The following is a 109956-nucleotide window of genomic DNA, read 5'->3' as shown; positions in this document are numbered from 1 at the left end:
ACTCCAAGACGACGACGCCGAGGTCGTCGATTTCGAGCGCCTCGATGGGTTCGGGAGCGTTGATGCCGATATCACGCATCTGTCGGGTGGCCTCCAGTTCGTGTTCGGCCATCTGGAGCGGCGTCCCGAAGTGTTCGAAGAACCCCTCCGTGCCGCTGGAGAACGCGCCGAGGTTCCGACCGGTGGTGAACAGCGCGTGGACCATCGAGTTCTGCCGCGAGATGACCTTCACGAACCACTCGTCGTCGATGACCATCGGGGTGGAGAGCCAGTTGTCGGCGGTGAGAAAGTTGACGTGGACTTCGTCGCGGCCGTATCGCGCGGCCAACTCGCGGACAACGGTTTCGAGTCGGGGCCAGCCGACACGGCCTCTGACGAGACTGCGAAAGTCCATTGTCACTCCCTATGAGGGGGTGGCGTATAATTATCGTGGGCAGAGAACCCCGAACTGAGAGTCTTTCACGGTCGTTCGCTGACTTTATCACATCCCCCTCGCAAGCTTTGCCTATGGATTTCGAGCTACCCGCAGAACACCGGATGATTCGCGACACCGTCCGTGAGTTCTGTGAGGAGGAAATCGCCCCCGTCGCCCAGGAGTTCGAGGACGAACACCAGTTCCCCGCCGACGTCTTCGGACAACTGGCCGACCTCGACATGATGGGCGTCCCCATCTCCGAGGAGTACGGCGGACTCGGCGGCGACCAGTTGATGTACGCGCTCGTCACCGAAGAGTTAGGACGTGTCTCCGGCGGTATCGGTCTCTCCTACGCCGCCCACGTCTCGCTCGGGTCGAAGCCAATCGAACTGTTCGGCACCGACGAGCAGAAAGAACGCTGGCTCACCCCACTCGCGACGGGTGAGGAGATGGGTGCGTGGGCGCTCACCGAACCGGGCAGCGGGAGCGACGCCAGCGACATGGACACGATGGCCGTCAAAGACGGCGACGAGTACGTCCTCAACGGCACGAAGCAGTTCATCACGAACGCCTCTGTCGCGGGCAGCGTCCTCGTGAAGGCTGTCACCGACCCCGGCGAAGGCTACGACGGCATCTCCACGTTCATCGTCGACCCGAAGAACGACGACGGGTTCGAAGTCACCACCGTCTGGGACAAGATGGGGCTCAACTGCTCGCCGACCTGCGAAATCGCCCTCGACGACGTTCGTCTCTCCGAAGACCGCCTACTCGGCGAAGAAGGCGAAGGCTGGAAACAGACGATGAAGACGCTTGACGGCGGCCGCATCTCCATCGCCGCCCTCTCGACGGGACTCGCACAGGGCGCGTACGACGCCGCTCACGACTACGCGAAAGAGCGCGAGCAGTTCGGCAAACCCATCGCCAAGTACGACGCGATTCGTGACAAAATCGTCGACATGTACCGCAAGACCGAACGCGCCCGTCTCCTGACGCACAAAGCCGCCTGTCGCTACGACGCCGGGGAACGCGTCTCGACCGAATCGGCACTCGCAAAACTCGACGCCAGCGAGGCAGCGAGAGAAGTCGCCGAGGACTCGGTGCAGGTACTCGGCGGCTACGGCTACACCGAGGACTTCTCGCCGCAGCGGTTCTACCGCGACGCCAAACTGATGGAGATTGGCGAGGGGACGAGCGAGATTCAGCATCTCGTGCTCGGCCGCCAACTCGGACTGTAACTTACAGTTCGTCTTCGAGCAGTCCGTAGTGGAGCAGGTCTCGATACTCGCCGCCAACGAACGCCTCTTCGCGGTGGACGCCCTCCTGTGTGAATCCGACCTTCTCCAGCACGCGTTGTGACCCGGGGTTGTGGTCGTACGCTTCGGCGACGACCTTGTGGAGTCGCCGTTCCTCGAAGGCGTACCGTGAGACGAGACGCACTGCCGCCGTGCAGTAGCCGTTCCCCTGCGACTCAGGTGCGACCCAGTAGCCGAGTTCGCCGACGCCCCACGTCGAGTTGACGTGGAGACCCATGAGACCGACCGGGTCGCCGTCGTCGCAGACGAGCAGGTGGACTCTATCGTCGTCTTCGCTCGTCCGTTCGAGCCACTGTTCCTCGTTGTGCTGGTTTCTCGGCGCCGACATACCGAGTGTCCCCCACACGTCGGGGTCGTTTATCTGGTCTTTGACGAACGCTAGGTCGTCGGATTCGACCGTTCTGAGTTCGACACCCTCCCCTCGGAGGAACACTGAACCGGGCATGAGAGAGCAGAGACTCGCGGGTGTAATCAATCGTTCCGTGCTGTGAGAACGACTGTCGAACCAGCCGTCGTCTCTCGGTTCTCGCTCGTGAGACGACGACGCCGAGTTAGGGCCTCGTGAGAACGAGTGCGTCGGTGTCGCCGCCGACGTCGCCGAGGACGGCCCGGAACTGTCGGTCGTGGACGGCCCGGACGGCGTTCAGTTCCTCGCTCGACGCCGACAGCGACGACGCGAACTCCGGCCAGACGTGGCCGGGGACGGAGAGATAGTAGGCGTCCGGTCGGCACTCGACGAGTGGGTCGGTGGCGAACGCCTTGCGCCACTCGTAGACGATGTCGTCGACGCCGGGGAGCGAGCGGACGACCTCCTGTTGTTTCCGAACCAGGTCACGGAGTGTCTGCACCTCGAAGTCACGCTCGCGGGCGACCGCCTCGATGACGGCGTCGTCGAAGGCGTGGAGTGGGTCGCGTATCTCTGCCATCTGCAGAGTGTTCGGTCCGGGTGCCTAAAAGCGTCCTCGCCGGAGGGGTCGGATTGTGACGCTACCGCTGTGCGAGGACCTCCTCACCGGCGTAGAGCCACCGCTCGGGAGACGCGGATGTGGCGCGAGGGCGTGGTAGACACAGACGACGAGGCTCTCGAATGGTCACCCGGTCCAGTCGAGTGTTGGGCCACGTTCTACGAACTCCGGACGAGGCGCTCGGCGATGCGCTGGGCGCCAGTCGCGACAGCGAGTTCCGGACGGTCCGGGGCCGTCGCCTCGATGGACCGGTCGAGTTCTTCGCTCAGGCGTGTCTCGAACTCTTCGACCAGACCGGGAACACAGGCCATCCCACCCGTGAGGACGATGGGCCGGTCGAGCGCCTGGCGATAGAGTCGGACGTAGTCGTTTGCGAGCTCGGCGAGGAACCGGTTGACCACCTCGTCGACGACTTCGTCGAGGTACTCGTCGACGGCGTCCATGACGACCCACTCGATGGTGGACTCGTGAGAGCCACCGCCCGGTTGCTGGATGACGTCGGTGAAGGGGTCAAAGTCGACGAAGTCGGCGTGGGTCTCTTTGTACTCGCGGGGGTCTGTCGGTCGATGTTGACCCGGCGCTGCGTCTCTTCTTCGACGTAGGTGGCGATACGACGGTCGACTTCGTTGCCGGTGACGGCACCCGTCGCGAAGGGCGAGAGTTGCTCGCCACGACGGTAGGCACAGGCTTCGAGGTTCGTCGGTCCGAGGTTGATGGCGAGGAATATCTCGTTGATGGCTTCGAGGCCGTCGCCGACGGCGGGAATCGCGCCACAGAGTGACTCGGGATAGCTGCGAACGAACTCGCTGCCGACTGCGCTGTCTGAACGGGTCGTTCCCGCCGTCGACGTCAGTTCGGTCGACGCTGTCCCGACCAGCGTCGGACCGCTCGCGTATCCCGTCTCGGTTCGGTCTGTCACTGCCCGCTCGTTCGTCTCTCCGCGTCCGCCTGTTCGACGAACTCCGGTTGGCGGCGTCGCGGAGTTCGCCGAGGTCGTAGTCGCGCGGGTCGATAGTTATAGGTGGACATCCTGTCATTTTTATATAAACGTTAGTGCAGTGTCTACCGCGACCACCGGGGCTTTTGCCACACCTCAGAGAAAGAGAGACAGAGAGCCATGACACGAATCCTCGTCGCAGGCGAGAGCCTCATCGACTTCATCCCCGACGCATCCGGTCCCCTCGCGTCGGTCGACTCGTTCGACAAGCGTGCCGGTGGCGCACCGGCCAACGTTGCAGTCGGCCTCGCCCGTCTCGACACCGACCTCGACTTCTGGACACGCGTCGGCGACGACGCGTTCGGCGACTTCCTCGTCGAGACGCTCGCCGACGAAGGACTCACGGGTGACCTCGTCGAACAGGACCCCGACGCTCAGACGACGCTCGCCTTCGTCAGTCTCGGCGAGGATGCCGACCGAGAGTTCAGTTTCTACCACGACGGCACCGCAGACACGCGCATGAAGCCGGGAACCATCGACGACGACGCACTCGCCGCGTACGGGTGGGTTCACGTCGACGTGCTCTCGCTGGACACCGAACCCTCGCGTGCCGCCATCATCGACCTCGCCGAACGAGCACAGGGCGCCGACACCGTCGTCTCGTTCGACCCCAACTCCCGACCCGAGCGCTGGGGCGAGTTCTCCTACCTCGAAGCCGCGAAACAAGGATTCCGCCTCGCCGACGTGGTGAAAGCCACGCCCGAAGACCTCCGCGAGGCCGGGTTCGAGGGCGACGCCCCCGAACTCGCCCGCGAACTCTGTGCGTTCGGCCCGCACACCGCCCTCATCACCCTCGGCGACGAAGGCTCCTATGCGTACGCGACGGCCGACGCGCCGTGGGTCGACGAGGAGACGGAAGTCACCCACGACGGCTACACGGTCGACCCCGTCGACACGACGGGTGCAGGAGACGCCTTCACTGCCGGGATGATTGCTGCGCTATCGTCCGGTGAGTCCTTAGCCGAGTCGCTGGCGTTCGGGAACGCCGTGGCTGCGACGACGACGACGGCCGCTGGAGCGATGACGGCACTGCCGACGCGAGAGGAAGTAGAGGCGTTCAGAACAGAGTAGGTTGTGATAATTGCTTCTGTACCGGAGAGGTTGAGGTTTGAACAGTAGACACACCTTCTGTGCGTAGCGGTGGTTCACAGCTGGAAGGAAGCGTCGAGAGGTGTGTATAAACGGGGTTGGTCGGCGTCGACGTGTCTTGACTCTGTGCCACTTCCAGTTCTCGTCCGGAAAGAGACCGTGATCTCGGGGAGAAATGAGGTACGGAACGACGTCAAGTAGACTGACGAATTACGGTGTATCCAACAGCCTACGGAAACGCAACTCGGCCAGTAAAGCACCCAACGAAGCCAGAAAGAGGCTTTCCACTAAACGAACTATCTCTCGTCAAGATATCTCTAAGAGAGGCTCAATAAGCGAAAAACGACAGACGGAGTGAGATTGTGAAAATCGACGTCTATCTCGTTGGAGAGCCGGCACTCGCCGTTAATCCGGCGACGACCCCTGTGAGTCTCTCAGGCAAGATTCTCTTGATTTCAGCAGCGACAGCGCGTCTCGTGAGGGGGTTGTAGCTGCTCAACCCCCTTCGATGAACTGGCCTGAAACCACCAGCAGCACCGATTCACAACCGCACAAAATCGCAAGACTGAGAGGGGTTGTGAAATTTGAACACCCTCTACTTGGCCAGCGGCCAGTCCAATTGCTTAGCGTAGGGATGGAAGCAGGTCTCACGCAACTGGGTCAAACATTCGAAAGGAAGGAGATAACCACCGAAAGACCCCGTAGTTGATTGAGAGCGCAACCCGTTCGAGTAAGTACCCGACGGCGGCTCAACCAGACACAGCCAGAACCACAGTCTGCATCGATTCCTCTTTCGGTGACCTGACGAGGTTGTGAATTCCGCACAGACAGCATTACTTACTAACTAGCCCCTATAGCTGCCACTCAGTGCGTCTCAGATGTTGTGAATAGGCACACGGCTCAGAACAATATTCGTGAGGTCAGCGCCCGAACTCAGTTCCACGGAGGAGAACGTCGATTACCTCGGCAGGATCCATCGTCGGTTCAACCCGCGTCGCGTACCACCGCAGCATGTCGACGAAGACCCGCTGGAGGTCAACGTCGGCGACGCGGTGGCGATCGACACCGTAGTCGGTCTTGGCCGTGATGTCGATGGCGTATGGAGCCACGTCGTCGGCGAGTTCGTCAATGACGGTGCGAACTGGGGTGGGTTCTGGGTTGAACGATAGGTCCGCAGGGACCTCGCCGTCACCCGTGTGGACGATGAACCGCCCGTTGTCAAGTAGGGTGACGCGCTCGCTGTTGCGGTAGTCGAGTTCATCGGGGGTGACGTAGTCCTTGGTGGTCATTGTAGTACGGAAAGGAAGGGATGAATCGCGTTTGAATATCGTGTTTCGTTCAGTAGGGCGTTAGTGTGGGTTTAGAGTTCGACGTAGGTCTTGGTGCCGAGTTCGTCGGGCGCGTTCCTCTCATCGTCCTGTTCCTCCTCTCGGTATCTTAGTGCTCGGACTCGTCGTCGCGCTCGTCTATCCGAAGATCGAACTAGACCGTCACCGCAAACAGATCGAAGAACGGCTCCACCTCTTCATCACTCGCATGACGATTCTGTCGACGACGAACATCGATCGTGTCGAAATTATCCGGACGCCCGCCGCAGAGAAAGAGTACCGTGCACTCGCAGAAGAACTCGCCCGCATCGTCGCACTCGTCGACACGTGGAACCAGAGCCTCGAAGAGGCCGCTCGGTTACGAGCCAAACGCGTGCCGAGTCCGCTTATGCCCGACTTCCTGGAACGGATGGCCTACGCACTCGGTGCGGGCCAAGAGCTTCAGGAGTTCCTCCTGACAGAACAGGACGAAATCATCGGAAAGTTCGTCATCAGCTACGAGAACGACCTCGACAAACTCACCGTCCTCAAAGAGTTGCACCTCTCGATGACGCTGTCGACGACGTTCGCGCTCGTCTTCGGTATCATCACTCCGTTGCTGACGGGGATGGAGTCTGGAATCGTCATCGGTGGCATCGTCGCGTTGTTCGTCATCGTCCAGGTCGGGTTCGTCCTCATCATCCACATGGTGTCGCCGATGGACCCCATCTGGTACCACACAGACCTCGTCGAGACCGACCGTGACCAGAAGATACTGCTCAGCCACCTCGTCGGTATCGTCCTCACGCTCGGTCTCACGGGACTGTGTGCCACCCTCCTGTTCGGTTACCTGCCGTACGACGGTCGGCTCGTTCCACTTCCGCTGTATCTAGCGATACCACTGACGCCGATGCTGTACCCCGCGTGGGTCATGCGGAACGAAGAGAACGCGATCAAGGAACGAGACGAGTCCTTCGGGAGTTTCATCCGCGTTCTCGGTGCGGTCGAGAGTGTCAAGCAATCTTCGACCGGGCGTGTCCTCAAGACCCTTCGGAAGAAAGATTTCGGGGCGCTGACCGAGAACATCAACGGACTCCACGCTCGGTTGTCGATGTAAATCGACTCGGGTGGGGCGTGGCGGATGTTCGCCGCCGAGACGGGGTCGTTCCTCATCCAGAAGTTCAGTGAGATGTGCATCAAAGGTCGCCTGCCCGACTCGGCCAACTCATCAACCAGAACTTCAGCGAAGTTATCAACCTTCGTGAACGTCGTTCACAGGAGACGACGACCATCATCGGCATCATGTACGGTATTACGGCGACGAGCGTGTTCGCGTTCTTCGTCGGTCTAGAGATCATCAACCTCCTCATGTCGATGACGGCTGCGATGCCCGGTAGCAACGAGATTGCCGCGAGCATCTTCCACTCAGAGGTGTACGACGTCGACTTCGTGACGTATCTGTTGATGCTGGTCATCATCTCCAACGCGCTCCTGTCGGCGCTGATGATTCGTCTCGTCGACCGTGGGCACCTGAGTAATGCGTGGTTGCACTTCGTTGTGCTCACCTGGGTTGGTGCCGTGACAGGCGCAGTCACGAGAACGCTCGTCGAGGGCGTCCTCACGGTGTAAAACGAGAGACACATTCATATGATTTCAAGACAATTAGAATTGAGGACATCCCACCAACAACATCGCCCGTACCTCGAAACCGTACACAGTTCGCCGAGATGCACGCTCGCAGCGCTCGAATGGGCTCGGTATCTCGGGGCGGCGTTCGGCGCACGCGGCGCGTTAGAAGCGCTGCGGTACTATCACGATCTCGGGTGGATCAGTGAATCAGTCTGGGCATCGATGGTCCAACATCTCGAAGGACTGTCTCTCTCGGAGCTCCAACCACAGGGTACGGCTTCCGACAGCAACAGTTCGTTCGCATCGCTGGCTGAGTCACCGTTTTCTCCTCATCTTGGGTCACTGTGGCACATCGCACGGGTTGCTGGAGATGACATCGACACGATTCTCGAGGAGACGCACTTTCTGGTCGGCGAGTTCGCTCCCCAATCGACGTCACAGCGGAGATTCCGATGGTTCGAAAGCGGTGGTGTACCCACGTAGCCGAGTTGCCTCTGTCGGATTCTACGAACGGTTGGAGACCGGAATGGAGTTTTGATCTTCTTCGGTCTGAAGCAGTTTGTCCTCCCAGGTCCGACGGGTTCCGAGAGCTTCTACTCCGCGTTCGGTGATGCTGTAGAAGTTCGTCCGCCGGTCGAGGTTGCCTTTCTCCAGCAGTCCCTCGTCGACGAGTGTGTCGAGGTTGGGGTACAGACGGGCGTCGCTGATTTCGGCGTTCGACGAAATTTCGTAGGCGTCTTTGACTGATTGCCCGGATGGCTGCTGCAGGTCTGCAATGACGTACAGGAGGTCGCGCTGGAATCCGGTCAGGTTGAAGAATACTTCTGACATATCTACACTCCCCTTTCGAACACTGTGGTGTTAGTTATTATCAGCATATACAGAACGTCTGCGTTTCCGAACTTGCTAACTCATTACGATTTTCTGCATCAGTTCGGTCTTAGCGTTCGCTGTGCTGATGACTCACTACACTCCGTTTGTGTAAATTCACCACAATACTCTTTGGCAGGCGTGAGCTGATGAAACGGAATGCAAGTGAGTACACGACTGTTTCACGAACCGGGGAACGTCTGTGTGGCGGGCGGGAAGCAGTCATTCGACGAGATTCGGCGACGAGTAGTGACGTTTCGCGGTCGGTGTCCTCTGTGGAAAGCTCCCCCGAACGTCGCTATCTCTTCGCAAGTATTGTGGGTAAGCAGAACGACCGAAAACGAAACGAGACCTTAGCGAGTGTTTTTGTGGAGGTTAACCATCCGTCCACCGGGGATTCCATCGAGACGGCTCTCGTCGTCAAGTCGAGCATCCACTGGGCGCCGTCGTGTCTCACAGTCACGTACTTACTGCCCGCCGTTCCCGAGACCAGCACGACCGAGAAGGACGAGAATCAGATAGCCGACGAAGCCACAGGCGAAGAGGAGGACCGGGATGACGAACGGCCCGAACACGCTGATGAGGTCCGAGAGGGGGCCGAGTTGGAGCACAGTGGGTAGAACGGACGGGGGAGATTAAAGCTCCCGTCTGTTGCTCGCCTCGTCTCCGACGTCGTTGCCGTTGGCCACCTCACCGTCGGCGTTCGCAGCGGTGGCGAGTCGTCGCCCGTCTTCGGCGAACTGCACCGACAGGTCGCGCTTCGGGTAGGGAATCTCGATACCGGACTCGTTCAACCCCTTGTAGATTTCGCGGTTCAAGAAGTGTCTCGCACGCGCTTCTTTCGTCGGGTTGTTCACCCAACAGAGGAGTTCGTACTCCAGTGCGGAGTCGCCGAAGCGACGGAGACGCATGCGCGGTTTCGGGGAGTCGAGTGCGAGGTTCTCCTCCAGAGCGATGTCGACGACGAGGTCCTCGAACTCGTCGATATCGGTGCCATAGGCGACGCCGATGGGGACGCGAATCCGTTTTCGGTGTTGCGGTGCCGACCGGTTGATAATCTTCGCCGAGTTGAGCACCGAGTTCGGGACGGTGATGAGCACTTCGTCTCGTGTGAGCAACATCGTCGACCGAATACCGACTTTGACGACGCTGCCGGACTCCCCGGAGTCGAGTTCGATGAAGTCGCCGATTTTGTACGTGTCGTCGAAGTAGAGCGCGATGCCGCCGAAGAAGTTGGCGACGGTGTCTTTCGCGGCGAAGCCGACGGTGATGCCGACGATACCCGCCGCCCCGAGCAGCGGTGTGATCTCTATCTCCCATACGTGGAGAATCAGCCCGGCCGCCCCGACAAGGACCACGAGCGTCCAGATGTTCGAGAACACCGGCGCGAAGTCAAAGCGCGGCCCTCGGTCCTGTACGGCCTCGACGAACCGGTTGACCATCTGGTTCAGCGCGTAGGCCCACACGAGGACGATAATCGTGAGCGCAGGGTTGTCGAAGAACGCTTTCAGTTCGGCAGGTGTGAAGAGAACACCCGATTTGAAGGCGGGGAGTCGTGTCAACACGAAGACGCCCGCGAGGGCGACGGTGACGACGACGGGGATGCGGAGTTCTTGGAGGAGGATGTTATCGAACTCGGTGTTCGTCTCGCTCACCAACTGCCGGGCGAACCGAAGTACGACGAACTCGACGACGAACGCCGCGCCGAGAGAGAGCACGAGGACGAGCAACGTCGCCTGCAGCGGCGGGAGACCGGAGAGAAACTCGAGCGTCTGAAGCACGACCTGCAGGTGGAAAGGTGGCCGTATAAATGTACACCGTCGAGCGAGTGTCGGTAGAACCCGTGTGTTTTTGTCCGCCTTCACGCAATCTGTGACCATGTACCGCTTCGGCCACTTCGGGATTTCGCTGCTCGTCTTCGCGCCTCTCGGCTTTCTGCTCGTCACCGCCGGCGCAGTGGAACTCGCGTTCGTCACCGGCGCGACGATGCTGTGGCTGTCGATGTTGCCGGACGTCGACCACCGAGTACCGGGCATCTCTCACCGCGGGCCGACGCACTCGCTTCTCTTCGCGGCACTCGTTGGCGGCGTGTTCGCCGCAGTCGGCGGCTTTCTCGGGCAGCGTCTCGGCCTGACGGCCACCATCGACGGCTTCGGGACGGTCGGTCTGGCCGCGTTCGGGTTCTTTCTCGGTTCTCTCACCGTCGTCACACACCTCCTCGGCGACGTCATCACCCCGATGGGCGTGAACTTCCTGTGGCCGGTGTCGAAGAAGCGTTACTCGCTGTCGCTGACGCCCGCGAAGAACACGCTCTGGAACTACGGGTTGTTCGTGCTAGGCGTCTTCGCCGTCGCCGCGGCGACGGTGCTGGCGATTCGCGGAATCTGACGCTCGAAGCCTCAGTCGAATCGGACGAGGAGGCTCGTCCCCCAGCGCTCGAACCCGACGTTCGTCGCCGCCTGTATCGACCACGGCCACGCGTCGAGCGTCCGGTACTGCGGGACGAGTCCGTCGTCGAGTGCGACCCGTGCGACTCGTCCGACGACCGCTTGGGCGTGGCCCTCGTTCCGGTGGTCTGGGTGGGTGACGACGGCGATGTGGGCGAGCGTGTCGTCCCACACCGTGTAACCAGCGAGGGCGACGAGGTTTCCGTCAACGAACCGACCGACGGTGCGCTCTGGAACGAGGTCTGACCCACCAGCGTCCCACTCGTCGTCGGAGCACGCCGCACGAAACCGGTCGTAGGCACCGCTGTCGCTTTCGGTCAATGTTCGCACCGTATCTTCGACAGTTGGGCGTGTCGACGCGTCGACTGGCCAGAGCGTCGAGTCGTCCGCGTAGCCGAGATACGCGGGACCGAGAACTTCGTTCACGGGGATACCGATAGAGGCGAACCGAGCAGTGAGTACGTCGGCGTCGACGGCAGCCGTGGCTGAGAGTCCGGCGAGTGCGTCACGAACGACATTCGTCCGACTCGAACCGACGGCGACGACCACCGAGTCGCCACGTGCGACGAGTTCGACCTCGTCGGCCGGACCTTCGACGACTGAGAGGCCCTCCTGTCGCAAGACAGCACGTGAACACCCGAGCGCATCGGCCCAGTATCCGTCAACGGCGTCGCGTGTCTCGGTGAGCATATTCGAGATGATGAATGGGCGGGTAGTGAACGGTTCGGCAACCTACCGTTAAGTGGTGTGACATCTAACCACGTCCCATGTCCGAGCAGACACTCGACGACGACGCGATGCGACGTTTCCCCGTCCCCGACTTCGACGACATTCCAGAGGACCTCCAGGCGCGCATCGCCGAGGAGACGGAGCGCGCCGGATTCACGCCGAACGTCTTCTCGGCGTTCGCCTACAAGCCCTCGCACTTCCGGGCGTTCTTCGACTACCACGACGCGCTCGTGGAGGATACCGCACTCGACCGAGACGAGGTAGAGATGATAGTCGTCGCCGTCTCGGGCGTCAACCACTGCTACTACTGCAACGTCGCCCACGGCGCGCTGCTTCGTATCTACAGTAAGAACCCCAAACTGGCCGACCAACTCGTCGCCAACTACCGACAGGCCGACGTGAGCGAGAGACAGCTAGTGATGCTCGACGTCGCCGTGAAACTCACCGAAGAACCCGCAAAAGTGACCGAACGCGACATCGAGGACCTCCGCGAAGTCGGCTACAGCGAGGAGGCGATTTGGGACATCGCCAGCGTCACGGCATTCTTCAACCTCTCGAACCGAATGGCGATGTTCGCCGACATGCGACCGAACGACGAGTTCCACGGGATGGCGCGCGAGAAGCGCGAGTAACCGTTACGCCTGCGCGTCGTAGCCAGCGCCGTCGACGGCGACGACGAGGTCCAGCGGGTCGGCGTCGCCCTCGACGGTGGCCGAGTTCTGCTCGTGGTCCGCCGCCGCGTCCGTGACGCCGTCGACGCCTTCCAGCGCCGCTTCGACGGCCGCTTCGCAGCTACCGCAACTCATCCCTTCGACGGTGAGTGTCGTCGTCATATCCTTGTCTATAGGTGACGTCGTTTACTCCCTTTTCGTTTCACGACGAATGTCTCGTCCGGCATTGACTTTCGAATCTAAAGTCCGCACGAAATCGCTTTCCCGGACGAGCGAGTACGGTGGACCATGCGTGACCTCGACGACACCGACCGTCACATCCTCCGATTGCTCGTCGACGACGCTCGGCGACCGTACAGCGACATCGCCGACCACGTCGACCTCTCCGCCCCGGCCGTCTCCGACCGTATCGACCGTCTGCGCGAACTGGGCGTCGTCCGAGGGTTCACCGTCGACGTCGACCGCTCGCTGTTAAACACCGGCGTCCCCGTCCTCGTCGAACTCGACGTTCCGGTGGACCGCGCTGGCGAGGTGGCGACGGCACTCGGCGAACTCGACGCCGTCGAGCACACCTTCGAGACGGCCGACGGCGCAGTCGTCGTGCAGGCCACGGTCCGCGACGGCGACGTGACCGGCCTCCTCGCCGAGGCAATCGACCTCGAACAGGTCCGAGACGTGGACGTACGCCTGCTCCGAGGGTCCGAGTGGTCGCCCTCGCTCGGTGATGCGACGTTGGCACTCACCTGCGCAGAGTGCGGTAATCACGTCACGAGTGAGGGCGAGTCCGCCCGCCTCGACGACAAACTGTATCACTTCTGTTGTGGCACCTGTCTCGCGAACTTCGAAGACCGGTTCGAGCGTCTCCAGAGCGGCGCGTAGACGGGACATTAAAAACGAAAGTTTCGGCCACTTCGACCCACAGTTTCTGAGTCACAATCCGCATGAGTAGGGGACCCTTATGTAGTACCAAGTGACTGCAATGGAACGAGTCAGGGTCGAGATTGGTGGGATGAGTTGTGCGAACTGCTCGTCTACCATCACGGAAGCACTGACACGGCGGGAGGGAATCGGGGAGGTAAACGTCAACTACGCAACCGACGAGGGGACCGTCGAGTACGACCCCGACCAGATATCGCTGGCGGAGGTGTACGAAATCATCGAGGAGTCGGGATACGACCCGGTCGCCGAGACGCTCTCGGTCGGCATCACCGACATGACCTGCGCGAACTGCTCGCAGACGGTCGAATCGGCCGTCTCGAAGGTTCCGGGTGTCGTCTCGGTCGACGCGAACTACGCCACCGACGAGGCGCAGGTTCGGTACAACCCTGCAGCCACCGACCGCGACGCCATCTACGACGCCATCGAGGACGCGGGCTACTCGCCCGTCCGTGACACCGGCGGCGACGAGAACGAATCCGAGCGTCGGAAGCGCGCCCGCGACGCCGAAGTGAAGCGACAGCTTCGACTCGTCTTGTTCGGGGCGGCGTTCGCGATTCCGCTCTCGGTGCTGATGATGGGCGAACTGGTTGGGCTTCCGGTGCCCGAGACGCTCTTCGGCGTCGAGAGAGGGTGGTGGGCACTGGCACTGTCGACACCCGTTCAAGTCGCTCTCGGCAAGGAGTTCTACGTCAACTCCTACAAAGCGCTCGTCAAGAACCGCACTGCCAACATGGACGTCCTCATCGCGCTGGGGTCGTCGACGGCCTACGGATACAGTCTTGCCGTCCTCTTCGGCTTCGTCGCGGGCGGCCTCTACTTCGAGAGCGCCGCGCTCATCTTGACGTTCATCACGCTCGGCAACTATCTCGAAGCCCGCTCGAAGAGTCAGGCGGGGGCGGCCATCGAGCAGTTGCTCGAACTCGAAGCCGACGAAGCGACGGTCGTGAGTGAACGAGACGGCGAGTTCGTCGACGAGCGACAGGTTCCCCTGAAAGAGGTCCAAGTCGGCGACGTACTGAAAGTGCGACCCGGCGAGAAAGTTCCGACCGACGGCGAAGTCATCGACGGAAGTACGGCCGTCGACGAGTCGATGGTCACCGGCGAGTCGGTTCCCGTCGAGAAGGAACCCGGCGACGAAGTGGTCGGGTCGACCATCAACGAGACCGGTCTGGTCTACGTCCGAGCGACGAAAGTCGGGTCGGAGACGGCGATTCAGCAAATCGTCCAGATGGTTCGGGACGCCCAGAGTCGCCAACCCGAGATTCAGACGCTGGCCGACCGCATCAGCGCCTACTTCGTCCCGGCGGTCATCCTGAACGCGCTCCTGTGGGGTGCCGTCTGGTATCTGTTCCCCAACGTACTCGCGGGGTTCGTCGACTCGCTGCCGCTGTGGGGACTCGTCGCGGGCGGTCCCGGTGCCGTCTCGTCGGCCGAGTTCGCCATCATCGTCTTCGCGAGCGCCGTGCTCATCGCCTGCCCCTGTGCGCTGGGGCTGGCGACGCCGGCGGCGACGATGGTCGGAACCGCCATCGGCGCGAGTCACGGAATCCTGTTCAAAGGCGGCGACGTGCTCGAACGCGTTCGCGACGTCGACACGGTCATCTTCGACAAGACCGGCACGCTCACGAAAGGCGAGATGACGCTCACGGACGTGCGGGTGCTCCGACCCGAGACCGACGGGTCGGGTGTCGTCAGTACAGACGACACCAGTGAGTACGAGGGTGACGAACTGACCGAGGAGTTCCTGCTCGACGTGGCGGCTAGCGCCGAGGCAGGGAGCGAACACCCCATCGCCGAAGCCGTCGTCGAGGGCGCGAGAGACCGCGGTATCGACGTCTCCGACCCGGCCGCGCTGCAGAACGTCGCCGGGAAGGGAATCCGTGCACGAACCGACCACGGCGACGTCCTCGTCGGCAAACCCGAACTGCTCCGCGAGTACGACGTCGACCCGTCGCCCGCCGAGGAGACGATGGCGACGCTCGAACGTGAGGGGAAGACGGCGATGCTCGTCGCTCGCGTACCCGACGACGCAGAGACGGGTCGATTACTCGGCGTGTTAGCCGTCGCCGACGAAGTGAAATCCGAGTCGCAGACGGCCGTCTCCGCGCTCCGCGAGCGTGGCCTCACCGTGATGCTCGTGACTGGCGACAACGAGCGGACGGCGCGCGCCGTCGCCGAGCAGGTCGGTATCGACCCCGAGAACGTCCGAGCGGGCGTGCTCCCGGAGGACAAAGCGAGCGTCGTCGAGGACATCCAGTCCGACGGTCGACGTGCGATGATGGTCGGCGACGGCGTCAACGACGCACCCGCACTCGCCGCCGCCTTCGTCGGGACGGCACTCGGTAGCGGAACGGACGTCGCCATCGAGGCGGCGGACGTGACGCTCATGCGCGACGACCCGGCGGACGTGCTCCGCGCCATCAACGTCTCCGAGGGGACGCTGGCGAAGATCAAGCAGAACCTCTTCTGGGCGCTCGGCTACAACACGGCGATGATTCCGCTGGCGTCGCTCGGCCTCCTCCAACCGGTGTTGGCGGCCGGTGCGATGGCGCTCTCCAGCGTCTCGGTGTTGGCGAACAGTCTCGTCTTCCGCCGGTACGACCCAGAGAAACGCTATCGCTTGCTCGGCGCGTTCCGCAGACGGTAGCGTTCGGTCGAACGGCAAACAACGTTTAGTCACTGCGGCGAGTGTGAACCCACAATGGGTGGAGAGGAGTGGGGAACGTCGGTAGACGGAGGACAGAGACGTCAGTCACGACAGCAGGGCTGGGTAGCGCGAGTTTCGCAACGTAGTCGAGCAATCCCCCGGTCTGGGGCGCGAGGAGGCCGATGATGGCTGGCGACGCGCTCATCCTCGCCGTCGCCTCCCGCAGCCGAAATCTCGAACTGATGAGAGGACTCCTCGACGAGGCAGGGTATCGTGTCCTGACCGCAGACGACGTCGAAGAGTTCGACGCGTTGCTCCAGGAGGCCGACGGTGTCTCGCTGGCCGTCCTCGACATCGACGGGTTCACCGCAGAGATTTGGGCACGCTGCGAGCGTCTGCAGTCGCTCGGCGTCCCGATTCTCGTCCTCGCGAAACGGCTCCCCAGCGGGGTCAGACAGAAAGCCCTCTCTATCGGTGCCCGGCAACTGCTGGAGAAACCGGTCCGAAAGGGAGAGCTTCGACAGTCGGTGCAGACGCTCGTCACAGTACACTAAGGAGAGTGCCGACGTCCTTAGAGTGCAGAGCGAGCGTCACGAGATCAGAGTGCTCGAAATCGACCTTCCAACGGCGAGAGACGTCTATTTGTTCCGGATGGTACTGCCAGTTGCCACAAGTCTTATACTCACAAGTGACGTCTCGTTCACCGTATGGCGAAAGGTAAAGTGGCGTTTTTTAACGACACAGGCGGCTACGGATTTATCGAGACGGACGACGCAGACGACGACGTGTTCTTCCACATGGAGGACGTCGGCGGCCCGGACCTCGAAGAAGGACAGGAAGTCGAGTTCGACATCGAACAAGCGGACAAGGGACCACGAGCGAAGAACGTCGAACGGCTCTAAGACGGTCTCGCAACCGGTCTGTTCGGAGTGTCCCGATAGCACCTCGCGGAGTCGGTATCCACCGACGGACGGTGATGGACACTACTGAACAGTGTCGGCTGTCTGAGCGATACAGTCAAGACCGTGTGTGAGCAATGGTAGTCTTGCGCACACCGTGCGCGGTCTGTCAACCCACACCGGTCGTGGCGTAGTATCCACACGTGGTTTTTTCGCAGTCGCTCCTGCCCGACAGCGACGACTCTCGTGCTGTTACCCACAGGTCACTTGCCAGCGACTCGTCGAAGCACTCGGACCCTAGGAGTTGCTGTTCGTCGACCAGCCGGTACTCCCGAAACACCCAGAGTTCTGGTATTAACTGAAGAATTGAATATGCCGGATTCGGCAGCTTCGAGCGTTGGACTGGCCGTCACGCCTTTGAGCGTTCCGAGAGTCGACCCGGTAGATGACGTACGAGACGACCGTCGCCGACGTCCACGAGGTCACGCCCGACGTGAAGCAGTTTCGCCTCGTCGCAGACGACCACACCTTCGAGTTTCGCCCCGGCCAACACACGACCGTCCACTTCGAGGAGGACGGCGAGGAGGTCGTTCGTCCCTACACGGCGACCAACCGCCCCGGAACCGACGAACTGACGCTCGCCATCCGTCGGTACGACGATGGGACCGCATCTGTTTGGATGCACGAACGAGAGCGTGGTGACACCGTCGACGTCGGTGACGTCGAGGGGGAACTCTACGTCCGCGACTTCGACTCGGACGTCGCCTTCGTCGCCACCGGGACGGGAATCACGCCGATGGCGGCGATGCTCGATGCCTACGCCGAGGAGGGCACGGGGACCGCCCACCTGTTCGTCGGCGAGAAGACACAGGAGGACCTCATCTACCGCGAGACGTTCACCCGACTGGCGGCGAGTAACGAGAACGTCGAAGTCACGTACACGCTGTCCGACGAGGAGTGGGACGGTCCGACCGGTCACGTCCAAGACCACGTCGTCGACGAACTCGACACGCTCGACGACACGGACTTCTACGTCTGTGGCGTCCCGGAGATGGTCGTCGACACGACGGAGCTGTTGAAAGACGAAGGCGTCGACGACGAGCGTATCTACACCGAAGGCTGGGAAGACGACGAGGTTGTAGACGAAGCGGAGGAAGCAGAGAACTGATGGCCGGGAGACACACCTACGCGCCGACTGCACCCTACGGTACGGCACATCAGTTCAGCGAGGACGACGACGGCAAGCCGGTTGTCACAGACGACGGAGAACGAATCGGCACGGTCACAGCCGTCGCCGACGGCGCGGCCACACTCGAAGCCGACGAAACGCTCTCCGACTCGATCCGAGAGGGGTTCGGCGTCGAGCGGGGAGCCACCTCGACGATACGGAAAGAACAGATTTCGACGGTGACGGACGAAGAAGTCCGCCTGAAGCGTCTCTGACCGTCGACAGCGTTTACCGTCGGGGCTGTGTCGACGGGTCCATGGACAACGTCTTGACGAACTGGTTGCTCGCACTCGTCGCTGCACTTCTCGCGATTCTCGTCCTCGACACTACCGGTGCAGAGTTTCTCTCTCCACTCGAACCAATCGCGACGGTGCTGTCGCTCGTGACGTTTCTCACGTTCGTCATCGCGACCGGTGCGTTCTTCGTCTACACGGCGAGTTTCCGTGACGGCGCGGACAGCTAAACGAGGAGAATCAGCGCTACTCGAAGACGTTACTGCCCGAACTGGTCGACTTCGCGCTGGCGAAGTTCGATACGGCGAATCTTCCCGCTCGACGTCTTGGGGAGTTCGTCGACGAACTCGATTCGACGCGGATATTTGTACGGTGCCGTCTCCGCTTTCATGAAGCTCTGTAGCTCGTCGACGAGTTCGTCGTTCGCGTCGTAGCCCTCCGCGAGGATGACGTACGCCTTCACGACGTCGCCGCGTTCCTCGTGGGGGCTGGCGACGGCGGCAGCCTCGGCGACGGCGGGGTGCGAGATGAGCGCGTCTTCGACTTCGAACGGGCCGATACGGTAGCCCGCGGAGATGATGATGTCGTCGGCGCGGCCCTCGAAGAAGAAGTAGCCGTCCTCGTCGCGAGAGGCCAAGTCGCCGGTTCGGTAGTACTCGCCGGAGAACGTCTTCTCGTCGAGGTTTGGCTTCTCGTAGTAGCCGTCGAAGATGCCCGGACAGCCGACGGGAACGGCGATTTCGCCAATTTCGCCCGCGTCGAGTTCGTTCTCGTCGTCGTCGATGATGGTCGTGCCGAGGCCGGGCGTCGGTTTGCCCATGCTTCCGGGCCGGACGTCGATACCGGGGTAGTTGGTAACGAGTGCGACTGTCTCGGTCTGACCGTAGCCGTCACGCGGGGTGACGCCGAACGCCTCCTCGACGCGCTCGATGGGTTCACGGTTGAGCGGTTCGCCCGCCGAGAGCGCCGACTGCAGGTCGATGTCGTAGCCCGAGAGGTCCACTTGTGTGAACATGCGGTACTGCGTCGGCACGGCACAGAGACGGGTGACTCCCTCCTCGTCCATCACCTGCAAGAACGTCTCGGGGTCGAACTCTCCCTCGTAGATGAGTTGGGAGGCACCGGTCGTCAGGCCGACGCCGACGGGGCTCCAGAACCACTTGGCCCATCCGGTCCCCGTCGTCGCCCAGAGCAGTTCGTCGTCGAAGTCCGTCTCGGCCGTGACACCCCACCAGTACGGGCCGTTGACGAGTTCGAAGCAGCGCATCCAGCGATGCTTGTGCCGGACGGGTTTCGGGTTGCCCGTCGTTCCCGAGGTGTAGTTGATGGACATCGGGTCCTCTGCCGCGATGGCGGGGCCGTCGTGTTCGCCGGATTGGCCGTCGAGGAGGTCCGAGAACGCCTGCCAGTCACCCGACGCACCGTCGAGCGAGATGAAGGTGTCGAGCGGCGAGTCGTCGGCGATAGGGTCGACCATCTCCGTCAGGTCGGCGTGGGCGACGACGGTGGTCGCCTCACAGTCGTTGGCGCGGAACTGGAGGTCCTTCGGCTTCAGCATCTCCGAGCAGGGGACGAGAAGCGCGCCGCGCTTCAGCGCGCCCAGTTGGACGGCGAAGCCATCGGGGTGGCGCGGAAAGAGATGCATCACGCGGTCACCCTTGCCGACGCCGAGTTCCGCCAGGGCGTTGGCGAAACGGTTCATGTCGCGGCGGATGTCGTCGTAAGTCCGCTCTTCGCGTGTGCCGTCAGAGTCGCGGAAGTAGACGGCGACTCGGTCGCCGAAGGAGTCCGCGTGGGACTCGATGACCGACGGGAGGTTGTAGTCGTCGGGGATGTCCCACTCGAACGTTGCGACGGCGTCGTCGTACTCGATTGCCATAGCCGAGAGTCGAAAAGCCCACGGATAATCATTTGGGTAGAGTCGGTGTGATTTTATCGCATCCGTGAGAGGTCCGGATGATGACAAAACTGGCCCTCTTCGGAGCGGTTCACATCGACCGTCGTGGAAAGGTCATCAGTGAACTGTCACGGTTCTCCGAAGGAGCCGACGCGCTGTTCGTCGAGTACCCGGTCGACGGTATCTCGTTTCCGACGGTCGGACGAGCACTGGCACGAGCACCGGTGTCGGCACTCGGTATGCTCCTCGTCACGCTCCTCCACATGCCGGGCTACGCACTGTTCAACCGCGATATCGTTCCGGCAGAGGTCGTCGCCGCGCGTAAACTCCACCGAGAGCGAGATATCCCGTTGTACCCGGTCGACGACCACGTCATTTCGATACTCGGCGAGAGCAGTGTGCTCCGAACCGCCGCAGAGTGGGTCGTATTTCTCGTGATACTCGCACTCGACCCGGTCACGACCGGAGCGACGGCCGGTGTCGTCGTCGGTGGCTGGACCGCACTCAGTCTGGCTCGTCGCGTCCATCGACTGTTCTGGGTCGTCGCCGTCTTCCCCGTACTCGTCGGGTCGTGGTGGTTTCTCTCGTCGCAGGAGCTACTCGGTTGGACACTCGGCTACGTCGCACTCGGTGCAATCTTCTACACCATCTTCCGCACGATTTCGCACCGAAACGACGTCATGGTCGAGCGTATCGCGGAACGCTGCGAAGCGGAGGGCTACGACCGCGCGTGTCTCACCACCGGTCGGGCACATCTCGCTGGACTCGCGACGGCCGCCGAGGACCGCGGTGTCGACGTCGTCGCTTCCTACGTGCCGAGTTGGCTCCGTGAGGGTGACGTCGTCGAGGGGAGCGTTCCCGCGAAGTTCGGCGTCCGGACGGTCCGAGGTGACCTCGACACCGCAGGTGACGTGTTCGGCCGACGGGTCGTCGCCCTCTTCGTTGACTGGGGCGTCCTCAGCGTCGTCACTCTCGTCGCTGGGTCTTCTTGTGCGCTCCTCGGTCGTCTCGTAGTCGGGTCTGACGCCGCATTGTGGGCGGGATTCTTGGTGGGTGCCGTCCTCGGATGGGCCGCCTACTGGGTCGGGTTCGAAGCCCGGAGCGGACAGACAGTCGGTAAACGTGTCACGGGACTCGTCGTCGTCGCCGGCGACGGTGCGTCGCTCTCGCGTCGTGACGCAGTCGTTCGAACGCTCTTGCGTCCCGTCGACGGCATCGTCGGGTACGTACTCGGCGCTGTCGTCGCGCTGCTCTCAGACGGCGGACGGCGAATCGGTGACCACGCGGCCGGGACGCTCGTCGTTCGAGTCGAAAAGGAGTGAAGCGGGACATCCCGAACTCACGCCGTCGGTCGGCGTCCCGGGTCGTCGTCGACGGCCGGGGCCGACCGGCGACGGTCACCACGCGACCGCTCGTACAGCACGAGTGCCAGCGCACCGAGTCCGAGCAGCAAGATGACGAAGCTCACGATACCACCGAGACCGAATGGGAGAACTCCGAGTACGGCGAGTACCAGCAACCCGAGGACGAGCGCACCCCACCGCGAGCTACTGTCGGCCATGTCGAGTGCCTTCGTCCCGACGAGATACGCGCCGAGTACCTGACCGACCCAGAGCGTGAACCCGAAGACGACGAACCCGAGCAGCGAGAGCGGAATCCCGACGATGGTGAGGAGCAGAATCACCAGCACGATTGGGACGCCGACCAACGTCAGTAGACCGACGCCGCCGCTCTGGACGGCCCGAGACGTTCCAACCTCGACGACCTGTTCGGCGAAGCGCGGTGCGACGAGCAACACGACTGCGCCGAGCAGGAGGTTCGCGAGGAAGCCGTAAGCGACGGCGACGATTGGTGGAATCGCCGGCACCGCGAAGTCGACACCACCGGCGAACGGCGACCCGACGTCGAACGAGAGGTCGTCGTTCTGCGTCGTCGTCCCGGCGACGGATGCGCCGGGCGCGACGTCGAACGTTTCGGCGTCGTACTCGACGTTCCCGCCGACCACGGCGGTTGGACCGAGCGCCACCTCGTCGCCGCCGAGACGCGCGTTCCCGACGACTTCACCGTCGAGTCGGATGGCTCCTGCCGCTGCTTCGAGCGACCCGTCGATACGCGCGCCGTCGCGGACGACGACGCTCCCACCGAGAGCGTCGACGCTGCCGCCGACGTCACCCTCGATGGTGACCGACCCGGCGACTGCCGTGACGTCGCCGGTGACGGTACCCGAGACGACGACGGTGCCGCCGACCGCTTCGAGGTCACCGTCGACCGTTCCGGAGACGAGAACGGTGCCACCGGTCGCATCGAGGTCACCCGTAACCGTCTCGCCCGGGCCGATTCTGACGATACCGCCGGCACGCGTCTCGTCTGCGTTCGTTTCCTGTGCGAAGGCGAGTGTGGGGACCGACCCCGCCACCACGAGGAGCACGACGAGCAGGACACCGAGGCGGTACCCCATCTGTCGAACGTTGTGAGTCATGGAAATCACGACGAGAGCGGAACGCTCTCGTCGAGTGTAGAGACGCGTGTCTGCGGCATAAAATCGACAGTGGCACGCGACAGCACTCCGCTTCGTCTTCCGCGAAACCGACGCTTTTGTGCGTTGACAGTGAGTCTCGCACATGGAGTATACGACCCTCGGCGACACCGGCATGGAGGTTTCGCGCATCTGTCTCGGCTGTATGAGTTTCGGGACGAGCGACTGGCGCGACTGGGTACTCGACGAAGAGGAGGGACTCGAACTCGTCGAACGGGCGATAGACCTCGGAATCAACTTCTTCGATACGGCCAACATGTACTCGATGGGCGAGTCCGAACGCGTCCTCGGCAAAGCCCTCGAAGGCCGCCGCGAGGAGTCCGTCGTCGCCACGAAGGGCTACTTCCAGATGGACGATGACAACCCGAACTCGGGTGGCCTCTCACGGAAGGCTATCGAACAGGAGTTGGAGCACTCTCTCGACAGACTCGGGATGGACACGGTCGACCTCTACCAGATTCACCGCTGGGACTACGACACACCCATAGCGCAGACGCTCGCCGCCCTCGACGACGCGATTCGCCGCGAGAAGGTGCGCTACATCGGCGCATCGTCGATGTGGACCCACCAGTTCGCAGAGGCGCTGCACACGTCCGAACGACTCGGACTCGAACGGTTCCAGACGATGCAGAACCACTACAACCTGCTCTATCGCGAGGAGGAGCGCGAGATGCTCCCGCTCTGTGCGAAGGAGAACGTCGGCGTCATCCCGTGGTCGCCACTGGCCCGTGGCTACCTCACTCGGCCCCACGAGGAGTCGGAGGCGACGACGCGCGGCCAGTCCGACGACTTGGCTCGCCAGCACCCGTACCTCGAAGGCGGCGGGAAAGAGGTCAACGAGCGCGTGCAGGAACTCGCCGACGAGAAGGGCGTCAAGATGGCCCAAATCAGCCTCGCGTGGCTGTTCCACAAAGACTCGGTGGACGCGCCAATCGTCGGCACGACGAGCATCGAGCATCTGGAAGACGCCGTCGAGGCGTTGGACGTCAAACTGAGTTCGAGCGACATGGAGTATCTCGAAGAGCCGTACCAACCGGTCCGCGCGTCGGGTCACGACTAGTCGGGGACTCTCGTCTCAGTCGTCTCTGTCGTCTCTGTCGAGCGGTTTCCACGTCTGGGTCGGGAATCGCGACGGTCACCTCGCTTTTCGAGCTAGTTTAAATGACTTTAGTAGATGGAACCAGAGGGACAGGTATGGACAATCGACAAACGAACAGCCGTGGCCTCCAGCCCTACCGATGGTGAACGTCGCGCTCTCGCTGGCGCAGGTCGTCGTTGCGCTGGCTCTCGTGGTACTCAACGGTTTCTTCGTCGCTGCAGAGTTCGCCTTCGTACGGATACGAGGGACCTCGGTCGAACAACTTGCCGAGGAGGGGCGCCCCGGCTCGGGGACGCTCCAAGAAGTGATGACGGATCTCGACGACTATCTCGCGACGACGCAACTCGGGATCACCATCGCCTCGCTCGGGTTGGGGTGGGTCGGCGAACCGGCCGTGGCGTCACTCATCGAGCCCGTGCTGGCACCGGTTCTTCCCGCGAACCTCATCCACCTGGTCGCCTTCGCGGTCGGCTTCAGTTTCATCACGTTCCTCCACGTCGTCTTCGGTGAACTCGCGCCGAAGACGCTCGCAATCGCCCAGACCGAGCGACTCTCGCTGTTCCTCGCCCCGCCGATGAAGCTGTTCTACTACATCCTCTATCCGGGAATCGTCGTCTTCAACGGGGCCGCCAACGCCTTCACGCGAGCACTCGGCGTGCCACCTGCTTCCGAGACGGAGGAGACGCTCGGGGAGCGAGAGCTCCTTCGGGTACTGAGTCGGTCCGGTGAGGAAGGAGACATCGACGTTTCGGAAGTGGCGATGATCGAGCGTGTCTTCGATCTCGACGACGTCGTGGTGAGAGAGGTCATGGCCCCACGACCGGACGTGGTGAGTGTTCGGGCGGATGCCTCGCTCGCCGACCTTCAGTCGATCATCCTCGAGGCCGGGCACACGCGCTATCCGGTTCTCGATGCCGACGACGGCGACCAGGTGGTTGGGTTCGTCGACGTGAAAGACGTTCTCCGGGCAGAGGTGGAGGGCGGGGACGCCGAGCTAGTCGGCGACATCGCCCGCGAAATCCTCGTCGTCCCCGAGACGATGGCACTGAGCGACCTCCTGCGACAGTTCAGAGAAGACCAACAGCAGATGGCCGCAGTTATCGACGAGTGGGGGACGTTCGAAGGGATGGCGACGGTCGAAGACGTCGTCGAGGCACTCGTCGGAGATCTCCGAGACGGGTTCGACGTAGACGAGCGCGAACCCTCGATTCGCCAGCGTGACGACGACGGGTACGACGTCGACGGCGGCGTCCCGTTGTCGAAGGTCAACGACTTGATCGAGGGAGACTTCACGAGCGAAGAAGTCGAAACGATCGGTGGGCTGGTACTCGAACGCCTCAATCGCGCACCAGAACGCGGCGACCGCATCGAGGTCGGCGGGTACGTCGTCGAGGTGACGGGCGTCCAAGGGGCCCGAATTTCGACGGTCTGGGTCTACGAACGTGATGGAGACGATTCGGTGGTGGACTGAGTAGAATCTGGCTCGAACCCGCTGAGAACCGAACTGATGATCGAGGAGTCCAGTTTTCGGTTACGGAACTCTACCTGCCGGGATACGTCGTGGAACTCGGTGCCAGAGACGCGGGGCGAGTTCAGCACGACCGGAGAAACCTCACCGAACGCTGTCAGAAGTCGCGTGCTGTATAGAGTGGGTGTATAGAGCCTGATGGTGCCGTTGTACTCATCTTCGCCAGTAGACGAAGTCAAAATCAAACGCGTTCGTCTCGTATCCGTGAGCGAGTTCTCGGCTTCAGAGAACCAGCTGTCAGCTATATCATCTCTTGAGGTGATATTTCACCTATGAACGCTCGTACGATCGCCCTTGGAATGGGTACCGCCATCACGACTTTCCTGTTGGCTGGTGCCGCGACAATTGTACTGCTGGGGGCTGGCGAAGCCCCTGCAATCGGTATCATCGGCGTCTTCGTCGGCGTCGTCGTCGGATTGCTGGCAGGTGGGATTACCAGTGTGTACGGTGACCGACTCTCCGGGACCGCTGCTTTGGCCCTCTTCGCCTACGCGACGTTCGGTGTCGCGTTTGTCGGAATCGCAGGAATGAGCTACGTCAACATGCCATATGCCGACGAGGTATTTACGTTCCCCGTCCATATCGGTGTGAGCGTCGTAGCCGCAGTCGTTGTCGCTCTGCTAGCCATCCGTGGAAGGCTCGACGAAGGGGGTGCAACTGCCTGAGTACGACCGCAAACCGGTGGCGATAGCTGTGCGATACGCACCGAACTTTATCGCGCATTACTTTACTTGAATTCTATGCCCAGTAATACGTATCACCTTGGTCTTCTTCTCGTAATATTTGGTGGGTTTCTTTTGCTTGGGAGAACAGTGTTCGCGGGCGCTTCAGAACAACTCGGTCAGTTCGGTCTTATCATTATGCTTGTCGGAGCGTTGGTCGGGACACTTGGACTCGCAGGCTCTCCTACCTCGGTGAACGAGCAGGGTTGATACTCAAAACCTTCTGCAAAACTCACACACTCTATGCAGCACGACCCCGAACATCCGTCACCACGCGGCCCATCCGCTCAGTCGTCACCCACCGACACCGACCCGCTCTCGCCCAGTATCGTCTGGTCCGCCAAGCGCTTGACCGCCCGAGCGGCGACGACGGCGATGACCATCTCCGCGCCGCCGACGAGCAGGAACGCCGGTGTGTAGCCCGCGAGGTCCGTCGTGAGGCCGCCGAGCAGGAATCCAGTGAGAAAGCCGAGACTCCCGAAGACGTTGAATCCGCCGAGCGCCGCACCGCGCTCCTCGGGGGCGGCCACGTCCGTCACGAGTGCCATCGTCGCGGGAGCGACGAGCGCCCCGGCGACGCCGACGAGGACCATCGTGCCCGCCGCGAGAACGAGCGTCGGGGCGACGACGACGGCGACGATAGTGACGCCGTACAGCAGTGACCCGACGACGACGGGGAGAAATCGACCGACACGGTCCGAGAGGATTCCGGCGGGGTACTGAAACAGGGCGAAGGGGACGAAGAAGGCCGCCAGCATCGCGCCCGCTCCGGCGGCGTCGAGACCGAACGTCTCGCGGAAGTAGTAGACGCCGACGAGTGCGAAGAATCCGGCCGTCATGCGGTCGATGAAACCAAACGCGAAGGGGACGAGCAGTGCCGGACGGTCGGTGAGGCGGCCGAGCGCCGCGCCGACGTCCGCGTCGTCGGACTGTTCTGCGCGGTCGGTGACGGTGGCGAGGAGACCGGCGACGACGACGAGGACGCCCGCGGCGGCGGCGAGGGGTGCGAGTGGGTCGACGACGGTGAGTCGACCGCCGACGACAGAACCGAGCGCAGCGCCGAGTCCGATGGCGATGCCCGCCGCGCCCATGTTGCGCCCGTGGCCTCCCGAGAGGTCCGAGAGCATCGAGATGGAGAGCGAGAACGCGCCGATGGTGAACGCGCCGCCGACGGCGCGGACGAGAAGCGCCGCCGTGAACGGGAGACCGAGCGTCGGCGCGGCGGCGAGGGTGAGGTAGGCCGCCGCGCCGCCGAGTGCCCCGACGACGACGAGCGGAACCCGCCTGCCGAGGGTGTCGCTGAGTGCACCCCAGACGGGAGCGAAGAGGACGAACGCGGCGAACTCGGCGACGAGAAACACCATCCCGGCGTCGAGGTCTCCCGTCGCGCCGAGCGCGGTGACGAGGTCCGCGATGCCCGGATAGAGGAGGACTTGCGAGACGAGTACCGCCCAGACGGCCATCGCGAGGACGACGCGGTCACGTCGCTGAGAACCCATAGCAGAGGAGAGGAACGGCGGCGTCAAATCCTTGGCGTCTTTGGCGTCTCTCTGGCGTGCCTTCTCACTCGACTGTCACGCTGCCGACGTCGAAGAACGCCGTCTCGTAGCCCTCGTGACGAGCCACGAGTGGAGGAACGTCGATAGTGACGGTGACGGTGTCGTCGGGAGTGAGGTTCTCGACGGGGGCGCCGTAGTGGAGACCGGCCTCGGGGTCCAGCCCTGGCGTCAGGTCGCCTTCGAACGCCGTCTCGCCGTCGCGTTCGACCGTCGCCGACAGCCCCATCTGCGGGACCAGATAGCCGTTGTAGCGGGTCTTCGGTGAGACGAGGAGATACGGGGTGTCGCCGAATCGGTCGTCGGTGGCTGCCTGTGCGCGGAACGTGATGTCCTGTGTCTCGGTCTTTCCTTCGCCGATGGTCTCGCCCGGAAGCGAACTCGGGGCGACGCCCTGTGGCATCTCCATCTCCATCCGCGGAACCGTCCCGCGCTGGCCCTGTTTGTCTTCGAGGAGGGAGTACGGGATGTCGTTGCGCTGGCCCTCTCGGTAGTCGAACTCGATGGTGGCGGTGGCGGCCTGCTCGAACTGCCCGTCGAACGCGCCGAACCGCTCGAAGGGGAGACCAGCGACGGTTACTTTCGCGGTGTAGATGTCGTCGCCAGGGAGTGGAACGTTGTCGCCGTAGTGGACGCCCATCTGCTGTGAGAACATCGGGTAGACGACCTCTTCGTAGACGAGTCCGTCGTCGTTGGTCAGTTCGACCGTGACGTCCGTGGAGGGCACCACGACGCCCGTCTCCGCTTCCCAGACGACGGCCATGAGGTGAATCGAGTCGTCGGCTTCGAGCGGGACTTCGGTGGCTACGTAACTTCCGCCGTCCGGGTCCACTGTCCAGAAGCGGTGGGCGTAGCTGTACATCAAGCCGACCTTCAGACCGCCGGCGTCGCCCATCCCGACCATCTCCATTCCTTCTCTGTGAGTTGGAATGTAGATGGCATCCGGTCGATTTTCGACCAGCGGCGGTTCGCGGCTGTTCGTCGTCTCGAAGACGTTGGAGACGGCCGTACAGCCAGCGAGTGATCCGGTGAGACCGAGTCCAGCGGCCCCGAGAAAGGCGCGTCGTTGCATTACTCGTCAGTTAGCATCTCGGTGGGTTACGGGTTCTGGTCCAGTCTTCGAACGCTTCGTTCAGTCCGATTTACTCTACGTCTCCCGCGAGCAGGTCGTCGACGAGACGCGTAAAACGGTCGAGGAAGCGGTCGGGAAGCGACGGCGACACCGCCGCCAGCAACTCGGCCGTCGCGTCGGGACGAGAGAGGACGAGCGTCACACGGTTTCGAGAGTCGCGCTCTTTCGTCACGACGTCCTGCTCGACGAGGTGGTCGAGATGCCACTCTAGTGTACTTCGAGCGATACCGACGTCGTCGGCGACGGTGGCCGGGGCGGTGGGGCCGTATTCGAGCAAGTGGCCGATGACGTCGCGCGACGTCTCTCGGCGAACGAGTGCGAGCGCGCCGCGTTGCCATTCGTCGAACGTCGGCGGGAAGTAGTGTGTCCGACCGTACAGTTCTTCGACGGAGACGGTCTCTGCGCCGATGAGTTGTCGGAGGTGGTACTGGACCTGACCCGGAGCAAACTCCGTGCCGCGGACGAGTTCGTTGAAGTGGACACCCGGATTCTCACGGACGTGGCGGGCGATTCGCGTTCGCGTCGTGCTCATCGGTCCACCCCTGCGGCCGACTCCACACGGCGAGCGTAGTAGACGGCCGCGAGCACCAGCGCGACCAACACGAAGTCGAGCGCGTGTTCGGCCGTGTGGTGCGTCGTGAACGGAATGACACCGCCGATAGTGAGGACGGCGACGGCGCTCCGGAGCAGTATCGCAGAGAGTGCGAGCGCGACGAGGAGGTACGACCCCGAGCGTCGCTGTGCGTACGCGGCGATACCGAGACCCGCGACGACGGCCGACCCGAGGCCGGCGAGCGACACGGCGAGGACGAGCATCGGCGTCACCGTCGCGACGACGTGACAGGGGAGCACGAGATATCCGGTCACGCCCAGCCCTCCGGCGTGAGAGCGTGGCGGAAGGACGTCCGACTCTTCATTGCGCCACCGTAGTAGCCCGAGGGACAAATGCCGATTGGTGTGGCTCTCGAAAGAGTGGCTGTCGAGATTCGGGAGACGGACCAGAATCCCTTAACGCCGCAACACCCTAGCCGACGTATGTTCGATGGGCCGTCCTCGCGTCGAGAGTTCATGAAGGCGGCCGTCGCCGTCGGCGGCGCCAGCGCCCTCTCCGCGTGCATGAGCCGTGCCGAGGAACCGATCCCGAAGGGAACAGACGACCCTTCGTCACTTCCGGAGCGACAGCACGCTTGGAACGACGTTCTCGTGCACGACGACGCTGGGAACGTCGAGGGGCCACGTCACCAACTCCTCCTCTACGTGAACCTCGACCACGACGGCCCGCCCACCGAAGACGACCGTCGAGTACTCGAGTCGGCACTCACGACGCTCGACCGGGCCTACGAGCGGAGCCACGAGGGTCTCGTCTACTCCATCGCCTACTCGCCCGCCTACTTCGACCGGTTCGACGAGTCGCTGCCCGACGACCTCGACCTCCCCGAACCGCGGTCGCTCGCGCCGTTCGAGGACCCGGAGTTCGACCGACAAGACGCACTCCTCCACCTCGGGTCGACGCGTGCCGACGCTCTCCTCGAAGCCGAGGAGGCGCTCACGGGCGACCGCGACACCGCGAACACCGTCACGATGGAGTCACCGCTCACCGACGTGCTCGCTGTCGACTCGCGGCGCACCGGATTCGTCGGGGCTGGGATGCCCGCCGAGCGACAGGACGTCGCCGGGATTCCGGACTCGAAACCCGTTCCCGAGCAGTCACCACTGTTTATGGGGTTCAAAGCCGGATTCGCACAGAATCAGGCAACTGAGGACTACGTCACGCTCCAAGACGGACCGTTCGCCGGTGGCACGACGAAACACGTCGCCAACATCCGACAGCGTCTCGACGATTGGTACGTCGAACAGGACTTCGAGGACCGGGTCGCCGAGATGTTCAGCCCGAGGCACGCCGCAGAGGGACTCGTGGACGGCGTCGGCGACAACCTCGGCGACAGTAGCGGCCTCACGCCCGACATCATCGAATCTATCGAGGAACAGGCCAAACAGTACGGACGTGTCGGCCACGCCCAGAAGGCCGCCCGCGCCAACCGCGACGAGGAGGGAAACGTCCGCGTCCTCCGGCGACACTTCGAGTCGACCGACGACGACGTCGCCAGTCTCCACTTCCCCTCGCTCCAGACGGGCATCTCCGTCTTCGAGGAGGTTCGAGAGGCGATGAACGGGACGGACCTGACCTCGAATCCGGCCATCCGTCAGCGGGTGAACAACGGGATTCTGGAGTACATCTTCGTCCGTCGCCGCGGTAACTTCCTCGTTCCGCCGCGACGACTGCGCTCGTTCCCGACGCCGACAGGGGAGTGAACGCGCCGCTCGAAGAGGAGAAGAGAGTTCAAGTAGGAGAACGGCACCACCGAGCGTGTGGCCTGACACGCGCCACGAGTCGACCTGCGGTCGTACGAGACATCGACTCGTGGAGTCGGTACCGTCGTTTCGTCTGTTCGCTCTTTCGAACTACGCTTCGTAGTCCAACGAGACGACTCGCCCGTCGGCGTACATCACCAGTATCTCGTCGTCACCGTCCCCGTCGGTGTCGGCGAGCGTCGCATGAGTGAAGAGAGGGACGTCACGGCTGTACGTCGCCTGTACGTCGCCGCCCGGTGAGACGACCGAGACGGTGCCGTCGTTGCCGGCGGCGACGATGTCGCTCGCACCGTCGCCGTCGACGTCGCCGACGACGGGCGGCGGCATCATCTGGACGCTCTCGGCCGTGAGGTCTATCTTCCACGCGACGTCGCCAGTCGCGGCGTCGACACGGCGGAGCGTTCCGTCTCGGGCAGTGACGTAGAGCTCTCTCTGTCCGTCCTCGTCGGTGTCTTCGAGTGCGTGAACCGCCGTGTAGCGACCAGCGTCGAGTCGCCACTCTTCGTGTCCCTCTCGTCCATCGAACGCGACGACGTCGCCGCCGCTCGTGGCGACGAACGCTTCGTATGCCGCATCGTCGTCGGCGTCACCGCTCGTCGCCCAGAGAATCGACGACCCGGCCTGTCTCTGCCACTCGACGCTCCCGTTCGCCGCGAACAGCGTTGCGTTCCCGTCGTCACCAGCGGCGAACAGTTCCGGTTCGCCGTCGTCGTCGTAGTCGGCGACGGTCGGTTGCGCGAAGACCCGAGCGTCGAGGTCGTGCGTCCACAGCGCGTCTCCGTCGCTGTTCAGGACGAAGACGACGCCGCTGGCGTCGACGACGACGAGTTCGCGTCCCGAGGCAGGCGTGAGGTCGGCGACGACCGGTTGCGTGTAGCCGTACGCCGACAGCGTTCGGTTGAACTCCTTCTCACCACTGTCGGGGTCGAAGGCGGCGACTTCGTTCTCGGTCGTCGCGGCGAGTACTTCGTTCACACCGTCGTCGTCGTAGTCCGCGATTGTCGGGTCGGCGACGGAGTGGATGATACAGTTCTCCGTGGGAATCTGGTAGTCCCAGACGGTAGTGCCGTCGTCGGCTGAGAGCGCGACGAGTGCACAGCCATCGCTCTTCGACTCGGCGCTGACTGGCGCATAGACGCGACCGTCCCCGACGGCGACGGCGTGGTGATTCGACTGCACGTTCCGACCGGTGTCGCTCACCCAGCGTTCGGTAAGTTCGCCGCCGGAGTCACCGAGGCCGACGACGGCCACACCGAGCAGTCCGACGACGAGGAGGGCACCGACGACGACGGTGGCTATCCGCATCGTTCGACCTTGCCACCCGTCTCGGATAAGCGTCTCTCTTCGGCCTACGCCGCCACCGGTCGAGAGATAATCCACAGCGAGAGCACCGTGTAGCCGACCATGAGCGCGACGAGCGGGAGGTGGGCGACGAGCGCTCGACGACGGCCTTCGACGAGTCGTCGTGCGACGGCGTGAGCGGCGACGACGGCGACGACGTGGCCGACGACGACGAGGACGACTTGGAGCCCCCAGTAGACGGAGAGTGGGAGCCAGAACAACAGGTCGACGCTCCCCGCACCGACTGTTCGCGGAAGTTGGCCCAGATACGTCGCGACGTAGCTGAGGTTGTGTGCAACCTCGTAGGCAGCGGCGATGGGGACGACAGTCACGGCGAAGGCCTGTACGGGCCTGTCGACGTCACCGAGAGAGCCGGCGAACCGTGTGACGCCGACGAAGGTGACGAGGAAAACGGCCAGTCCAACGAGATAGAGGAGGATGCTCACCGTCGGGCCGACGCCGAGTGCCTCTCGGATACCGAAGAAGAGTGTCCGGTACTCGGGTGACTCCGCGAACCCGTCGAAGCTCACCGTGTAGACGGCGGCGACGACGAAGGCAGCAGCACTCGGTGGGAGTGCGTCTCGACAGCCACGCCACGGGACGCGAGCGACGAGCGTGTCACCACTGGCGTCGCCGGAGTGCACCTGGAACGGTGCTGCACGCCCGAGCAGTCGGTAGAGGACGCCGATGGCGTCGGCGTGGTCGAACCACCGTGGACCGAAGACGACGCCGCCGAGGAGCATCACTGCGGCGTAGACAGCGAGTAGTCCGGCGGTCAGCGCAGGCCGTTGCGGTATCTGTGTGAGGTTCTCTGCGATACCGACGACGAGGAGAAACCCGACGAACGCGGGCCAGTCACCGAACGCGGGATACGCCCGATACTGGATGTCTCGTCCTTCGAGCCACCCCAGTCCGTCGTAGAGCGTCCGCCACGGTGACAGCGTTCGCCACGGGCTTCCGGCGAGCACCGAGAGGAGCGCGACCCCTTTCAACAGTAGCGGCCAGACGAACAGCGTCGCGAAGTTCCCGAGTGGCGCACGCGGTCCCAGCACTCCATCGACGAGTGCGACGACGAACGCGAGCAGAAACAGGACACGCCCGGTGAGACGGATGGGTCGAGCCACCGACGACGGAACCGTCAGGACTCGTCGCTGTCCAGTCGGTGTCTCGTCGGTCCACGCGAGCAACACGGCCGTCACTGCGACGGTCGCACCCGCGCCAGCGAAGAGAAGAGAGAGCGGAAGCGGCGCGTCGAAACGTGTCCCGACTTGGTGGGCAGAGGCCGGGACCGCAAGCAGTGAGAGTCCCGCGAGAACCGAAAGGAGGCGGAGACGTCGCATACTCGACGTTGCCGACAGCGGTGGAAAACGTAGTCGGTTCGTCCGTCGTTCAGAGTTCGGCTTCGATAGCCGCCTTCACTTCTTCCCACGTCGGTTGGACGAGCGTCCCGTTGACGTAGACGGCGGGCGTCCCTTCTGCACCGCGGTCGAGCGCCCGCTGTTTGTCGGCTTCGAGTGCCGGGCGATACGTCTCGTTGATGGCGTCGCCACGGATGCCACAGCCGTCGGCACCGACTTCTTCGGCTTTGTTCTGGATGAAGTCCAGCGAGTACTTGCCCTGGTTTGCGAACATCTCGTGAGAGAACTCGAAGAACGTCTCGTCGTCCATCGAGTCTTGGACGCCACGGGCCGCGTTGGGGACGGTCCACGACCACTCGCTCATCGGGAGCGGAAGGTCGTGGTGTTCGTACTTCACGTCGCCGGACTCGATGTAGTTCGACTCGATTTTCGGGAGGACGTCGAGGGTGAACGTCGCGCAGTGCGGACAGACGTAGTCTTTCCAGACTTTGACGGTGACGGGTGCGTCGTCCGGACCTTTCGTCGGCGGGGTCAGTTCCTGCACTTTCGGCTCTTCGGTGATGTCGCAGTCACCGGAACGTCCCGAACCGTTCGAGCCACCCGAATCGCTTCCACCGACGTTGCCGAGACAGCCAGCCAACCCGAGCGTCGCGCTTCCGCCGACAGTCGCGAGGAGGGCACGGCGAGTCGTATCCATGTCCGAAACAGGGGGTTCGGGCTATTTAACCCTCAGGACTTTGCGTGGCTGAACCGTACTGGAACCCATGCCGACCGTCGACTTCGAAGGAAACCGAATCGAGTGTCCGGAGGGTGCAGTTCTTCGAGACGTCCTGCTCGCTGCGGGCGAGACACCGCACAACGGGCGTGCAGACGTTCTCAACTGTCGCGGACACGGCTCCTGCGGGACGTGTGCGGTCGAACTCGGCGCTCTTGCCGGTGACGAGTTGGCCGTGAGTAGCCCGACGAAACGTGAGCGAGCGCGGTTGTCGTTCCCGCCGCACTCCGCAGAGTCGCTCGACGCCGGACTCCGACTTGCCTGCCAGACTCGAGTCTACGGCGACCTGCTCGTGACGAAACACGGTGGGTTCTGGGGACAACACGTCGTCGACGAGTGAGGTGCGGCATCGGCACTCGATGCCGGTGTCGGCCACGGCGGCTTTACGTCTCGTTTACATACTGACTACCGATGCGTACCGTACTCGCCGACGCGACGTCGGTCGTGAAAACGACCGTCGTCGAGGCTCGCGAGAAAGACGTCACGTTCATGGCCGCGAGCATCGCATACTACGCGTTCGTCGCGCTCCTCCCGCTCCTGTTTCTCGCGCTCTTGGCGCTCTCGGTGTTCGGCGACCCTGGTCTCGTGCAGACCGTCCTCGGTGTCGCGCACGCGGTTTCACCGTCGATGGGTGACACGTTGTCGAAGGCGATTCGGAGCAGCGGCGGCGAAGTGGGGTTCTCTGTTCTCGGACTTCTGACGTTGCTCTGGGCGTCGCTCAAACTCTTTCGCGGACTCGATACCGCGTTTTCAGCCATCTACGACACCGAGTCCGAGGAGTCGATTCTCGACCAACTCCGCGACGGCATCGTAGTCCTGTTCGCCATCTGGCTTGCCGCCATTGCGACGACTGTCGCCGGTGCTGCGCTCGCACTCTTCGAGGCAGTCCCGTTCATCGGCGTCCTCGAACCACTCCTCCTCCTCGTCGGACTCGTCTTCGCGTTCTTCCCGATGTACTACGTCTTCCCCGACGTCGACCTCTCGCTCGCCGAAGCGCTCCCCGGCGCGGTGTTCGCCGCACTCGGGTGGACCGTCCTCCAGGGAGCGTTCCACGTCTACGCGGCGTTCGCCGACAAGTCGGCGACCTACGGCATTCTCGGTGGTGTCGTCCTCCTCGTCACGTGGCTCTACTTCAGTGGTGTCGTCCTCCTCGTCGGCGCGGTCATCAACGCTGTCCTCGCCGGACGACACGAACGTGTCGGCGAACGTCGCCGGACGCTGACGCCCGACGAGACAGTGGCGTATCTCAAATCACTCGGTCGCGAGATAAACGACGACGCCCGCATCCGGGCCGACGGTAACGGCATCCCGGACACACCGTCGCCGCCGGACGGGACTCGGGAGTACGTCGTCGTGGAGTGGACGGCCGCCGACCGCGAAAGCGCGACGAGAGAGGTCACGCTCCGATGGGTCGTCGACGACGAGTGAGAAGCGAAACGGGCTCCGACCGCAACGTCAGAGTCAGAGAAACGCCGGCGGCGCCGTCGGCAGCGAGATGAGCCAGAGACTAAGAGCGGTGTAGAGCATCATGACGAGGACGAACGAGTACTGGCTCCGAATCGCCTGAACGCGACTCGGGAACCGTTCGTACGCGATAGAGTGGGCAACCCAGATGGCGAACAGATGGCCGAGCAGGACGAAGGCGATGTTGAGACTCCCGAACCACGCCGGGAGCGTGAGAACCAGCGGGTTCGGCGGCGGCGAGAACGGCGACCCGAGAACGGTCACGAGCGTGGGGAGCAGCGAGACGAAGAAGGCGAAGTAGTGCGCGAGATGGTAGCCCGCGGCGATGGCGAGAAGCGGTGGCGCGAACCAGACGGCGAGTTCTCGGGCAGAACGGTAGGTTGGCAGGTAGTCCGCGGCCACGTTGGCGGCGAGCACGTACAGTCCCACGAAGGCCGCGAACCCGCCGAGATAGAGGACGACGTAGACGAGGAGCGGCGGGAGACCGACTCCCGCGACGAGTTCGACGAACGACGCGCCGGCCGCCGTCGTCACGAACCCGCTGAACGTCAGTTCCCAGACGAGCGCTACGACGAACGCGACGTCGTCGAGGCCGTCGACGAACTCTTCCTCGACGAGTCGCATCCCTGGCAGGTGGAGTTCCAGCCCCTCGCGAGTCCACGTCAGCGGGGCGACCCGGCCGTAGAAGGCGAAGAACACCGAGACGGGGTCGACGAACTCGAACCACTCGTCGGGACCGACGAGTATCGCTCCGACAGTCGTGACGACGGAGTAGACCGCTATCGTCGTCGCGAGCACCGAGGGCAGCGAGGTGACGCCCGTCGTCGTCTCGACCCAGACGAGAGCGAGCAGTCCGCCGACGGCCGGCCACCGACCGAACCGTTCGGGATAGGACACGAACCCGTTCGGCGCGAACTCGGCGATTGTCCGCCACGGGTTGAGTGACGGCCAGGCGTTCCCGAAGAGATACGTCGCCATGGTGAAACCCGCACGCATCCCGGCGAAGACGAGGACGAGAGCGAAGTTTACCGTGGGGACCTGCGGACCGGTGAGTCCCCTGAGAACAACGAGCGGAAGGAGGACGACACCCAAGACGGACAGACCCACCCGGGCACCCCGCCTGAGCGTCCGTCCGTCGGTGAGGAAGCGACGCCACGAGTGAATCGACGCGACGAACCGACGGTCGGTCACGAAACTCGCCAACAAGGCGGACGCGCCGATGACCGCCCCACCGGTTGCGACGTAGAGCCACCGCGGGACACTGAGCGACTGCTGGGACGCGCTGTCGAGACCGACGGCGGCGTTGCTCGCGACGGCGGTTCCGACGAACGCGACGGCGGCGAGAGCGACGACGGCGAGGCGTCTACTCACTCGCGTGAGTAACTGTACTGGCGTGTCCGTGTCGGAGTCGTCGTCCTGCGAGGTCATGTTAGATGGTCAACTTAGAGCGCGAAGACGGCGTACATGAAGAGGAAACCGAAGTAGAGGAGGACGATACCGCCGAGGGCGATGATTCGAAACCGCCGCAGCGTCGCCTCCTCTTCGGCGTACGCCTCGTGGTACTGTTCGAGTTCAGTCTCGCTGAGGTCGTCGGGGTGGCGAATCCCCCGGTGGTGAATCAGCAGTGTCTCGGTCGGATACGCCTGTCCGCAGGTCGCACAGATGTACGCGGCGTCGGGCGCATCGGAGACCGACTCTCCGGTCGATGTCGTGTGTGTGTTGGTCATGCGGATTACGAACGGAATCTCATCGGTGGCATCTCGAAGAACGCCGTCTCGTACCCGTCGTGGCGGGCTACCTGTGGGGCGACGTCGACCGATAGTTCGACGACGTCACCGGATTCGACGGTGTCTACCGGCGTTCCGTAGTGGTAGCCGACTGTTGGGTCCAGTGTTCGCGCTAGCGTCCTGTCGAGTAGTTGTTCTCCGTCTCTGGTCAGCGTCGCGTCGAGGCCCATCATCGGGACGATGATCTGATTGTACGGTGTCCGAGCAGAGACGTAGAGGTAGGACTGCTCGACACCGAACCGACTGCCGTCTTCGACGACGAACGTGTCGAACACGGCATCGCCGCTGGTCTGCGACCCGAGGTGCTGTCCCGGTAACGAGTCGGTGTCCGGTGCGCGACCGATTGGAAAGCCCATCTCCATCGGCGCGATGGCGTCTCTCGTCCCCTGCCGGTCGCCGAGTCGTCGGATGTCGACGTCGTACAAGTCGTCGGTGTCGAAGGTGAAGTCGAACGCGACCCGCTCGGCTCTCTCGAAGCGACCTGCGAACGACCCGGTGCGGTTCAGCGAGACGCCACCGACTCGGACCGTGGCAGTGTACTCTCCCTCCCCGTCGAGAGCGTAGTTCGCCCCGTAGTGAAAGCCCATCTGCTGAGAGAGCATCGGATATGCGACTTCCTGCGTGACGAGTTCGTCTCCCCGTGTGATTTCGATGGCCACGCCCGCGTCGAGCGGGAGGACGGTCCCCGTCTTCTCGTCCCACAGCGAGACCATCAGATGTATCGAGTCCTGGCTCCGGACGGGGGTCTTGGTCCGTTCGGCCCCAGTGAGCGTCCAGAAGCGGTGCGGGTAAGAGTAGGTGAGCGCGACACCGTACGGTCCCGCCGTCTTTCGACCGTACATCTTCATCCCCTCGGTAATCGCCGGAAGGTAGACTGCGTTCGGACGGTTCTCGACGAGCGGGGGGTCACGCCATGCGGACTGCGTCTCGAACCCGCCGAGACAGCCTGCAAGCGAGCCAACGCCGCCGAGAGCTAGTGTTCGAAGTACTGACCGGCGTGAAACCGAATACGGCTGTGTCATGGGGTTGGAAAGTGGATGCCGAGCCAACGGTTGACGTTACGGGAGGACGATATTGGCTCTTTTGACGCGACACCACAGTCGTATTCGGGACTCGGGCACTCCCCTACGAGTAACTTGCGGAGCGACGCCGGGATACGTCGATTGTACCACTCGAACCGGCAACATTCGCTGGCTCGTCGTCGTGCGAGACGAGCGACGCGGTTGGGAGGATTTTTAGTAGTCCGACTGGTACCCACGCGTATGAGTACCGAAGATTCACACGACGACCACGGACACCACCTCCCCGCAGTCGAGGACTGGCCACGGGGCTTCGGCGAGGCCAGTTGGTGGCCGTTCGTCACCGCAATCGGCGGCGCAGGCATCTACGTCGCTGCCGCGTTGTACATCATCGGCAGCGGCGAGGACCCGCTCGTCAGTCCCATCATCGGACAGGCCGTCGGTATCGGGAGCATCGGCGTCCTCCTCATCGGCATCTACGGCTGGCTGTATCACGCGTTCATCGTCAAGTTCTGGGAACGTGGCGAGAGCGACGACCACGGCTCCGGACTCCGCTGGGGGATGATCGCGTTCCTCGGGTCCGAACTCGGCACCTTCGGTGCGCTGTTCGGCTACTACTTCTACATCCGTGCAGGAGCGACGTGGCCGCCCGCCGGCATGCCGGAGGGCCTCGCAGGGTCGCTCGTATTGGCCAACACCGCACTGCTGGTCGCATCGAGTTTCACGCTCCACTGGGCGGAAGTTTCGCTCAGAAACGAGAACCGTCGGAGCTTCATCCTCGGTCTGCTCACGACGCTCATCCTCGGTACCGTCTTCATCGGCGGACAGATAGTCGAGTACTACGAGTTCATCGTCCACGAGGGGTTCACCTTCACTGAAGGTATCTACGCGTCCGCCTTCTTCGGACTGACCGGCCTCCACGGCCTCCACGTGACGCTCGGTGCGGTGCTCATCGGCATCGTCTTCGTCCGCGCACTCCGCGGGCAGTACTCTGCACGCCGCCACGTCTCGGTGACGACGGCGTCGATGTACTGGCACTTCGTCGACGTCGTCTGGATCTTCCTCGTCGTCGTGCTGTACTTCGGTGCAGAAATCGGCGGCGCGATTCAGTAACGAGGCGACACCGACTCCGTTCTTTTTCGGTCCGCTCGTCGCGAAGTGACGACACTCGACGTACTCGGCGGTCGTCGGTGGAGATTGTCGCAGGAAAGCGGCCCAGGTACAGGCGCATCGGCCTGAATCACCTGGGCGCCGGAATGCCACGGTTCGACACCATCCGACCTTGACGGGCGGTTGTCGAACCGCACCTGAACTGCGAGTGCTATATAAATAAACAAATTGGCCCAATCGTTACAATCTTTATATGGGGGTGTGAGCGGAAGTGGTGACGTTCAGTCCGACCGCTCGAACCAGGTCTCCGGTCCGGGGACGATACCAGTGAGCACGAACACGAGCAGAACGAAGTACGTCGCGAGGCCCCCGATGACGACACCGAACACCCAAACGCCCGACAGTGTGGCGAGCACGACGCCCCCACCGAGGACGACGACGACGGCGAGTATTTGCACGCGCACGTCGTTCCAGAGTTGGCGACTCACGTCGGGAACCCACGCCATGAGGAGTTCGAGTGCGAGCGCACCGGCAGCACCGAGGAGGAGTAAGCCGGGGCGAAAGAGGACGTTCGGGTCGACAGCCATCGCTCGTGCGAGTACGAGGACGCAGACGGTGACCCCCGTCGCGAGCACGGCGTCTCGGTGCCGGGAGTTCATCAGGCGGCTTTCGGGAGGGCGGGCTTTAATTCCCGTCCGTCCGCAGGGGTGAGTGAGCAATGTCGCAGTCGACGCGACGGGCGGTGGCCTACATCGCACTCTCATTCGTCGTCGTCATCGTGTACGCACTCCTCTATCAGTGGGTACAGGGTGTCTTCGAGGGACGAGAGATATCGTTCCTCCGCTCGTTGGAGTTCACGGTCCAGACGTTCACGACGACTGGCTACGGCGAGGAGTCTTCGGCGTGGAGCACTCCCGCGTCGCTCGTCCTCGTCATCCTGATGATGGTGACCGGCGTGTTCCTCATCTTCCTCACGCTCCCACTCTTCGTCGTGCCGCTCGTCGAGTCCGCACTGGCGACGGACCCGCCGACGCGCGTCGACTTGGAGGACCACGTCATCATCTGCACGTTCACACCGCGAGGCGACACGCTGGTCAACGAACTCCAGTCGCGCGACAAGCCGTACGTCATCGTCGAAGCCGACCGTGAACACGCCCGCACCCTGTACGAAGACGGCTACAGCGTCATCCACGGCGACCCCGAAGACGTCGATGCACTCGAAGCCGCCTGTATCACAGACGCGGACACGCTCGTCGCCGACGACACCGACGAACGGAACGCGAGTATCGTCCTCTCGGCCAAACAGGCCGCTCCGGACGTGCGCGTCATCACCCTCATCGAGGACGCCGAAGTGGCCGAGTACCACCGATACGCCGGTGCCGACGCCGTCATCTCCCCCCGTCGACTGCTCGGCGAGCGACTCGCGAGCAAAGCGACGACGTCTATCTCGTCGGCGCTGGGCGACGCCGTCGAAATCGGTGACCAACTCGAAATCGCCGAACTGCTCGTCCAGCGTAACAGCCCACTGGAGGGAAAACGCATCCTCGACAGCGGCGTCGGCGAGATGACCGGGACGAACATCATCGGCGCGTGGTTCCGCGGCGATTTCAAGAGTCCACCCGGCCCCAGCGACGTCATCGACGAGCACACCATCTTACTCGTCGCGGGTCGAGAGTCCCAACTAGAGCGACTGAAACGACTCACGTTGTCGGAGACACGTCGTCACCGTCGCGGGAAAGTCATCGTCGCCGGATTCGGTGAAGTCGGTGAGGCGGCCGCCGAAGCGCTCACGGGGACGGAGACGCCGCCGACGGTCATCGACACTGCGGACAAACCCGGCGTCGACGTCGTCGGTGACGCGACGGACCCACGGACGCTGAAAGAAGCCGGTATCGAGGAAGCGCGCAGTATCGTCCTCGCACTGGCAGACGACACGACGACCATCTTCGCGACACTCGTCGCCAAACAGGTCGCCCCCGACGTGGAAGTCATCGCGCGAGCCAACGAGACGGAGAGCGTCCCCAAACTCTACCGGGCCGGTGCCGAGTACGTCCTCGCGCTGGCGACCGTCTCCGGGCGTATCCTTGCGTCGAACGCCCTCGACGAGGAGGTCATCTCGCCGGACACCCAGATAGATATCCTCCGGACCGAAGCACCGGGACTCGTCGGCAAGAGCCTCATCGAAGCGGACGTTCGTGCGCGGACGAACTGCACCATCATCGCCGCCGAACGCGACGGTGAACTCCTGACCGAAATCGGGCCGGGGTTCGTCGTCCAGAACGAAGATATCCTCGTCGTCGCCGGTATCGACGCCGACATCAACCGATTCAACGAACTCGTGAGCTAAGGAGTCCAGCAGGACTCAGTCCGAGCACCCACGTGGCGAAGACAACTGCACCGACCGTCTCCGGAACGGCGAGACCCGTCCCGAATCGAACCCCCGAGACCCAGACGACCCACCCCACGAGGTGGGCGACGCCGAGGAGTGCGGCTACACGTCCCTCTCGCGCCGACCACCGAGCGAGACCGTCGAGGGCGAGCGTCGTCGACACGAGCAAGTAAAACGAGAGAGCGACTGGGAAGTGGAGCGGTGTCCCGCTGACGAAGACGCCGACGAGTCCCATCGCGGTCACCGCGAGCGCGAACGAGAGCGGCGTCAGTCGGCCGAGTCCACCGGGGCCGTCGTGCCACAGTGCATAGGCGTAGGGCAGACCGAGTAGCCCACCGACGACCAAGCCGCCGTTGAAGAGGAGCGCCGTCGACGCCGCGACACCGAGGTCCGAGAGGGCGCTCTCCGACCACGAGAACGAGGGAGAGACGACGATTGCGAGGAGAATCCCCCCGAGCGTGACAACCGGTGCGAGATACCCCGAGAGGCGAGCGAGAGAGACAGCAGACGACTCAGTGTGGCTCATCTGTCACTGACGTGGAGGGAGAGTCAGTAAAGTCCGTGGTGTCAACCCACCCCATCCTTCCGACGAACCCAGGGTGTTTTACGCGTGGACCGCCGTGGTCAAGACATGGGATTTGGCAGCTACGACGAGTCCGAGCAGGAGAACCAACAGAGTAGCGCCGACCTCGACGAGAGCGAGGCTGTCGCAACCCACGAACACGACCACGACGGAGAGTCGAAGTTCGAGGCCGGAGCCTCGAACGAAGACCTCATCGGCAAACTCGACCAGATGCGCGACGACGGCGACGACGACAGCGACGACTGAGTCGGTATCTGACCCGACCTACTCTGTCCCACTCCGAGTCTCGGAGGAACTCGAGGGTGGTTCAGCCTGCTTCGACCTGCTTTTTCGCGACACGACGTACAGTTAAGAGTGGCCGCGCCGTCTCTCGACTGTGACTCGTGCGTCGACCACTCCACAGAGCGACCGGAGCGCCCAGAGCATCCGGGACGCTCGCCGTCGCCGACGACGTTCGGCGCTCGTGGTCGTCACGACTGTCCTCGTTGCGACCGCTCTCTTCACCGTCTCTCTCACAGGCCTCGTCGGTACCGACGAGGCGGGGCGATGGGTCGTGTTCGCCGCCGCCGCTCTCATCGCCGTGTTCGGGACGTTCGCCGTCCATCGAACCGCGACAGCGCACCACTCGGAGTGGCCGTTCGGCGTCGCGAATCTCGTGACGCTCGCCCGCGGCGTCCTCGTCGCGTGGGTCGCCGGCTTCCTCCTCGTCGCGTGGGCTGCACGCGGAGGGGTAGTCGCGTGGCTTCCGGGACTCTTGTACGGAGCGGCCGCCGCGCTCGACGCCGTCGACGGTACACTCGCCCGTCGTCTCGGCCGAGAGACTGCACTCGGTGCGCGACTCGACATGGCCTACGACGCGTTCGGACTCTTCGTCGCGCCACTCGTCGCCGCCGCCGCCGGGCAGGTGCCGTGGTGGTATCTCTCGGTCGGTGTCGCGCGGTACGTCTTCGTCGCGGGCATTCGTCTCAGGAGATATCGTGGTCTCGCCGTCGCCGACCTCCCACCACGAACCAGTCGGCGAGTGCTCGCCGGTCTCCAGATGGCGTTCGTCGCCGTCGCACTCACGCCGGTCGTCTCGCCCGCGGCGGGGCGAGTCGGTGCAGCACTCTTCGGTGGGGCGCTGTTGGCCGGGTTCGCTCGTGATTGGCTCTACGTCTCGGGGCGACTCGTCGAGCGAACGCGGCCCGAGGGTGAGAGCGACGGCGACGCCGACGAGTCGCTCGCAGACTGAACGAACAGAAGCGTGAGATTCGACAGTCGGGATTCATCGACGAACGCGCGCGAGAACGTCCACGTTGTGCGCCAAAAACGTCAACTCCGCCGCAGCGACGGCGTCGTGTCGCGCGTCGGCCCACGCGCGACGACGCTCTTCCGACAGGTCGCCCGCGACGGCACCGGCGATGGTGTCGACGAGATGGTGGAGGAAGTACGCTTCGTCGGCCGAATACGGTGGGTGGACGACCCAGTCGGAGCCACCAGCGGCGACGAGCGTCGTCGTCTCGCCGTGCGCAACCATATCCAATACCTCCCGGCCAGTCGTGCTTCCCCCGGGTCGGTCGGCGTCGTCCATCGTCGCGTGGTAGGCGTCGAGGACGGAGTGGTCGGTGGCTGGATCGAAGACGGGCGAGAGATGCGTCACGCCGTCGAAGGTGATAGGGAAGTACGCTAGACCGCCGTCGGCGACCAGTTCGAGGAGGGATGGAAGACCTTTGTCGAGGTCCACGAGGTCGAGAAACGCCTGTCCGACGAGGAGGTCGAACCGGTCGTCGGTCGCCGCTGCATACGTCAGGGCATCTGTGGAGACGAATCGAACGGTGACGGACTCGGCGTCACGGGTGAGTTCGAACGTCTCGCGTTCCTCATCACCCGTGCTCATCGTGTACCCCTGTTCGGCGGCCCACGCCAAGAGACGGTCGCGAGCGGCGTCGAGGGTCGCCGAATCGATATCGACGAGCGTGTAGTCGAGTCGGTCGGGGAGACAGTCCCAGTCGAGCAGACGCTGGAGTCCGGTTCCGAGACCGGCGGCGACGTCGAGGACGCGGAGCGTCTCGCGGTCGGCGACGGCGTCGGTCAGACGGGTGAGCGTCGGTCGGTGGAGCGCCCGGTCGTCGACGGTCCGTTTGGCGGCGAGGTAGCGACGAAACGAGAACTCGTCGGGGCGAGGGTGAGACACGGTCGAGTGTCGGACTGAGTCGGGAAAGCCCTACCGTCGGAGACGAGAACGTCGAAGAACTGGCACAGTCCTCTCGCCGAGAATGTGTCACTAATTCACACTTTCCGCCGCCGCAAAGTATTTATTCGGGTTCACGGGACATAGGGACAAATGGACAGTGACATAATCGACGTCGTCGCCGAGTGGGAGTCGACGCCCGTCTCCGACGGGTACGCCGGACTCCACGACCTCGCAGACCGGGAGTTCACCGGTGCCGTCAGCGAGGGGTCGGTGTGGGCGTTCGTTCTGAACGGAAAGGTCGTCGGTGTCTTCGACGGCGGTATCGAAGCGTTCGAAGACGCGGACGCGACCGCGTATCACGCGCCGGACCCGGCGCTTCCACTCCTGTACGCGATGCAGGCGGGGGAGAACGAGACACGAGCGAAGTACTACTCGAACGACACACCGCTCTCGTCGGCGGATGCGACGCTCTCGTCCGGGAACTTCACGGGCTACATCGAACTCTCGGAGAACGTGCTCTCGGGAGACTACTACGTCGTCTACTACGGCGGCAAGTCGATGAGCGTCGCCTACGTGGGCAACAACCGAAAGCTCCTCGCGGGCGACGAGGCGTTCGAGCGCGCGAACGACGAGGTGGGTATCTACCACGTCAAAGAGGCGAGTGTCGACATCGTCGAGATTCCTCCGGTACCCGACACCCCCGAACCGACTGAGTCCCCCGAACAGGACGACACGGCAGCCACGAGTACTGTCGTCGCCGACGCCGACACGCCCGAGTCAGAGAACGAGACGGCCGACGAACACGAGACCGACGAGAGCGCCGAGCGCGACGAACTCGGTGAGCGCGGCGAGCATGGCGAACACGACGACCACCACGAGAGTGACCCAACCGACGGAGAACCGACCGCCGCAGCCACTCCGGGCGCGTCGACGACGGCGGCAGTCGACCACGAGGGTGACGAAGCGGTCGAGTCTCCTGTCGACGACCGGCCTGCGACGGACGTCTCCGAGAAACCGCGTGCGGATGCCGACCACGCCGAACCGGTCAGTACGGCCGACTCGGCTGACTCGGCCGCCGACGTGCCCGAGACAGACGAGACGACGACAGAACCTGTCCCGGATGCTGCACCTGCGGAGGGGGAGGCCGTCGAGGCGTCCGACGAACCGGAACCGGTCGAGCGGATGGACGCGACTGAAGTCGCCGAAACGCCAGCGCCGTCACCGCAGGAGCGGGCTGGCGCACAGCCGGGTTCGAGCGCGGACGCGTCCGAGCAGGCGACGAGTGCGGCGGCCAGTGCAGACGTCTTCTCCGAAGAGGCCGAGTGGCGCGAAGCGACGTCGATTCCGGCGCTCGACCCGAAGAACTCCCAGGAGTCTCAGAAGTCTCAGAAGAGACAGAACCCAGGACAGCACACGTCCACCGATACCGACAGCACCGACCGGAGTCGGCCGAATGCGTCGGAGTCGGCGAGTGCCTCGTCGGGGCAGAACGCGGTGCGACAGCAGCGACGACGGCAGCCACCGCAACGGCACCGAGAGACAGACCAATCCGAGTCGTCGGAGACGTCCGGCGGCCCGCAGCGGGCCGACGTCGCCCGACTCGAACAGCGCCTCCGGGCGACCGCAGAGCAGAAACAAGCGCTCGAAACGGCCCAAGAACGTCTCACGGCCGAGCGCGACGAGTACCGCGAGGAAGTAGACCGACTGCAGACGCGGGTCTCAGAGTTGGAGTCCGAAGTCGACCGTCTCGAAGGTGAACTACAGGAGACTCGCTCCGGGTCGGCGGCGGCCACGTCGACACCGAGCCAGACGATGTCGGCGGACACCGCACTCGACGGGACGAACCTCTTCGTTCGCTACGGGACGAAGAGCGGCGGAACGCTAGAGAAGGCCCACGCGGGCGAGTCCGGACGTGAAGAGGTCAACCAAAATCTCCGACTCGAACACCACACCGGGTTCGAGACCGAGGGCCTCGCCGTCGACGGCGAGGCTTACGAGACGTTCCTCCACGGTAGCATCGAGTACAGCTTCGTCCGGTGGGTCGTCGAAGACCTGCTCTACGAGATTCGAGAGACGGGGAACCAAGGGAACCTCGACGAACTGTTCGACGCGATTCCGAAGGTCGACCGAGCAGAATTGCACGGCGACGTGACGTTGAAGTACACCGAGGACGGCGAAGAGCACCGCGAACAGCAGTCGTTCGACGTCGTGTTACGCGACCGGATGGGGAACCCGCTCATCGTTGCGAACCTCAACGGGTCGCGTGACCCGGCGACGGAAGGGATGATGACGTCGCTCGTCGAGAACACGAGTCGGCTCAGAGAGTCGAACGAGTCGCTCGGCGCGGCGTTTCTCGTCACGGCGAGCTACTTCGACCCGGGGGCGCTCGAAACCGCCGCGGATGCGACTGGAGGTGGACTGCTCAGCCGCGGGCGACGAAAGAGTTTCGTCAAACTATCTAGAAAGCAGGGCTTCCATCTGTGTCTCGTCGAGACTCGAAACGGGGACTTCCACCTCAACGTACCGGAACTGTAGACCCGTCTCAGTTGGGAGTTTAGCTTTCGATTTCTGCGGCGTCTTCGATGCGCATCGAGCCGAGTTTGTCGACGATGTCGTCGAGTTTGTCGTCGAGTTCGTCGACGAACTCCGAAGTGCGCTCGGTCGTGATTGCACCCTGGCTCGACGGCTCGATGAGGTTCTCCTCTTCGAGCACGCGCAGGCTGTATCGCACCTTGTGGTGCGGGTAGCCGGTTTCGTTGGACATCTTGACGATGCCGATCGGTTCACTCTCGATGACCATTCTCAGGACCTGCAAGTGGCGTTCAAGCATATCCACTTCCTTCTCAAGTCGGTCTATCATGCCATTTGTTAACTTGTCTTTTAGGGTTTTAAAAGTTGCTGTCGGAGGCGCACGGCGGCGGGCTGATTCGGACCTTTCTCATGTGTGGGGTTAACACTTCGGGTTAGTGACGGCGGCGACGGTCGGCTGACACGAATCAGAAGATACACTGTTCTGTGTAGTCGCTCACGTCGGAGTGAAGAAAAATACACGAACGTGTACATCTTTCGGTCGTGTACCGTAATCGGTTTAGTAGATGAGACAGAAGCAATCGCCGGATATGACCGTAACTATCGTCGGCTCTCAGCTCGGCGACGAGGGCAAAGGTGCACTCGTCGACCTCTGGGGCGGAGACGCCGACATCGTCGTCCGGTATCAGGGCGGCGACAACGCTGGCCACACCGTCGTCGAAGGCGGCGAGGAGTACAAACTCTCGCTCGTCCCGAGTGGTGCCGTCCGCGACAAGGTGGGCGTTCTCGGCAACGGCTGTGTCGTCAACCCGCGCACGCTCTTCGACGAACTCGACGGACTCCAAGAGCGTGGGCTGGACCCCGACGTGCGTGTCGCGAAGCGTGCACACGTCATCCTTCCGTACCACCGACGACTCGACGGCATCGAAGAGGAGGTAAAAGCCGACTCGGGTGTGAAAGTCGGGACGACCGGTCGCGGTATCGGTCCGACCTACGAGGACAAGGCTGGCCGCCGAGGTATCCGCATCGGCGACCTCTTGGACCCCGAGGTGCTCAGAGACCGACTCGAATACGCCGTCGAACAGAAACGCTCGCTCATCGAAGACGTCTACGGCCTCGAAGCGGGCGACGAGTGCGACGTCGACGCCCTGCACGAGGAGTTCGCCGAGTTCGGCCGCCGTCTCAAGGAGAACGGGATGGTCGTCAACTGCAGCGACTTCCTCCACCAGCGACGACAGGAGGGTGACTCGCTCATGTTCGAGGGCGCACAGGGAACGCTCATCGACATCGACCACGGCAACTACCCTTACGTCACCTCTTCGAACCCGACCGCTGGCGCTGCGGCGACCGGTTCGGGTGTCGGACCAACCGTCGTCGGACAGGGTGAAGTCGTCGGCATCGTGAAGGCCTACCTCTCGCGAGTCGGTGAGGGCCCGATGCCGACCGAACTCGACGGGACCGACCACGAGGAGTCGCTCGCCGACTTCATCCGCGAGAAGGGAGGCGAGTTCGGTACCGTCACCGGCCGTCCCCGTCGTATCGGCTGGGTCGACATGCCGATGCTCCGTCACGCCTCACGCGTGAGTGGATTCACCGGTATCGCCGTCAACCACCTCGACGTGCTGGCCGGACTCGAGGAAGTGAAAGTCGGCCACGCCTACGAACTCGACGGTGAGGAGATCGAGACGATGCCTGCGACGACCGAGCGCTGGGCAGCGTGCGACCCCGTCCTGAAAGAGTTCGAGACGTGGCCCGAAGTCGACTGGGCCGAGGTTGCTGAGGAGGGCTACGACGCCATTCCGGACGCCGCACAGGACTACCTCGACTATCTCAGCGAAGAGGTCGGTGCGCCGGTCTACGCCATCGGCGTCGGCCCGGACCGTGCCGAGACGGTCGAACTGACGAACCCCTTCGACCGATAACAGCACCGGGAAGTCGCACTCGCACCCGAAAGTGCATCCGTGCCGAGCGAAACCTGCTAGCCCGCTAACTATTTTACATTCCGGCAGACACTCTTCTTATATGACTAATTCGAGGCGAAAAGTCGCCGTACTCGATACCCTCCACGCCGCGACACGTCGCCTGATGGACGCCGAGGACAAGCAGTCGGTGTGTGAAATCGCAGTCGAGACGGCGAGTGACGTCCTCGGGCTCCCGCTCAACGCAATCTGGCTCTACGACGAGAGCACTCACTCGCTTCGTCCGGCCGCCGAGACAGCCCAGACGCGCGACGTCATCGGTAAGCATCCGACGTTCACCCCAGGAAACAGTCTCTCGTGGGAGGTGTACGAGTCAGGGACTGTTCAGTGGTTCGACGACGTTCGCGAGGAAGACGCCGTACACAACCGAGAGACGCCGATACGGAGCGAGATGATTCTCCCTCTCGGAGCGTACGGGGTGATGAACATCGGGTCGACGACGACGGCAGCGTTCGACGAGTCCGACGTCCACCTGGCGAAGATACTGGCTGCGAACACGGAGGCAGCACTGGAGCGGGCCGAACGCGAACAGATACTCCAGTCACAGAACGACCGGTTGTCGGAGTTCGTGAGCGTCGTGAGCCACGACCTCCGAAATCCGCTCACCATCGCGACCGGACGGTTAGACCTCGCGGCCGACGAGTGCGATAGCCCTCACCTCAACAGCGTCGAGCGAGCACTCGACCGGATGGAAGTACTCATCGAACATCTCCTTACGCTCGCACGACAGGGAAAGCGTATCGGCAGGACGTCACCAGTCGATGTCGGCGACGTCGCAGCGAGAGCGTGGGAGAACGTCGAGACGGGCGACGCCTCACTCGGCGTCGACGAGACGTACTCGACACCCGCCGACGAAGAGCGACTGAGTCAACTCCTCGAGAACCTCTTTCGCAACGCCGTGTTTCACGCCGGCGGCGACGTGTCCGTTCGAGTCGGAGTGCTTCCAGGGAACAACGGGTTCTACGTCGAAGACGACGGCCCCGGAATACCCCCGGACGAGCGTCAGTCCGTCTTCGACTACGGGTACACGACCGGCGGGGGAACCGGACTCGGACTCACTATCGTCCGCGTCGTCGCAGAGGCTCACGGCTGGGAGGTTCACGTCACCGACAGTACCGCAGACGGTGCACGGTTCGAGTTCTCGACTCGCCCCGACGCGACCCCTGGTCACCCCAGTAAGTCAGCCGAGGAGACCGAGTCCGAAGGCGAGTTCCGACCGTGAACCCCTACGCTTTTGACCGGTCCGTGCTTCGGTCTCGACAATGAAGGAGTCGCTGATGGACATCATCTGCTGCCCGATGGACAAACACGACCTCGACCTCGAAATCGACTCACAAGACGACGAAGAGGTACTCGAAGGGACGCTCGTCTGTAGCGAGTGCGGCGAGCGCTACCCCATCGAGGACGGAATCCCGAACCTGCTGCCGCCGGATATGCGCGACTGAGACGGCCACGCGTTTCCCCTATGAGATGACACGCAGGAGACACGTCGAGCGGTAGATTCGGGCGCGGGCGCCGGTTCGACCACCCGAACGGCCCTGAACCTTTTTCGTCTCTCGGTGTCTTGTCATGAGACGTGTCTTCAGCGCTGACCGTGGACCTCAACCGCGACCGATTGCACGACGTCGCGGTTCCGGGGATGTACACGACCGACGAGGCGTTCTACGTCGCCTTAGAGAACCACGGCGAGGCCGTTCACATCCACCTCCATCTCGACGATACGCTTTCGACGGTGGCGACGCTGGACGGCGGCAACCACTACGTCGACAGCGGGTCGACGACGACTGTCCGCGTGGGCGTCGAGCGCGTCGAGGAACCGGTGACGGGAAAGCTCAAAATCGTCACTGGCTACGGAGCGGAGACGGCCTACGTCGACGTGACTGTCGAACCGTTCGAAGAAGAGAACCACTCCGTCCAAGTCGACGAAGAACTCGGTAAACCGCAACGAAACGCGTCACAGCGCCGGAACCCAGCTAAACGTGAGCCGTCGATGAGCGAGAAGTTCGGCAATCGCCCGTCGTCGGGAGTCAGTCTCCCACTGCTCGCGTTGGCAGCGCTCGCGATTCTTCTCGCGCTCCTCGTCGGTGTCGTCGTCGACAGCGGTGTCGTCCTTGTCGGCGTCGGCGTCGTCATCGGCGGCGTACTCGTCGCTCTCGCCTTGCAGTTGCGGTAAAGCGCCAGAAGAGTCGAGTTGCAAAACGCAGATTCAGCGCGCTCAGTCGTCGCCGTCGTGCTCTTCCTCGTCGTGACCGTCTCGGGCGTCTTCCTGGTCGTGACCCTCCTGTTCGTCCACCTGCGTCGGCGTCCCCGAGAGGTTTCCCTCCCCGTCGAATCGCTTGGCGCGGAGGAACCGTGTGCGGTAGCGGTTCGCCCCCTCGTAGATGTCCGCCTCACGGATGTCGTCGGCCCGGCCGTCGGCGACGGCGTCGATGATGTCCTCTATCTGCTCTTTCTCGCTCTCGGTCAACTCGAACTCGTAGGTCTGTGTCTCCTCACCTTCCAGTCGCGTCCACTTGCGTGAGGCGGCGATGACGAGCGAACACGGTTCGCGGCAGGGGAACTCCCCGTCGCCGCCGTCGGCGTCGAGTTCGGTCTCCTCGTCGTACTCCCACTCGCGGCGCTTGAGACACTGCGAGTCGTCACAACAGCTCTCGGCGACCCAATCGACGTGTTCGTGGCCGTCGCCGCGGTTCCACGTCTCGATGACGCCGTAGATACCGGACTGGCGCTCGATTGTCTCCTCCCAGTGATTCACGTCGAGTTCACCGTGTCGTTCCAGGTTCCAGTTGACGACGGTCGCTGGATAGACGACGTCGTCGACGGCGTCGAACACCTGCCGTTGGTCGAGGTCGGTGAGCACCCACCCGGTCTGGAGCGTCGGTGCGGTCTTGAGCGGGCGGTACTGGCCGCGTTCGTCGTACTTGACCAACTCACGGATGTCTAACGGGTCGGTGTAAGTCTCCAACTCGTCGGTGGGAGTGTTGGCGTCGTCTTCGTGGCGAATCTCGTAGACGCGGTGGCCCTCTTCGCCGAGTGTCGCGGTTATCTGGAGTTCGCCCCACTCGTGAGTCAGACCGCCGCGAAGCGCCTCGTACCGTCCCGGAACGTCGTGTTGCGTCTGGTCGGCCAGTTCCAGCCACCGCAGGAAGTTGCGGCGATGGTGTCTGTTCTCGCCGACGTCGACGCCGCCTTTCAGTTTCGACCCGCCGACGACGTGCGTCCAGAAGTACCAGTTCGAGACGTACTCGTCGTACTCCTCGGCGGCGGCGTGAAACTCGGACTCCGAGAGGTTCGAGCGCTCGCCTTCGGGCGTCCCGAAGGTGTAGCCGCCGTCTCTGTCGTAGTCGTCGTCGCCTGCGTGGACGTAGAGGCCGTCGAACTGGACGCCGGGTCCGTTCTCGGCGGCAGCACGGAGGGCGGCGAACTGTGTTGACTCCTCCATCTCAGACCTCCACCGTCTGCTGGCCTCGCGTGCGTTCGCGGACGAGTTCGAGCGCATCACCGATGTCGGCCCCACCCTCGGCGGCGCGTTCGAGGATGACGTCCGCCATCAGCCCTTCTGTCCCCACAGCACCGGCGTACCAGATACGGTGGCCGTCCACGTCGGCGGGGACGTCGTACCCCTTACGGTAGTCGTCGGTGAGACCCATGTCTTCGGGGATGTCCTCCTGCGTGTGGAAGCCGTCGGCGATGAACAGGGGGACGACGACGATGTCCGGCGACTCGAAGTAGTCGGCGACGTCGTCGACTTCCGGTTCTTCGTCCATGTAGAGCGCCTGTACCTCGTCGAAGCGGTCCATCTCGCGGATGCGGTCGGCGTGGTACTCGATGGCCTTCGCGGAGTTCTCGTTTCGCTCCGTGCCGTGGCCGACGACGGCGAACCCGAACCCGTCGCCGACGTCAGAGTCACCAGTGACCGTCTCGGCGCGCCGGACGAGCACGTCCGTCATCGACTCGTGGGTGCCGACCGGGCCGCAGTAGGTGACCTGCTGACCCGTATCTTCGGCCGTGAGCGTGACGTGGTCCGCCGAGAGACCGTCGGAGTCCCACTGCGAGACGTCCCACCCCTCCAAGCGGAGTTCGCGGGGGATGACTTGCTCGGTGAAGTAGCCCTCGCTGATGAACAGGGGAACGACGTACACTTCGTCGGACTCGACGGTGCGGAGTACCTCTCGGAGGTGGGGTTCCTCCTTCCAGAAGCCGACTTTCACCTCGTCGAACGCACCCGTCTCGCGGATAGTGTCCGCGTGTGCGTGCGTCGGTGTCGACGAGTCGGGATTGAGGTGCGACCCGTGGGCGACGATGACCAGCGCTTGGCTCATATGCAAATACACGGACGGAACCGCCTTAGTGACTTCGCAAACGGAAGTGGGAGGGCCGAACGAGGATGTTCAGGCGTCGACGCAGACGGCCGTCTTCGGGAGGCAGACGCGACGGGTGCGTCCCACCTTCCGACGGTAGTCGAGCGTCACCGTCGTCGCCACGGTAGCAACGAGTGCGGCGGCGACGGCACCGACGACGGCGACGGGGTTCGCGAGAGCGACGAAGAACGTCAAAACGGCGGCGAACAACACCCCCGTCGCGACGAGTACCTGTCCGAGGCTGTACACCGGGTTCGGGGTCGTCACGTCCTCTCTCATCACGTCTAGTAGATGGTCGACGACCACCATAACGGTAATCTGAATTTCATTTCTGTCCGAGAGATTACTGAAATCAGATTCAGGAGAACGGCCCGAGGCACTTTTGTCGTCGCCGTCGCATCGCACGTCCATGTCACTCGCCGCTGACACGCGCGACGCCGTCCGTGAGCATCCGTTTCTCTTCGACGCACTCCGTGCGGGCGTCGTCAACCACACCGCCGCGGCCGACTTCTTGACCCTCGACGGAGAGCGAGAGGCTGTCGCGACGGCGCTCCGCCGATTCTCGGCGGAGTTAGACGAGTACGAGACCGAAACGCGACAGGTTCGCGTGACGATGCAGAGCGGCGTCGCAGTCGTCGACGGGGAGAGGGAAACGGACGAGAGCGAGGCCGACTCCCTCCTCGCACTCGCCGGGACGAGAGTCGTCGCCGACGGCGGGTCGCAGACGGCTGTCTTGGCCGCGGGCGACGTCGACACGGCCAGTCTCGCCGCCGTTCTCGACAGACTCGCCGTCGCCGACGTCGCTGTCGACGCCGCGGCCGTCGCGGGCGAGACGCTCCTCGTCGTCGTCGGCCGTCGCGACGGAGCCAACGCGGTCCGCGTCGTCGAGTCTGCACTGAAGACGGTGCCGACGCGGACTGCCGCACCGCGGTAGCACACCTTCAACAGGTTCAAGCGAGACGCGGCGGAATCCTCTGCCGATGACACTGTCCGTGACCAACACGCTCACGAGAGCGCGCGAGGAGTTCAGGCCCGGTGACGAAGACGACGTCCTGCTCTACGTGTGCGGACTGACGGTCTCGGACGACGCCCACCTCGGCCACGCCCGCGTCTGGACGCACGCCGACGTGATGCACCGATGGCTCGAACACGAGGGCTACACCGTCCACCACGTCGAGAACTTCACCGACGTCAACGAGAAAATCGCTGCCCGCGCCGGTGAAGATGCCCTCGGCGAGGACGAGGCGGCCGTCGCCGAGCACTTCATGACTTCCGTGATTCGAGACATGCGCGGGCTGAATCTCAAGCGTGCGGAGGTCTACCCGCGCGTCTCCGAACACGTCCCCGAGATAATCGACCTCATCGAGACGCTCTTAGAGCGCGGGTACGCCTACGAGTCCAACGGGTCGGTCTACTTCGACGTGACCGAGTTCGAAGACTACGGCAAACTCTCGAACCAGCAGGTCGAGGAGATGGAGGCGCAGGGTGAGGCGAGCGAACGCTCGGAGAAACGCAACCCGTTCGACTTCGCGCTTTGGAAGGCCGGTGGCGTCTCGCCTGCCGACGTGGCCGAACACCGGAAGGACGACCGCCCGATCGAAGACGGTGAATACGGCGAGACGTGGGAGTCACCGTGGGGCGAAGGGCGACCCGGATGGCACATCGAGTGCTCGGCGATGTCGATGACGCATCTCGACGGGACCATCGACATCCACGTCGGTGGCCACGACCTGGTCTTCCCGCACCACGAGAACGAAATCGCCCAGAGCGAGGCCGCAACGGGTGAACAGTTCGCCCGCTACTGGCTTCACACGGGCCTGCTCGAAACGAAAGGCGAGAAGATGTCCTCGTCGCTCGGGAACTTCTTCACCGTCTCCGGCGCGCTAGAGGAGTTCGGCGTGAACGTCGTCCGGACGTTCTATCTCTCCACCGAGTACGGGTCGAAACAGACGTTCTCGGAGTCGGCGATGCAGGAGGCCGAGGAACGCTGGTCGCGTCTCGAACGCGCTTACGAGGCCGCCGTCGACGCTTGCGACGGCGTCGACGCGCGGACGAAGGTCGAAGACGCGGACCTCCGCGACGCGGTCGACGAGACCCACGAGCAGTTCGCCGAAGCGATGAACGACGACTTCAACGTCCGCGAGGCCATCTCGGCGCTCCTCGAACTCGCCTCCGCGAGCAACCGACATCTCGAAGATTCGGTCGAATACGACTATCAGGCGCTTCGCCGAACTATCGAGACGTTCGAGGAACTCGGCGGCGACGTCTTCGGGCTCACGTTCGGCGACGCGTCGGCCGAGGGTGACGTGTCGCTGGCGGGTGACCTCGTGGAACTCGTGCTCGACGTCCGTGAGGACGCCCGCGACGACGGGAACTACGAACAGGCCGACGCGCTCCGCGACGCGCTGACCGACCTCGGCGTGGAAGTCGAGGATAGCGACGACGGGCCGAGCTACCGGCTCTGAGGCGGGAAGCGACCCCGCGCGGTTCCTTCGGAGGCGTTCACCATCGAGAGTCGAGACTACGGACGCGAAAGAACAGAGAAGGCGTTCGAGTCGTCGGCGAGACAGCCGTCGACCGAGTTAGGCGTTCTCTTCAGTCTTCTCGTCGCTCGACGAGTCGTCTTCCGTCCCCTCGGCTTTCATCGTCATATCCGAAGCGACGACGAGGTCGAACGGACAACTCGACGGGTCGTCGTCGGGCGTGAGATAGCCCGTCGCGAACGCGGTGTAGGCCATGCCGCCCTCGACAGCCACGTCGAACGTCGCGACGACGTCGCCGTCGTTTTCTTCGGTGTCACCGCGGACTTCGAGGGTGTACTCGCCAGCGGGAACCTCGACGTACTCGCTGGCCGTGCCGGGTTCGACGCCGTCGAAGAGCGTCAGGTCTGCGCCCTCGACGGTCACGTCGACGGCGGGTGCGTCCGGTGAGGCGTGGACCAGACGGACCACCGCCGTGTCGTCTGCGGGCATCGTCGCGTCGTCGGCGAGGACGAGCGGTGCTTGCGTCCCCTCGGAGAGTTCGCCGACGGCGGCAACCGTGTAGGCACTTTCCTCGACGGTGAGCATCTCCTCGAAGACGACGGTGTCGGGCTTGCCTGCGGCCGTGATTTTCACGGTGCGCTCGCCAGCGGGAACCGTCAGATAGTCGCTGACCGCGCGGAAGGGGACGTCGGAGAGGACCTTCGACCCGTCGACGTAGACGTCGACGCTCGGCGCGTCCGGAATCGCGTGGACGGCGCGGACCGACGCCTCCGACGGTTGCTCCGGTTTGTCCCCCTCGTCTTCTTTGTCGTCCATCTCGGAGCCGTCGGCGGCGACCACGAGGTCGAACGCGCGGTCCTGTGGTTCGTCGTCGGGGGTGAGATAGCCCGTCGCGAACGCCGTGTACGACATCCCCGCCTCGACGGCGACGTCGAAGGTGGCGACGACGTCGCCGTCGTTGCCTTCGGTATCACCGCGGACTTCGAGGGTGTACTCGCCAGCGGGGACTTCGACGTAGTCGCTCGCGGTACCGGTGTCGACGCCGTCGAAGACGGTCAGGTCCGCGCCCTCGACGGTCACGTCGACGGCGGGTGCGTCCGGCGAGGCGTGGACCAGACGGACCTGCGCGTTGCCCTCGGCGGGTGCGCTCGGCGCATCTTCGAGGACGAGCGGCGTGAACGTCTCTTCGCTCAGTTCGCCCGTCGCGGCGATGGTGTAGTCCGCGTCCTCGACGGTCACGTCGCCCTCGAAGGCGACGGTATCCGGGTCGCCAGCGGCGGTCACTTTCACCGTGTAGGTTCCGGGTTCGAGCGAGAGATAGTCGCTCACCGCCTGGAACGGAACGTCTTCGAGTACCGCCGACCCGTCGACGTAGACGTCGACGTTCGGCGCGTCCGGCGAGGCGTGGACGACGCGGACGTTGGCACTCTCCGAGGTGTGGTCGTCGGCGCCGACGACGCCCGCACCGCCGACCATCGCGACTGTACCCGCTGCACCGACCGTCTTGAGGAACGCTCTGCGGTTTGTCTCAGGCATAACTACGTCTGTGGCCCAGGATTGTCTGAGCAAAACCGTTGTGGCCGAATCTCACCCAATATTCTCCCACATTTCACCCAAATATCGGTGGCTGTCTTGCGATCCGGTCATATATCTACGGAACTACTGTCGAAGTTATCGAACGTCGGACTGTCCTCTCGGACAGTATCTCTCGGTCTGTGTCAGCCCCGAATCTCCCTACTCTGTGGAGTTCGGTACTGCTCGGACTCGGCGTCGGTCCGGTCGTGCTCGTTCACGGACTCGGAGAACTCGACGTCAGTCCGTTCGCGAACAGTGAGAGTCGCCGCTGTCGTCGGTTTCTTCGACTCGCTCGGCATCCCTGCATCCGTCCCCTTTGGTCGAGAGTTAGTGCCGAGACGTCTCACAGAACGGGGAGGCGTCGAAGAAGTCGGAAGAGTCGGAGAATCGAAAACTACGGCCGCCGCCGGCCCGGGTTACGGAGTCTCAGTCCCACGTGACCCACAGCAGGAACGCGAGACCGACTGCCTCGAACAGGGGCAGCATCATCATCCCTTGCCACGCTGGGGCGGGGACGGCAGTCGCGAACCACGCCGCGAGCACGCCGTCGAACATGTAGATGTAGAGGGCGAAGGCGTTCTCGAGGAGGAGGAAGACGGAGAACAGCAACAGCCCGAGGGTGTGCTTCGAGCGGAACTCGAGGTAATTGCGGACCCACACGTAACCAAGTCCCACCAAGAGCAGGACGTTCAGTGCATGGGCGACCCGCGCGACGTCGAACCAGAGACTCATCTCGTACTACCTTGCTCTGTCGCAACCATATACGCTTTCCCGAATCTCTCCATAGTTAGCCTACTTGTGTGAAGATCGTCTCGACCGTGTCCCAGTTGCTTCTGGCTCGGTCACTGGGGAGATACACCGTTCCGTACCCGTCGCCGCTGTTCTGGACGACGTTGTTCTCCATCAACACGTCGAGATGGTGACGGACGGTCTTGTAGTCGAGTTCGAGGTCCTCTGCGAGCTGATTGGCGTTCCGCGGGCGTTCGTCGACTGCCCGCAGTAACCGGACGCGGTTTTTCCCGCCGCGTGTCCCGGTCAGGACGTACCAGAGGACCCCCTCCATCGTGTGCTTACTTACCCTCCGGACAGGTAAGTACGTCGGCATGTATCGGCAACGTCGGCAGCTATCTCGTCGACCGACCGGGGGTCGGTCCCGTTCACGTCGCCCTCAACGAATGTACATTTTTAGCGGAGAACCAGCAGAACTGTCCGTCGTACGCATACTTTTAGCACGGATGTACTAAGCATTACCACGTTAAATGACCACACACGACAAGACGACACGGCGGCGGTTCTTACAGGCGGCGGGTGGCGTCGGAGCGAGTCTCGCACTCGCTGGCTGTACCGGGTCCGAGGGTGACGGCGAGTCGACGCCGGCGGCGAACGGGAGTGCGACGAGCGAGGGAACCGAGACGGGCACGTCGAGCGAGGGCGGCGAGGCAGGCACGCTCAACCTCATCAACTCAACGCTGAGTTCACTCGACCCCATCTCCGCAGACGACACCGCGTCGGGTGCAGTGACGACACAACTGTTCGACGGCCTGATGACGTATCCGAACGGCGAGGTACCCGTCGAACCCGTCATCGCGGAGGGCTACGAGACGTCCGAGGACTTCACGACGTACACGTTCTCGCTCAAAGAGGGCGTGACCTTCCACAACGGGACAGAGGTGACGGCGGCAGACTTCGTCTACTCGTACGAGCGACTCGCCGCGTCGTCGAACTCGCGGACGGCCGCAGACATCCTCCAGACCATCGGCGTCGTCCACGAAGTCGACGGCGACGAGAACTACGTCCCGGAGAGTCTCGCCGTCGAGGCAGTCGACGACTACACCGTCGAGATAACTATCGAGCAACCGTTCGCGCCGACTCTACAGGTGCTCTCGAACAACCAGTTCGCCGCCGTCCCCGAGGGTATCGTCGGCGACGTCGAGGGCTACGAGGGCGAGATGGAGTACAACGAGTTCGCCAGTTCGAACCCCATCGGCGCGGGGCCGTTCACGTTCGACGCGTGGCAGGAGGGGACAGACGTCTCGGTGTCGGCGTACGACGACTATCACGGCGACGTCCCGCAACTCGACGGCGTTCGGTGGCAGATTATCGAGGACGACAACGCCATCTACAACTACGCGATGAACGAGAACGCCGACGCGTTCGACATCCCGACGGCCAAGTTCGACCGCGGGAAACTCTCCGTCGAGGAGACAGACGACAGAGGCCGTAGACACGGTACCTACGGCCCCGTCCGGAACGGGAAGACGGTCAACTATCTCGGTGTCCCGACGCTCTCTGTCTACTACATCGGGTTCAACATGGAGGCGGTGGAGAAACCCGTCCGACAAGCCGTCGCGCACGCACTGAACCAACAGACCGTCGTCGAACAGGTGTTCAAGCGGCGCGGTGTCCCCGCCTACCACTACATGACGCCCGGTATCTATCCCGGCGGTGCCGAAGGGTACTCGACGCACGCCGAGGAGTCGTACCCCTACGGCTACAACGAGTCTCAACTGGACGAGGCACGCGCGCTCATGGAGGAAGCAGGGTACGGACCGGACAACCCCTACGAACTGGAGTTCCTCATCTACGAGTCGACGACGTGGGAGGATACGGGCAAACTCCTTCGAGACCAACTGGCGAGTGCACACATCGAGATGACAATTACGAAAGCACCGTTCTCGGCACTGCTCTCTCGCGTGCGAAAGATGGACGTCCAGGCGTACTCGCTGGGATGGGTCGTCCCGTGGGCCGCTCCCGACGCGTTCGTCAAACACCTCAACCCGGCGGCGTCGGACCCGACAGCGTCGGGAGCTATCGAGTCGTACAACCAGTGGCCGACAGACACCGAGGCCGCCCAGAACGCCATCGACGCGTGGAACCAGATTTCCGAGAACCGCGCGCCGACCGACGAAGCAGAGCAGCTTCGCGCGGAGGCCGCCGTCGAGATGGAGGAGGCCAACTGGGCCGACGTGGCCAACCTCCCCGTCTATCACCAGATAGAAGAGCGGTTCTGGTACGACCGAGTGTCGATTCCGCCGTTCGGCATCGGTGGGATGTTCAAACAGAAGTACAACGGCGCGAGTTTCGAGTGACCGACACAGTCACATCGTGAAGAGGTGGCTGTCGTCGGGGACGGCGAAGAGGCCCATCCGGACACCCGCGTCGAGCCATCCGTAGCCGTAGGAGAAAGAAGCCAGCGCGTTGACCAAGTCGTCTTCTTCCCGGAAATGTCGCCCGTCGGTGAGATACGATTCGGCCATCTCGCGGCACTCGGCCGCCGCGTCGCCGAGCGGTGTCTCGACGGGAACCGCGATTTCGGCCTCGTCGAGGGCGTCGGCGAACATCCGTTCGTAGCGGTCGGTCTTCTCTTCGAGGTCCGCAGTCATGTGCGAGCGAATCCGTCGAGTCGGGGTAAGGACTTCGGCTTTCGCGGCGCGCGATGTTCGAGGGGTCCGCGATGGCGGCACAGCTACCGGACAGCGCAAGGTAAATACTTCCCGCTCGCAAAGAATCGAGCATGACCGAAGACGCCTCTGCGGACGCTGCCACGGACGGTGGCGTCGTCGAGCATCGTAAACTCATCGTCGCCGGAACGGGGATTTCAGGGCTGACAGCGGCCATATACGCCGCCCGCTCGAACAACGAACCGCTCGTCTTCGAGGGGACGGAACCGGGCGGCCAACTCACCCTGACCACCGAAGTCGACAACTATCCGGGCTTCCCGGAGGGTATCTCCGGGCCGGAACTGGTCAACAACATGAAAGAGCAGGCCAAACGCTTCGGCGCGGAGGTCAAAAACGGCGTCCTCAAATCCGTCGACGACTCTTCGCGCCCCTTCCGCGTCGAACTCACCAACGGTGACGTCTACACCGCCGACGCCGTCATCGCCGCCTCCGGTGCCAGCGCACGGACGCTCGGCATCCCCGGCGAGGACGACTTGATGGGTTACGGTCTCTCGACGTGTGCGACGTGTGACGGCGCGTTCTTCCGTGACGAGAAAATCGTCGTCGTCGGTGGCGGCGACGCCGCGATGGAGGAGGCCAACTTCCTCACCAAGTTCGCCTCGACGGTCTATCTCGTCCACCGCCGCGAGGAGTTCCGCGCCGAGGACTACTGGATCGACCGCGTCCACGAGAAAGTCGAGTCCGGCGACATCGAACTGATGCTCAACACGGAGGTCACAGAACTCCACGGGACGCCCGAAGACGGCGTCGACCACGTGACGATGGTCCGGCACCCGGAGGGTCACCCGACGGACAAACTCGACGACCCGGAGACCGAGGAGTTCGAGTTCGACGCCGGTGCGGTGTTCTACGCCATCGGCCACACGCCGAACACGGAGTACCTCGAAGGCACTAGTGTCCAGATGGACGACGAGGGCTACCTCAAGACGAAGGGTGGTTTCGACGGCGGCCAAACGGCGACAGACGTCGAGGGGCTGTTCGGTGCCGGCGACGTCGTCGACTACCACTACCAGCAGGCCATCACGGCGGGCGGGATGGGCTGTAAAGCGGCCATCGACGCCGACGACTATCTGGAGAGTCTCGAACGCGCCGAGACCGAGCAGACGGAGCCTGCGGCCGCCGAATCCGACGACTGAACGAGGCGGGACTCCAAGACTGTCGTGCGGAGTTCAGTTTCACAGACACCTCGATACGTCCGTGAACGGGGCACACGCCCTGCTCACCCGATTCCCACAGACCCTTTACCTTCCATCCCCGAGATGGCCCCATGGTCGATACGGAAACCTACACCATCGAAGGACCGAACGGTGACACCGACAGCATCGAACTCCCCGAGGGTCTCGTCGACGTGCTCTCCGAACAGGGCGAGTCGCCAGCGACTGTCGTCGCCGAAATCTCGCTGCTCTCGTTCGTCCAGCGCGCACACACCATCGTCCACCACGCTGAGGGTGACGTGCCGGACGACCTGCTCGAGATCAACGAGAAGGCCGAAGAACTGTTCGAGGAGCGCTTCGGTGTCTCCTTCGCCGAGGCGACGGGCCACGACCACTAGTTCCCACACGCGATTCGGCGCGCTGTTTCTGCTGTAACTCGGAGGCACGCCAGCGACAGCAGTAGCACCGTGCCGCCGTACCGCCACCTGTCTCGGCGGTTTGGTAGGTGTGAAGACAACTGCTATCAAAAATTTGATTATTTTGTCCGTCCTAACGTCTCACCACTCTCCCAAGAAGACTATTTCTGTAGACAGTTGCATCGAACAGACTGTTCTTAGGTGGCAGGCAACTAAGCAGGTGTCTGGTGTACGAGGAATCGTATGGTTCGAACCGACCGACAGGCGAGAAGCACGGAGGACACATGTACAGCGCACTAACCACGATTCCACTCCAGAGCGGTGGGGGGTTCCTCTACTACGCACTGGTGTTCTTCGTGTTGGCACTGGTCGCCGCAGTCGTCGGGTTCCGCGGCGTCGCCGGCATCTCGATGAGCATCGCGAAGATATTCGTGGCCATCTTCCTCGTGCTGGCGATTCTCTCGCTGCTGCTGTGAGAGGCACCAGTCGACACTAAAGTGTGTCAGCGTTTTTCAGAAGTTAGCGACGGACCGAGTTTTGCATCCCAGCGTACCGACTCATCGACCTGACAGCAGAGGTCGGTGAACTCGCGGCCGATACCACGGCGTCGAGGGAGTACGGAACGGTTTCGTCAGAGTTTGCGGTGAACACAGACGAACTCGGTGATACGCTGTTCGCCCTGCTTGTGGTCGACGACGAACTGGGTATCGATGCCGACGACGCCGACGATGCCTCTCGAAGTCACTACCGAAGTAGCAGAATCGAATCGGAGAGAACCGTCAGGTCTGGCGAGCAATCACCCACTCTCCGTCGTCGTGCGCCCGATTCGTTCGAACGCCGTGAACAGTCGAAGAGTGCAAATGTATAAGTTCTCACAGGGCAAACTGAGATTTAGATACGTCTAATTTACTTATGTCAGAACTCGTCGATATCTTCGTCACCTCCGTCCGCGACGGTTTCGTACAGGTCAGTGCGTTCGTCGCCGTCACCGTCCTCCTGTTTAGCTACGTCCAGTACAAGACCGACGGTGCGCTCGTCCGCCGACTGGAACAGAACCGCCGCGCCGGTCCGCTCGTCGGCGCATTCATGGGACTCACGCCTGGTTGCGGGGGTGCAATCGTGATGATGCCGCTGTACGTCCGCGGGAGCGTCTCGTTCGGCACCGTCGTCGCGACGCTCATCGCGACGGCGGGCGACGCAGCGTTCGTTATTCTCGCGCTCGCGCCCGAAGCGGGGTTGTACGCCTACGGTATCTCGTTCGTCTCCGCCATCGTCTTCGGGTACGCCGTCGACACAGTCGGTCTCGGCGTCGGTCGTATCGACCGCGCGGTGAGTCGAATCGGACGGACCGTGACCGACGGTGGGTTCGCCGCGCCGACGGTCGGCAGTCAGGTCCACCACTACGAGGAGGCACAGGGGTGTGAGGTTCACGACGACGCGACGCGACACTCACCGATTCTCACTCCGCTGAGTAAGGTCGCACTCGGTGCGTGGTGGGTCGCAGCAGCCTTCGGACTCGTCGCGGGTGTGTTGTACCTGCTGCGTGGTGCGCCGGATGTTCCGATGGTCGTTGCCCCGAGTTTCGCGGGCGCGTTCACAATCTTCGGCATCACGGGGACGGCACTGTCGTTCTACCTCTACTTCGTCGGTCGCCACTACGTCGGCCACGGTCACGTCGGGAAAGCGAAGGACACGTTCGCCAACGCCCAAGAGACACTCACGCACGCGGCGATGGAGACGTCGTTCGTCACGGTGTGGGTCATCGGAGCGTACCTGCTCTACGAGTACGGTCTCGTCTTCACCGGTATCGAGATACAGGCCGTTGCCGCTGCTGCGGGCGTACTCGCACCCGTCATGGGCGCCGTCATCGGCCTCATTCCCGGCTGTGGGCCGCAAATCGTCCTCGCGACGGCGTACTCGCAGGGAGCGATTCCGTTCTCCGCGCTGACGGCGAACGCCATCAGCCAGGACGGCGACGCACTGTTCCCGCTCATCGCCATCGACAAGAAGGCCGCCATCGTCGCCAGCATCTACACGACGATTCCAGCGCTCATCGTCGGCGTCGGTCTCCACCTCCTGTTCGGCCCGATGTTCGGGTTCGGGGTGCTCTGAGACCGTGGTCGGAGACTTTTCTGTCCCGACGACGTAACGACACGCATGAGTTCCGAGCGTTCAGCAGACGGCGTTCGCGTCTGGTTGGTCGAACGGACCTACTCCGACGACGAACAGAACATCGTCATTCTCGTCTACGCGACGCCCGACGGGTCGCGGTATCTCCGAAAAGAGCGGTCGCTGACGAGTTTCGACGACGTCAGAGAGACAACTGCCGCCGTCGACACCGACTCAGCAAAGCTGGGTACTGTCGACGACCCGGAGACGCAAGCCGAGTACGCCGCCAGTGCGAAGCGAACTCGCGAGCAGTACGCACCCGACGAGGCAGTGTAGAACGATGTCTCGAGAGAACTCGACTCCGAGTCGGTCGACGATTCTCCTCACGAAGACAGAATGAGTGGGAGATTCACGGAGAAATATCCTGATTAATCCTGCGGCTGTGGCATGATGACAGCATCCGTGTGAGTGTTCACACACAGGAATTTATGCGCGTACGGCGGCAACGTGAGAACGATGGGAGACCTATCCGAGTTGTTTGCGCCGGGGCGGGTTGCCGTCGTCGGTGCGACAGAGCGTGAAGGGTCGGTCGGCCGCGCCATCGTCGAGAACCTCATCGAGGATTTCGACGGTGAGGTCGTGCCGGTCAACCCCAAGTACGACGAGGTGTTCGGCCTCCCCGCCGTCGCCGACGTCGGTGAGACCGATGCCGACCTCGCAATCGTCGTCGTTCCGCCCCACATCGCCGTGGACGCGGTACGCCAGGCGGGCGAGGCGGGTATCCAGAACGTCGTCGTCATCACCGCCGGGTTCGGAGAAACCGGTAGTGAGGGCGCCGCACGTGAACAGGAACTCACCGAAGTCGCCGAGGAGTACGACCTCAACCTCGTCGGACCCAATAGTTTAGGAATTATGAGTACACCGAAGGGGATGAACGCCACCTTCGGTCCCGAGAACGCCACCTCCGGCAACATGTCCTTCATGAGCCAGTCGGGTGCCTTCATCACGGCCGTCCTCGACTGGGCGAACGACGAGGGCATCGGCTTCAAGGACGTCGTCTCGCTGGGGAACAAAGCGGTCCTCGACGAGTCGGACTTCATCGACGCGTGGGGGACAGACGAGCAGACGGACGTCGTCATCGGCTACCTCGAAGGCATCGAGGAGGGGCGCGAGTTCATCGACACCGCTCGCGAGGTCACACAGGACACGCCGATCGTGCTCGTCAAGTCCGGGCGGACGGACGCCGGCGCACAGGCGGCGTCGAGTCACACCGGCACCATCGCCGGCAGTGACCAAGCCTACGAGGCCGGTCTGGAGCAAGCGGGCGTCATCCGCGCCGAGTCGGTCCAAGAACTGTTCGACTCGGCGCAGATGCTCGCCAACCAGCCACTGCCCGACAGCAAGGAGATCGCCATCATCACCAACGCCGGCGGTCCCGGCGTGATGTCGACGGACGCCGTCGGGGATTCGAGTCTGTCGATGGCGAGTTTCTCCGACGAGACCTTAGAGGAATTCTCCGAGAAACTGCCCGAAGAGGGCAACATCTACAACCCGGTCGACATCGTCGGCGACGCCGACAACGACCGGTTCAGCGAGGCACTCGACGTTGCACTCGCCGACGAGAACGTCGGCATGGCGCTCGTCTTGACCTGTCCGACGGCCGTGCTCGACTACGAGCAACTGGCCGAGGACACGGTCGAACTCCGGAAGGAACACGACAAGCCCGTCGCCGCCTGTTTCATGGGTGGCGAGCGAGTCAAGCCCGCCGCAGAGATTCTCCAAGAGTCGGGCATCCCGAACTACTTCGACCCGTCGCGGGCGGTGTTCGCACTCGACGCACTCTCTGACTTCAAGGACATCAGCCGCCGCGAGTACGACGAACCGACCGAGTTCGACGTCGACGAAGAGCGCGCCCGCGAGATTCTCGAATCGGTCAAGGGTCGCGACGACACGCGACTCGGCGTCGAGGCGATGGGACTGCTCGACGCCTACGGTATCGAGACGCCGCAGGGCGACATCATCGACTCGCCCGCCGACGCGCTCGAAGTCGCCGAAGACATCGACGGCAACGTCGTGATGAAGATCGTCAGCCCCGATATCCTCCACAAATCCGACATCGGCGGCGTGAAAGTCGGCGTCGAGGACGAGGACGTATACGACGCTTACGAGGACCTCATCACCCGGGCACGGAACTACCAGCCGGACGCCAACATCATCGGCGTGCAGGTCCAAGAGATGGTGGATCTCGACAACGGCGTCGAGACCATCGTCGGCATGAACCGTGACCCACAGTTCGGGCCGCTGCTCATGTTCGGACTCGGCGGCATCTTCGTCGAAGTGATGGAGGACACGACGTTCCGTGTCGCTCCCGTCGCCGAGAACGAGGCACACACGATGACCGAGGAGATAGACTCCGCACCGCTGCTGCGCGGTGCTCGCGGCCGTGACCCCGTCGACGTCGACGAGGTCACAGAGACCATCCAGCGACTCTCGCAGTTGGTTACGGACTTCCCGGCCATCCTCGAACTGGACATCAACCCACTCGTCGCGCTGCCGGACGGCGCGAAAGCGGTCGACGTTCGACTGACCGTCGACCCCGACGAGCTATGACCCTTCCCGACAACGATTCAGCCATGAACACGCTACTCGTCACCTCGACTCAGGACAGCACCGGAAAGACGGCCGTAACACTCGCGCTCGGTCTGCTCGCTCAGGAACGCGGCCTCGACGTGGGCTACATGAAACCGAAAGGGACGCGCCTGCAGTCGAACGTCGGTAAGACGCTCGACCAGGACCCGATGCTCGCGCGCGAACTGCTCGGTCTCGACGCCGAGATGCACCAGATGGAACCCATCGTCTACTCGCCGACGTTCGTCGAGGGTGCCATCCGTGGGCAGGAAGACGGCGACGAACTCGCCGACATCGTCCGCGAGAACTACGACCAACTCTCGGCCGGCAAAGACCTGATGCTCGTCGAGGGTGCCGGCCGGTACACGACCGGTGGCATCATCGATCTCACCGACCCCGAAGTCGCCGACCTGCTCGACGCGCAGGTGCTTCTCGTCGCCGATTACACCAAACCGGGCGACATAGACGACGTGCTCGCCGCCGCGGACGACATCGGTGAGGACCTCGCCGGCGTTCTGTTCAACCGGGTCTCGGACTCCGTCTACGACGAACTGGAGACGGAAGTCGTCCCGTTCCTCGAGAACCGCGGTATCGACGTTCTCGGCGTCCTGCCGCGAAAGCGCGAACTCGCCGGTGTCACCGTCGAGGGTCTCGCTCAGGAACTCGGTGCCGACGTCGCGACGAACGTCCCAACCGACGCCTTCGTCGAGCGGTTCCTCGTGGGGGCGATGGGCGGCGACGCCGCTCTCCGCTACTTCCGCCGGACCAAGGACGCAGCGGTCATCACCGGCGGCGACCGTTCGGAGATTCACACCGCAGCGCTCGAAGCGCCGGGTGTGAAGGCGCTCATCCTCACGGGCGGTCACCGTCCACCGGCCGCAGTGCTCGGCAAGGCGGAGGAGAAGGGCGTCCCCGTCCTCCTCGTCAACGCCGACACGCTGTCGGTCGTCGACCGCGCCGAGGAGCTCGTCCACAGCGGTCGAACCCGCGACGAAGAGACCGTCAGCTTGCTCCGTGACCTGCTCTTCGAGCACGCAGACGTCGACGCGCTCGTCCCCGCCGCGGCCGACGACGAGTAACGCTACTCGGACCGACTTCTCGATTTTTCACTGCCGTCAGCGTCAGTGTTGGCGAGCGAATTGCGAACAGACGGTACGACGTCGACGCGCGGCGGTGTACCGTACACCCGCTAGTCGCCGCGCGGTGAGGCTCAGCTCATACCCTCGGTGGTCTCGATTTCGGCTATGAAGTTTCGGACGAGAAGTGCCAACAGCGTTCACGAGGGAACAACTGTCTCGACGTCGACAGCGAAGAGGATGGCTGCGAGGTGGTTCGTCCGGGCGGCGTCCTCGTCGGCGACGTCACCGACTCGACGATGGCACCACCGGAACACGAGGAGTACATAGCCGAGCATCGAGTCGAACCGGGCGTCGCCACTCGCCAGTTTCGGCTGGTGTACGACGGCGAGCGAGACCCATATATAACGTCGCTCATGTTCTCTGTCGACCGTCTTCGGAAAGTCGTCGCCGACACACCGTGGCCTGTCTCCGACGTTCACCGTGACCGTGGACGATACGTCGCCGTTCTTCGGCACGAACGAAAGTAGGGAGGTTGAGACTCGATGCCGGTCGCCACAGAGTTTATATCGGAGAGCACGGCCACCACCCGTATGAATTGACGATTTCGGTGGAGCGTATCGCGGATGTGTGGCGCACCGCTTCACTGACACGCCAGAGTACCGTGCCGCCTGTTTGCCCCTCCCCCCACTCGTTCACTCGTTACTCACTGTCGAGACGAATCATCCCTTTCACCGTCTCTGGCTCTTGGGCACGCTGGAACGCTGCGTCGACGTCGTCGATTGCTGCGTCGAAGTCGATGATTCCTTCCACGTCGACTGCGCCGTCGGCCAAGAGGTCGAGCGCCGCAGGGTACGTGTTCCGGTAGCGGAACGACCCGAAGACGTCGAGTTCGTTGTCGATTATCTCGTTCGTATCGAGTGGCACCTCTCCGTCGGGGGCGAGTCCGACCAGGACGACGGACCCGCCGCGTTGGACGGCGTCGAACGCCCCTTGTACGGCCGGTGGTGCGCCAGAGGCTTCGACGACGACGTCGACACCGCGCCCGTCCGTCGCCTCCGTGACAGCAGTCTGGAGGTCGTGCTCAGTCACGTCGACGGTCAGGTCCGCGCCACGCTCCTCGGCGAGAGCGAGTTTCTCCGGAACCACGTCCGAGACGATGACGTCCGTCGCACCAGCGGCACGGACGGCTTCCATCACCAGCAACCCGATGGGGCCGCTCCCCGTCACGAGCACAGAGTCACCGACGTCAATGTCTGCTCGGCGAGCGACGTGGATACCCACGGAGAGCGGTTCGACGAGTGCACCCTCGTCCATCGAGACGTTGTCTGGGAGGGTGTACGCAAAGTCGGCGGGCCACGCGACGTACTCGGCGAACGCGCCGTCGTCCGGTGGTGTCGCCATGAACGTCACGTCCGCACAGAGGTTGTACTCGCCACGGGCGCAGTGTTCGCAGCGGCGGCAGGGAACGCCCGGTTCGAGTGTCACTCGCTCGCCGACGCGCCCGTCGTCGACGTTCTCGCCGACGGCGACGACTTCACCTGCGCTCTCGTGGCCGAGAATCAGTGGGCTGTCGACGACGTAGTCGCCGATTCGGCCGTGTTCGTAGTAGTGGACGTCGGAGCCACAGATACCGATAGAGCGCATCCGAACGAGCACGTCGTCGGGTCCGGGGTCGGGTCGGTCACGGTCTTCGAGTGTCAGTTCGAGTTCTGGTGAGAGGACGGCGACGCGCATGGAAACACCGGCGTTCTGGTACGTGATAAACGTATCCGCCACGCCACCGCTGCCCGTAGTTCCAAGAGTGTCCGTGCCGAAGGAGAGCGTATGGCTGCAATCAAGCGTCGATTCTCCCGACTTCGGGGTGGAAGCGACGACGACGAGTCAGAACCACTCGACGGGGCAACTGACACCGAACTCTCCCAGTTCGAGGAAGTCACCGCCGAGGAGTTCGAGAGTGGCGAAGCCTTCGACGAGTCCGAACCGGACGACAGCCCGGGCCGTCCCTACGTGTGGCTCGGACTCGCAGTCGGGTCACTCGCTGGTCTCGGTGCGTCCGTCTACAAACTGTATCAACACCGCAAAGCGGCGAAGGCGGCCGAGGAAGCTGCACGCGACGAACCGTGGCGTGTCGAAGAGAAAGCGAGTCGAATTCCGGACGATGCGGGGACAGCCTCGCTCGTCGGACTCGTCTTCCTCGCCGTCCTCAACACCCTCGGCGAGCGATTCGAGCGCGACCACTGGGAGTGACTACGACCACCCGCGGTCGGTGTCGTTCAGTCGCTCACAGCCGTCGTCGGTGACGACGACGAGGTCTTCGATACGCACACCGAACTCGTCCGGGAGATAGACGCCGGGTTCGACGCTGAACACCATCCCCGCTTCGAGTTCGACGTCGCTCCCGGCGACGATGTACGGCTCTTCGTGGACGTCTAGCCCGACGCCGTGGCCGGTTCGGTGGATGAACTGCCCGCCGTAACCCGCAGCCTCGATGACGTCGCGGGCGGCGGCGTCGACTGCACCTGCCGTGACGCCCGGTTCGATGGCGTCGACGGCGGCACTCTGTGCGGCTCTGACGACGTCGTGAACCTCGGTGAACGTCTCCGAGGGTTCTCCGTCGAAGACGATGGTTCGCGTCTGGTCAGAGGGGTAGCCGTCGACGCGCGTGCCGAAGTCGAGGACGACGGGGTCGCCCGCCTCGATTCGGCGGTCGCTGTGGTAGTGGTGTGGCTTCGCGCCGTTTGGTCCGGAACCGACGATGACCTCGAAGGAAGTACCGTCGCCGCCGGCGTCGACGAGGCGACGTTCGATGTCGGCCGCCAGTTCGGCCTCGGTCGTGCCGACTGCGTCGCTACCGAGTGCGCGAACGTCGTCGACGACACGGTCTGTGATGCGGGCGGCGCGTCGGAGTGCGTCGAGTTCAGCGTCGTCTTTCTGTAGCCGAAGCGGTGCGACGACGTCGCTCGCCAGTCCAAACGTCGCGTCGGGGAGGACCGTCCGAAGGTCCTGTGTAAACTGTGCCCACATCGTGTCGTCGACGAGGAGGTGGTGTTCCGAGAGTCCGAGGTCGCTCGCGACGTCTCGGAGGTGGTCGCGGGGGTTCTCCTCGTCGGCCCACGTGCGGACGTCGTCGACCCACGAGTCGTCTCGAATCTGGTCGGCGTAGAGTTCGGGGACGAGAAAGACCGGGTCCTCGTGTCTCGGAACGAACAAGAGGAGATGTCGTTCTGCGGGCGTCTCGTGGAACCCCGAGAGATAGAAGAGGTTCTGACTGGGGAACAAGACGAGAGCGTCTCCGGCACCGTCGCGGAGACGAGACTGACACTCGCGGGTACGGCGTTCGAAGGGTGTCATGCGTGCGGTAGGACTGCCCCTGCCAAAGAGCTAGCGACGTCGAGTGAGCGAGTGGAAACCAGCCGCGCCTTTTTATCCGCTGACAGCTTCTCTGTGGCTGTCATGCCCTGGTATGCCCTCTCCACGCTCGACGACGCTCGGCGAGCGACGACGTCTCTCCTCCTCCCCGTCAACCGTGGCCGCTGGCTCCGACTCGCACTCATCGCGTTCTTCGTCGGCGGACTCGGTGGCGGTGGCGGCGGTGGCGGACAGGGTGCGTTCAACTACTCGACCGACGAGGTTCCGCCGTGGACTGGCGAGTTCCCACCGGTCGACACGCTCCCCATTCGGTCGATACTCGCCGCTGTCGCCGCACTCGTCGTAGTGCTCGCCCTCCTCGCACTCGTCTTCCTCGCGATTAGCTCCGTGATGGAATTCGTGTTCGTCGACGGTGTCAGAACACGAGACGTCCGAATTCGCGCCCCGTTTCGGCAGCACTTCCGACCGGGACTCCGCCTCTTCGGGTTCAGAGTCATTCTCGGAGTTCTCGTCTTCGCCCTCGTCGCGATTCCGATTGGTGTTGCAATCTTCGCCGGGGTCACCCTCTCTCCGGCGTTCTTGCTCCTCTTACTCCCCATCGTCTTCTTCGTCGGTCTGCTGGCACTCGCTGTCGGCGTCGTCCTCCAACTGACGACGGACTTCGTCGTTCCGACGATGCTCGTCGAAGACCGAACCGTCCTCGACGCCTGGCGGCGGGTGTTCCCGCTCCTCCGCGTCGAGTGGGAACAGACCGCCCTGTACGTCCTCGTTCGGTACGCACTCGCCATCGGTGCAGCAATCGCCGTCGGCCTCGTCGTCGTCCTCCTCGCACTCGTCGTCGCACTTCCCTTCGCCATCGTCGGCGGAATACTCTACTTCGCGCTCGTCTCGACGGGTGGCCCCGGAACGGTCGGCTTGGTCGTTCTCGGCCTCCTCGCTGCGCTCTACGGACTGGCCGTCATCCTGGTCAGCCTCCTCGTGCAGGTTCCGGTCGTCACGTACTTCCGGTACTACGCGCTGTTCGTGCTGGGCGAATTCGACGTGACGCTCGACGTCGTGCCGTCGTTCCGGAGCGAGACAGGTGAGTGAGTAGTCGCCGGCGTTAGAGTTAGCCTTCAGTGAGTGTACTCCGGTCGACAGTCGAGAGGAGGACGACGATAGGAATCATCAACAGTCCACCGGCGACGAACGGTGACCAGAACGCGATTCCCGTGTAGAGCGCGCCAGCGAGCGCCGGGCCGAACGTCCGTGCGAGACTACCCGCACTCTGCGTCAACCCGAATGCCCCGCCTTGGTCGTCGGCGCTCGCCGCCCGCGAGACTAACGTATTCAGCGAGACGTTCGTAAGGGCGTTGCCCGTCGCCAGTGGCGTCACGACGACGAACAGCGCGACGATTGCGGCGGGGACCGTCGGACCGACCGGTAGGAGTCGCCCGACGTTCGGAACGAGTGGAGCGAGACGAGGTGCGAACGGGACGGCCGCGAGCGTCACTACTTGAATCGCCGCCCCAACGATGGCGAGTCGGTACTCGCCGAACCGCTCGGTCAACGGGCCGACGAGCCCACCCTGGACGACGGCGATGACGACGCCGAAGTACGTCAAGAGCAGCGCGTTCTCCGTCGCGCCGTAGCCGTACTGGTCGTTGGTGAGGAAGATGAACTGACTCTCCAGTGCCGAGAACGCGAAGGAGACGAGGAAGAACGAGACGACGAGTGCGCCGAGTCCTTCGGTCGTGAGCGCGTCTCGGAGTTGTTGCAGTCGAGACTCACGTTCTTGGACGGGGACGTCGTCACGTTCCTCCGGTGGTCGAGACTCGGGGAGGACGACGAACGCGAGGAGGAGATTCGCCGCCGTGATGACCGCCGCGGCGAAACTCGGGAGGGTAAACTCGCTCACCGGAACGACGGCCGGAAGCACGTCTCGGGCGACGCTGAGTACCGTCTCGCTGGCGAAGAAGCCGCCGAGCGCCGGGCCGAAAACGAAGCCGAGACCGAACGCCGCACCGAGCAGACCGAGTCCCTTCGCGCGGTCTTCCGGTGGCGTGATGTCGGCGATGTACGCCTGTGCGGTAGCGATGTTTCCGCCCATCGCCCCGGCGAGCATCCGGGCGAGAAAGAGCACCACCAACGACCCGGCGAGACCGAACAGCGTCCACGCGACGACGCTCCCCGTCAGCGAGACGAGGAGGACGGGTCGCCGACCACGCGTATCCGAGAGTCGACCCAGGAACGGTGCGGCGAGAAACTGCATCGCCGAGTAGGAGGCGATAAGGAGACTCCCGACGAACTCGCTCGCGCCGAAACTGAGCGCGTAGAGCGGGATGACAGGGATGAGGATACCGAATCCCAGCAAGTCGATGAAGACGATGCCGAAGACGACGGCGAGTGCCCGACGAGGGTTCTCGACTGTCACAGCAGAACGTTCGAGGCGGTGAGATTAACGACATCGGTCTGTGAGACGCGGGGGCGTTGTAGCAGCGCAGCGACGAGACGATGCGACGGGACACCCCGCCACAGAGCGAGTAGTTTGTTACCGGTGGGTTCCGAAAGAGCGTGTATGAGTTGGACCGAGTCGACACCGGACGACACGACGACCGAGTGGGAACGTTCCGACGGACACGCGAACATCCGCATGCGACGTCGCCACGACGGAAGCTTCGCCGTCCGCTTCGACCGCCTCTTTCAGGCACCCGAAGGACAGTTCTACAAACGAGAGACCGCAGAGAGCGAACCGGCCGCGAAAGCCATCATCGAAGCGTGGCAGACCGAGTTCGACGTCGAACAGCCGAGCGGTCGGTAGTCAAAGTCGAACGTCAGTAGTGACCGAGGACGCCGTCTCGACGAGCCTTGTCACTCGACCGCTGAAAGAAGAGATAGCCGAGAACGGTGTAGCCGACTGCCGTCGCGACGAGGACGAACAGTTCCGTCGGCGCGAACTCCCAGAGATGGACGCCGTCGCGCATCGCACGCTGGAGGAGGTTCCCACCCTGTGCGAGCGGGAACACCCGGAGGAACGGGTAGGCGTCGACGGGCGCGGCGATGAGCAGGATGAACCCGAACTGGACGAGTTGGAAGATGTTCTCGATACGCTTGTAGACGAGTGCGAGGCCACCGAAGACGAAGCCCACGCCGATTGCCGACCCGAGCGTGAGCACCACGAGCGGCACGATGGTGAGTGGGTCGACGGTGAGCGTCCGACCGGTCGTCAGGAGCATCGACGCGAGGATAAACCCGCCGTAGGCGAGGCTGACCAGGAGGTTCACGCCGACAGTGACGGCCATCACGCGCCCGAACCCGTACGGCGACATGTAGAGTTGTTCGAGCGTTCCCCACTGTGCCTCACGAGTGAGCGCCCACGAGAGCCCCGCGTAGGCCGTCACCGACATCGTGAACAGGAAGAAGCCGACGATGAGGCCGCTCAGCGACTCGCCTATCGCCGGGCCACCGATGGCCTGTCCGCCGAAGAACAACAGCGCGAAGAAGATGTACAACCCCACGAGTTGCGACGCCGTGTTCAGCGGATACCGGGTGAGCAAGATGAGTTGCTTGCGCGCAATCGCGGAGACGAGTACCGTCGTCCGCATCAGCGCTCACGTCCTCGTTCTGCCGGCGACGCTCGGTCCGTCAACTCCAGGAACGCGTCCCCGAGGTCCGAGTCGAGACTCGTCACGCCGTGGACCGCACAGCCAGCGTCGAGCAAGACGCCGAGCAGCGCGTGGAGTTCTGCGCCGTCTGCGAGTGTCGCCTCGAACTCGACTCCCTCGCCCGTCGTCGTCCACTCGTCGTCGTCGACACCGTAGCTCTCGGCGAGTCGTGTCCGCGTCGCGTCCGGCGGGAGTGCATCCAGCGTGAGTCGGTAGCGTTGGGTTCGAAAGAGGTCGACGAGGTTTCTCACCGTATCGTCGGCGACGAGGTGGCCGTCGTTGACGATGAGCACACGGTCACAGACGTCTTCGATGACGTCCATGTCGTGACTGGAGAGGACGACAGTCATCGAGTCGTGGTCGGCGAGTCGACGAAGTTCGCGGCGCAGGTCCATCGAACTCTCGACGTCGAGGCCGAGCGTCGGTTCGTCGAGGAAGGCCACGGAGACGTCGCGAGAGAGCGTACACGCCAGTGCAACCTTCTGTTTCATCCCCCGCGAGAGGTCGTTGACCGCCACGTCGGCCTTCTCTGCGAGGCCGAACTGGTCGAGCAATCGGTCGTGACGCTCGCGAACCTCGCTCGGTCGATGACCGGCGAGTCCGGCGAAGAACTCGAGGTTCTCGCGGACGCTGAGTCGCCAGTAGACGTTACGTGCGCCTTCGAGCATCGCGCCGACGTGGCCGTAGGCGGCCGTCGGGTCGTCGTGGACGCTGATACCCTCTATCTCAACAGTTCCAGACGTGGGAACGACGAGACCGAGCATCGACTTGATGAGCGTCGTCTTCCCGGCACCGTTCGGGCCGAGGAGGCCGACGACGGTGCCGGAGTCGACGTCGAAGGAGACGTCGTCGACGGCGATGAGGTCACCGTAGGACTTCGAGAGGTGACGGACCGAGACGGCGGGAGTGCTGTCGAATTCAGTCGAGTGGTCTCCGTCGACCATCACGGAGGGCTGAGACATTCGGTGAACGTGGGCGTGGCCCGAAGATAACGGTTTGGCAACCACGAGACAGAGTGACACGGCGGAGCAGGCGAGGAGAGACTCTCACTGAGCCGTCGAAGCGACGACCCGCGTTCGGGCGACGTAGCCCACGACGGTGAGTACCGCGAGGAGAGCGTAGCCGACGCCGAGAAACGAGACGAGACCGAGACAGAGAACGCCGAGTGCCCAAACGGCCGCTTCGAGGTTCGAGAGTCGGTCGAGTGCGTCGTAGTAGACCCAGAAGGAGACGCCCAAGACGACGACGGCGACGAGTTGAAGACCCACGCCACGGAGTTCGTGTGGCGACACGACGAAGAGAAACGCACAGAGGGAGACGAAGAGACCGGCCACGACGGCGACGGCCCGCCGAGAGAGACTGTCGACGCCGTTGTGGACGACGTACATGGTGGGTCCGATGACGAGGCCGATGAGGAGGGTACGAGCGACTTCGACAGCGAGGGACATAGGCGGCGTTCTCGTGGCTGTTTGCTAAAGATGTCGACGAATTCGAACTATTGGAACCGCTTCGTCGTTTCCACCAGCGGATGTCGTGCGTAGTCGACGACGCTGATGTCCTCGATAGAGGCCAATCCTTCTTTCTCGGCGGTTCGCTGCATCCCGAGTTCGACGTCCTCGTCGACGACGATGATGTAGGCGTCCATCTCCTCGATACCGATACCGTGGGCTGCCATCACGCGGTGGTGGCCGTCTGCGAGGAGCAACGTCCCGTTGCTGTCGATGACGACGAGCGGTTCGGCGAGTCCGCGTTCGAGTTCGTACTGCCGGCCCTCTAACTCGTCGGCGTAGACGCGGGCCTGCGTGGGGATGAGGTCAGCCAGTTCGACCGTTCCTCTCTTTTGGGTGACGGAGATGCCGTGAATCTGTTCGAGCGTCCGCATCAGCTTCCCGACTTTCTCGGGCGTCGCACGCTCTATCTGACTACGTACTACATCCGTATTCGAGATGATGCCGACGAGGTTGCTCGCGTCGTCGACGACGGGGAGTTTCTGAATCCCCGAGCGGAGGATGACCCGTGCGGCGTCGTTGACGTCCATCTCGGGGTGAGCGACGACTAACTCGTCGGTCATCACGGTGAAGATAGGTGCCTCGTCGTCGGCGAGCAACAGGTCACGGGCCGTGACGAACCCTTCGACACGTCGCCCGTGACAGACCGGAAACCCGTTGTGGCCGTCGCTCTCGGTGATACGGCGGGCAACTTCCTCCACCGTGTCGTCCGGTGAGACGGTCTGGACGTCTCTAGTCATGTAGTCTTTCACGGGTGCTTTCCCACTCATTGGCCAGGAGTACGCGACTCGGTGGCAAAAGACTGGTGCCGCTGGGGTCGGTCACTCCTCGGTGACGTCCGACGTATCGCTCTCTTCGTCCTTCTGTCCCCTGTCTCCGAGGTCGACCGATTCCTCGGCGTGGTCGTGGGCCGGTGTGGGATACTCGAACGTGAGGCCGGGACCGATGTCTCGGTCCGGCGCACTCGGTGCGTCTCTGAGTGTCTCGAAGAACCGTCCAGAGATGATTTCGTGAACCACGTCGGCCAGCGACTCCTTGGAGTCGGCCCCGACGTCGCTGAGGATTCCGAGCGGAATCTGTGCGCCCGCCATGTCGGCGTGGCCGCCCGCGCTCCCGATTTGGTCGAAGGCGTCTCGAAGCGTCTCGCCGAGGTCGAGGTCCGCCCCGCGTGCTCGACCCGACGCGTAGACGGTCCCGTTCATGAACCCGTAGACGAGCGTCGTCGTGACACCCTCCATGTTGAGCAGGCGGTCTGCGGCCTGTGCCAGCGCGTCGCGGTCACGAATCTCGCCGACGGACGTGGCGAGTGCGTCGCCCTGTAGCTCACGATTTCGGATCGCCCGAGCGATAGTCTCGAACACCTCGGCGTTCATGCTGGGTGTCTCGACCCGTTCGAGCACCGCAGCGTCGACGAAGTTCAAGAGGAACGCTGCCGCCTCGAAGTCCGTCCCCGATACCTCTCGCGTGAAGTCCTTCGTGTCGACGCGAATCCCGTAGAGCAGCGCCGTCGCGATGGTCCGTTCCGGCGTGATGCCGAAGAACTCCAGATACTTCGCGAGGAGCGTACTCGTCGCGCCGACGTCGCTTCTGAGGTCGACGAACCGAGCCTCGACCGGCGCTCGTGGCGGGTGGTGGTCGACGACGATGTCGATGTCGGTATCCTCCGGGAGACCGTCGTTTACGCCGGGCCGGGAGTGGTCGACGAGGGCGACACCACCGTACGATTCGAGGTCCGCCGCCGACTGAAGGTTCTTCATTCGGATGTCGAGGAGGTTGACCAACGCGCGGTTCTCTTGGTGTGAAATTTCGCCGAAGTAGCAGGCGTCGGCCTCGACGCCGACGGACTCGGCGACGCGGGCGAGTGCGAGAGCGCTGGCGATGGCGTCCGGGTCGGGGTTGTCGTGGGTCACGACGGCGAGTGGGCCGTCGAGGTTCCGGAGAATCGCTAAGAGTTTCCACATCCGCCGTGCGTCGTCACCGGCCGAGACGTCGAGAATGCGGTCGACCACTCGCTGTTCGGGGTCGATAAGGCGGTCTGCGACGGCTTCGATGGCCGCTTTCGTCTCGTCGTCGGCCCCAAACCCGGTCGAGGCGACGAGGAGCGCGTCCGGAAACTGCGCTCGTGCGGCAGTCGCCGCCGCACGGTTTCGTTTCGGGTCGTCGTCGGCGACGATGACGATGTCCGTCCGTTCGGGATAGCTGTCGGGGTCCGTCGGATCTGCGACGGTCGCTCGGACGCTCTCGTCGCGGAGTGCCGTGACCCGACTCTGTTCGTCCGTGATGACGTGGAGTCGTCCGGGCCAGGTGATCGCCTCCTCGACGATGTCGTGGCCGAGTGACCCGCACCCGAGCACCAACCGACTGACCATACCCAACGCGAGGGACTGACGAGTCAAAGTCCTACCGTCACGTCTGTCTCACCCCGAGGAAGATTCACAAGGGTCGCCACTGTCGGAGCGGGTGTCTGAGAAGCGACGGCAGAAGACCGACCGTCGAACGGGTGAGAACTCGGAGTGGTCTTACGCGAACAGTGCGGTTGCGGCGGTCTGGGCCATCTCGATGACCGGCCCGAAGCCGGGCAGGAGCACGAGCGTGCCGAGTGCCGCAATCATCACTGCTGCGTAGAGACCGATTGGTTTCGAAGTGATTTGGAACTCCCCGCTGGGGTCTTCGATCCAAATCGCCTTGACGACGCGGGAGTAGTAGAACAGCGACAGTGCGCTGTTGACCGCGCCGACGGCGGCGAGCCACCAGAAGCCAGCGCCGATTGCGCCGGCAAACAGGAAGTACTTCGAGAAGAACCCGCCGAACGGCGGCAGGCCAGCGAGACTGAACATGAACACCGTCATCGCCGCACAGGCGACGGGTGCTTGCGAGCCCAGTCCGTTGAAGTCCTCGAAGCGACGGCCGATGTCCCAGTGCTCGGTCAGCGCGATGAACAGGAACGCACCCGTGTTCATGAAGCCGTAGACGAGCAGGTGTGCCATACTGGCACCCATGACGTTGCCGTTCTGTGCGCTACCCGCAGAGAGCGCCGCGAGGCCGATGAGCGCGTAGCCAGCGTGACCGATGCTGGAGTACGCGAGCATCCGCTTGACGTTCTCTTGGGTCGCGGCCGCGAAGTTACCGAGCGTCATCGTGACGACGGCCAGAATCTGGAAGAGGAGCACCCAGTCGATACCGGCCGGGATGGCCGACAGCGCGAACGCCTCGGTGAAGACGCGGAAGGCGACGGCGAACCCGGCGGCCTTCGACGCCGACGAGAGGAACGCGCTGATGGGTGCAGGTGCACCCTCGTAGGCCTCCGGTGCCCAGAAGTGGAACGGGACGGAGGCGGTCTTGAACGCGAACCCACCGGCGATCATCAGCACGCCGAGACCGGCGACGCCGACGAACTCCGTTCCATTGAGTGCCTCGGCGACGTCGCTGAACACCATCGACCCCGTCGCGGCGTAGACGAGGCTGATACCGAACACGAAGACGGCCGACGAGACGGCACCGATGAGGAAGTACTTCAGCCCCGCCTCGACGCTGCCTCGGTTCTTCTTGAGGAACGCGACGAGCGCGTACGAGGGCAGCGAAGCGAGTTCGAGTGCGACGAACGCCGTCGCCAGCGAGTTGGCAGCGGCCATGAGGCCCATACCGGTCGCGGCGAACATGACGAGCGTGTAGAACTCCGCCTGGTGAGGCTTCCCGCGGAGGTAGTCGTAGCTCCCGATGGCGACCATCGCCGTGACACTGGCGAAGATGGCCATGAAGAACAGGGCCATCCCGTCGACGACGAGAGCCTCACCGTAGAGTGAGATACCGCCGCCGGTCGACACCTGGCCGGTGCCTGCAGAGAGGAACCAGCCTGCGAAGCCGAGCGACGTCAGCGCCCCGACGACGGAGATGCCGGCGAGTGCGGCGCTGTTAGTCGAATCCGGGTCGATACTGTCGACGACGAGCAGGAGGAGCGCCGTCAGCGCCAGTACGAGCACTGGTGCGAGCGCGAGCGAGTTGGGCAGTTGCGACTGCAGCAACATCAGAGCCCACCTCCCGTCTCGAGAATCGGCGTAACCGCGTCAGTAATCATGCTGAAGAAGGTGTCTGGTGCGACACCGAGTGCGATGACGAGCACGAGTAGCGTCGCGAGTGCGAGCGTGTCGTGTCGGGGTGCGCGTCCGACCTCGTAGTCGGTTTCGAGGCGGAACGACCCGAACAGGGTCCGCTGCATCGCGAGCAGCAGGTAGCCTGCGACGATGACGATACCGAACATCGCAATCGACGTGAACACTGGTGCGTAGGGGAGTGCCTGCGAACCGAACGAGCCCACGAAGATGAAGAACTCACCGGCGAAGCCGGCCATCAGGGGTAGTCCCATGTAACCGAACGCGCCAGCGATGAAGATGCCCGTCGTGATGGGCATGCGGTCGGCCATGCCGGACATGTCGCCGACCATCCGCGTGTGCGTCGTGTTGTAGATGACGCCGACGGCCATGAACATCAGACCGGAGATGAGGCCGTGGGCGATCATCTGGAAGGTCGCACCGCCGACACCGTAGACGGTGTAGGCGATGAGACCGAGGATGACGTACCCCATCGACGACACGGAGGAGTACGCGACGATGCGTTTGAGGTCCTGCTGGGCCAGCGCGAGCATCGCGCCGTAGATGACGCTGAGTGCGGCGATGGCAGCGATGGGAATCGCCAGTGCCGTCGCCGTCTCCGGCAGCATCGTGAAGTTGAACCGCAGCAGGGCGTAGGTCCCCATCTTCAGGAGGACACCGGCCAGCATCACCGAGGCCGGCGTCGGGGCTTCGACGTGAGCGTCCGGCAGCCACGTGTGCAGCGGGACGATTGGCACCTTGACACCGAACCCGACGAACATCGCCACGAAGGCGACGAGTCTCAGCGTGTCGGCATCGAGGGCTCCGAAGCCGCCGAGTTCACCGGCGCGGAGCGCCTGTGCAATCTCCGGGAGACCGAGCGACGTAATCGAGTCGCCGAGACCGAAGACCAGCGCCATGAAGCCGATGAACATCACGAGCGACGCGATGTTCGTGTAGACGAAGAACTTGATTGCGGCGTACTTCCGGCGGGGGCCGCCCCAGACACCGACGAGTAAGTACATCGGGATGAGGACGGCTTCCCAGAAGACGAACCACATGAAGAAGTCCAGCGCCGTGAAGACGCCGAGCAGGTTCGCCTCCATGAACAGGAAGAGGCCGTAGAACTGCGACTGTCGGCTGTCGATGGGCGTCCACGCGCTGACGATTGCCAGCGACGTGAGCACCGTCGTGAGCACGACGAGCGGCATGCTAATCCCGTCGACACCGGTGTGCCACGAGAGTTCGTAGCCCGCGAGCGTGAGCCACGCGAACGATTCTTCGAACGCGAGCGACCCGCCCAAGAGGGCGTTGCCGGTCGCGTCGAACTGACTCCACATGAAGAGGCTCCCGAGAATGGGAACCAGACTGAGTCCGAACGCCAACTTGCCAGCGACCTTGTTCGGCGCGACGAAGGTCACCAGTGCGGCGGCGAACGTGAACGCGATTAGTGCTTCGACGATCATTAGAACCACCCTCCGAGCAGCCCGAAGACGACGAGCAACACGGTCAATCCGAGCGTGAGGAGCATCGCGTAGTTACTCACGACACCCGTCTGGAGCTGCTTCACGCGGCTACCAGAGAACAGACTCACGCTGGAGACGCCGTTGACGACGCCGTCGACGACGCCCTGGTCGAACTTGTCGGCCGCACGCGAGACCGGAAGGGTCAGCCCCGTCGCCAACCAGACCTGATACTCGTCTTGGTAGTAGTTGTTGTACAGCAGCGTCTTGATGCCGCCGAGCTTGTCGGTGTGTTCCGTCGGCTCGGGGACGTTGTACAGCACGTGTGCGAGGCCGACGCCCGCGAGGGCGAGAGCCAAGGAGACACCACCCGAGATGAGCGCCGTCCCGAGTTCACCGCCGGCGAGCGTGCCAGCAGTGTAGTGGGCGAACTCGTGCGTGAGTTCGGTGTAGTGTTCGCTCGTGAGACCGGCCGGGCCGTGTTCGAGCCACTTGTGCAGGAACTCGATTTCGGCACCCGTCAGCTTCGCGACCGGAACCATGTTGACGAACCCGGCGACGACGGCCAGTACGCCGAGGACCGCGAGCGGCCCCTTCACGTTCCAGCCGACACCGTGTGGGTTGCGCGCGGTGTCACTACGGGACTCTCCGTGGAAGGTCAAGAAGACCATCCGGAAGGTGTAGAAGCCGGTGAAGAAGACGGCGAGCAGGCCCATCGCCCACGCGCCGAGCAGCAGTGCGCCCTCGGCTTCGCCGCCACCGAGACCACCCAGTCCGTGGACGAGCGCCTCGTAGAGCACCTCGTCTTTGGACCAGAAGCCCGAGAACGGGAAGATACCTGCGAGCGCGAGCGACCCGGCGAGGAACGTCGCGTAGGTCACGGGCATCTTCTCTTTGAGGTTGCCCATGTCCCACATGTCCTCGTTGTGGTGCATCGCGATGATGACCGAACCCGCACCGAGGAAGAGCAGCGCCTTGAAGAAGGCGTGCGTCATCAGGTGGAAGGTCGCCGCGATGTAGCCACCCGACCCCAGCGCGAGCATCATGTAGCCGTACTGGGAGATGGTGGAGTACGCGAGCACCTGTTTGATCTCGCGCTTGACGACACCCATCGTCGCCGCGAACAGGGCGGTGAACCCGCCGATGAACGCGATGATAGCGAGCGTCGTCGGCGTGAGCGCGTAGAACCCGTACATCCGAGCGACGAGGTACACACCGGCTGCGACCATCGTCGCTGCGTGGATGAGTGCGGAGACGGGCGTCGGACCCTCCATGGCGTCCGGAAGCCACGTGTGCAGTGGGAACTGCGCGGACTTCCCGACGACGCCGCCGAGGACGAGGAGACCGACGATGGTGAACCACGTCTGCGGTGCGAAGCCGAACGTGTTGGCGCTGGCTTCACCGAGTAGTACTTCCTCGGCGAGCACCGGGAACGCCTCGGCACCGGCGAACTGGGAGGTGCCGAAGGTGGCGAACACGGCGACGACGCCGATGAGGAAGAAGTAGTCACCGAAGCGGGTGACGAGGAACGCTTTCTTCGCCGCACTCGGCGGGCCGGCTTCGCGGAACCAGAAGCCGATGAGCAGGTACGAGCAGAGCCCGACCAGTTCGAAGAACATGAACGCCATGAGCAGGTTGTCGGCGACGACGAACCCGAGCATGGATGCGGTGAACAGACCGAGGCCGGCGTAGTACCGGGGAAGCCCGGTCTGGCCGTCGTCGTTCATGTAGCCGAGTGAGAACACGTGCACGAGAGTCGCGATGAGCGTCACGATGACGAGCATCATCGCAGAGAGCGGGTCGATGAGGAGCCCGAACGTCAGTTCGAAGCTTCCCTCGACCGCTGCCCACGTGTAGATAGTTTCGTCGTAGTACTGGCCACCCGAGACGGTGAGGAACATCCACACCGAGAGCAGGAACGAGCCTGCAGTCGCTGCGATGCCCGGGAGCGCGCCGCCTTTCGGGAGCAAGTCCCGACCGCTGACCGCGACGCCCACCGAGACGAGGAACGACAGGAAGGGCAGGAGAACGATTGCCGGAGCGTAGTCAAATGCTGCCATAGGTTACCACCTCATCGTTGTTGCTTTCGTCACGTCGATGTCGTCGAAGTTGCGATACAGGACCAGGATGATGCCGATTCCGATGGCGACCTCTGCTGCGGCGAGTGCCATCGTGAACAGGCCGAACGTCTGGCCAGTGACGTTCCCCCACTGGTAGGAGAACGCGACGAAGTTGATGTTGGCTGCGTTGAGCATCAACTCCACCGACATCAAAAACAGCAGCGCGTTGCGCCGCGTCAAGATGCCGATGAGACCGATACAGAACACCGCCGCTGCGAGAAGTAGGTACCACTCTGCGGGCACCATTACTGCTCACCCTCCGTGTCGTCTCGGTTGCGACCGCCGTCAGTTCGAGCGGCACGGTCGCCCGTTACCGCGTCGCGTGCGCTGCTCGCAGCCGCATCGACGAACGAGGTCTCGTCGTCGCGTTTCGCGAGATGGACCGCGCCGTCGAGAGCGACGTCGAGTGCGACGGCCATGATGAGGAACGCGACGAGGAAGCCCTCACCCGACACCGCACCGAAGTCGAGGTTGAACATCGCATAGCCGATACTGGCGGTGATGTTCGCGCCCTCGGGGAAGCCTGCGGCGTCGCCGAACGACGTCTGCAGGAAGACGGCCGCCATCACACCGAACAGCGCGACGGCAGCTAAACCGGGCACGAGATGTGAGCCGAGTTTGAATCGTGGTTTCGTTGTCATGTGCTACTCACCTCCGAGTCGATACGCGTCAGCATCACGGCGAACGTGATGAGGATGAGAACCCCGCCCACGTAGACGAGGATCTGCATAGCGGCGAGGAACTCCGCCTGCATCATCACGTAATGCACCGCGACGCTCAAGAGCGCCCCTCCGAGCAGGAGTGCGGAGTGCCACACGTCCCGAGCGAGGACGACGCCGAGGCTGCAGCCCACGGTGATGAGGGCGAACAGCGCGAACGCGATAGTTTCATAGACCATTGTTTGAATCTCCATGAGATATCCCTTTGAAGATTTCGAGACGTGCGAGACCGATTCGAGGTCTCTCACGGCCGAAACGTCGGGAATCTCGCTACTGGTAATCGACCTCGCCTTCTCCCTCGCCGATCCAGGCCCCACGGTCGGGGTTACGCGAGTTTAGTGGGTCGATGTCCTTGTACCACGGGACGTTTTTGAGCTGTTCTTTGTTGTACACGAACTCGTTTTTCGTGTCTGCTGTGAACTCGAAGTTCTGGGTCAGCAGGATGGCGTCGACGGGACAGACCTCCTCGCAGAGTCGGCAGTAGATACACTGGCCGATGTGGAGGTTGTACTGCTCGCCGTTTCGCTGGTCGTCCTGAACGATCTGGATCGTGTCGTTCGGGCAGACGTTCTCGCACTGGCGACACCAGATACAGCGCTCTTGGCTGAACTTGTGAACCCCGCGGAATCGGGGGCTCACCTCCGGCGCGACGTCGGGGTATTCGACCGTAAACGTCTGGCCGTCCATTGCGTGCTTCAGCGTCGTTGCCATCCCTTTGAGGATTCCAATCATACAATCACTCCCACGATGATGGCCGTGAGCACCAGGTTGGCGAAGGACAGTACGAGCATGCCCTTCCAGCCGATGTCGATGAGTTGGTCGATACGGACACGCGGCACCGCCGAGCGGCACCACTGCGTGAACAGGAAGACCGCCCAGATTTTGATAGTGAACCAGACGAAGCCGAGCGCCTCCGGGCCCGGACCGGCCGGACCGCCGAGGAACAGCGTCGCAATGAGCGCGCCGCCGAGGAAGATGTGGATGAACTCCCCGAGGTAGAACAGGACGAAGTAGATACTCGAGTACTCCGTCTGGTACCCGCCGACGATTTCGGTCGGCGCTTCTGGCGTGTCGAACGGGTTCCGGCCGACTTCGGCTAGGTTCGCCGCGAGGAAGAGCACGAACGCGAACGGGTTCACGAACGCGAACCACTGCGGAATCGTGATACCGGCGACGGTGACGAGCGGTTCGGCCTGCACGGCGACGATTTCGCTCATCTGAAGCGACCCCGTGAAGATGACCACGGACGCCGCCGTGACGATGAGCGGGATTTCGTACGCGATGTTCTGCGCGACAGAACGCAATCCGCCGAGCAGCGAGTACTTGTTGTTCGACGAGTAGCCCGCCATCACGAGACCGAGCGACGCGATGGAGGCGACCGCGAACGCGTACACGAGACCTGCTTCGGGGTCAGCCAGATGGACACCGCTTCCCATCGGGATGACTGCGAAGCCCATCAGCGCCGAGAACGGCAGGATGATGGGTGCGAGGTCCCACGCCGGGCGGTCGACGCCGTCCGGGACGATGAGCTCTTTCGACATCAGCCGCACGGCGTCAGCGACGATGATGAGCAGGCCGAACGGACCGATGCGGTTGACGGCGATACGGTCCGTGAACGATGCGGTGATCTTCCGTTTCGCCCACGGGCCGGCGACGGCCGTCGTGACGAGCATCACGTTGGCGATGAGAAACGCCCCGAGAAGCCCACCGACGACGGCACCGAGCAGTCCGTCGAGACCGAGTAGCCCGGCGATAGTGTCGACGAGCGGGGTCTGTGTCTGCGACTGTAACAGCAGTGTGCCCATCACCGGTCCACCTCGCCGAGCACGATGTCGAGGCTGCCGAGCGATGCGATGAGGTCAGGAACGTACTCGCCCTGCGACATCTCCGGCAGCGTCTGGAGGTTCGAGAAACACGGACTGCGAATCTTGAACCGGCCGGGTTTGTCGGTCCCGTCCGAGCGGATGTAGATACCGAGTTCGCCCTTCGCACCTTCGACGGCGCGGTAGACTTCGGTGTCGTCCTCGGGCTTGAGCGTCCGGGGAACGTTGGACTGAATCGTCCGGTCCTCCTCGGGCCAGTCTTCGAGCAGGTCGACACACTGCTCGATGATCTTCGCGGACTCCTCGACTTCGCGGAGACGGACGAGCAGGCGACTGTAGTTGTCGCAGCCGTCTTCGACGGCGACGTCCCAGTCGAGTTTGTCGTAGTAGCCGTAGGGGTCGTCGCGGCGGAGGTCGTAGTCGATGCCGGAACCACGGGCGACCGGTCCGGTCGCGCCGTAGCTCTTGGCGACGTCCTCGGGGAGGACGCCGGTGCCGACGGTTCGAATCTGGAGAATCTCGTTCGCCGAGATGAGGTCGTGGTACTCCTCCAGTGCCTCCGGCAGGTCGTCGAGGAAGTCTCGAATCTTCTCGAAGAACTCTGCGCGGGGTTCCGGCAGGTCCCAGACGACGCCGCCGAGGCGGAAGTAGTTGAACATCAGTCGCTGACCGGTGAGGTCTTCGAGGATGTTCTGGGTCTTCTCACGGTCGCGGATGGCGTACATGAAGATTGCCGTGAAGTCCCCGTAGACGTCGAGTGCGAACGTGCCGACCGCCAGCATGTGTGCGGCGATACGGCACAGCTCTGCACCCATCGTCCGAATGATCTGTGCGTACTCCGGCACCTCGATGTCCGCGAGGTCTTCGGCCGCACGCGCGTAGGCCCACTCGTTGAGCAGCCCCGCCGAGATGTAGTCCCAGCGGTCCGGGTACGGCATTATCTGGTGGCGGTAGGTGCTCTGCTGGCACATCTGCTCCTCACAGCGGTGGAGGTAGCCGATGTCGCTCTCGACGTCGGCCACCTGCTCGCCGTCGAGCGTCGTCTTCAGGTGGAGCACACCGTGGGTCGCCGGGTGGTGCGGCCCGATGTTGAGGAACATCGTGTCTCCCCCGTCGCCTGAGTGGTCGTCTTCCAGCGGATTGGCGTGTTCACGGAGTGGGACGACTTGGGGTCGGTCCTGCTCGTAGTCCCGCGAGAGGGGGTGTCCTTTCCACGTCTCCGGGAGGAGGATCCGGCGCATGTCCGGATGTCCCTCGTAGTTGATACCGACGAGGTCGTAGGCCTCCCGTTCGTGCCAGTCGGCCGTCCGGTAGACCGGTTCGGCGCTCTGGCTGACGGGGTTGTCCTTGTCCGTCGGGACGACGACGCTCGCTTCCTGCGTGGGGTCGTCGTACTTCTTCAGGTGGTAGATGGACTCGTAGCGGTTCGAACGTTCCTCGGCCGTGACGCAGGAGAGGTGGTCGAACCCCGCCTCGTCACGCAGCTTGAACAGAACGTCCTGTACTTCGTCGGGTCGGATGACGAAGCCCGGCGCGTTGAGGTGCTCCTCGCGGGAGAGGACGTGGTCGCCGAGCAGGTCGGCGAGTTCGTCGCCCAGCGAGCGCCCCTCGACGGCAGGCTGGTCTTGGTCTGAGTCCTGTGGTTCTTCGAGGCTCATGGTGAATCAGCCCAGTTGTACCGCATGACGAGGTCGTCCTCGTCGATCTCCTTCGCCAACTCGTCGACGATTTCGTCCCGCGAGAGGTCGCCGAACTGTTCGAGTTCGTACGGCTTGACCGTCACCGGACTCGACTCGCCGTTGGCGATGCGTTCTTGCAGTTTCGCGACGCCGTAGACGAGGGCCTCCGGGCGTGGCGGGCAACCGGGGACGTGGATGTCCACCGGAATGACCTCTTCTGCGCCCTTGACGACGTTGTATCCCTCTTGGAACGGGCCGCCCGAGATGGTACACGAACCCATCCCGATGACGAACTTCGGTTCCGGCATCTGGTCGTACACCCGCTTCATGCGCGGGGCGAACTTCGAGACGATGGTTCCCGGAACGATGATGACGTCGGCCTGTCGCGGCGACGCGCGCGGCACACCCGCCCCGAATCGGTCGAGGTCGTGTTTCACCGCGTAGGTGTGCATCATCTCGATACTGCAGCACGCGATACCGAACTGCAGCATGAACATCGACGACCCGCGGACCCAGTTCATGAATTTGTCGAACTTCGTGAGGATGAACGGCGACGAACCGAACGCCTCACGGAGTTTCGAGTTGAACCGGTTGTCCTGTCCCGACATTCGGGCGTCCCGGGTGTCGGTCAGTACGTTCGAGTCTTCCGTGACGAATGGCTTCTTGTCTTGACTACTCATGTTTGTCTCTCCGTCTTTCGGCTCTCGGCAAGCGGGCTCTTGACCCACTCGACCGCGCCGTTACGCCATGCCCAAACGAGACCGACGACGAGAATGCCGATGAAGACGAGCATCGGAAGCAGCACCTCCGTGAGGCTTGCTCCCTGCTCCAGTGCGGAGCGGTAGATGACCGTCCACGGGAAGATGAGGACGGTTTCGATGTCGAAGATGACGAACAGCAGCGCAACCATGTAGTACTGGATGTTGAACTGCAGACGCGCTGTCCCCGTCGGAATCTCCCCGCTCTCGTAGATGGCGCTTTTACCTTGTTCTGGCACACTTGGACGCAGCAGTGCCGACACCGCCATCATACCGAGCGGGATGCCGATACTGACTACGCCTAATGCGCCGATAGCTATCCATGGATTCATACCGAGTTCTCCGTAACGTCCGCGGGTTAGGGGTGCTCCCCTATAAGCGTTGATTCTTACGCGTTCGGGCGATTACGGCGGTTTCAACCGTGAAGCTTTGGGCGGAGACACGGAAGCGAGAAGAACAGTCGACTACGCCGAACGGTCACGAAACGAGACGTGACCGAGGTCGTGAAGGTCACGCGACACCTCGGCGACGCCACCGACCAGTTCCTCGTGGTACGAGAGTAGCTCCGCACGCACCTCGTCGTGCTGCCGAGCCAACACTTGTGCCGCCGACAGCGCCGCGTTGAACGACTTGCCCGCGTCGACGGCGACGATGGGCGCGCCGGTCGGCATCCCGATGACCGAGTCGACGGACTTCTCCTGTACCGGCACCCCGATGACCGGGAGTGGGTACGCGATGGAGGCAGTCATGTTCGGTAAATCCGCGGACTTCCCGCCCGCGCCGGCGATGACGACGTCGAGGCCGCGCGCCTCCGCCGTCTCCCCGTAGGCGTACATCAGTTCGGGCGTTCGGTGTGCCGAGACGACGTAGCTCTCGTAGGTGAACCGCGATTTGGGCGGGTTCTCGTAGTCCGTCTGCTCTTCGAAGCCGAGTTCCTCCAGCGCGTCGTACGCACCGGACATCACGTCGAGGTCGGAGTCCGACCCCATGATGATACCCACGTCGGGCGTCGTCTCGGGGTCTCGGTCCATCTCGGCTTCCGCTTCGAGTCGGTCGATGAGGTCTTGTACAGTCATTGGTCGAACGTCAGCGAGTCGACGTGGTCGCGCGCCGATGCGAGTAGGTCGTCGGTCGATGTGAACGAATCACCGACGGCGGTGATGTGGCCCATCTTTCGGAGGGGGCGAACCTCGCGCTTGCCGTACCAGTGCATGCTCACGCCGTCGGCGGCGAGCACTTCCTCGACACCGCGGAGTTCGGCTTCTCGGGATTCGTCTACATCTCCCAGAACGTTTGCGCTCACCGTCGGCGCGCGCAGGTCTGTCGACCCGAGGGGCCACCCGAGCACTGCGCGAGCGTGCTGTTCGAACTGCGAGGTCAGCGCGCCCTCGATGGTCCAGTGGCCCGAGTTGTGCGGGCGCGGCGCGATTTCGTTGACGAGAATCTCACCGGACTCGGTTTCGAACAACTCGATACCGTACACGCCGCGACCGTCCAACTGGTCGAGCACGTCGTAGGCGACATCTCGCGCGCGCTCCGTCACCTCGTCGCTCGTCCGGGCGGGAACGACCGTCTCGCGGAGAATCTCCTCCTCGTGGACGTTCTCGCCGAGCGGGAAGGCGCGAACTTCTTCGTTCCCTTTCACACCGATGACCGACACCTCGCGCACGAAGTCGACGAACGTCTCGGCCATCGCGGGGGCGTGGCCGATGTACTCCAGTGCGTCCTCTATCTCGTCGAGCGAGGTGACGGGGACGTTGCCGCGGCCGTCGTAGCCGCCGGTCCGGGCTTTCAACATCACGCTACCGAACTCCTCGACGGCGTCTCGCAGGTCCGCTGCGTCGTCGACGCGGCGGAACTCGGGAATCGGAATGCCCGCCTCGCCGAGCGTGTCCTTCTGGACGAGTTTGTCCTGAATCATCCGCAACGTGTCGGGCGACGGATGGACGGGTACGTCGTACTCGTCTTGGACTTCCTCTAACAGGTCCGGGTCAGCCAGTTCGATTTCGAACGTCAGCACATCGACGCGAGACGCGAGTTCGTGGACGGCGTCGGCGTCGTCGAAGTCGCCCTCGACCTGCGCGCGAGCGACGGGCGACGCCGGGCAGTCGGGTGTCGGGTCGAGCACCACTACCTCGACGCCGAGTGGGGCGGCGGCCTCGGCCAGCATCCGGCCGAGTTGCCCGCCGCCGACGACACCGAGCGTCGGGCCGGGTAAGGTCACTGTCACGGTCGGCCGTTTCGGACGAATCTGCATAAGAGTTACCACCTACGGAGTCGAGGTGTGCGAGAACGTGCGTATCTCAGAGACAAGCCGAACCTACTTCAGGCGACCGGAGCGGCGCGAACGCGCTTGGTCGGTGCGGGTTCGGCACGTCGGAGGTCAGCCTGCTGTGACTCCGGCAGTTCCGACTCGTCGATGAAGACGACGATGTTCTCGTTCCAGAGTTTGAACTTGTGTTCGTGGACGGTGTAGCCCGGCAGTGCGTCTTCGAGTTCCGAACGGTTCCAGTCGTAGGCGATGACGACGGGCGGTGCGTCTTGGGCCATCTCCGTCGCCGTCACGTTCGGTGGTGTACTCGTCACGTTCGCACCGTACATCTCGGTGTACCACGGAAGCGGCAGACGACTGTGCCAGTTCGAGACTTGCCAGTGGGCGAGGACGTCAGACTCGTCTTGGACGTAGAACAGCGTCTCGCCCGAACTGGGGTGTTTCGTCCCGTAGAACAGCACGTCGTGGCCTTCGTTCGTCTCTGCGATGCGGCCCATCTGCTGGAGCGTGTCTTTCAGGTCGTTGTTCGGTTGTGCCCACTGGAGCACCTGTTTGTCGTTCTCGCTCGTGCTGTCGACGTAGGCGACGTTCGCCCCGGCGACGCCGACGACGGCCGAGAGGATGACCAACGCGGCGATGCCCGTCCCGATGGCGTCTTCGATAGCGACGGACTGGCGAGCGGTGCGGTAGATGTATCCTCCGCCGATGGCCGCCGGGATGGTCAGCGGGAGCACGACGTGGATGGCGGCCCACGGGGCTTGGATGTCCGTCGCGACAGGGTAGCCGATGACACTCGCGATAGCCCAGTAGGCCGCGAAGGCGACGAGGTCACGCGAGCGACCGCTGGAGTAGCCGTCGACGACGAAGCCGAGTAGTGAGAAGACGACGAGGACGCCGGATCCGTAGACGATAGTCTCCAAGATGTCGAAGAGGAAAGGGAGATAGTCGTGTGACTGGTGGGACCCGGAGGCCCACTGGCCGTAGAACTTCTCCCACGCGCCGACCGTCGCCTGTTCGAGAACGTCGGGTGCCATGCTGACGTCACCGAACATCTGCCAGAGGTCGGGACGCGGCGCATAGAAGAAGACGATGACGAGGAAGAACGCGGCGACGGCACCGGCGCTGTGGGCGACGACCCAGAACACGCCCGACTTCACGTCGCCGGCCCACGAACTGAGTCCGGTCTTCGTCGAGACGAGATAGCCGCGGGCGGTCTGTTTGAGGGGCCGGTCTGCCTGCGCTGCACGCAGGAGGCGGTGGTCGAAGAGGACGAACGCCCCGCCGAGATAGCAGACGATGTAGATGAGTCCGTTCTCTTTCGCGGTCAACCCGAGAGCGAGCGCCACACCGGCCGGGTAGAGATACTTCAGATCTCTGCGGTCGTAGGCGGCGACGACGAAGCCCAGTGCGGCGAACGAGAACGCCGCGACGAGGACGTCGTTTCGCATGAACCGCGAGTAGTAGACGAAAAGCGGGTTGACCGCGAGAAACAGTGCGAGTGCGACAGTCTCAGAGTTGCGCAGGCGCGTCCAGAACAACAGCGCGGTGAGGGGAAGGAGACCGCCGACGACGGCGACGACGAGGCGGGCGCTGAAGTCTGACGGCGGGAGGACGGTGAAGAGGTAGTCGTTGACGATGGGGAGGAAGGGACCGTGGATGATCGGCCGGTAGGCAAACTCGCCCGTCTCGTGGTAGCGGAGAATCCAGTAGCCGACTCGCCCCTCGTCCCAGTGCATGACGCGCGTACCGAGTCCGACGAGGCGAGCGACGAGGGCGAGCGCGGTGATGGCGAACACCGCGAGGAGGGTTCGATTGGCAGACTGGGGACCAACCCTGTCGTCCGTGCTCATACGCACTCTTGCTCCACGAGTCGTTACAACTCTTGTGTTCCGATGTGCCGACCGAGAGACCCCACACCGATTTTCGAGTGTTCGCCGCGCAAACCCTTTTGCGCCGCCGTACAGACACGTCTCACATGGAATTCGCCGCCGCACAGGACCACAGTGGCACACAGACGACCGACGTGTTCGACGCATTCGACGCCTCCGACGTCGCCCACGCTCCTGCTGAGGGCTGGTGATGGAGGTTCCTGCCGACGCTCCCTCTCACTGTCCGGTCTGCGACGTCGCCTACGACTCGGTCTCGGAACACGGTGGGGGCGTCATGGTGAACCTCCTCGACAACGCCCGGTATCGCCGTGTCTGCTTCGAACCGACGGAGAGTGACAGTAAACCACGAATGCGGTTCTACCACCACACGCACGAGCAGGTCGGTGCGGGTGACACAGAAGACGACGCCTCGTCAGACCGACGCTAGGCCCACGGTCGTTCGGTGAACTCGCCGTTCTCGATCTCTCGTTCTATCTCCGACAGGGTAGCGTCGTCGACGCCGACGAGGTGACACAGCGGATGGCCGGGCGCGGCGACGGGGTTCTGGAGGACACCCACAACCAACCCGGTGAACGGTGCCGTCACCCGCTGTTCGTTCTCTTTGAAGTGATCGGAGACGGTGCAGACCGTCTCGCCTTCGTGGACCAGCGGAATCTGCCCGTACTGCATCTCGACGAGACCGCCGGTGTCGGCGCGGAGCCAGGTCTTGTCGCCCTCGCTGTCGATGACGCGCGTCCATCCCGGCCAGATGACCGGGTTCCCCGGAAGCACGCCGTACTCGGCGAGAACGCTCTCGACGCCGTCCAACGCACGCTCGATGAGCGCCGGTTGGAAACGGTGGGCACGGCCCATCTCGATGGTGATAGTCGGGACGCCCGCGTTCGTCGCCACCGTCCGGAGCGACCCGGCGTCGGCCTCGCCCGAGAGGATGACGTTCGCCCCGAAGGAACGGGCGAGACGAGCGACCTGTCCGTTCGCCATGTCGGCGCGGACGTGGTACATCGTCGTTCGGTTCCGCGTCGACGTGTGGAAGTCGAGTCCGATATCGCACTGCTTGACGAAGCGGTTGTAGATGACGTTCGCCATGCGTTCTGCCGTGTTCGCGCGCTCCTTCCCGGGGAACGAGCGGTTGAGGTCGAGGTCGTAGATAGGGATGTAGCGCTGTTGGGCGAGATAACCGGGGACGTTGCAGACGTGGAGACAGACGAGCGTGCCGTGAATCTCGGCGGGGTCGTAGCCAGTGGCGACTTCTTGCAGCACCTTCACGCCGTTGAGTTCGTCGCCGTGCAGCGCCGCCGTCATGATCACCGTCGGCCCGTCGTGCGCGCCGTTGACGATAGTGACCGGAATCTCGACGGGGTCGCCGAGGTACGTCTCGCTTATCTCGTACCGGAGATGTCGCGTCTCGCCAGGGTCCACTTCGTCACCGTATCGGAACGGTTCGGCCTGTGACATTGTCTTGTGTTCGGGAACGTACGACTTGAACGTTAGCCCGCGGTGTCGGAGAGACTGAGTCGACCGGTCGGCGGGAGCATTTTCCCACCCCCCACCGTTTGGCCACCATGACGCGGCTCGAAGACCCCCTGCATATCGGCGATGTCCGGATACCGAACCGGCTCTATCGGGCACCGCTGCTCGAGTGCGCCGGGAACGGTCCCGACGCCGTCGACACGCTCATCGGAGACCTCGAACCCGCCGCACGGGCCGGGGCCGGACTCGTCTGTCAGGGGGCGACTATCGTCCGCGCGGAGGGTGGCTGTGCCGCACCGAACATGACGAGCGTCGCCGACCCGGCGTTCGTCGCCGGCCTCGAACGCCTGACCGACGCGATTCACGACCACGGCGGGAAAATCGCTATCCAACTCGAACACGGTGGTCTTCGGAGTATGGAGACGTGGCACGCGGCGTATCGACGAGAGCACCCCGACCTCCAGCAACTCGCCGTCTCGCGTCCGCCGCTCCCGCTCCGACTCCTCGACCGAGCGGGCTTTCTCGCCTACGACCCGCACGTCATGTCGACCGAGGAAGTCTACGAACTCGCCGCCGACTTCGGTCGGTCGGCGGGGTACGCCGTCGACGCGGGGTACGACCTCGTCCACATCGCGGGGGCCAACATGGGCATCGTCCATCAGTTCCTCTCGCCGTTCTACAACAGTCGAAACGACGAGTTCGGCGACGGCGTTCGGTTCCTCGAAGTCGTCCACGACGAGATTCGAACGCGCGCGGGCGACGTTCCACTCATGGCGAAAGTGCCGACTGAGACGGAAGCGCCGCCGTTCGTCGGCCCGCGACTCACACACGGCGAGACGGTCGGTATCTGTCGACGGCTGGCCGACGTCGGCTACGACGCCGTCGTTCCCGTCAACGGCTCTGTCGTCTGGGACATGAGCATCGTTCGAGGTGCGTTCCCCGCTCGGGCGTGGCGCGACGAACGGTTCCGAGACGCCTACGTGGATGCGTTCGGTGGGCGAACCCGCGCCCTGCTCGTCGCCCTCGGCAACTGGGTCGAATCTCGGTGGTACGACTTCGACCCGGCGTGGAACGCCGGACTCTGTCGCGACGTGCGCGACGCCGTGGACGTCCCCGTCCTCGCCGAAGGCGGTATCCGCGAACGCGGGCAGATAGACGAGTTGTTGGGTCGTGACTGCGACATGGTCGGGATGGCCCGACCGTTCTACGCCGAACCGGAACTCCCGGCCCGACTCCTCGACGACGAGAAGCAGGTGTCCTCGGACACGAGCGTCGTCTGCGAGAACTGTAACAACTGTACGGTGCCGCAGGCGACGGGTGCGCCCGGCGTCTGTCGGACGCCTGCTGTCCTGAAGCGAGCAGGAGAGTTACGGAGACAGCACGCCTACGAACGCGACGGACGAGGCAACGAGACGTGAGTCGAGGCGTCTCGACCACAACGGTTAGGTTCGCGTCGCGACGTATCACTGCCTAGCGATGCTCCGTGAGCAGTCACCCTCCTCGGACGATGTCGACCTTCAGTCCGTCCTCGACGTGCTCGACGACCCTGCCTCCCGTACCATCATCAAGACACTCTCTACACCGATGACCGCACGCGAACTCTCCGACGCTTGTGACGTCCCGCTCTCGACGACGTACCGAAAACTAGAATCGCTCACCGAGACGGGGTTACTCGTCGAGTCGACGGAGGTACGTTCGGACGGCCACCACACGACGCGATACGACGTCGCGTTCGACTCGGTCACCATCGCCCTCGCCGAAGACCGCTCGTTCGAGGTCGCACTCGAACTGCGGGCGAGCGAACCCGAAGAGAGACTCGCGGCCATGTGGTCTGCCGTCAGGAGGGAAGCCTGATGGTCTCGTTCTCTCCTACGTCGGTGGCGACGGCTATCGTCGTCGCCAAGACGGGTATCCTCATCCTCGGCGGACTCATCACGCTCATTAGCTACAGAGCGTATCGACGAACTGGTGCATCCGCACTCCAGTTCTTAGCTATCGGGTTCGGCGTCGTCACCTTCGGGTCGCTTCTCGGGGGCGTCTTAGACCAGTTGCTCCACATCGAACTCGCCACGAGCGTCCTCATCGAGTCCGCCTTGACGCTCGTGGGATTCGCGGTCATCTTCTACTCGCTGTACGCCGAGTGACGTGCGGGGTAGGTCGAATCGAGGCTGAGAGGACGACCACGGTGTGAGGATGCGAGAATCCGAGAACGAGAGAGTTCGAGAGAACGAGAGAGAAGAGTCGGTGAGACGATGCTCAGCCGAGGATGTAGTCGAGCACCGGGTACTTCTCGATGAGGGGGACGCCACCGACTTCGTACTGCTCGATGTAGGCGTCCAGGCCGAGGATACGGCCGGCGCCGAACGCGGCGAGCGCGAGGAACAGCAGCATGTAGGTGAAATCACCGTTGATGACACCGTGTGCGATGTCCCAGTTGCCGAGGTAGAACATGAGCATCATGACGGCGCCCCAGAACGCCGCGAAGCGGGTCATGACGCCGAAGATGAGGCCGAGACCGATGGCCAGTTCACCCCACGGGACGGCGACGTTGACGAACTGTAGGAGCAGGTCGTTGGTCGCGAACAGTTGCAGGAACCCGACGGCCGGACCGCCGTTCGCGGGAACTGCGTTCATCAGGTACCCTTGTGCGTCGAACGGTTCTGGCCCGAGAATCTTCGCCACACCGGCGTAGGCGAACGCGTAGCCCAACATCAAGCGGAGCGCGAGAACGAACCACGCGCTGAGGCTGTGGGCCTCTCCGCCGATAGTCACGCCGCCAATCTTGCTCTGGAATGTGTTGTTGCTCATCTTAGTTCACCTTGTACAGTTACAGAGACTCCTGAGAAGAGGATATAAATGGAGGCTCGTTCTCACCGACTGGGAACGTGCGACTGCGTCACACTCACCGTCGCCTCTCCCGGACGAAGTTTATCTACCGTGACAGACTACGACAGCCATGAAACTGGTCGCCCGCGAGATAGACCTCGGGTCTCGCTCACCAACCGTTCTCCTCAACACCGCCGACGCCACCGAACTCGGCGTCCACCAACTCGACCGTGTCCAAATCGAGCACGACGGCCGACTCAGCATCGGTATCGTCGAGTTCACAGAGGAACTGGTCGACCCGGGAACGCTCGGCGTCACCCGCCGACTCGGTCACCTCGTCGGCTCCGTCGACGTGATTCCGGCACCGCAACCGACCGCCGTCCACTATATCAAGAAGAAACTCGACGACGTCGAACTGGAGAAACACGAGTTGCAGAGAATCGTCCTCGACATCAAACAGGACCGTCTCTCGGACGTCGAACTCGGTGCGTACGTCACGGCGACGTACACGAACGGCCTATCGCTGGCGGAGACGATGCACCTCGCCGAGTGCATGGCCGACGTCGGCGACGCCATCCAGTGGGACGACGCCGTCGTCGCGGACAAACACTCTATCGGCGGCGTCGCCGGTAATCGGGTGACGCCCATCGTCGTCTCTATCGTCGCCGCTGCAGGCCTCAAGATACCGAAGACGTCCTCACGGGCGGTCACGTCGCCTGCGGGCACGGCGGACACGATGGAGGTGCTCTGTGACGTGGCGTTCTCGCTTGAGGAAATAAAGCAAATCGTCACGGAGACGAACGGCTGTCTCGTCTGGGGCGGGTCGGTCAACCTCTCGCCCGTCGACGACAAGATTATCCGCGCGGAGACGCCGCTCTCTATCGACCCACCGGGGCAGATTATCGCCTCCGTTCTCTCGAAGAAGAAGAGCGCCGGGTCGACGCACATCGTCGTCGACATCCCCTACGGCGAGGGGGCGAAAGTCGAGAGTCTCGCGGCGGCGAGAGAACTGGCACAGGACTTCAAACGCGTCGGCGACCACCTCGGGATGACCATCGAGTGCACCATCACTCGCGGGTCCCAGCCAATCGGTCGCGGCGTCGGCCCGATACTCGAAGCCCGAGACGTCCTCGACACCCTCGCCGGAGACGGCCCCGAAGAACTCCGCCTGAAGAGCCTCCGTCTCGCAGACATCCTGCTCGAAAGCTGTGGCTGTGAGAGCGAGGCCGCCGAGATTCTGGACTCCGGGCGTGCGCTGGCGAAGTTCCGCGAAATCGTCGCCGCACAGGGTGGAAATCCGGACGTGACGGCCGACGACCTCGTCCCCGGTCGACACGAACTGCTCGTCGCCGCCGACCGAGACGGCGTCGTCACGCACGTCGACAACCGACTCGTGAGCGACGTCGCTCGGCGTGCCGGTGCGCCGAAAGACAAGGGTGCAGGCATCACGCTCCACTGTCGCGTCGGCGACGAGATTCACACCGACGACCCGCTGTTCACGGTCCACGCCGAGAGCAAGGACAAGCTTGCGGACGCCGAGCGACTCGTCGGCCAGAGCGAGACGGTTCGCGTGCGAAGTCGGGACGAAGCGTTGGTCGAACGGGTGTGAGGTGTCTCGTCCCGTCGAATAGCCGAGAGACTCCAATCGGGCAACCGCTTTTATCGTTCGGATTCCTTATATGTGGTATGGACCCACACGTCCACCCCGACGTCCATCACATCGCCGACGACATCGGCACGATGGAGATTCGTGGGGCGGCGAAGATTGCGGACTCGGCCGCGACAGCCCTCCAGATACAGGCACGCGAGAGCGACGCCGAGACACCCGACGCCTTCCGCGCGGAGATGCGAGCGGCGGCCCGAACCCTCCACGACACCCGACCGACGGCGGTGAGTCTCCCGAACGCACTCCGATACGTCCTCCACGGGATGGACGGCGTCACCGTCGAGCAGTTGCGCGAGAGTAGCGTCGTCGCCGCCGAGCGCTTCCGCGAACGCCTCGACCACGCACAAGCAGACCTCGGCCTCGTGGGGGCGAACCGCCTCAAGGACGGCGACTGCATCATGACGCACTGTCACTCGACGGCCGTCCTCGCCTGCGTCGAGGCTGCCGTCGACCAAGGGAAGGAACTCACCGCCGTCGTCAAAGAGACACGTCCGCGGAATCAAGGCCACATCACCGCGGAGCGTCTGCACGAACTCGGCGTCCCGGTGACGCTCATCGTCGATAGCGCGGCCCGCCGCTACCTGAACGAAGTGGACCACGTCATGGTCGGTGCCGACAGCATCGCCGCCGACGGCAGCGTCATCAACAAAATCGGCACGAGCGGCCTCGCGGTCAACGCGAGAGACAGAGGAACTCCCGTCGTCGTCGCCGCCCAGACGTTCAAACTGCATCCGGGCACCTTGACGGGCCACAGCGTCGACATCGAGATGCGCGACGAGTCGGAGGTGCTCTCCGCAGAGGAGAAGGCGGCACTCGGCAACCCGACCGTCGCAAACCCCGCGTTCGACGTGACACCGCCGCGCTACGTCGACGCCATCGTCACCGAACGCGGGCAGTTCCCGCCGGAGAGTATCGTCATGCTGATGCGCGAACTGTTCGGCGAGCAGACGACCGAACCGTGGGTAGAGCCAGTCGTCTGATTTCCGAAGCGGCCCACTGAGACGGAGAAACGGTGAAATATCGACCGCCCGAGAAGAGCGTATGGTCAACGTTGGCGACACCGCACCAGACTTCACCGTCCCGAAAGCGGGCGGTGAGGCGTACAACGACCTCGAACCGTTCACCCTGAGCGACGTCGTGAGTGACGGCCCGACCGTGCTCTCGTTCTATCCGGCGGCGTTCACCAGTGGCTGTACAGACCAGATGTGCGCGCTCCGAGACACGATGCATCTGTTCGACGACCTCGACGCGCAGGTGTACGGCCTCAGCGTCGACCTCCCCTTCGCGCAGAACATCTGGATACAGCAGGAGAATCTGAACTTCCCGATGCTCTCGGATTGGGACCACGAAGTGATTCACGAGTACGACGCGGTCCTCGACGACATGTACGGGATGGTCGAAGTCGCCGAACGAGCGACGTTCGTCGTCGACACCGACGGCGTCGTCACCTACGCGTGGGTTCGGGAAGGCGACGAGAACCCCGACTTCGACGAACTCACCGAGACGGTGCGGGAAGCGGTCGAAGACGCGGTTTAGCGACGACGAACGAGGGCGGTCCACAGACCGAGACCGAGGGCCACGCCGAGCGCCGAGAGACCAGTCTCGATTCGTGTACCGGCCGCTCGACGTTCCTCGAACAGACGCCTGTAGTATCGGCCGTACTTCGGGTAGACGACGTAGTAGTCGCCGTCGTCGACGAGCAGTTGGTACTCATCCGGAATCTGTGTTCGCCGAGTAACTGGCCCGTCTTCGACGACCTTGCGGGCACCGGCCGAGGCGAACGGGAGTGGGGTCGCCGCCGAACCGAGGGCGGTTTCGTGGGTCGTCTCGTTCAAGCGCAGCAGCGTCTCGCTGTCGCTTCTCGTGTACGTTACTTCGTAGAACTGTCCATCGATGTAGGCGTAGTCGTAGGCCGCGTAGGGTCAGAACTCTTCGACTGGAACCGCCCCGCCGTGGTCGAGGACGTGCTTTTCGAGCGCGCAGGCCCGGTCCCAAGCGAGGAAACAGGCGACGTCGTCGTCGATGTTCCGGTCGGAGAGGTCGGCAGGCAACTCCTCGGGGTCGCCGTCAGGGCCGAACGTCACTTGCTCGGCGTGGTACTCGTAGCGGTTCGGGTCGTCGAAGTGGAGGAGCGAATCGAGATAGAGCGGATTGAACACGAGGAGGAGAGCGGCGGCGACGACGGCGTAGCGTCGGTACGTCGGAGGAACCGAGACCATGCGGTCACGAGAGGATGAGTCGTCAAAAACGGTTGGATTGGCGCTGCCTTAGCGCGGCGTCTCCGTCCCCCACTTCTCCAGCGCCGTCGCCAGTTCGGGGTGGTCCGCGGCGTACTCCTCGATTGGGACGCCTTCGGTTACGGAATCGACGGATTGCCGGAGCGCCATTGCACCGGCGCGCGTGCCGTCGGGGTGGCCGTGGATACCGCCGCCGGCTTGGATACAGAGATTGCCGCCCGCGGCGTCCATGAGTTGCGGGACGAGACCAGGGTGAAGTCCACCGGAAGCGGTCGGCAGGACGTCTTTCAGGCCGTAGAGGTCCGAGCGCATCCACTCGTTGATTCCCACGGTGTCCTCGTTGGCGAGTTTGCCGAGTCCGACCGTCCCCGTGTGGAGTTGGTCGACGCCGCAGAGGCGTGAGATTTGGGCGATGAAGCGCATCGAGACGCCATGATCGGGGACCCGGTCGAAGGCGGCGTGCATCGCGCGGTGGGCGTGGATAGCGAGTCCGAGGTCTTCGCATCGCTCGCGGACGGTCTGGACGGCCCCCCATCCGGCGGTGACGACGTCGACCATGACGTACTCGTTTCCTTGCGACGCTGCTTCGTCGGCGCGTTCGAGCATCTCGTTCGTCTCGGCGGTGATGTTGATGAGGTAGCTCTTCTTCTCGCCCGTCTCGTCTTGGGCCTCGTCGCGCATGGCGAGACTCTCGGTCAGGCGGTCCGAGTAGGGGTTGAACGACTGGTCGGTGAGGTTCTCGTCGTCTTTCAGCAGGTCGAGACCGCCGACCCAGGCCTCGTAGCCGATTTCGGCGTGGCGTTCGGTGGAGAGGCCGACCTTCGGTTTGGGGACGGTGGCGAGAATCGGTCGGTCGTCGACGCCGAAAATCTCCTGTCGGACGCCGGACCCAAACTGCGGGCCAGGGTAGCCTTCGACGATGGCTTCGGGCCACTCGCAGTCTTCGAGACGGATGGTGTCGACGGCTTTCATCCCCATGATGTTGCCCGCGATACAGGAGAGCACCTGCGGCATGTTACCCGCCTCGAACAAGCCAGCGGGGTAGGCGACCCGAATCGTGTCGCCGTCGATAGAGAACGTCGTCGCACCCATGTCGGTGAACGTGTCGTCGATGTGGAGAGCGGCCCACGTGCCGTTGGAACTCTCGGAGGCGACGCGACTGGCGGCGGCCTCCATACTCATTCCCTCGGCAGGGGCGATGCGGAACGTGCAGACGAGGTCTGTCTCGGTCGGTGTGTAGGACAGGTCCAAGAAGTCCTCGTAGGTGATTCCGGACATGCCGTGGCATACGGTCCCGAACGTGATAAATCGGTGGCTAGAACTGTCACTTCGTGGCGACAGTCACGTCTCGACGATGTTCGGGAGGTAGAGCAAGAGACAGACGACTGCTGTCCGCCGCGAGGTGCGGTGACGCCGGTACGGACGTCCGACGGCGGCGAGCAACGGGCCGAGTTCGGCCGCGTCGAGACCCATCGCTTAGAGTCGACTCCGAACGCGAGCGATTTCGGGAACGTCCAGGTCCAAGAGCGTCGCCAGCGCGTCGGCCGCGCCGAGCAACCACTCGGTACGCTCGACTCTGGACTCCAAGTCGCCCGGGCCGATACGGTAGTTCTCGACGATGGTCTCCATGGTCTCTCCTTCGGTCCACTCGTAGAGGATGCGAGCGGTCTTGACCGTCTCCAACCAGCGTTCGAACTCCTCGGCGTCGTTCATGCCGACGGTGAACTCCGCGTCGTGGTTGCGGGCGTACTGGTACATCGCCGCCCGTTCGCGGTTGCCGAGGTAGGTGTCCTGCATGTCGGGCGTGTCGGCGACGAGTTGGAGGACCGTCAGTCCGGTCACGTTCTCCGCGGGCATCTCGGCGGCCCGCCGGAGACCCGAGACGATGCGTGCGCCCGTCTCCGGGGCGACGTACTGTCTCGACACCTGCGCACCGAGGTCCGTCGCGGTGAACGTCTCCGACGTACCCTCGGTCAGCATCCCCATCTCGACCAGTTCTGCGGTGACGTCGTCGACGATTCCCGAGAGGTCCGCGACGGGCGTCTGATGGGCGTAGAAGGTCGCTTCGAGTACCTCGAGGATGGTCGCGTGAGAGTCGGCGAACCCGGTCGCGACGATAGAGAGCACGTGCGTCGTGAGCGCCGTTCGGTCACGGAGTTTCGACTCGACGGCTTCCGGGTCGGCGTCTACGTACCGCTCGTCGAGTTCGGCCCTCGAAGACTCGTCGCCGACGAGCACCGCTTCGCCGTACGGGTCGAGGTGTGGACGACCCGCTCGGCCACACATCTGGTGGACTTCGAGGACGGGGAGAAACTCCATACTCGACCCCGTGTAGCGTTGCTGGTCGCGGACGACGACTCGGCGCGCGGGGACGTTCACCCCCGCCGCGAGCGTCGGCGTCGCGCAGATGACGGCCAAATATCGGTTTCTGAACGCCGTCTCGACGACAGCGCGATGCGTACTCCGGAGTCCGGCGTGGTGGAAGGCGACGCCGTCGCGGACGCAGTCGGCGAGTCGGTGGCCGGTCGAGGTGCCGTCGACGGCCGTGAGGTCGTCCGCGACGGTCGCTGACGCTCCCGTCGCAAGCCCTTCGCGTGCGAGACGCTCCGCGAGCGCTTCGGCCTCGCGGCGCGAGCGGACGAACGCGAGACACTGCCCACCGGCGTTGTGAACGGCGTCCTCGACGAGTGCGACGGTGGCTTCCGTGTCCTCGTCTGCCCCGTTCGGAGTCGAACCGTCGTCGACGTCGACGGTGAGTTCGGTCCCGTCGTTGAACTCGACGAGGCCGTCCGCGTAGACGCCGGTGCGGAGGTCGACCGGTCGCCACGTCGACTCGACGAGTGTCGCGTCCAACCAGTCGGCGATGTCTTCGGGGTTGTCGACGGTGGCCGAGAGCGCGACGATTTGGACGCCGGGGGCGCGGCGTTGGAGGTTCGCGAGCGTCACTTCGAGCGTCGGGCCGCGACCCTCAGCGCCGAGGAGGTGGACCTCGTCGACGACGACGCAGGCGAGGTCGGCCACCCAGTTAGCCCCGTTGCGGATGGCAGAGTCGACTTTCTCGGACGTCGCGACGACGATGTCGTGGTCGGCGAGTTCGTCGGCGGGCGAGTCGTAGTCACCCGTCGAGATGCCGACGCTCACACCTGGGAGCGCCGAGAACGTCTCGTACTTCTCGCGGGCGAGCGCGCGGAGCGGGCAGATGTAGAGACCGGGACCGTCGGCAGTCAGCATGGCGAGTTCGGCGATGAACGTCTTCCCCGACGCGGTGGGTATCGCGGCGACGACGCGGCCGCCGTTGGCGACTCCGGCGTCGACGGCCTCGGCCTGTGGAGGGTACAACTCCTCGATACCCAACGACTCGTAGTGGTCGATGACCGAGTCGGAGAGCGGGAGGTCCCGAACGTACATTACTCCTGTGTGGTGCCCCGACTGCATAAAAACCCTCGTCGGGTAGGGTGGGTACCCGCATCGAGAGAACGGGGAACCCGTCTCGTTCCGGGGCGAGCGTGACGAGAGGTGAGACTCCTCTGATGAACGGAACGTCTCGCAGACATGACCGATAGCTGTGGAGTTCGCCGTCTCGATACCCGCTGACATTCCGCTCGGCAACTATTTGGGCCCCGACTACATATTTAAATCAATTTAGATGAATCGTATCGTTCCCCTCCTCGTCGTGCTCTGTCTCGTCCTCCCAACAGTCGCGTTCACCGGTGCCGCCCAGACGGCGCAGGTGTCGATTACGAACGTGACAGTCTCGCCGAACCAACCGACCCCCGGCGAACGATTCACCGTCACGACCACCGTCCGCAACGCCGCGGCCAACCCGTCGGCGCTGGAGATAGACGAAGTCTCGCTCGAACGCAACAACGGCCAAGAGTACGCCGACGTGCGAAATCTCGGCACGCTCGCGCCGGGGAGCGAACTCAACGTCCCGCTGACGCACCGTTTCGACGAGGTGGGCGTACAGAATCTCCGCGTCGTCGTCACCGGGACGAGCGGCGAGGAGGACGTGGAGATTCGCTATCCGCTGACCATCACCGTCCGTGAGGGCGGTCCGCAGGTGAGCATCCAACTCAACGACTCCGTCGTCGGCACCGAGACGACGGCGACGGTGCTCGTCGCGAACGGCGAGGAGACGACGGCGCGGAACCTCCGCCTGACGCTGTCCGGTGAGAGCGTCGCCATCGACGACGCGACGCGCGTGGCCCCGCAACTCGGAAGCGGCGAGACGCGGGCGTTCACCTTCGACGTTCGGCCGGGCGCGACGTCGGCAGCACTGACGGCGACACTGCGATACACGACCGCCGGCGGTGAATCGGTGACGACCGAGGAACGCGTACAGATGAACCCCGAGAACCTCCGCGAAGACGTCGGTATCGAGGCGACAGTCGTCGAGGGTGGCGTGGCACCGCCGGTGAACGTCCAGGTGACGAACTTCGGGAACGCGCCGCTCTCGCGGGTCGTCCTCGGTGCGACGGTCAACGAGACGACAGTCGCCAGACGGGCGCTCGACCCGATTCCCCCGGAGTCGACGCGAACCGTCCAGTTCAACGTCTCGAACGTCCCCGAAGGCGACCTCACGCTCAGTGTGAACTACGAGACTGGAAGCCGAGAGGGACAGGTGTCGACGACGGTCCCGTACCGAACGAACCCCGGACGCATCGAACTCACGGGCGTCGACTACGAGCGTGAAGACGGGAAACTCTACATCACCGGCAGCGCGAGCAACGTCGGTCTCAGCGACGTCGACAGCGTCATCGTGAGTGTCGTTCCGGGCGACGGCGTCCAACCGGCCCGACCGTACCGCGAGTACTTCGTCGGCACCGTCCCCGCCAGCGACTTCGTCTCGTTCGACCTCTACGCCACCGTCGACGAGAACGCGACGGCCGTCCCTATCCGCATCGAGTACCTCTCGGACGGCATTCGTGAGAGTTCCGTGTACGAGGTGCCGATAGACGACCTCCAGCCAGCAGCGCCCTCTCCGGCGACAGGTGGTCCCTCGCCGCTGGTGTTCTTCGGCGGTGGGTTGGTCGTCATCGCAGTTCTCGCCACTGGCGGCTACCTCTACCTCCGCCGATGAGTTTGCGAGAATCCACCAAAACCACCGAGCCAATCATCGAACTCCGTGACGTCGTCAAGCGGTACGACACGGGCGGCGAAGTCGTCGACGCGCTGAAGGGCATCGACTTCGCCGCGAAACCCGGCGAGTTCGTCGCCGTCATGGGACCCAGTGGGAGCGGGAAGTCGACGATGCTCAACGTCCTCGGTCTCTTGGACGCGCCCACCGAGGGGACCGTCCTCCTCGACGGCCGTGACGTGACGGACCTCTCGGACGAGGAGCAGACGAAAGAGCGAAAGCGCTCTATCGGCTTCGTCTTCCAGAACTTCTATCTCATCCCGACGCTGACGGCGACGGAGAACGTCGAGATGCCGACGCTGTTCGGCGACGACCCGGACGCCCGCGAGCGAGCGGAGGACCTGCTTCGGCGCGTCGGCCTCGGTGACCGTCTCGACCACCGGCCGAACGAACTCTCCGGCGGGCAGAAACAGCGCGTCGCCATCGCGCGGGCGCTCATCAACTCGCCGCGCATCCTCCTCGCCGACGAACCGACCGGCAACTTAGACCAGAAGACGGGTCGGAGCGTGCTCGAACTGTTCCTCGAACTCACCGAGGAGCGCGACGTCGCCATCATCGCCGTCACGCACGACCCGCAGGTCAGCAAGTACGCCGACCGCACCATCACGCTCGTCGACGGGCGGATGCAGGACTGGGAGATGGCGGGAGTGACCGACCAGTGAGCCTGCTCGACGACCTCTCTCGGCGGTTCCCAGCACTGTTGATGGCGCGACGGAACCTCTCGCGCAACCAGTTACGGTCGGGACTCGCCGTACTCGGCATCATCATCGGCGTGTTCGCCATCGCCTCGCTCGGGATGTTCGGGACGACGCTCCGAGCAGGCGCGACGGACCAACTCGGCGACATCGGCAACGAAGTCGTCGTCTCGCCCGCGTTCAGCGAGGGCGTCACGGAGTTGACCGAACGGGACGTGACACAGATCGAACGAGCAGCGTCGGGGACGACGGTCGTCCCGGTCAAGCAACGACAGGCGCTCGTGACACGAGGTGACGAGCGGACAGTGGCGACACTCTACGGGATGGAGCGACCCGGCGCGCTCTACACGGCGACGGACGGGCGCGTCCCCGACAGACTCCGACAGGGGGCCGTCGTCGGGTCGGGCGTCGCAGAGCGGTTCGGTCTCCAAGCGGGCAACAGCATCACCGTCGACGAGCAGACCTACCGCATCGTCGCCGTCCTCACCCAACAGGACGGCATCTCGCTCGTCGACCCCAACAACGCGGTCATCGTCTCGCCGACGGACTTCGAGGCGGACGGCTACTCACAGGTCGTCGTCACGGCCGAGACGGGCGAGGCGGCGACGGCGGCGGCCGACGAGATTCGCGACACCCTCAACGGCCGCGAAGAGCGCGTGACGGTGTTCGAACTCAGTTCCATCACCGAAGGCATCAACGCCTTCTTCGGCATCCTCAACGCCTTCCTCATCGGTATCGGCTCTATCTCGCTGCTCGTCGCGGGCGTGAGTATCCTGAACGTGATGCTGATGAGTACCGTGGAGCGACGCGAGGAGATTGGCGTACTCCGGGCCGTCGGCGTCCAGAAGCGCGACGTGATTCGGATGATTCTGCTCGAAGCGGCGTTGTTGGGCTTCGCCGGCGGCGTCGTCGGCGCGGTGCTGGCACTCGGTGCGGGCATCGCGCTGAACCAGTTCGTCATCGACGACGCGCTGGCGACGTTTCAGCCCGTCAACCTGCTCTATCTCGTCCTCGCCGTCGGGTTCGGTCTGATTACGAGCGTCTTGAGCGGACTGTATCCGGCGTGGAAGGCGGCGGGCGAGCGGCCGGTGGACGCGCTTCGGAAGTAGGGTTGAGAGTCAGCGGACGGCCGCTTTCAGTCGACTCCAGGGGTTTTTGAAGACGACGAGATAGGCGAATGGGAGAGTGGCGACGAGAAAGATGGGGAACTGTCGCGCCTGCGTGAACGGGTCCGGCGGCGAGAGGATCGCACCGAGCATCATGGCGACCATCATCGCGCCGAAGTACGTCCACGCGATGCGCTCCCACTTCGACGCTCGGTACGCTCGTGGCCCGAAGTTGTCGCGGAAGATGAGGTAGATTAGTGCGACGAGACCGAACACTGCAGCGGCGACGCCCAACACAGTCGGAAACCTGACGCCTCGGGCGCGAGCATCTGCCGAGATGGCGTAGGAGAGTGCGAGAAGACCCAACAGATACAGCGCGAACAGCGGGAGGGTGGCGAGAGGGAACGGAAGTTGGACCATTATCGGCGAGACTGTCGGCAGTCGTATAGATTTTGAGGTGTCGAAACTCAGCCGACGAGTCGTTTCGCCCGTG

118 protein-coding genes and 1 pseudogene (2 of these 119 running past the window's edge) are annotated in these 109956 nt (G+C 63.5%); 53 read left to right on the top strand and 66 right to left on the bottom strand.

Features of this window, described 5'->3' with window-relative positions; translation table 11 throughout:
* Positions 1-394, bottom strand: the start of a protein-coding gene (locus BM083_RS12305; protein ID WP_089869792.1) for an RIO1 family regulatory kinase/ATPase domain-containing protein. It extends 404 nt beyond the left edge of the window; the window shows 394 of its 798 coding nt (coding positions 1-394); its start codon is at positions 392-394; its stop codon lies beyond the left edge, outside the window.
* 113 nt (positions 395-507) lie between these two features.
* Between BM083_RS12305 and BM083_RS12300 the strand changes: the two genes are divergently transcribed.
* Positions 508-1650, top strand: a complete 1143-nt coding sequence (locus tag BM083_RS12300) for an acyl-CoA dehydrogenase family protein (RefSeq protein WP_089869790.1) — start codon at positions 508-510, stop codon at positions 1648-1650.
* Position 1651: 1 nt separating this feature from the next.
* Here the strand turns inward: BM083_RS12300 and BM083_RS12295 are convergent, their stop codons facing one another.
* The 3 genes and pseudogenes from BM083_RS12295 to BM083_RS12285 form a co-directional block, all read right to left on the bottom strand.
* Positions 1652-2173 (bottom strand): GNAT family N-acetyltransferase, encoded by a 522-nt coding sequence (locus BM083_RS12295; protein WP_089869788.1) that lies wholly within the window; start codon positions 2171-2173, stop codon positions 1652-1654.
* Positions 2174-2279: 106 nt separating this feature from the next.
* Positions 2280-2654 carry a DUF8048 family protein gene (locus tag BM083_RS12290; RefSeq protein ID WP_089869786.1) on the bottom strand — a complete coding sequence of 125 codons (375 nt, stop codon included), beginning with the start codon at positions 2652-2654 and terminating at the stop codon, positions 2280-2282.
* Positions 2655-2851: 197 nt separating this feature from the next.
* A pseudogene (locus BM083_RS12285) lies at positions 2852-3495 on the bottom strand (rod shape-determining protein); the annotation flags it as partial.
* Between the two features lie 315 nt (positions 3496-3810).
* Between BM083_RS12285 and BM083_RS12280 the strand changes: the two are divergent.
* Positions 3811-4761: a carbohydrate kinase family protein gene (locus tag BM083_RS12280; protein WP_089869784.1), complete on the top strand. Its 951-nt coding sequence runs from the start codon at positions 3811-3813 to the stop codon at positions 4759-4761.
* Positions 4762-5699: 938 nt separating this feature from the next.
* Here BM083_RS12280 and BM083_RS12275 read toward each other — a convergent pair.
* A complete protein-coding gene (locus tag BM083_RS12275) occupies positions 5700-6068 on the bottom strand; it encodes a DUF7500 family protein (protein ID WP_089869782.1) in 369 nt (122 codons plus the stop codon).
* Positions 6069-6219: 151 nt separating this feature from the next.
* Here BM083_RS12275 and BM083_RS12270 point away from each other — a divergent pair, with 151 nt between their 5' ends.
* The 3 genes from BM083_RS12270 to BM083_RS24140 all read left to right on the top strand — a co-directional run bounded on the left by BM083_RS12270 (position 6220) and on the right by BM083_RS24140 (position 8198).
* Complete coding sequence (locus BM083_RS12270; RefSeq protein ID WP_089869779.1) at positions 6220-7203, top strand: type II secretion system F family protein; 984 nt, start codon at positions 6220-6222, stop codon at positions 7201-7203.
* Between the two features lie 74 nt (positions 7204-7277).
* Positions 7278-7715, top strand: a complete 438-nt coding sequence (locus BM083_RS12265) for a hypothetical protein (RefSeq protein ID WP_089869777.1) — start codon at positions 7278-7280, stop codon at positions 7713-7715.
* An 18-nt stretch (positions 7716-7733) separates the two neighbouring features.
* Positions 7734-8198, top strand: coding sequence for a FlaD/FlaE family flagellar protein (locus BM083_RS24140; protein WP_089869776.1), 465 nt, complete (start codon positions 7734-7736; stop codon positions 8196-8198).
* A 21-nt stretch (positions 8199-8219) separates the two neighbouring features.
* On the opposite strand, the gene BM083_RS12255 is transcribed toward BM083_RS24140, so the two are convergent.
* From BM083_RS12255 to BM083_RS12250, 3 genes are all read right to left on the bottom strand, one after another.
* The gene (locus BM083_RS12255) at positions 8220-8546 is read right to left on the bottom strand and encodes a PadR family transcriptional regulator (RefSeq protein WP_089869774.1); all 327 of its coding nucleotides are present in this window, start codon (positions 8544-8546) and stop codon (positions 8220-8222) included.
* Between the two features lie 506 nt (positions 8547-9052).
* The gene (locus BM083_RS23325) at positions 9053-9196 is read right to left on the bottom strand and encodes a hypothetical protein (RefSeq protein ID WP_177197619.1); all 144 of its coding nucleotides are present in this window, start codon (positions 9194-9196) and stop codon (positions 9053-9055) included.
* Between the two features lie 24 nt (positions 9197-9220).
* Complete coding sequence (locus BM083_RS12250; protein WP_089869772.1) at positions 9221-10366, bottom strand: mechanosensitive ion channel family protein; 1146 nt, start codon at positions 10364-10366, stop codon at positions 9221-9223.
* Between the two features lie 97 nt (positions 10367-10463).
* Here BM083_RS12250 and BM083_RS12245 point away from each other — a divergent pair, with 97 nt between their 5' ends.
* Positions 10464-10973, top strand: coding sequence for a metal-dependent hydrolase (locus BM083_RS12245; protein WP_089869769.1), 510 nt, complete (start codon positions 10464-10466; stop codon positions 10971-10973).
* A gap of 11 nt (positions 10974-10984) precedes the next feature.
* Here the strand turns inward: BM083_RS12245 and BM083_RS12240 are convergent, their stop codons facing one another.
* Positions 10985-11722 carry a GNAT family N-acetyltransferase gene (locus BM083_RS12240; protein ID WP_089869767.1) on the bottom strand — a complete coding sequence of 246 codons (738 nt, stop codon included), beginning with the start codon at positions 11720-11722 and terminating at the stop codon, positions 10985-10987.
* Positions 11723-11799: 77 nt separating this feature from the next.
* Here BM083_RS12240 and BM083_RS12235 point away from each other — a divergent pair, with 77 nt between their 5' ends.
* Positions 11800-12393 (top strand): peroxidase-related enzyme, encoded by a 594-nt coding sequence (locus BM083_RS12235; protein ID WP_089869765.1) that lies wholly within the window; start codon positions 11800-11802, stop codon positions 12391-12393.
* A gap of 3 nt (positions 12394-12396) precedes the next feature.
* Here BM083_RS12235 and BM083_RS12230 read toward each other — a convergent pair whose 3' ends face one another.
* The gene (locus BM083_RS12230) at positions 12397-12594 is read right to left on the bottom strand and encodes a heavy-metal-associated domain-containing protein (protein ID WP_089869762.1); all 198 of its coding nucleotides are present in this window, start codon (positions 12592-12594) and stop codon (positions 12397-12399) included.
* A 126-nt stretch (positions 12595-12720) separates the two neighbouring features.
* Here BM083_RS12230 and BM083_RS12225 point away from each other — a divergent pair, with 126 nt between their 5' ends.
* From BM083_RS12225 to BM083_RS12195, 7 genes are all read left to right on the top strand, one after another.
* Positions 12721-13311 (top strand): AsnC family transcriptional regulator, encoded by a 591-nt coding sequence (locus BM083_RS12225; protein WP_089869760.1) that lies wholly within the window; start codon positions 12721-12723, stop codon positions 13309-13311.
* Between the two features lie 100 nt (positions 13312-13411).
* On the top strand, positions 13412-16018 hold the full coding sequence (locus BM083_RS12220; RefSeq protein WP_089869758.1) for a heavy metal translocating P-type ATPase: 2607 nt from the start codon (positions 13412-13414) through the stop codon (positions 16016-16018).
* A 182-nt stretch (positions 16019-16200) separates the two neighbouring features.
* Complete coding sequence (locus tag BM083_RS12215) at positions 16201-16572, top strand: response regulator (protein ID WP_245756887.1); 372 nt, start codon at positions 16201-16203, stop codon at positions 16570-16572.
* A 153-nt stretch (positions 16573-16725) separates the two neighbouring features.
* Positions 16726-16920, top strand: a complete 195-nt coding sequence (locus BM083_RS12210; RefSeq protein ID WP_009365820.1) for a cold-shock protein — start codon at positions 16726-16728, stop codon at positions 16918-16920.
* A gap of 442 nt (positions 16921-17362) precedes the next feature.
* Complete coding sequence (locus BM083_RS12205; RefSeq protein WP_089869756.1) at positions 17363-18085, top strand: ferredoxin--NADP reductase; 723 nt, start codon at positions 17363-17365, stop codon at positions 18083-18085.
* Positions 18085-18360 (top strand): PRC-barrel domain-containing protein, encoded by a 276-nt coding sequence (locus BM083_RS12200; RefSeq protein WP_089869754.1) that lies wholly within the window; start codon positions 18085-18087, stop codon positions 18358-18360. The genes BM083_RS12205 and BM083_RS12200 overlap by 1 nt, the downstream gene beginning before the upstream one ends.
* 41 nt (positions 18361-18401) lie before the next feature.
* Positions 18402-18608 carry a hypothetical protein gene (locus tag BM083_RS12195; RefSeq protein ID WP_009365824.1) on the top strand — a complete coding sequence of 69 codons (207 nt, stop codon included), beginning with the start codon at positions 18402-18404 and terminating at the stop codon, positions 18606-18608.
* A gap of 29 nt (positions 18609-18637) precedes the next feature.
* Here BM083_RS12195 and BM083_RS12190 read toward each other — a convergent pair whose 3' ends face one another.
* Positions 18638-20257, bottom strand: coding sequence for an acetate--CoA ligase (locus BM083_RS12190; RefSeq protein ID WP_089869752.1), 1620 nt, complete (start codon positions 20255-20257; stop codon positions 18638-18640).
* Positions 20258-20337: 80 nt separating this feature from the next.
* On the opposite strand from BM083_RS12190, the gene BM083_RS12185 reads away from it, so the two are divergent.
* Positions 20338-21597: an RDD family protein gene (locus BM083_RS12185; RefSeq protein ID WP_177197617.1), complete on the top strand. Its 1260-nt coding sequence runs from the start codon at positions 20338-20340 to the stop codon at positions 21595-21597.
* A 17-nt stretch (positions 21598-21614) separates the two neighbouring features.
* On the opposite strand, the gene BM083_RS12180 is transcribed toward BM083_RS12185, so the two are convergent.
* A complete protein-coding gene (locus tag BM083_RS12180; protein ID WP_143085721.1) occupies positions 21615-22754 on the bottom strand; it encodes a bactofilin family protein in 1140 nt (379 codons plus the stop codon).
* Positions 22755-22896: 142 nt separating this feature from the next.
* Here BM083_RS12180 and BM083_RS12175 point away from each other — a divergent pair, with 142 nt between their 5' ends.
* The 3 genes from BM083_RS12175 (at position 22897) to BM083_RS12165 (ending at position 26103) form a co-directional block, all read left to right on the top strand.
* Positions 22897-23871, top strand: coding sequence for an aldo/keto reductase (locus BM083_RS12175; protein ID WP_089869745.1), 975 nt, complete (start codon positions 22897-22899; stop codon positions 23869-23871).
* Positions 23872-24049: 178 nt separating this feature from the next.
* Positions 24050-25381, top strand: coding sequence for a hemolysin family protein (locus BM083_RS12170; protein WP_089869742.1), 1332 nt, complete (start codon positions 24050-24052; stop codon positions 25379-25381).
* A gap of 329 nt (positions 25382-25710) precedes the next feature.
* Positions 25711-26103: a DUF8147 domain-containing protein gene (locus BM083_RS12165; RefSeq protein WP_089869740.1), complete on the top strand. Its 393-nt coding sequence runs from the start codon at positions 25711-25713 to the stop codon at positions 26101-26103.
* Positions 26104-26447: 344 nt separating this feature from the next.
* Here the strand turns inward: BM083_RS12165 and BM083_RS12160 are convergent, their stop codons facing one another.
* From BM083_RS12160 to BM083_RS12145, 4 genes are all read right to left on the bottom strand, one after another.
* Positions 26448-27659, bottom strand: a complete 1212-nt coding sequence (locus tag BM083_RS12160; RefSeq protein ID WP_089869737.1) for an MFS transporter — start codon at positions 27657-27659, stop codon at positions 26448-26450.
* Positions 27660-27723: 64 nt separating this feature from the next.
* The gene (locus tag BM083_RS12155) at positions 27724-28788 is read right to left on the bottom strand and encodes an iron transporter (protein ID WP_089869735.1); all 1065 of its coding nucleotides are present in this window, start codon (positions 28786-28788) and stop codon (positions 27724-27726) included.
* A gap of 70 nt (positions 28789-28858) precedes the next feature.
* A complete protein-coding gene (locus BM083_RS12150) occupies positions 28859-29380 on the bottom strand; it encodes a winged helix-turn-helix transcriptional regulator (protein ID WP_009365833.1) in 522 nt (173 codons plus the stop codon).
* A complete protein-coding gene (locus tag BM083_RS12145) occupies positions 29377-29715 on the bottom strand; it encodes a DUF7471 family protein (RefSeq protein ID WP_009365834.1) in 339 nt (112 codons plus the stop codon). The genes BM083_RS12150 and BM083_RS12145 overlap by 4 nt, the downstream gene beginning before the upstream one ends.
* 168 nt (positions 29716-29883) lie before the next feature.
* Between BM083_RS12145 and BM083_RS12140 the strand changes: the two genes are divergently transcribed.
* A complete protein-coding gene (locus tag BM083_RS12140; protein WP_089869733.1) occupies positions 29884-31161 on the top strand; it encodes a DUF7405 family protein in 1278 nt (425 codons plus the stop codon).
* 150 nt (positions 31162-31311) lie between these two features.
* Here the strand turns inward: BM083_RS12140 and BM083_RS12135 are convergent, their stop codons facing one another.
* The 3 genes from BM083_RS12135 to BM083_RS12125 are packed head-to-tail and all read right to left on the bottom strand — an operon-like array spanning position 31312 to position 34617.
* A complete protein-coding gene (locus tag BM083_RS12135; RefSeq protein ID WP_089869731.1) occupies positions 31312-32526 on the bottom strand; it encodes an outer membrane protein assembly factor BamB family protein in 1215 nt (404 codons plus the stop codon).
* Between the two features lie 44 nt (positions 32527-32570).
* Positions 32571-33902, bottom strand: a complete 1332-nt coding sequence (locus tag BM083_RS12130) for a hypothetical protein (protein ID WP_089869728.1) — start codon at positions 33900-33902, stop codon at positions 32571-32573.
* 49 nt (positions 33903-33951) lie between these two features.
* Positions 33952-34617 (bottom strand): DsbA family protein, encoded by a 666-nt coding sequence (locus BM083_RS12125; protein ID WP_089869725.1) that lies wholly within the window; start codon positions 34615-34617, stop codon positions 33952-33954.
* Between the two features lie 67 nt (positions 34618-34684).
* On the opposite strand from BM083_RS12125, the gene BM083_RS12120 reads away from it, so the two are divergent.
* Both BM083_RS12120 and BM083_RS12115 read left to right on the top strand, forming a co-directional pair.
* Positions 34685-35035: a 2Fe-2S iron-sulfur cluster-binding protein gene (locus BM083_RS12120; RefSeq protein ID WP_089869724.1), complete on the top strand. Its 351-nt coding sequence runs from the start codon at positions 34685-34687 to the stop codon at positions 35033-35035.
* A 71-nt stretch (positions 35036-35106) separates the two neighbouring features.
* Entirely contained in the window at positions 35107-36123 is a 1017-nt protein-coding gene (locus BM083_RS12115; protein ID WP_089869723.1) for a YihY/virulence factor BrkB family protein, read from the top strand.
* A gap of 33 nt (positions 36124-36156) precedes the next feature.
* Here the strand turns inward: BM083_RS12115 and BM083_RS12110 are convergent, their stop codons facing one another.
* Genes BM083_RS12110 through BM083_RS12100 form a run of 3 tightly spaced genes read right to left on the bottom strand, consistent with a single transcriptional unit; the run spans position 36157 to position 38968 of the window.
* Positions 36157-37587, bottom strand: coding sequence for a hypothetical protein (locus BM083_RS12110; protein ID WP_089869722.1), 1431 nt, complete (start codon positions 37585-37587; stop codon positions 36157-36159).
* A 14-nt stretch (positions 37588-37601) separates the two neighbouring features.
* Complete coding sequence (locus BM083_RS12105; protein WP_009365843.1) at positions 37602-37886, bottom strand: hypothetical protein; 285 nt, start codon at positions 37884-37886, stop codon at positions 37602-37604.
* Positions 37887-37891: 5 nt separating this feature from the next.
* Positions 37892-38968 (bottom strand): DUF7350 domain-containing protein, encoded by a 1077-nt coding sequence (locus BM083_RS12100; RefSeq protein ID WP_089869720.1) that lies wholly within the window; start codon positions 38966-38968, stop codon positions 37892-37894.
* Between the two features lie 240 nt (positions 38969-39208).
* Here BM083_RS12100 and BM083_RS12095 point away from each other — a divergent pair, with 240 nt between their 5' ends.
* Entirely contained in the window at positions 39209-40078 is an 870-nt protein-coding gene (locus BM083_RS12095; protein WP_089869717.1) for a cytochrome c oxidase subunit 3, read from the top strand.
* 278 nt (positions 40079-40356) lie between these two features.
* Here the strand turns inward: BM083_RS12095 and BM083_RS12090 are convergent, their stop codons facing one another.
* Positions 40357-40734 (bottom strand): hypothetical protein, encoded by a 378-nt coding sequence (locus tag BM083_RS12090; protein WP_089869715.1) that lies wholly within the window; start codon positions 40732-40734, stop codon positions 40357-40359.
* Positions 40735-40793: 59 nt separating this feature from the next.
* Between BM083_RS12090 and BM083_RS12085 the strand changes: the two genes are divergently transcribed.
* Positions 40794-42422 carry a potassium channel family protein gene (locus BM083_RS12085; protein WP_089869713.1) on the top strand — a complete coding sequence of 543 codons (1629 nt, stop codon included), beginning with the start codon at positions 40794-40796 and terminating at the stop codon, positions 42420-42422.
* Here BM083_RS12085 and BM083_RS12080 read toward each other — a convergent pair.
* Positions 42403-42990: a DUF998 domain-containing protein gene (locus tag BM083_RS12080; protein ID WP_089869711.1), complete on the bottom strand. Its 588-nt coding sequence runs from the start codon at positions 42988-42990 to the stop codon at positions 42403-42405. The two genes, BM083_RS12085 and BM083_RS12080, sit on opposite strands and share 20 nt — an antisense overlap.
* Before the next feature lie 105 nt (positions 42991-43095).
* Between BM083_RS12080 and BM083_RS12075 the strand changes: the two genes are divergently transcribed.
* A complete protein-coding gene (locus BM083_RS12075) occupies positions 43096-43293 on the top strand; it encodes a DUF5786 family protein (protein WP_009365849.1) in 198 nt (65 codons plus the stop codon).
* Between the two features lie 130 nt (positions 43294-43423).
* Positions 43424-44278 (top strand): CDP-alcohol phosphatidyltransferase family protein, encoded by an 855-nt coding sequence (locus tag BM083_RS12070; protein ID WP_245756886.1) that lies wholly within the window; start codon positions 43424-43426, stop codon positions 44276-44278.
* A 33-nt stretch (positions 44279-44311) separates the two neighbouring features.
* Here the strand turns inward: BM083_RS12070 and BM083_RS12065 are convergent, their stop codons facing one another.
* Positions 44312-45220: a class I SAM-dependent methyltransferase gene (locus BM083_RS12065; RefSeq protein WP_089869709.1), complete on the bottom strand. Its 909-nt coding sequence runs from the start codon at positions 45218-45220 to the stop codon at positions 44312-44314.
* A 150-nt stretch (positions 45221-45370) separates the two neighbouring features.
* On the opposite strand from BM083_RS12065, the gene BM083_RS12060 reads away from it, so the two are divergent.
* Positions 45371-47755, top strand: a complete 2385-nt coding sequence (locus BM083_RS12060; protein ID WP_089869707.1) for a DUF7527 domain-containing protein — start codon at positions 45371-45373, stop codon at positions 47753-47755.
* A 19-nt stretch (positions 47756-47774) separates the two neighbouring features.
* Here BM083_RS12060 and BM083_RS12055 read toward each other — a convergent pair whose 3' ends face one another.
* Positions 47775-48080 carry a hypothetical protein gene (locus BM083_RS12055; protein ID WP_049893517.1) on the bottom strand — a complete coding sequence of 102 codons (306 nt, stop codon included), beginning with the start codon at positions 48078-48080 and terminating at the stop codon, positions 47775-47777.
* 259 nt (positions 48081-48339) lie between these two features.
* On the opposite strand from BM083_RS12055, the gene BM083_RS12050 reads away from it, so the two are divergent.
* The 4 genes from BM083_RS12050 to BM083_RS12035 all read left to right on the top strand — a co-directional run bounded on the left by BM083_RS12050 (position 48340) and on the right by BM083_RS12035 (position 51901).
* Positions 48340-49671, top strand: coding sequence for an adenylosuccinate synthase (locus tag BM083_RS12050; protein ID WP_089869705.1), 1332 nt, complete (start codon positions 48340-48342; stop codon positions 49669-49671).
* Between the two features lie 100 nt (positions 49672-49771).
* On the top strand, positions 49772-50950 hold the full coding sequence (locus BM083_RS12045) for a sensor histidine kinase (protein ID WP_089869703.1): 1179 nt from the start codon (positions 49772-49774) through the stop codon (positions 50948-50950).
* Between the two features lie 40 nt (positions 50951-50990).
* Positions 50991-51173, top strand: coding sequence for a methytransferase partner Trm112 (locus BM083_RS12040; RefSeq protein ID WP_049893520.1), 183 nt, complete (start codon positions 50991-50993; stop codon positions 51171-51173).
* Positions 51174-51304: 131 nt separating this feature from the next.
* Entirely contained in the window at positions 51305-51901 is a 597-nt protein-coding gene (locus tag BM083_RS12035; protein WP_089869700.1) for a DUF7524 family protein, read from the top strand.
* A gap of 42 nt (positions 51902-51943) precedes the next feature.
* On the opposite strand, the gene BM083_RS12030 is transcribed toward BM083_RS12035, so the two are convergent.
* From BM083_RS12030 to BM083_RS12020, 3 genes are all read right to left on the bottom strand, one after another.
* A complete protein-coding gene (locus BM083_RS12030; protein ID WP_089869698.1) occupies positions 51944-53170 on the bottom strand; it encodes a DR2241 family protein in 1227 nt (408 codons plus the stop codon).
* 1 nt (position 53171) lies between these two features.
* Complete coding sequence (locus BM083_RS12025) at positions 53172-54050, bottom strand: CbiX/SirB N-terminal domain-containing protein (RefSeq protein ID WP_089869696.1); 879 nt, start codon at positions 54048-54050, stop codon at positions 53172-53174.
* A gap of 69 nt (positions 54051-54119) precedes the next feature.
* Complete coding sequence (locus BM083_RS12020) at positions 54120-54371, bottom strand: hypothetical protein (protein ID WP_143085720.1); 252 nt, start codon at positions 54369-54371, stop codon at positions 54120-54122.
* Between the two features lie 127 nt (positions 54372-54498).
* Here BM083_RS12020 and BM083_RS12015 point away from each other — a divergent pair, with 127 nt between their 5' ends.
* Both BM083_RS12015 and cysS read left to right on the top strand, forming a co-directional pair.
* Positions 54499-55023, top strand: a complete 525-nt coding sequence (locus BM083_RS12015) for a DUF7523 family protein (protein ID WP_089869692.1) — start codon at positions 54499-54501, stop codon at positions 55021-55023.
* A 46-nt stretch (positions 55024-55069) separates the two neighbouring features.
* Positions 55070-56554 (top strand): cysteine--tRNA ligase, encoded by a 1485-nt coding sequence (gene cysS, locus BM083_RS12010; RefSeq protein ID WP_089869690.1) that lies wholly within the window; start codon positions 55070-55072, stop codon positions 56552-56554.
* 117 nt (positions 56555-56671) lie between these two features.
* On the opposite strand, the gene BM083_RS12005 is transcribed toward cysS, so the two are convergent.
* From BM083_RS12005 to BM083_RS11995, 4 genes are all read right to left on the bottom strand, one after another.
* The gene (locus tag BM083_RS12005) at positions 56672-58108 is read right to left on the bottom strand and encodes a DUF4397 domain-containing protein (protein ID WP_089869688.1); all 1437 of its coding nucleotides are present in this window, start codon (positions 58106-58108) and stop codon (positions 56672-56674) included.
* A 182-nt stretch (positions 58109-58290) separates the two neighbouring features.
* Positions 58291-58446: a hypothetical protein gene (locus BM083_RS23320; protein ID WP_177197616.1), complete on the bottom strand. Its 156-nt coding sequence runs from the start codon at positions 58444-58446 to the stop codon at positions 58291-58293.
* A gap of 127 nt (positions 58447-58573) precedes the next feature.
* Positions 58574-58879, bottom strand: a complete 306-nt coding sequence (locus BM083_RS12000; RefSeq protein WP_089869686.1) for a DUF8036 family membrane protein — start codon at positions 58877-58879, stop codon at positions 58574-58576.
* Between the two features lie 55 nt (positions 58880-58934).
* Positions 58935-59210 (bottom strand): ArsR/SmtB family transcription factor, encoded by a 276-nt coding sequence (locus BM083_RS11995; RefSeq protein ID WP_009365868.1) that lies wholly within the window; start codon positions 59208-59210, stop codon positions 58935-58937.
* Positions 59211-59406: 196 nt separating this feature from the next.
* On the opposite strand from BM083_RS11995, the gene BM083_RS11990 reads away from it, so the two are divergent.
* Complete coding sequence (locus BM083_RS11990) at positions 59407-61236, top strand: ABC transporter substrate-binding protein (protein ID WP_089869683.1); 1830 nt, start codon at positions 59407-59409, stop codon at positions 61234-61236.
* Between the two features lie 9 nt (positions 61237-61245).
* On the opposite strand, the gene BM083_RS11985 is transcribed toward BM083_RS11990, so the two are convergent.
* Positions 61246-61530 (bottom strand): DUF357 domain-containing protein, encoded by a 285-nt coding sequence (locus tag BM083_RS11985; RefSeq protein ID WP_089869681.1) that lies wholly within the window; start codon positions 61528-61530, stop codon positions 61246-61248.
* Positions 61531-61661: 131 nt separating this feature from the next.
* Between BM083_RS11985 and BM083_RS11980 the strand changes: the two genes are divergently transcribed.
* The 7 genes from BM083_RS11980 (at position 61662) to BM083_RS11945 (ending at position 68994) form a co-directional block, all read left to right on the top strand.
* On the top strand, positions 61662-62744 hold the full coding sequence (locus tag BM083_RS11980; RefSeq protein ID WP_089869679.1) for an NAD(P)/FAD-dependent oxidoreductase: 1083 nt from the start codon (positions 61662-61664) through the stop codon (positions 62742-62744).
* A gap of 131 nt (positions 62745-62875) precedes the next feature.
* Entirely contained in the window at positions 62876-63160 is a 285-nt protein-coding gene (locus BM083_RS11975; RefSeq protein WP_009365872.1) for a DUF7545 family protein, read from the top strand.
* A 302-nt stretch (positions 63161-63462) separates the two neighbouring features.
* Positions 63463-63654, top strand: coding sequence for a DUF1328 domain-containing protein (locus tag BM083_RS11970; RefSeq protein WP_089870078.1), 192 nt, complete (start codon positions 63463-63465; stop codon positions 63652-63654).
* Positions 63655-64090: 436 nt separating this feature from the next.
* The gene (locus BM083_RS11960) at positions 64091-65290 is read left to right on the top strand and encodes a putative manganese transporter (protein WP_089869677.1); all 1200 of its coding nucleotides are present in this window, start codon (positions 64091-64093) and stop codon (positions 65288-65290) included.
* A 45-nt stretch (positions 65291-65335) separates the two neighbouring features.
* Complete coding sequence (locus tag BM083_RS11955; protein WP_089869675.1) at positions 65336-65623, top strand: DUF7967 family protein; 288 nt, start codon at positions 65336-65338, stop codon at positions 65621-65623.
* A gap of 180 nt (positions 65624-65803) precedes the next feature.
* Positions 65804-67897 (top strand): acetate--CoA ligase family protein, encoded by a 2094-nt coding sequence (locus BM083_RS11950; protein WP_089869672.1) that lies wholly within the window; start codon positions 65804-65806, stop codon positions 67895-67897.
* A gap of 23 nt (positions 67898-67920) precedes the next feature.
* Positions 67921-68994, top strand: coding sequence for a phosphotransacetylase family protein (locus tag BM083_RS11945; protein ID WP_089870077.1), 1074 nt, complete (start codon positions 67921-67923; stop codon positions 68992-68994).
* Between the two features lie 197 nt (positions 68995-69191).
* Here BM083_RS11945 and BM083_RS23660 read toward each other — a convergent pair whose 3' ends face one another.
* Positions 69192-69329, bottom strand: coding sequence for a hypothetical protein (locus BM083_RS23660; RefSeq protein ID WP_218148961.1), 138 nt, complete (start codon positions 69327-69329; stop codon positions 69192-69194).
* Positions 69330-69693: 364 nt separating this feature from the next.
* Positions 69694-70728 carry an NAD(P)-dependent alcohol dehydrogenase gene (locus tag BM083_RS11935; protein ID WP_089869668.1) on the bottom strand — a complete coding sequence of 345 codons (1035 nt, stop codon included), beginning with the start codon at positions 70726-70728 and terminating at the stop codon, positions 69694-69696.
* Between the two features lie 90 nt (positions 70729-70818).
* On the opposite strand from BM083_RS11935, the gene BM083_RS11930 reads away from it, so the two are divergent.
* Positions 70819-71241 carry a hypothetical protein gene (locus BM083_RS11930; RefSeq protein ID WP_089869665.1) on the top strand — a complete coding sequence of 141 codons (423 nt, stop codon included), beginning with the start codon at positions 70819-70821 and terminating at the stop codon, positions 71239-71241.
* Here BM083_RS11930 and BM083_RS11925 read toward each other — a convergent pair whose 3' ends face one another.
* Positions 71242-72345, bottom strand: coding sequence for a M24 family metallopeptidase (locus tag BM083_RS11925; protein ID WP_089869663.1), 1104 nt, complete (start codon positions 72343-72345; stop codon positions 71242-71244).
* Between the two features lie 102 nt (positions 72346-72447).
* Here BM083_RS11925 and BM083_RS11920 point away from each other — a divergent pair, with 102 nt between their 5' ends.
* Positions 72448-73452 carry a DUF7544 domain-containing protein gene (locus tag BM083_RS11920; RefSeq protein ID WP_089869660.1) on the top strand — a complete coding sequence of 335 codons (1005 nt, stop codon included), beginning with the start codon at positions 72448-72450 and terminating at the stop codon, positions 73450-73452.
* 19 nt (positions 73453-73471) lie between these two features.
* On the opposite strand, the gene BM083_RS11915 is transcribed toward BM083_RS11920, so the two are convergent.
* Positions 73472-74776 carry an MFS transporter gene (locus BM083_RS11915; RefSeq protein WP_089869658.1) on the bottom strand — a complete coding sequence of 435 codons (1305 nt, stop codon included), beginning with the start codon at positions 74774-74776 and terminating at the stop codon, positions 73472-73474.
* A gap of 144 nt (positions 74777-74920) precedes the next feature.
* Here BM083_RS11915 and BM083_RS11910 point away from each other — a divergent pair, with 144 nt between their 5' ends.
* Complete coding sequence (locus BM083_RS11910) at positions 74921-75163, top strand: DUF7543 family protein (RefSeq protein WP_009365887.1); 243 nt, start codon at positions 74921-74923, stop codon at positions 75161-75163.
* 13 nt (positions 75164-75176) lie between these two features.
* On the opposite strand, the gene BM083_RS11905 is transcribed toward BM083_RS11910, so the two are convergent.
* The 19 genes from BM083_RS11905 to BM083_RS11815 all read right to left on the bottom strand — a co-directional run bounded on the left by BM083_RS11905 (position 75177) and on the right by BM083_RS11815 (position 94287).
* Positions 75177-75947, bottom strand: a complete 771-nt coding sequence (locus BM083_RS11905; protein ID WP_089869656.1) for an ABC transporter permease — start codon at positions 75945-75947, stop codon at positions 75177-75179.
* Positions 75947-76969, bottom strand: coding sequence for an ABC transporter ATP-binding protein (locus BM083_RS11900; protein WP_245756885.1), 1023 nt, complete (start codon positions 76967-76969; stop codon positions 75947-75949). The genes BM083_RS11905 and BM083_RS11900 overlap by 1 nt, the downstream gene beginning before the upstream one ends.
* Positions 76970-77053: 84 nt before the next feature.
* On the bottom strand, positions 77054-77455 hold the full coding sequence (locus BM083_RS11895; RefSeq protein ID WP_089869654.1) for a hypothetical protein: 402 nt from the start codon (positions 77453-77455) through the stop codon (positions 77054-77056).
* Positions 77456-77502: 47 nt separating this feature from the next.
* Positions 77503-78285, bottom strand: a complete 783-nt coding sequence (locus BM083_RS11890) for a CBS domain-containing protein (RefSeq protein WP_049893523.1) — start codon at positions 78283-78285, stop codon at positions 77503-77505.
* A gap of 51 nt (positions 78286-78336) precedes the next feature.
* Complete coding sequence (locus BM083_RS11885; RefSeq protein ID WP_089869652.1) at positions 78337-79884, bottom strand: DHH family phosphoesterase; 1548 nt, start codon at positions 79882-79884, stop codon at positions 78337-78339.
* Positions 79885-80034: 150 nt separating this feature from the next.
* Complete coding sequence (locus BM083_RS11880; protein ID WP_089869650.1) at positions 80035-81540, bottom strand: NADH-quinone oxidoreductase subunit N; 1506 nt, start codon at positions 81538-81540, stop codon at positions 80035-80037.
* Complete coding sequence (locus BM083_RS11875) at positions 81540-83069, bottom strand: complex I subunit 4 family protein (RefSeq protein ID WP_089869649.1); 1530 nt, start codon at positions 83067-83069, stop codon at positions 81540-81542. The genes BM083_RS11880 and BM083_RS11875 overlap by 1 nt, the downstream gene beginning before the upstream one ends.
* Entirely contained in the window at positions 83069-85126 is a 2058-nt protein-coding gene (gene nuoL, locus BM083_RS11870) for an NADH-quinone oxidoreductase subunit L (RefSeq protein ID WP_089869646.1), read from the bottom strand. Before nuoL ends, BM083_RS11875 begins: the two co-directional genes overlap by 1 nt.
* A gap of 3 nt (positions 85127-85129) precedes the next feature.
* Positions 85130-85432, bottom strand: a complete 303-nt coding sequence (gene nuoK, locus BM083_RS11865) for an NADH-quinone oxidoreductase subunit NuoK (protein WP_089869644.1) — start codon at positions 85430-85432, stop codon at positions 85130-85132.
* On the bottom strand, positions 85432-85827 hold the full coding sequence (locus BM083_RS11860; RefSeq protein WP_089869641.1) for a proton-conducting membrane transporter: 396 nt from the start codon (positions 85825-85827) through the stop codon (positions 85432-85434). Before BM083_RS11860 ends, nuoK begins: the two co-directional genes overlap by 1 nt.
* Positions 85824-86084 (bottom strand): NADH-quinone oxidoreductase subunit J, encoded by a 261-nt coding sequence (locus tag BM083_RS11855; protein ID WP_089870075.1) that lies wholly within the window; start codon positions 86082-86084, stop codon positions 85824-85826. Before BM083_RS11855 ends, BM083_RS11860 begins: the two co-directional genes overlap by 4 nt.
* A gap of 91 nt (positions 86085-86175) precedes the next feature.
* A complete protein-coding gene (locus tag BM083_RS11850) occupies positions 86176-86637 on the bottom strand; it encodes a NuoI/complex I 23 kDa subunit family protein (protein ID WP_009365900.1) in 462 nt (153 codons plus the stop codon).
* The gene (locus tag BM083_RS11845) at positions 86634-87710 is read right to left on the bottom strand and encodes a complex I subunit 1/NuoH family protein (protein WP_089869639.1); all 1077 of its coding nucleotides are present in this window, start codon (positions 87708-87710) and stop codon (positions 86634-86636) included. The genes BM083_RS11850 and BM083_RS11845 overlap by 4 nt, the downstream gene beginning before the upstream one ends.
* Positions 87710-89386: an NADH-quinone oxidoreductase subunit D gene (locus tag BM083_RS11840; protein ID WP_089869637.1), complete on the bottom strand. Its 1677-nt coding sequence runs from the start codon at positions 89384-89386 to the stop codon at positions 87710-87712. Before BM083_RS11840 ends, BM083_RS11845 begins: the two co-directional genes overlap by 1 nt.
* A complete protein-coding gene (locus tag BM083_RS11835) occupies positions 89383-90087 on the bottom strand; it encodes an NADH-quinone oxidoreductase subunit B (RefSeq protein WP_089869636.1) in 705 nt (234 codons plus the stop codon). Before BM083_RS11835 ends, BM083_RS11840 begins: the two co-directional genes overlap by 4 nt.
* Positions 90084-90497: an NADH-quinone oxidoreductase subunit A gene (locus BM083_RS11830; protein ID WP_089869633.1), complete on the bottom strand. Its 414-nt coding sequence runs from the start codon at positions 90495-90497 to the stop codon at positions 90084-90086. Before BM083_RS11830 ends, BM083_RS11835 begins: the two co-directional genes overlap by 4 nt.
* A 132-nt stretch (positions 90498-90629) precedes the next feature.
* Entirely contained in the window at positions 90630-91241 is a 612-nt protein-coding gene (gene purE, locus BM083_RS11825) for a 5-(carboxyamino)imidazole ribonucleotide mutase (protein ID WP_089869630.1), read from the bottom strand.
* A complete protein-coding gene (locus BM083_RS11820; RefSeq protein WP_089870074.1) occupies positions 91238-92395 on the bottom strand; it encodes a 5-(carboxyamino)imidazole ribonucleotide synthase in 1158 nt (385 codons plus the stop codon). Before BM083_RS11820 ends, purE begins: the two co-directional genes overlap by 4 nt.
* Before the next feature lie 95 nt (positions 92396-92490).
* Positions 92491-94287, bottom strand: a complete 1797-nt coding sequence (locus tag BM083_RS11815) for a flippase activity-associated protein Agl23 (RefSeq protein WP_089869628.1) — start codon at positions 94285-94287, stop codon at positions 92491-92493.
* Between the two features lie 229 nt (positions 94288-94516).
* Here BM083_RS11815 and BM083_RS11810 point away from each other — a divergent pair, with 229 nt between their 5' ends.
* On the top strand, positions 94517-94753 hold the full coding sequence (locus tag BM083_RS11810) for a DUF8145 family protein (RefSeq protein WP_089869624.1): 237 nt from the start codon (positions 94517-94519) through the stop codon (positions 94751-94753).
* Here BM083_RS11810 and BM083_RS11805 read toward each other — a convergent pair.
* Positions 94750-95781 (bottom strand): succinylglutamate desuccinylase/aspartoacylase family protein, encoded by a 1032-nt coding sequence (locus tag BM083_RS11805; protein ID WP_089869622.1) that lies wholly within the window; start codon positions 95779-95781, stop codon positions 94750-94752. The genes BM083_RS11810 and BM083_RS11805 overlap by 4 nt on opposite strands.
* A gap of 107 nt (positions 95782-95888) precedes the next feature.
* Between BM083_RS11805 and BM083_RS11800 the strand changes: the two genes are divergently transcribed.
* The 3 genes from BM083_RS11800 to BM083_RS11790 are packed head-to-tail and all read left to right on the top strand — an operon-like array spanning position 95889 to position 97940.
* Positions 95889-97214, top strand: a complete 1326-nt coding sequence (locus BM083_RS11800) for an oxidoreductase (protein WP_089869621.1) — start codon at positions 95889-95891, stop codon at positions 97212-97214.
* A 58-nt stretch (positions 97215-97272) separates the two neighbouring features.
* Positions 97273-97650, top strand: a complete 378-nt coding sequence (locus BM083_RS11795; RefSeq protein WP_009365911.1) for a winged helix-turn-helix domain-containing protein — start codon at positions 97273-97275, stop codon at positions 97648-97650.
* Complete coding sequence (locus BM083_RS11790) at positions 97650-97940, top strand: DUF7521 family protein (RefSeq protein WP_089869619.1); 291 nt, start codon at positions 97650-97652, stop codon at positions 97938-97940. Before BM083_RS11795 ends, BM083_RS11790 begins: the two co-directional genes overlap by 1 nt.
* A gap of 112 nt (positions 97941-98052) precedes the next feature.
* Here the strand turns inward: BM083_RS11790 and BM083_RS11785 are convergent, their stop codons facing one another.
* Complete coding sequence (locus tag BM083_RS11785; protein ID WP_089869617.1) at positions 98053-98604, bottom strand: DoxX family protein; 552 nt, start codon at positions 98602-98604, stop codon at positions 98053-98055.
* A 148-nt stretch (positions 98605-98752) separates the two neighbouring features.
* Between BM083_RS11785 and BM083_RS11780 the strand changes: the two genes are divergently transcribed.
* The 3 genes from BM083_RS11780 (at position 98753) to BM083_RS11770 (ending at position 101824) form a co-directional block, all read left to right on the top strand.
* The gene (locus BM083_RS11780; protein WP_089869615.1) at positions 98753-100231 is read left to right on the top strand and encodes an AMP phosphorylase; all 1479 of its coding nucleotides are present in this window, start codon (positions 98753-98755) and stop codon (positions 100229-100231) included.
* A gap of 77 nt (positions 100232-100308) precedes the next feature.
* Entirely contained in the window at positions 100309-101268 is a 960-nt protein-coding gene (locus BM083_RS11775; RefSeq protein ID WP_089869613.1) for a ribose 1,5-bisphosphate isomerase, read from the top strand.
* A gap of 61 nt (positions 101269-101329) precedes the next feature.
* Complete coding sequence (locus BM083_RS11770; protein ID WP_089869611.1) at positions 101330-101824, top strand: redoxin domain-containing protein; 495 nt, start codon at positions 101330-101332, stop codon at positions 101822-101824.
* Here the strand turns inward: BM083_RS11770 and BM083_RS11765 are convergent.
* The 5 genes from BM083_RS11765 to BM083_RS11750 all read right to left on the bottom strand — a co-directional run bounded on the left by BM083_RS11765 (position 101821) and on the right by BM083_RS11750 (position 105933).
* On the bottom strand, positions 101821-102123 hold the full coding sequence (locus BM083_RS11765) for a DUF8127 domain-containing protein (protein ID WP_089869609.1): 303 nt from the start codon (positions 102121-102123) through the stop codon (positions 101821-101823). The genes BM083_RS11770 and BM083_RS11765 overlap by 4 nt on opposite strands.
* Before the next feature lie 87 nt (positions 102124-102210).
* Positions 102211-102507 carry a hypothetical protein gene (locus BM083_RS11760; protein WP_089869607.1) on the bottom strand — a complete coding sequence of 99 codons (297 nt, stop codon included), beginning with the start codon at positions 102505-102507 and terminating at the stop codon, positions 102211-102213.
* 48 nt (positions 102508-102555) lie between these two features.
* Positions 102556-103803 (bottom strand): type III ribulose-bisphosphate carboxylase, encoded by a 1248-nt coding sequence (gene rbcL / locus BM083_RS11755; protein WP_089869605.1) that lies wholly within the window; start codon positions 103801-103803, stop codon positions 102556-102558.
* A 63-nt stretch (positions 103804-103866) separates the two neighbouring features.
* Positions 103867-103998, bottom strand: coding sequence for a hypothetical protein (locus BM083_RS23975; protein ID WP_281244181.1), 132 nt, complete (start codon positions 103996-103998; stop codon positions 103867-103869).
* Between the two features lie 3 nt (positions 103999-104001).
* Complete coding sequence (locus tag BM083_RS11750) at positions 104002-105933, bottom strand: DEAD/DEAH box helicase (protein ID WP_089869603.1); 1932 nt, start codon at positions 105931-105933, stop codon at positions 104002-104004.
* A 238-nt stretch (positions 105934-106171) separates the two neighbouring features.
* Between BM083_RS11750 and BM083_RS11745 the strand changes: the two genes are divergently transcribed.
* From BM083_RS11745 to BM083_RS11735, 3 genes are read left to right on the top strand one after another with little or no spacing between them, the layout of a single operon-like run.
* Positions 106172-107605 carry a COG1361 family protein gene (locus tag BM083_RS11745; RefSeq protein ID WP_089869600.1) on the top strand — a complete coding sequence of 478 codons (1434 nt, stop codon included), beginning with the start codon at positions 106172-106174 and terminating at the stop codon, positions 107603-107605.
* Entirely contained in the window at positions 107602-108324 is a 723-nt protein-coding gene (locus BM083_RS11740; protein ID WP_089869598.1) for an ABC transporter ATP-binding protein, read from the top strand. Before BM083_RS11745 ends, BM083_RS11740 begins: the two co-directional genes overlap by 4 nt.
* Complete coding sequence (locus BM083_RS11735; protein ID WP_009365924.1) at positions 108321-109466, top strand: ABC transporter permease; 1146 nt, start codon at positions 108321-108323, stop codon at positions 109464-109466. Before BM083_RS11740 ends, BM083_RS11735 begins: the two co-directional genes overlap by 4 nt.
* A gap of 9 nt (positions 109467-109475) precedes the next feature.
* On the opposite strand, the gene BM083_RS11730 is transcribed toward BM083_RS11735, so the two are convergent.
* Both BM083_RS11730 and BM083_RS11725 read right to left on the bottom strand, forming a co-directional pair.
* Positions 109476-109883: a hypothetical protein gene (locus tag BM083_RS11730; RefSeq protein ID WP_089869596.1), complete on the bottom strand. Its 408-nt coding sequence runs from the start codon at positions 109881-109883 to the stop codon at positions 109476-109478.
* Positions 109884-109930: 47 nt separating this feature from the next.
* A protein-coding gene (locus BM083_RS11725) for a hypothetical protein (protein WP_089869594.1) crosses the window boundary here: on the bottom strand, positions 109931-109956 show its final stretch. The gene runs 385 nt beyond the window's last position; 26 of the gene's 411 nt are visible here — the last part of the coding sequence; the start codon falls outside the window, past its right edge — the gene reads right to left on this strand; it ends in the stop codon at positions 109931-109933.

The sequence above is a fragment of the Halogranum rubrum genome, assembly GCF_900114455.1.
In the GTDB taxonomy this organism is placed as follows: domain Archaea; phylum Halobacteriota; class Halobacteria; order Halobacteriales; family Haloferacaceae; genus Halogranum; species Halogranum rubrum.
Note: the sequence above shows the minus strand (reverse complement) of the source record. Positions and strands in the feature narration are given on the sequence as shown.

What these genes read in the sequence shown, in the direction of transcription:
- BM083_RS11835 (WP_089869636.1), bottom strand. Translation starts at nt 90,087, where the DNA reads ATGAGTAGTCAAGACAAGAAGCCATTCGTCACGGAAGACTCGAACGTA.
- BM083_RS11815 (WP_089869628.1), bottom strand. Translation starts at nt 94,287, where the DNA reads ATGAGCACGGACGACAGGGTTGGTCCCCAGTCTGCCAATCGAACCCTC.
- BM083_RS11980 (WP_089869679.1), top strand. Translation starts at nt 61,662, where the DNA reads ATGACCGAAGACGCCTCTGCGGACGCTGCCACGGACGGTGGCGTCGTC.
- BM083_RS12185 (WP_177197617.1), top strand. Translation starts at nt 20,338, where the DNA reads ATGACAAAACTGGCCCTCTTCGGAGCGGTTCACATCGACCGTCGTGGA.
- BM083_RS23975 (WP_281244181.1), bottom strand. Translation starts at nt 103,998, where the DNA reads ATGGGTCTCGACGCGGCCGAACTCGGCCCGTTGCTCGCCGCCGTCGGA.
- BM083_RS12300 (WP_089869790.1), top strand. Translation starts at nt 508, where the DNA reads ATGGATTTCGAGCTACCCGCAGAACACCGGATGATTCGCGACACCGTC.
- BM083_RS12175 (WP_089869745.1), top strand. Translation starts at nt 22,897, where the DNA reads ATGGAGTATACGACCCTCGGCGACACCGGCATGGAGGTTTCGCGCATC.
- BM083_RS11790 (WP_089869619.1), top strand. Translation starts at nt 97,650, where the DNA reads ATGGTCTCGTTCTCTCCTACGTCGGTGGCGACGGCTATCGTCGTCGCC.
- BM083_RS11850 (WP_009365900.1), bottom strand. Translation starts at nt 86,637, where the DNA reads ATGATTGGAATCCTCAAAGGGATGGCAACGACGCTGAAGCACGCAATG.
- BM083_RS11995 (WP_009365868.1), bottom strand. Translation starts at nt 59,210, where the DNA reads ATGGAGGGGGTCCTCTGGTACGTCCTGACCGGGACACGCGGCGGGAAA.
- cysS (WP_089869690.1), top strand. Translation starts at nt 55,070, where the DNA reads ATGACACTGTCCGTGACCAACACGCTCACGAGAGCGCGCGAGGAGTTC.
- BM083_RS12195 (WP_009365824.1), top strand. Translation starts at nt 18,402, where the DNA reads ATGGACAACGTCTTGACGAACTGGTTGCTCGCACTCGTCGCTGCACTT.
- BM083_RS11730 (WP_089869596.1), bottom strand. Translation starts at nt 109,883, where the DNA reads ATGGTCCAACTTCCGTTCCCTCTCGCCACCCTCCCGCTGTTCGCGCTG.
- BM083_RS12240 (WP_089869767.1), bottom strand. Translation starts at nt 11,722, where the DNA reads ATGCTCACCGAGACACGCGACGCCGTTGACGGATACTGGGCCGATGCG.
- BM083_RS11925 (WP_089869663.1), bottom strand. Translation starts at nt 72,345, where the DNA reads ATGACACCCTTCGAACGCCGTACCCGCGAGTGTCAGTCTCGTCTCCGC.
- BM083_RS12120 (WP_089869724.1), top strand. Translation starts at nt 34,685, where the DNA reads ATGCCGACCGTCGACTTCGAAGGAAACCGAATCGAGTGTCCGGAGGGT.
- BM083_RS12115 (WP_089869723.1), top strand. Translation starts at nt 35,107, where the DNA reads ATGCGTACCGTACTCGCCGACGCGACGTCGGTCGTGAAAACGACCGTC.
- BM083_RS11955 (WP_089869675.1), top strand. Translation starts at nt 65,336, where the DNA reads ATGAGTTCCGAGCGTTCAGCAGACGGCGTTCGCGTCTGGTTGGTCGAA.
- BM083_RS11950 (WP_089869672.1), top strand. Translation starts at nt 65,804, where the DNA reads ATGGGAGACCTATCCGAGTTGTTTGCGCCGGGGCGGGTTGCCGTCGTC.
- BM083_RS12055 (WP_049893517.1), bottom strand. Translation starts at nt 48,080, where the DNA reads ATGATAGACCGACTTGAGAAGGAAGTGGATATGCTTGAACGCCACTTG.
- BM083_RS11990 (WP_089869683.1), top strand. Translation starts at nt 59,407, where the DNA reads ATGACCACACACGACAAGACGACACGGCGGCGGTTCTTACAGGCGGCG.
- BM083_RS12235 (WP_089869765.1), top strand. Translation starts at nt 11,800, where the DNA reads ATGTCCGAGCAGACACTCGACGACGACGCGATGCGACGTTTCCCCGTC.
- BM083_RS11830 (WP_089869633.1), bottom strand. Translation starts at nt 90,497, where the DNA reads ATGAATCCATGGATAGCTATCGGCGCATTAGGCGTAGTCAGTATCGGC.
- rbcL (WP_089869605.1), bottom strand. Translation starts at nt 103,803, where the DNA reads ATGTCCGGAATCACCTACGAGGACTTCTTGGACCTGTCCTACACACCG.
- BM083_RS12000 (WP_089869686.1), bottom strand. Translation starts at nt 58,879, where the DNA reads ATGAGTCTCTGGTTCGACGTCGCGCGGGTCGCCCATGCACTGAACGTC.
- BM083_RS11810 (WP_089869624.1), top strand. Translation starts at nt 94,517, where the DNA reads ATGGAGGTTCCTGCCGACGCTCCCTCTCACTGTCCGGTCTGCGACGTC.
- BM083_RS23660 (WP_218148961.1), bottom strand. Translation starts at nt 69,329, where the DNA reads ATGCTCGGCTATGTACTCCTCGTGTTCCGGTGGTGCCATCGTCGAGTC.
- BM083_RS12110 (WP_089869722.1), bottom strand. Translation starts at nt 37,587, where the DNA reads ATGACCTCGCAGGACGACGACTCCGACACGGACACGCCAGTACAGTTA.
- BM083_RS12245 (WP_089869769.1), top strand. Translation starts at nt 10,464, where the DNA reads ATGTACCGCTTCGGCCACTTCGGGATTTCGCTGCTCGTCTTCGCGCCT.
- BM083_RS11985 (WP_089869681.1), bottom strand. Translation starts at nt 61,530, where the DNA reads ATGACTGCGGACCTCGAAGAGAAGACCGACCGCTACGAACGGATGTTC.
- BM083_RS11795 (WP_009365911.1), top strand. Translation starts at nt 97,273, where the DNA reads ATGCTCCGTGAGCAGTCACCCTCCTCGGACGATGTCGACCTTCAGTCC.
- BM083_RS11885 (WP_089869652.1), bottom strand. Translation starts at nt 79,884, where the DNA reads ATGGTCAGTCGGTTGGTGCTCGGGTGCGGGTCACTCGGCCACGACATC.
- BM083_RS12050 (WP_089869705.1), top strand. Translation starts at nt 48,340, where the DNA reads ATGACCGTAACTATCGTCGGCTCTCAGCTCGGCGACGAGGGCAAAGGT.
- BM083_RS12230 (WP_089869762.1), bottom strand. Translation starts at nt 12,594, where the DNA reads ATGACGACGACACTCACCGTCGAAGGGATGAGTTGCGGTAGCTGCGAA.
- BM083_RS11970 (WP_089870078.1), top strand. Translation starts at nt 63,463, where the DNA reads ATGTACAGCGCACTAACCACGATTCCACTCCAGAGCGGTGGGGGGTTC.
- BM083_RS12280 (WP_089869784.1), top strand. Translation starts at nt 3,811, where the DNA reads ATGACACGAATCCTCGTCGCAGGCGAGAGCCTCATCGACTTCATCCCC.
- BM083_RS12160 (WP_089869737.1), bottom strand. Translation starts at nt 27,659, where the DNA reads ATGGGTTCTCAGCGACGTGACCGCGTCGTCCTCGCGATGGCCGTCTGG.
- BM083_RS11750 (WP_089869603.1), bottom strand. Translation starts at nt 105,933, where the DNA reads ATGTACGTTCGGGACCTCCCGCTCTCCGACTCGGTCATCGACCACTAC.
- BM083_RS11855 (WP_089870075.1), bottom strand. Translation starts at nt 86,084, where the DNA reads ATGGTCTATGAAACTATCGCGTTCGCGCTGTTCGCCCTCATCACCGTG.
- BM083_RS11930 (WP_089869665.1), top strand. Translation starts at nt 70,819, where the DNA reads ATGGCTGCAATCAAGCGTCGATTCTCCCGACTTCGGGGTGGAAGCGAC.
- BM083_RS11845 (WP_089869639.1), bottom strand. Translation starts at nt 87,710, where the DNA reads ATGGGCACACTGCTGTTACAGTCGCAGACACAGACCCCGCTCGTCGAC.
- BM083_RS12025 (WP_089869696.1), bottom strand. Translation starts at nt 54,050, where the DNA reads ATGAGCCAAGCGCTGGTCATCGTCGCCCACGGGTCGCACCTCAATCCC.
- BM083_RS11920 (WP_089869660.1), top strand. Translation starts at nt 72,448, where the DNA reads ATGCCCTGGTATGCCCTCTCCACGCTCGACGACGCTCGGCGAGCGACG.
- BM083_RS12295 (WP_089869788.1), bottom strand. Translation starts at nt 2,173, where the DNA reads ATGCCCGGTTCAGTGTTCCTCCGAGGGGAGGGTGTCGAACTCAGAACG.
- BM083_RS12150 (WP_009365833.1), bottom strand. Translation starts at nt 29,380, where the DNA reads ATGAGCACGACGCGAACGCGAATCGCCCGCCACGTCCGTGAGAATCCG.
- BM083_RS12165 (WP_089869740.1), top strand. Translation starts at nt 25,711, where the DNA reads ATGAACGCTCGTACGATCGCCCTTGGAATGGGTACCGCCATCACGACT.
- BM083_RS11960 (WP_089869677.1), top strand. Translation starts at nt 64,091, where the DNA reads ATGTCAGAACTCGTCGATATCTTCGTCACCTCCGTCCGCGACGGTTTC.
- BM083_RS12180 (WP_143085721.1), bottom strand. Translation starts at nt 22,754, where the DNA reads ATGACTCACAACGTTCGACAGATGGGGTACCGCCTCGGTGTCCTGCTC.
- BM083_RS11935 (WP_089869668.1), bottom strand. Translation starts at nt 70,728, where the DNA reads ATGCGCGTCGCCGTCCTCTCACCAGAACTCGAACTGACACTCGAAGAC.
- BM083_RS11905 (WP_089869656.1), bottom strand. Translation starts at nt 75,947, where the DNA reads ATGCGGACGACGGTACTCGTCTCCGCGATTGCGCGCAAGCAACTCATC.
- BM083_RS11775 (WP_089869613.1), top strand. Translation starts at nt 100,309, where the DNA reads ATGGACCCACACGTCCACCCCGACGTCCATCACATCGCCGACGACATC.
- purE (WP_089869630.1), bottom strand. Translation starts at nt 91,241, where the DNA reads ATGACTGTACAAGACCTCATCGACCGACTCGAAGCGGAAGCCGAGATG.
- BM083_RS11975 (WP_009365872.1), top strand. Translation starts at nt 62,876, where the DNA reads ATGGTCGATACGGAAACCTACACCATCGAAGGACCGAACGGTGACACC.
- BM083_RS11780 (WP_089869615.1), top strand. Translation starts at nt 98,753, where the DNA reads ATGAAACTGGTCGCCCGCGAGATAGACCTCGGGTCTCGCTCACCAACC.
- BM083_RS12045 (WP_089869703.1), top strand. Translation starts at nt 49,772, where the DNA reads ATGACTAATTCGAGGCGAAAAGTCGCCGTACTCGATACCCTCCACGCC.
- BM083_RS12040 (WP_049893520.1), top strand. Translation starts at nt 50,991, where the DNA reads ATGAAGGAGTCGCTGATGGACATCATCTGCTGCCCGATGGACAAACAC.
- BM083_RS11760 (WP_089869607.1), bottom strand. Translation starts at nt 102,507, where the DNA reads ATGGTCTCGGTTCCTCCGACGTACCGACGCTACGCCGTCGTCGCCGCC.
- BM083_RS12140 (WP_089869733.1), top strand. Translation starts at nt 29,884, where the DNA reads ATGTTCGATGGGCCGTCCTCGCGTCGAGAGTTCATGAAGGCGGCCGTC.
- BM083_RS12080 (WP_089869711.1), bottom strand. Translation starts at nt 42,990, where the DNA reads ATGAGCCACACTGAGTCGTCTGCTGTCTCTCTCGCTCGCCTCTCGGGG.
- BM083_RS11740 (WP_089869598.1), top strand. Translation starts at nt 107,602, where the DNA reads ATGAGTTTGCGAGAATCCACCAAAACCACCGAGCCAATCATCGAACTC.
- BM083_RS12005 (WP_089869688.1), bottom strand. Translation starts at nt 58,108, where the DNA reads ATGCCTGAGACAAACCGCAGAGCGTTCCTCAAGACGGTCGGTGCAGCG.
- BM083_RS12130 (WP_089869728.1), bottom strand. Translation starts at nt 33,902, where the DNA reads ATGCGACGTCTCCGCCTCCTTTCGGTTCTCGCGGGACTCTCACTGCTT.
- BM083_RS11880 (WP_089869650.1), bottom strand. Translation starts at nt 81,540, where the DNA reads ATGTTGCTGCAGTCGCAACTGCCCAACTCGCTCGCGCTCGCACCAGTG.
- BM083_RS12030 (WP_089869698.1), bottom strand. Translation starts at nt 53,170, where the DNA reads ATGGAGGAGTCAACACAGTTCGCCGCCCTCCGTGCTGCCGCCGAGAAC.
- BM083_RS12155 (WP_089869735.1), bottom strand. Translation starts at nt 28,788, where the DNA reads ATGCAACGACGCGCCTTTCTCGGGGCCGCTGGACTCGGTCTCACCGGA.
- BM083_RS12220 (WP_089869758.1), top strand. Translation starts at nt 13,412, where the DNA reads ATGGAACGAGTCAGGGTCGAGATTGGTGGGATGAGTTGTGCGAACTGC.
- BM083_RS11805 (WP_089869622.1), bottom strand. Translation starts at nt 95,781, where the DNA reads ATGTCACAGGCCGAACCGTTCCGATACGGTGACGAAGTGGACCCTGGC.
- BM083_RS11745 (WP_089869600.1), top strand. Translation starts at nt 106,172, where the DNA reads ATGAATCGTATCGTTCCCCTCCTCGTCGTGCTCTGTCTCGTCCTCCCA.
- BM083_RS12095 (WP_089869717.1), top strand. Translation starts at nt 39,209, where the DNA reads ATGAGTACCGAAGATTCACACGACGACCACGGACACCACCTCCCCGCA.
- BM083_RS11770 (WP_089869611.1), top strand. Translation starts at nt 101,330, where the DNA reads ATGGTCAACGTTGGCGACACCGCACCAGACTTCACCGTCCCGAAAGCG.
- BM083_RS11785 (WP_089869617.1), bottom strand. Translation starts at nt 98,604, where the DNA reads ATGAGCAACAACACATTCCAGAGCAAGATTGGCGGCGTGACTATCGGC.
- BM083_RS11895 (WP_089869654.1), bottom strand. Translation starts at nt 77,455, where the DNA reads ATGTCCCTCGCTGTCGAAGTCGCTCGTACCCTCCTCATCGGCCTCGTC.
- BM083_RS11840 (WP_089869637.1), bottom strand. Translation starts at nt 89,386, where the DNA reads ATGAGCCTCGAAGAACCACAGGACTCAGACCAAGACCAGCCTGCCGTC.
- BM083_RS12060 (WP_089869707.1), top strand. Translation starts at nt 45,371, where the DNA reads ATGGACAGTGACATAATCGACGTCGTCGCCGAGTGGGAGTCGACGCCC.
- BM083_RS12275 (WP_089869782.1), bottom strand. Translation starts at nt 6,068, where the DNA reads ATGACCACCAAGGACTACGTCACCCCCGATGAACTCGACTACCGCAAC.
- BM083_RS12205 (WP_089869756.1), top strand. Translation starts at nt 17,363, where the DNA reads ATGACGTACGAGACGACCGTCGCCGACGTCCACGAGGTCACGCCCGAC.
- BM083_RS12215 (WP_245756887.1), top strand. Translation starts at nt 16,201, where the DNA reads ATGATGGCTGGCGACGCGCTCATCCTCGCCGTCGCCTCCCGCAGCCGA.
- BM083_RS12170 (WP_089869742.1), top strand. Translation starts at nt 24,050, where the DNA reads ATGGTGAACGTCGCGCTCTCGCTGGCGCAGGTCGTCGTTGCGCTGGCT.
- BM083_RS11800 (WP_089869621.1), top strand. Translation starts at nt 95,889, where the DNA reads ATGACGCGGCTCGAAGACCCCCTGCATATCGGCGATGTCCGGATACCG.
- BM083_RS12100 (WP_089869720.1), bottom strand. Translation starts at nt 38,968, where the DNA reads ATGACACAGCCGTATTCGGTTTCACGCCGGTCAGTACTTCGAACACTA.
- nuoK (WP_089869644.1), bottom strand. Translation starts at nt 85,432, where the DNA reads ATGGTGCCCGCAGAGTGGTACCTACTTCTCGCAGCGGCGGTGTTCTGT.
- BM083_RS11910 (WP_009365887.1), top strand. Translation starts at nt 74,921, where the DNA reads ATGAGTTGGACCGAGTCGACACCGGACGACACGACGACCGAGTGGGAA.
- BM083_RS11860 (WP_089869641.1), bottom strand. Translation starts at nt 85,827, where the DNA reads ATGACAACGAAACCACGATTCAAACTCGGCTCACATCTCGTGCCCGGT.
- BM083_RS12225 (WP_089869760.1), top strand. Translation starts at nt 12,721, where the DNA reads ATGCGTGACCTCGACGACACCGACCGTCACATCCTCCGATTGCTCGTC.
- BM083_RS11900 (WP_245756885.1), bottom strand. Translation starts at nt 76,969, where the DNA reads ATGTCTCAGCCCTCCGTGATGGTCGACGGAGACCACTCGACTGAATTC.
- BM083_RS12075 (WP_009365849.1), top strand. Translation starts at nt 43,096, where the DNA reads ATGGGATTTGGCAGCTACGACGAGTCCGAGCAGGAGAACCAACAGAGT.
- BM083_RS12255 (WP_089869774.1), bottom strand. Translation starts at nt 8,546, where the DNA reads ATGTCAGAAGTATTCTTCAACCTGACCGGATTCCAGCGCGACCTCCTG.
- BM083_RS12085 (WP_089869713.1), top strand. Translation starts at nt 40,794, where the DNA reads ATGTCGCAGTCGACGCGACGGGCGGTGGCCTACATCGCACTCTCATTC.
- BM083_RS12125 (WP_089869725.1), bottom strand. Translation starts at nt 34,617, where the DNA reads ATGGATACGACTCGCCGTGCCCTCCTCGCGACTGTCGGCGGAAGCGCG.
- nuoL (WP_089869646.1), bottom strand. Translation starts at nt 85,126, where the DNA reads ATGGCAGCATTTGACTACGCTCCGGCAATCGTTCTCCTGCCCTTCCTG.
- BM083_RS11875 (WP_089869649.1), bottom strand. Translation starts at nt 83,069, where the DNA reads ATGATCGTCGAAGCACTAATCGCGTTCACGTTCGCCGCCGCACTGGTG.
- BM083_RS11945 (WP_089870077.1), top strand. Translation starts at nt 67,921, where the DNA reads ATGAACACGCTACTCGTCACCTCGACTCAGGACAGCACCGGAAAGACG.
- BM083_RS12105 (WP_009365843.1), bottom strand. Translation starts at nt 37,886, where the DNA reads ATGACCAACACACACACGACATCGACCGGAGAGTCGGTCTCCGATGCG.
- BM083_RS12015 (WP_089869692.1), top strand. Translation starts at nt 54,499, where the DNA reads ATGTCACTCGCCGCTGACACGCGCGACGCCGTCCGTGAGCATCCGTTT.
- BM083_RS23320 (WP_177197616.1), bottom strand. Translation starts at nt 58,446, where the DNA reads ATGCCGAGCGAGTCGAAGAAACCGACGACAGCGGCGACTCTCACTGTT.
- BM083_RS12290 (WP_089869786.1), bottom strand. Translation starts at nt 2,654, where the DNA reads ATGGCAGAGATACGCGACCCACTCCACGCCTTCGACGACGCCGTCATC.
- BM083_RS11890 (WP_049893523.1), bottom strand. Translation starts at nt 78,285, where the DNA reads ATGAGTGGGAAAGCACCCGTGAAAGACTACATGACTAGAGACGTCCAG.
- BM083_RS12190 (WP_089869752.1), bottom strand. Translation starts at nt 20,257, where the DNA reads ATGGCAATCGAGTACGACGACGCCGTCGCAACGTTCGAGTGGGACATC.
- BM083_RS24140 (WP_089869776.1), top strand. Translation starts at nt 7,734, where the DNA reads ATGATTTCAAGACAATTAGAATTGAGGACATCCCACCAACAACATCGC.
- BM083_RS12210 (WP_009365820.1), top strand. Translation starts at nt 16,726, where the DNA reads ATGGCGAAAGGTAAAGTGGCGTTTTTTAACGACACAGGCGGCTACGGA.
- BM083_RS12200 (WP_089869754.1), top strand. Translation starts at nt 18,085, where the DNA reads ATGGCCGGGAGACACACCTACGCGCCGACTGCACCCTACGGTACGGCA.
- BM083_RS12135 (WP_089869731.1), bottom strand. Translation starts at nt 32,526, where the DNA reads ATGCGGATAGCCACCGTCGTCGTCGGTGCCCTCCTCGTCGTCGGACTG.
- BM083_RS12090 (WP_089869715.1), bottom strand. Translation starts at nt 40,734, where the DNA reads ATGAACTCCCGGCACCGAGACGCCGTGCTCGCGACGGGGGTCACCGTC.